We start from the raw sequence: 115,343 nt of genomic DNA, 5'->3' as shown, positions 1-115,343 counted from the left end.
TTCCTCCCCAAACAAAAGATTCGTAATAATTTTTTTGATACAAATAACCAAACTGCAATCCAACTCCCACAGAAACAATTGGATTTATATTATAAATGGCGCTTGGCATAACTGAAATATTAGTATATCCAGACCCAAAACCCAATCCGAGTCCGCCGCCAAATTGCACTTTTTCCCAAAAGTGATTGCTATTGTCTATAACATAATTTTGTCTGCGCTTTAACATTGGTTGAAAATAAAACTGCCAAAATCACAAAAAAAGAATTGAAAACGATTGAAATTTGATTTTTATTCATAGTTAACGTTTATTTTAACAAATTTTTACGTAAAAGTACGTAAAAAAAGATTTAAATAAATGTGATTGTTGTACTTTTGCCTTTCTATATAACAAAAAAGTATATTCACTCATATTATGGATAGGTTTTCATTTTTAAACGCAGCGCATACCGAGTTTTTTGCACAATTATACGATCAATATTTAGTTAACCCAGACAGCGTTGAGCCTAGCTGGAGAAGTTTTTTCAAGGTTTTGACTTTGGAATGACGACTTATAATGACGAAAATCCTGTGCAAACAATTGTTGAGTACGTGACAAGCGACAACACAGATTACAGTCAGGTTTCAGAAAAACTAAAGAAAGAATTCAACGTTTTAAAATTAATTGACGGATACCGTACGCGCGGGCATTTATTCACGAAGACAAATCCTGTTCGTGACCGCAGACAATCTTCGCCAACTTTAGACATCGAGAACTTCGGTCTATCGGCGACTGATCTTTCAACAGTTTTTGATCTTGCTCAGACAATCGGAATGGTACCTTCTTCTTTACAAGATATCGTAAACCGTTTAAAAGCTATTTACTGCCAGCATATTGGTATTGAATACATGTATATCAGAAATCCTGGCGTTGTAAAATGGATTCAAGACAAGTTAGCTGTAAATGTTAATCAGCCTACTTTCTCTACTGAAGAAAAGAAAACAATCTTAAATAAACTAAACGAAGCAGTTTCTTTTGAGAATTTCCTTCATACTAAATATGTTGGGCAAAAACGTTTCTCATTAGAAGGTGGAGAATCTATCATTCCTGCTTTAGATGCTTTGATCGAGCAAGTCAGCTGAAAAAGGTGTTGAACAATTCGTAATGGGAATGGCTCACCGTGGTCGTTTGAACGTTTTGGCAAACATCTTCGGAAAATCTACTCAGGATATTTTTGGTGAGTTTGACGGAAAAGATTACGATCAGGAATATTTTGACGGTGACGTAAAATACCACTTAGGTCTTACTGCCGACAGAAAAACTAGATCTGGAAAAAGCATCAACATCAATTTAGCGCCAAACCCTTCTCACTTAGAAACCGTTGGAGCTGTAATTGAAGGTATCACAAGAGCAAAACAAGATAAATATTATGCTGATGATTTCTCTAAAGTATTGCCAATCGCAGTACACGGAGATGCCGCAATCGCAGGTCAAGGTATTTTATATGAAATTATTCAGATGGCGCGACTTGATGGATACAAAACTGGAGGAACAATCCATATTGTAATCAACAACCAAGTTGGATTTACGACTAACTATTTAGACGCTCGTTCATCTACATATTGTACAGACGTTGCTAAAGTTACTCTTTCGCCAGTATTACACGTAAATGCTGACGATGCTGAAGCTGTTGTTCACGCTGTATCTTTTGCATTAGACTACAGAATGCAATTTGGACGCGACGTATTTATCGATTTATTAGGATACAGAAAATACGGTCATAACGAAGGTGACGAGCCTCGTTTCACGCGACCAGTTTTATATAAAATCATCGCTAAACATAAAAACCCAAGAGACATCTACGCTGAGAAATTACTTTCTGACGGTGTAATCGATGCTTCTTATGTTAATGGTTTAGAAAAACAATACAAATCTAAATTAGAAGAAAACTTAGAAGCTTCTCGTAAAAAAGATTTGACGATAATCACTCCATTCATGAAAAACGAATGGGAAGGATTTGTTCAGGTAACTGATACACAAATGCTTCAAAAAGTTGATACTACTTTCTCTAAAGAAGGATTAGATTCTATCATCAATACAATCTCAACTTTACCAGAAGACAAAAAGTTCATCAATAAGATAACTAAAATTGTTACAGACAGAAAAGTTGGATACGACAACAATACTCTTGACTGGGGAACTGCAGAAGCATTAGCTTACGGATCTCTTTTAACAGAAGGATTTGACGTTCGTATTTCTGGACAGGACGTAGAAAGAGGAACTTTCTCTCACCGTCATGCGGTAGTTAAAGTGGAAGATTCTGAAGAAGAAGTAATTCTATTAAACGGAATTGAAAACAAAAAAGGAAAATTCGGAGTATTCAACTCTTTATTATCTGAATACGGAGTTTTAGGTTTTGATTATGGATATGCACTAGCAAACCCAAAAGCTTTGACAATCTGGGAAGCACAATTTGGAGATTTCTCTAATGGTGCTCAAATCATGATTGACCAATATATTTCTTGTGGAGAAGATAAATGGAACAACCAAAATGGTATTGTAATGTTATTGCCACACGGATATGAAGGACAAGGTGCTGAACACTCTTCTGCAAGAATGGAACGTTATTTACAACTTTGTGCAAGACATAATATGTATGTTGCAGATTGTACAACGCCAGCAAACTTCTTCCACTTGTTGAGAAGACAAATGAAAACGAATTTCCGTAAACCATTGGTAGTTTTCTCTCCAAAAAGTTTATTACGTGACCCAAGATGCGTATCAACAGTTGAGGAATTAGCAACAGGAAGTTTCCAAGAAACTATTGACGACAATACGGTAGATAAAAAGAAAGTAAAAACTTTGGTTTTCTGTACAGGTAAATTCTACTATGATATTGTGGCTGAAAGAGAAAACAACGGAAGAAATGATGTCGCAGTTGTTCGTATCGAGCAATTATTCCCTTTCCCAGCAGAGCAAATCAAAGAAATCATTGCAAAATATCCAAATGCAGATGATTATGTTTGGGCGCAAGAAGAACCAAAAAACATGGGAGCTTACAGCTTTATGTTAATGAACTTTGATTTCATCAAATGGAGATTGGCTTCATTAAAAGCTTATTCTGCTCCAGCATCAGGAAGTTACACACGTGCAAAACGTCGTCACGCCGATGCAATTAGAATGGTATTCGATAAAAACTTATTTAGATAATTAAAAAAATTATTTCAAGTTTCATGTTCCATGTTTCAAGTTTAACAAACTGAAACTTGAAACATGAAACCATAAAAACCTTAAACAAAAACAAGATGATTTTAGAAATGAAAGTCCCATCACCAGGGGAATCAATAAAAGAAGTTGAAATTGCAACTTGGTTAGTAAAAGACGGAGATTATGTAGAAAAAGATCAAGCGATTGCTGAAGTTGATTCAGATAAAGCTACTCTTGAATTACCTGCTGAAATGAGCGGTGTAATTACACTAAAAGCTGAAGAAGGAGATACTGTAGCAGTAGGCGCTGTAGTTTGTTTAATTGATACAGATGCCGCAAAACCAGCAGGAAGCGCTCCAGCCGCACCAGCAAGCAGAAGCTCCAAAAGCAGAAGCACCGAAAGCAGAGGCTCCAAAGGCTGAAGCTCCAAAAGCGGCTCCAGCTCCAGCGGCAACAAGCTATGCGGCGGGAACTCCATCTCCAGCGAGCAAGAAAAATACTAGATGAAAAAAATATTGCTCCAGCAACTGTTTCAGGAACTGGTAAAGGCGGAAGAATCACTAAAGATGATGCTGTAAACGCGGTACCTTCTATGGGAACTCCAACTGGAGGAAGCCGTGGAACTGAACGTGTAAAATTATCTATGTTGCGTCGTAAAGTAGCAGAAAGATTAGTTTCGGCTAAAAACGAAACAGCTATGCTTACTACTTTCAACGAAGTAAACATGACGCCAATCAACAATATCCGTAATGAATACAAAGATGCTTTCAAAGCTAAACATGGTGGTTTAGGTTTAGGTTTCATGTCATTCTTTACAAAAGCAGTTACAAGAGCATTACAATTATACCCAGATGTTAACTCAATGATGGATGGTGATTACAAAATCAACTACGATTTCTGTGATATCTCTATCGCTGTTTCTGGACCAAAAGGATTAATGGTTCCTGTTGTTCGTAACGCTGAAAACTTAACTTTCCGTGGAATTGAAGCTGAAATCAAAAGATTAGCTTTAAGAGCTCGTGACGGTCAAATTACAGTTGACGATATGACTGGAGGAACTTTCACAATCACTAACGGTGGAGTTTTTGGAAGTATGTTGTCTACTCCAATTATCAACCCTCCACAATCAGGAATTTTAGGAATGCACAACATCATCGAGCGTCCAATCGCTGTAAACGGAAAAGTTGAAATTCACCCAATGATGTATGTTGCTCTTTCTTACGATCACAGAATCATCGACGGACGTGAGTCAGTTGGTTTCTTGGTTGCTGTAAAAGAAGCATTAGAAAATCCATTAGAATTATTGATGAATGGCGACGCTAAACGTGCTTTAGAGTTGTAATTTTAAATAATTTTCAATCATAATAAAAAGCCTGTTCATCAATTTGAACAGGCTTTTTTTGCTTAAGATTAGCTTAATTTTAGCTTAAGATGTTAATTTTTTGAAGAAATGTAAATTTTACCCTTTAAAAAAATTTAATTTAGAATAAATAAAAATAGCTTGTATAGTTGGCTGTCAACAATTAAATTTGCACTATTAAAATTAATTCTAAATAAAAATGAAATTAAAATTTACAATTTCTGTTTTAGCTTTTTGTCTTTTCTTATTGACAGGCGCAACATTATCTGCTCAAGAAAAAGCAACTGTTAAAGGCAAAATATCTTTAAATAATAATGAATCTCCTGAAGGCATTTCGATCGCTTTAAAAGGCACAAGATTTGGAACAATTGCAGATGATCAAGGTAATTACAAAATCAAAAATGTTAAGCCAGGAAGTTACACTTTAAAAGTTTCGGCAGTTGGTTATAATACAACAGAAAAAAAGATCACTGTTGTCGAAGGACAAGAATTAACTGAAAATGTAAACCTAACTTCAAATTCAGAAGAATTAACAGAAATAGTTGTAAATGGTCGCAAAAATAGTTTTGTACGCAAAGACAACCAACAAGTTTCAAGATTGCCACTTAAAAATCTTGAAAACCCTCAAGTTTATACAACAATTACCGGAAGCGTTTTAAAAGAACAAGTAGTTACTACATTTGATGATGCCTTAAAAAATGCTCCTGGTGTTACGCAACTTTGGGCTTCAACAGGACGTGGAGGTGACGGTGCAAGTTACTACTCTTTAAGAGGATTCCCTGTTCAAGCTACAATTGTAAATGGTGTTCCAGGCTTGACAAACGGAAGTTTGGATCCTGCAAATATTGACAGAGTTGAAATTATTAAAGGGCCTTCTGGAACTTTATTTGGAAGTAGCTTAATTTCATATGGTGGATTAATTAACACAACAACAAAAAGACCTTACAAAGGATTTGGCGGCGACGTAAATTACACCGTTGGAAGCTATGGATTGAATCGTGCAACTGTAGATCTTAACACCTCTCTTAACGATAAAAAAACACTTAACTTTAGAATTAATTCGGCTTACAACAAGCAAAATACTTTTCAAGATGCTGGCTTTAGAGAGTCATTTTTTATTGCTCCATCATTATCTTACGAAGTAAATGATAAATTATCGTTCTTAGTAAATACAGAATTCATGACTAATGAAACAACAAACCCAACTATGTTGTTTTTAGACAGAGGAAATCCTTTAAGAGTTCACAATATCGCTGAATTAAAATACGACAACAAACGTTCTTACACAAGCGACGAATTGACAATCAAAACGCCTTCTTACAACATTCAGGCGCAAATGAATTATAAGCTTTCTAGCCAATGGACTTCACAAACTATATTCTCTACAAGCAACGCTAAGTCAACTGGAAATTACGCTTATTTATATGAAGGAACTGCTTATACACCAATGAAACCCGGAGACGGAATTGTTTTGGCAAGATACTTCAACTACCAAGACAACAAAAACGTAACTTTTGATGTGCAACAAAACTTCATTGGTGATTTTAAAATCGGAAGTTTAAGAAACAGACTTGTAGTTGGTTTAGATTACTATAACAGAGTTGGTCTTGATCGTGGTACAAGCTATTTTGGAAATGGTTATGTATATGTCGGAGATAATTTAGCGACATTTAATGCCATTTTCGGACCTTCAAATGGTGATACAGGAGACTTGACTAAAGCAGGATCCGACGCAATTGTTGGAGATGCTCCAAGAAACAACAACAAAACGAAACAAGAAGTTTATAGCGCTTATTTCTCAGATGTAATCAACTTCACTCCTGCTTTTTCTGCAATGGTAAGTTTACGTGCGGATCGTTTTATGAATTCTGGAGATGTTTCTACAGATGCTGATGATTATAATCAAACTTCTTTCTCTCCAAAATTCGGATTGGTTTATCAGCCTATCATTGACAAAGTATCTATTTTCGCAAACTACATGAATGGATTTTCAAATGTAGCGCCTAGCGAAAACGTAAATGGAACTGTGAGAACTCCAGTAACATTTGATCCTGAACATGCTAACCAAATCGAATTTGGTACAAAATTGAATATTTTCAAAGATAAACTATACGCTACTTTAAGTTACTACGACATTAAAGTTACTAATATGGCTTACAGCGTAAGACCAAACGCAACTGATGTAACAAACTACCAAGACGGCGGACAACACAATAAAGGTTTTGAAGCCGAATTTATCGCTAATCCAATTACAGGCTTAAACATTATTCTTGGCTATAGCTACAATGATGCTACTTTAACAGAAGGAGATGCCGACTTTGTAGGATTCAGACCAGAAAGTGCTGGAGCTTACAACTTGGCAAACTTATGGGCTAGCTACAAATTCACTAGTGGAACTTTAAGAGGTTTTGGTTTAGGATTTGGTGGAAATTATGTTGGAGACAACAAGATCATGAACAGATCTGTTTCAGGAACATTTACAATTCCAGAATATACAGAGCTTAACTCTTCTTTATTTTACAGTACAGAAAAATTTGCTATTACACTTAAGTTAAACAACATCGCAAACAAAGAAATCTATGACGGATGGTCAACAATTCATCCAAAAGATCCTAGAACATTTGTCGCAAGTTTTACGTACAAATTATAAAAAACAAACAACAAACACCTTTCTATTGAAACCAGAAAGGTGTTTTTAAATTCTAGAAATTATGATAACAATTGCCAGTCTTGTCGTTTTTTTAGCTTTTTATACGCTTTATTACACCTCAAAAAGAGCCACTTTATCGTATGATTTAGGGTTTGAAAAATGGATGCAACGAAATCCAAGACAAACTAAAATCACTGGATTATTTCTATTGGTCATAACGATATTTTATGTGGCTTTTTACAAAGTCTTTAGGCTGTGGAACATTAATGTTTTTTATTCAGTTGATGACTGTTGGAAGTCTAATTATTATTCTGACTCCATTAAAAAAAGTAAATAGTAAAGCACTTCTAGCATTGCTTGTTTTTGTTGCCATTTTAGAATTCTATTACAACTAAACTTTCTTAATTCTTATGCCAGCCAATCCAAAATATTTAACCCCGGCTTTTTTGCCTCGTTTTCTCAAAATTACTGCGGCAATTTTAGGCGGATATTTCGTCTCTGTAAGTTTCCATTTGGCTTTAGCTTCTTGGTTCAATCGCGCTGATGTTTTGATAACAATGGCTTTCAGCGGATTCATTCTTTGGGTGGCATTGATGGTGATTGCTTTTTTGGCTAAAAGTGGCTGGAAAATCTGGCTCATTTATATTCTTCTAAGTCTTCTATTTTGTCTTTTTATCTACTTGGGTCATACCTATAATCAAACGGCGCACTAATCTATGAACAACCGTCATTATAATATCTATTTTCATACACATACTGTCAGCGGAATTGTAATTAGCGTAGCGTTATTTGTAATTTTCTTTGCTGGATCTTTTTCTTTTTTAGAGACGAAATCGTCAATTGGGAAAGAAGTGAATCTACAGCACAAACAAAAGAAATTCAACTAGATTACAATGATGCCTTGCAACATTTGGACAAAAAATATGTTTTGCACGCAAGAAATATTACGATTTCTAAGCCATACCTAGAAAACCGAGTTGCTGTTTCGCTCGGAGGAACAAAAGATTCGCTGGTTCCAAAAAAGCAACGTCTTGGCGATTATTTTTATCTGAACAACAAAAACTACAAATCCTATACTTACGAAGAAGCTTATTCTGTGGGAGAATTATTGTATCGTCTGCATTTTTTCGCACAAATTCCTTATCCTGTCGGTTATTACCTTTCGGGCTTTACAGCTTTGTTTTTCTTATTCGCAATTGTAACGGGAGTTTTATTGCACTGGAAAAAAATTGTATCCAATTTTTACATGTTCCGTCCAAAAGAAAAATTAAAAACACTTTGGACAGATGCCCACACAGCTTTAGGAATGATCGGCTTGCCTTTTCAATTTGTTTATGCCGTAACCGGAGCTTTTTTCATGATTAAGCTCTTGATTGTGGCACCAGCTGTAAAAGTTTTATATAATGGCGATCAGGACAAATTGTATAAAGAATTAGAATATACAGATGCTGATTACGATTTTGGAAAAAAGAATTTAGCTAATCCTTTTAACATAAATGAGTTGGTTGCAAAAGCAAAAAGCAATTGGGCCGATTTTGAAGTTACACGCGTGTATATCCAAAATTATGGCGATATCAATATGCACGTTTTGGTTGAAGGCGAATTAATGAACAACAAAAAATTTACTGGAATTGGAAAGGTTCTTTACCGCGTTTCTGACGGAAAAGTGGTTGCAAAAAAAGATCCTGTATTGCAAACAAGTTATCTTGATGTTGTAAAAAATGTTTTGTACCGAATTCATTTTGGCGATTATGGCGGATATGCTCTAAAAATCGTAAGTTTTGTACTTGGAATCATTACTTGTTTTGTAATTATTTCTGGCGTTATGATTTGGCTTGTTGCCAGACAAAAAAATAATCTGCCTGAAAAGAAAAGACGTTTCAACAGCCGCAGTTGTTCGTATTTATTTGGCAATTTGTTTGAGCATGTATCCTATTACGGCTTTGGCTTTTATTGGAAGCAAAATTTTCTATCCTTTAAGTCAATCTGATTTGTTTAAAATTTATTTTGGCGGATGGTTAGTCTTGACAATTTTCTTCATCATCAAAAAGAATGACGCTTTTACCAATAAATTCTGCCTGATTTCAGGAAGTATTTTAGGATTTTTAATTCCAATCACCAACGGACTTGTTTCTGGAAATTGGTTTTGGACTTCTTTCATGGAAAACAAAATTCAGATTTTCTTTATAGATGTTTTCTGGATTTTCCTAGCATCAATATCGCTCTATACTGCTTATCATTTAAAACCAAAACAAGCAGTTTCTTAAAAAAGAACCAAATGGAGTTTCTCTCGCAGATTCCACAGATTTAGCAGATAATATTTAAAAAAATCCGCCAAATCTGCGGAATCTGCGTGAGAAAAACTTTACCGCAAACAAAATAATTAGAATTATTTGTCCCATATAGATTTTGAGCATAATTTTACGCTTTTAATCAAAAAATGGGATTCAAAACGAAAATACGTTTTCTGCATAAATGGCTCGGATTAATTTCCGGGCTTATTGTTTTTATAGTCTGTATTACGGGCTGTATTTTCTGTTTTCATGACGAAATAAAAGATGTTACTCGAAAAGAATGGCGTCTCGTGAAACCTCAAAATAAACCATTTTTACTGCCGTCGGTTTTAAAAGAAAAAGCAAAAGAAATTGTTCCGAAGAACAAAATCAGCATGGTCGCTTATTATGGAAAAAACAGATCGGCTATTGCTTATACGTATTCTGACACTGAGAATTTATACCTGTATTTCAATCCGTATTCGGGTCAATATTTAAAAACAGAAAATCCAAAAACCGATTTTTTCATCATCGTTGAATACATTCATTTGTATTTGCTTCTACCCGATTATATCGGAAAACACATTATTGGCGGTGCAACGATAATCTTTATTTTGTTGCTGATTTCTGGAATTATTCAATGGTGGCCAAAACGCAAAAGCGATATTAAAAGAAGTTTTACCATTAAATGGAATGCCAAATGGCGCCGCGTAAATTATGACTGGCACAATACTACTGGATTTTACATTGCGCTGATTGCGCTGATTCTAGCAATTACAGGTTTAACTTTCACCTACGAATGGGTTGGCGATGGAATTTACAAAACCTTCAATTTTGGCGGAGATAAAGTCGCGGAAACAAAAACCCCAAAAATCGATACCACAAAATTCAAAACAAATTCTGTTAATGCAATTGACAAAGCTTTTGTACAAACCATAAAATTACAGCCAAAAGCCGAAATGTTTTTTGTTATGGTTCCGCAACAAAAAGATGCAATTGTGAGTACAGGCGCTTATCCGCATACATTACGATACGATCAGCAGAGTAATTATTACTTTCATCCTGCTGATGGAAAATTGATTCAAAGTCAGCCTTTTGGCAAAAAAACACTTGGATTGCAAGTTGTCGAAATGAATTATGGAATTCATACCGGACAAGTTTTGGATCTTCCGGGTAAAATAATTGCTTTTATGATCAGTCTACTGGCTTCGGCACTTCCAGTTACTGGTTTTATAATCTGGTTTGGACGCAGTAAAAAATCGAAACATAAAAACATAAAAAAAACGTCTCGTTAAAAAACGAGACGGTTTTTTATAATTCGTCGAAATCATTAATTTCTGTTTGCTAAAGCATTTTTCTGTAGATTTTTTACTGAACTAACTTTGTTGTCTACATAAGCTACCTCTTTTAAAGTGTCTTCAGTAAAGAAAATCCATTTTCCAGTTTTCACTCCGTCTGCGTATTCTCCAACGGCTTTTTTATTTCCTTTTTCGTCATAAGATACCCAAACACCATCAAGCTTGCCATCCTTAAAAAAGCCTTCCTGCTCGCACATTCCCATTTTCATAGTAATAAGTAGCTTTTACCTTGTTTCCAACGGCTTCTAATTCAGGTTTTGTCTCCTGCGCAACTAACATTCCAGAGAACAATAACGCGACTAAAATTACACTCTTTTTCATATCTGTAGGTATTAATGTTAAGAAATCTTTATCAAATATAGTTAATTGTTTACATTAAAAAAACTTTTGCTTAACAATTTGGTAACATTGAATAAAAACTTAACATTGGAAAATCTTTCAAAACAAAAAAACCAGCGCCGAAGCACTGGTTTTGCTGGTATTTTATGAAAATGAGAATGTTACGATAACGTTCTCGATTTCGTAAATAAATTAGTTCAATAATGCATTTAATTGCTCAACAAGTTTTGGATCAGATGGTCTTGGAGCATCAGAATTTACAATATTGCCCTGAGGATCAATTAATATGAATCTCGGAATTCCGGTAACTCCATAGTTCACAACAAACTCAGAAGTCCAATCTTTATCAGCAAATAATTGAACACCACCCAAATTTTTGTCTACTACAAACTTCTTCCATTTTTCATTGTCTTTTGCTTTATCAATAGAAATGCTCACAAACTCAATATTTTTTCCATGATATTTCTCTTCCACTTTTTGCAAGTACGGAATTTCAGCTCTACATGGCGCACACCAAGTAGCCCAAAGGTCTATATAAACATATTTTCCTTTTAAGTCAGCCAGTTTTGTTTTTCCTCCTTTAAAATTTTCGTAATCGAATTCAGGTGAAGGTTTCCCAATCAGACTCTTTGCTTTCGCTACTCTTTCATATTCCTCAGACGCATATTGATTAAAACTTTCGAAACTACTTTTTAATGCCGTTTTAAATTCAGGGTCAAAATCTCCTTTTTCCAAATTTTCATTATCTGTTTTTTTCTTTTTTCTAAAAGAGCAGTAAATTCAGTCGCCTCTTTAGTAAAGGCTTCGTTCTGAAATTTCTCATCTTTCAACGCCTGTTGTGCCAGAAAATTACTTTCATTGACACCTTTCCCTTTATAAACAATAGTTTCATCAAATTCTTTGGCATCCATTGTTAAGTTAATTTCAGAATTTGGTTTTAAATACAAGTTTGACGATTCCGTTCCATCAGAAAAAACATAAAACCCTTTTGGTGCATCAAAAACTGCAACAAAAACCCCTTTTTTATCAATAGGGATCACTTGCTTAAAACCATTTCTTGCCTTAATCACAAGGGTGTCACTATTTCGGTTAGCAATTTTAGCCGTAAATTTTACTTGATTTTTCGCTTGACCAATGACATTCAGGGCGCTAAAAATCAACATTCCTGCAACAAAAAGTTTTTTCATAGATATTAAAATTTGTTTTTAGTGAATCAAATCTAAATAAATAACCGCTTCTAAATTTCAGAATTAACAAAATATTTCAAATTTCTAAGCATCAAGTTTATCACTTTACTATATTATCTTGAATTTTGTATTTACTTTTGCAGTCTAAAATTGAGATCATGTATAGAAGTCATAATTGCGACGAATTAAACGCTTCAAATATTAATACCGAAGTTACGCTTGCGGGCTGGGTTCAAAAATCACGCGATAAAGGATTTATGAATTGGGTTGATTTACGCGACCGTTACGGAATTACACAACTTATTTTCGACGAAAGTCGTACCGATAAAACTGTTTTTGAATTAGCAAAAACTCTGGGAAGAGAATTTGTAATTCAGGTAAAAGGAACTGTTATTGAGCGTGAAGCCAAAAACAAAAACATTCCTACTGGTGAAATTGAAATTTTAGTTTCTGAATTGACGATTTTAAATACTGCTTTAACTCCTCCATTTACAATTGAAGATGAAACTGACGGTGGAGAAGATATCAGAATGAAATATCGTTATTTAGATATTCGTAGAAATCCGGTAAAAAACAGTTTGTTATTCCGTCATAAAGTAGCGATGGAAGTTCTGTAAATATCTTTCTGATTTAGATTTCTGCGAAGTTGAAACGCCTTACTTAATCAAATCAACTCCAGAAGGAGCAAGAGATTTCGTCGTACCAAGCCGCATGAACGAAGGACAGTTTTATGCTTTGCCACAATCTCCTCAAACTTTCAAACAACTTTTGATGGTGGGTGGAATGGATAAATATTTCCAGATCGTGAAATGTTTCCGTGACGAAGATTTACGTGCAGACCGTCAGCCAGAGTTTACTCAGATTGACTGCGAAATGGCATTTGTGGAGCAAGAAGACATTTTAAATATTTTCGAGGGCTTGACAAGACATTTATTAAAAGAAATTAAAGGCATTGAAGTAGAGAAATTCCCAAGAATTACTTACGACTATGCCATGAAAACATACGGAAACGACAAACCAGACATTCGTTTTGGGATGAAGTTTGGAGAATTAAACGAATTTGCGCAACACAAAGAATTCCCTGTATTTAATGCGACTGAATTAGTTGTGGGAATTGCAGTTCCGGGAGCAGGAAATTATACTCGTAAAGAAATCGACGGATTAATTGACTGGGTAAAACGTCCACAAGTTGGAGCGTCTGGAATGGTTTACGTAAAATGCAACGAAGACGGAACTTACAAATCATCTGTAGATAAATTTTACGACAATGATGATTTGGCAAATTGGGCAAAAGCAACAGAAGCAAATCCTGGAGATATGATTTTTGTACTTTCAGGACCTGCAAACAAAACAAGAGCACAACTTTCTGCTTTACGTATGGAATTGGCAACTCGTTTAGGATTACGTAATCCTGAAGAATTTGCGCCATTATGGGTTGTTGATTTCCCATTGTTGGAACTTGATGAAGAAAGTGGCCGTTATCATGCAATGCACCACCCATTTACTTCTCCAAAACCAGAAGATATGGCTTTATTGGAAACAGAACCAGGAAAAGTTCGTGCAAATGCATACGACATGGTTTTAAATGGAAACGAAATTGGAGGTGGATCAATTCGTATTCATGATAAAGCTACGCGAGCAATTAATGTTCAAATATTTAGGTTTTAATGAAGAAGAAGCAAAAGCACAATTCGGATTCTTAATGGATGCTTTCCAATTTGGAGCACCACCACACGGAGGTTTAGCTTTCGGATTGGATAGATTAGTTGCTATTTTAGGAGGACAAGAAACCATTAGAGATTTTATTGCCTTCCCTAAAAACAATTCAGGACGTGATGTAATGATCGACGCTCCGGCCGCAATTGATGATGCGCAATTGAAAGAACTTCGAATAAAAGTTGATATTGCATAATTTTTGCAAAATATTCAAAAATATAAACGCCGATTGAAAAAATTCAATCGGCGTTTTTTTATCTTTTTAAAGTAAAAAATTAAATGCAAATTTTACATTTATCAATTATAAAATTCCTACAATATGCTTTTTCAAATATTCTTACAATTAATGATTCTCAAATTATCCCATTTTATTAGCATTTTGATGTAATAAACCACGTAAAAACACTGTAAATCAATAATTTTTACAAAAAATTAACACGTACATGTCTTTTGTATTAGTTAATATGTTACATTTGCTTTATTATAAATTATTATTACAATTACAATGCGTACAGGTACAGTAAAATTTTTCAATGAATCTAAAGGTTATGGGTTCATTACAGACGAAGAAACAGGAAAGGACATCTTCGTTCACGCTTCAGGAATTAACGCGGAAGAATTACGCGAAGGTGACCGTGTAAGCTACGAAGAAGAAGAAGGAAGAAAAGGGAAAGTTGTCGCTAAAGTAGCAGTAATCTAAGAAAAATATAGCAATTTATTTTTTTGCCTCTGAATGGTTTTAAAAACGTCCCGAAGAATCGGGACGTTTTTTTTCTTATTTCTTAAAAAAATATTAAAAAAACATCCTCTTATTTATAATCAATAAAAATTAGGCATAAACGCATATTCTGAACATACTTATATCCTCCTTTAGTTTGTGATTTACATAGTTGAAAGTTATCTTTGTGGCTTATTCTTTAAGTAAAAACCCTAAGTTTATGCAATCTGATCAATACAGTTACATTCCAATTTTAATGCAGTTAGTTCTGGCTGTTGGTTTTGTAGTAGGAACAATAATTATTTCTGGAAAATTAGGCCCAAAAAGAACCTCTGAAGTTAAAGACAAAAACTTCGAGTGTGGTATCGAATCTGTTGGAAATGCACGTATTCCTTTTTCGGTAAAATATTTCCTAGTTGCGATTTTATTTGTATTGTTTGACGTAGAGGTAATTTTCCTTTACCCTTGGGCAGTAAACTTTAAAGATCTTGGCATTGAAGGAATGCTAAAAATGATTGTTTTTATGGCTTTGCTTTTGGTTGGTTTCTTTTACATCATCAAAAAGAAAGCTTTAGAGTGGGAATAAAGAATATTAGATTTCAGATTTTAGATTTTAGATTAAATTGATTTAGAATTTTAGATTTGAAAATAATATCTCAAAATACAATATTGAATTTTAAAATATTGATTTCGGTTTCAAGATCAAAAATCTAAAATCTGAAATCTACAATCTAAAATAAAAATGAGCGATTCAAAAGTAAATATGGTTGCACCGCCAGAAGGAGTTACTGGTGAAGGTTTCTTCGCTACAAAACTTAATGATGTTGTTGGTTTAGCAAGAGCTAACTCATTATGGCCGCTTCCTTTCGCGACTTCATGCTGTGGTATCGAATTCATGGCAACAATGGCATCACATTACGATTTGGCACGATTTGGTTCAGAGCGTGTGAGTTTCTCTCCTCGTCAAGCTGATATGCTTTTAGTAATGGGAACTATTTCAAAAAAAATGGCCCCGATTTTAAGACAAGTTTACGAACAAATGTCTGAGCCTCGCTGGGTAATTGCTGTTGGAGCTTGTGCTTCTTCAGGAGGGGTTTTCGATACTTATTCTGTTCTTCAAGGAATTGACAAAGTAATTCCAGTTGACGTATATGTTCCAGGATGTCCTCCAAGACCAGAACAAATTGTTGACGGTGTAATGAGATTACAGGAATTGGTAAAAAGCGAATCTGTTAGACGCAGAAGCTCTCCAGAATACCAAGAATTATTAGCTTCATATAATATCTCATAAAATGGCTTTAGAAAATACCCTGATCCAAGATAAACTTGTAGAAACATTCAATAATGATGTTTTTAACTTTCATCAAGAAAGAGATATTTTTACTTTAGAAGCTTCGGCTGACAAAATCACAGCATTAATATTATTTTTAAAAAATGATGCTGACTTACAATTTCACTTTTTAACAGATTTATGCGGGATTCATTACCCAGATAATGAGCTAGAGCGTCAGTTTGCCGTTGTATATCACCTGCATAACTGGATTGAAAATAAACGCATCAGCATCAAAGTTTATTTAAATGGTGAAAAACCCGAAATAAAATCTGTTTCAAATATTTTCTTGAGTTCAAATTGGATGGAAAGAGAAACTTACGATTTCTTCGGAATCAATTTTATTGGTCATCCGCAATTGAAACGTATTTTGAATATGGACGAAATGGTGTCTTTCCCAATGAGAAAAGAATTCCCAATGGAAGACAGCGGAAGAACTGACAAAGACGACAGATTCTTCGGAAGAACAGTATCAAATTGCTAAATAATTCAACATTATAAAATGTCAGAACTATTATTACCACCAGAGCATCGTTATGCTAAAATAATTAAGGAGCGACACAATGAAGACGGAAGCGAGCTTTCTGTACTAAATTTAGGTCCTACACACCCAGCTACTCACGGTATCTTTCAAAACATCTTATTAATGGATGGAGAAAGAATTCTTGAAGCTGAACCAACCGTTGGTTACATCCACAGAGCATTTGAGAAAATCGCTGAAAATCGTCCTTTTTACCAAATTACTCCTCTTACAGATCGTATGAACTATTGCTCCTCTCCTATTAATAATATGGGATGGTGGATGACTTTAGAAAAACTTTTAGGTATTGAAGTTCCAAAAAGAGCACAATATTTAAGAGTTATTGTAATGGAGCTTGCTCGTATTACTGATCACTTGATTTGTAACTCGATTCTTGGTGTAGATACTGGTGCATATACTGGTTTCTTATACGTTTTTCAATTTAGAGAAAAAGTATACGAGATTTACGAAGAAATTTGCGGAGCTCGTTTGACTACAAATATGGGAAGAATTGGTGGATTTGAAAGAGATTGGTCTCCAGAAGCTTTCAAAAAAATAGAAACTTTCCTTGAAGAATTTCCAATTGCTTGGAAAGAATTCGAAAACTTATTCGAAAGAAACAGAATTTTCCTTGATAGAACTGTAAACGTAGGTGCTATTTCAGCAGAAAAAGCAATGGCTTACGGATTTACAGGTCCAAACTTGCGTGCGACAGGAGTTGATTATGATGTTCGTGTTGCTCAACCTTATTCATCTTACGAAGATTTCGATTTTATTGTTCCTGTTGGAAAATCAGGAGATACTTATGATCGTTTCTGTGTTCGTAATGCTGAAGTTTGGGAAAGCTTAAGCATTATTCGTCAGGCTTTGGATAAAATGCCTGCAGGAAACGAATACCATGCCGAAGTTCCAGATTATTACCTTCCTCCAAAAGAAGATGTATATAATAATATGGAATCATTAATCTATCACTTTAAAATTGTAATGGGAGAAGTTCCTGTTCCAGTTGCCGAAATTTACCATGCTGTTGAAGGCGGAAATGGAGAGTTAGGTTTTTATTTAGTTACTGACGGAAGCAGAACTCCATATAGATTACATTTCAGAAGACCTTGCTTTATTTATTACCAAGCATATCCTGAAATGATTAAAGGAGCGTTACTTTCTGATGCAATTGTTATTTTATCAAGTTTAAACGTAATTGCTGGAGAATTAGACGCCTAAGAAATTGTAGATTTTAGATTTTAGATTTTAGATTGCTGATTGAGAATGCAAATTTTAGAATTTAGATTTAAAATTATAATGTAGGAATTGAAAAATTCAGATTGAAGAATCTAAAACTTAAACAATGATTGAAGAATCATAGATTGTAGAAAAGATTAAAAAAATCTAAAATCTAAAATCTAAAATCTAAAATTAAAAATGGAACGTAAACATTACAAACAAGAAATAAACATGACTGAAGCATTGATGACACGCATCAATGAATTAATCAGTCATTATCCAGAAGGCAAACAAAAATCGGCTTTATTGCCTGTTTTGCATGAAGTTCAGGATGCACACAACAACTGGCTTAGTATTGAACTTCAAGACAAAGTTGCTGAGATTCTTCAGATAAAACCTATTGAGGTTTATGAAGTGGTTACTTTTTATACCATGTTCAACCAAAAGCCAATTGGAAAGTACATGTTTGAATTTTGCCAAACTTCTTGTTGTTGTTTAAGCGGTGCCGAAAATTTAATGGATTATACTTCTGAAAAATTAGGTATTAAAATGGGCGAAACAACCCCAGACGGAATGTTTACCATTGCTGGTGTAGAATGTTTAGGCGCTTGCGGATACGCTCCGATGATGCAGTTGGGAGATTTCTACAAAGAGAAATTGACAGAAGAGAAAATCGATCAGTTAATTGCTGATTGTAGAGATGATAAAATAATATTACACGATAAATAAGATGTCACAAAAAATATTATTAGATAAAATCAACATTCCTGGAATTAAAACCTACGAAGTATATCGTCAAAATGGTGGTTACGCTTCTGTAGAAAAAGCTTTAAAAACACTTACTCCAGATGAAGTTACTGAAGAAGTAAAAAAATCAGGTCTTCGTGGTCGTGGTGGCGCGGGTTTCCCTGCCGGAATGAAATGGAGCTTTATTGATAAAAAATCAGGAAAACCAAGACACTTAGTTTGTAACGCGGACGAATCTGAACCGGGAACTTTTAAAGATCGTTATTTGATGGAATTTGTTCCTCACTTATTGATCGAGGGAATGATCACTTCTAGTTACGCTTTAGGTGCAAACCTTTCATATATCTACATTCGTGGAGAATATATGTGGGTTTTCAAAATTTTAGAAAGAGCAATCGCCGAAGCAAAAGCCGCAGGTTGGTTAGGAAAAAATATATTAGGAACAGGTTATGATCTTGAACTTCACGTTCACTGTGGAGCTGGAGCTTATATCTGTGGAGAAGAAACAGCATTAATCGAATCATTGGAAGGTAAAAGAGGAAATCCTCGTATTAAACCACCTTTCCCAGCGGTTTCTGGTCTTTGGGCAAACCCAACTGTAGTAAACAATGTTGAAACAATTGCTACTGTGCCTTGGATTGTAAACAATTCTGGAGATGATTATGCAAAAATTGGTATCGGTCGTTCAACTGGAACTAAGTTAATTTCTGCTTCAGGAAATATCAAAAATCCTGGTGTTTATGAAATTGAATTAGGCTTAAGTGTAGATGAATTCATGAATTCTGATGAATATTTAGGAGGAATGTCTTCAAGCCGACCTTTAAAAGCATTTGTTCCTGGAGGTTCTTCAGTGCCAATTTTGCCAGCTGAATTGATTTTCAAAACAGCAAATGGAGAAGATCGTTTAATGACTTACGAATCTTTAAGTGATGGTGGTTTTGCTACTGGATCGATGTTAGGTTCTGGAGGATTTATTGTTTATGATGACACTGCTTGTATCGTTAGAAACACTTGGAACTTTGCTCGTTTTTACCACCACGAATCTTGCGGACAATGTACACCTTGCCGTGAAGGAACAGGATGGTTAGAAAAAATCTTATGGAGAATTGAAAACGGTCAAGGCCGTGAAGAAGATATCGAATTATTGTGGAGCATTCAAAGCAAAATTGAAGGAAACACAATTTGTCCTCTAGGAGATGCTTGCATCTTGGCCAGTTCTTTGCGGCAATTCGTCACTTTAGAGACGAATTCGAATATCATGTTCGTTTCCCTGAAAAAATCAAAAATAGAGATCACTTTGTTGCTGAACCTTTTTCACAAGTGAAGCATTTAGTAGGCGGTAAAGTAATCGTATAAAAATAAAAAGCAGAAAGTTATAAAGTTCATAATGTTAAAAAGGACAGCAATTCTTTTCAATATTCCGACTTTCAACAAAAAAGTTTAAAATAGTTTAAAGTTTCAAGTTTTTTTAGTTTCAAGTGAAAACGTGAAACCTGAAACCTGAAACTAAAAAAACAAAATAAAGAGATGAAAGTAACCATAGACGGTCAAAGTATAGACGTAGAACCAGGAACAACGATCCTGCAGGCCGCACGTATGATTGGTGGAGATTTGGTGCCTCCAGCCATGTGCTATTACTCAAAATTAAAAGGGAGTGGCGGAAAATGCCGTTGTCGCTTAGTTGAAGTTTCTAAAGGTAGTGAAGCTGACCCTAGACCAATGCCAAAATTAATGGCATCTTGTGTAACAGGATGTATGGACGGAATGGAAGTAAACAGTAAATCTTCTGCCAGAGTTATGGAAGCCCGTAAATCTGTGACAGAATTTTTATTGATCAACCACCCATTAGACTGCCCAATTTGTGATCAAGCTGGAGAATGTGATCTTCAAAATTTAAGTTTTGAGCACGGAAATCCAAAATCACGTTTTATCGAAGAAAAAAGAACATTTGAACCAGAAGACATTGGTCCAAATATTCAACTACATATGAACCGTTGTATTTTATGCCAAAGATGTGTACAAGTTGCAGATCAATTGACAGACAACAGAGTTCACGGAGTATTAGATCGTGGTGACCACGCTAATATTTCTACCGGAATTTCTAAAGCAATCGACAATGAGTTTTCTGGAAACATGATTGACGTTTGCCCGGTTGGAGCTTTAACAGACAAAACTTTCCGTTTTAAATCAAGAGTTTGGTTCAACAAACCTTATAACGCACACAGAGAATGTACAACTCCAGGGTGTTGCGGAAAAACGACAGTATGGATGTTTGGTGGAGAAATCCAACGTGTAACTGGTCGTAAAGATGAATATCACGAAGTTGAAGAATTCATTTGCAACAGTTGTCGTTTTGAACACAAAAACGTAAATGACTGGGTTATTGAAGGTCCAAGAGAATTTGAAAAAGATTCTGTTATCAACCAAAACAACTACACTCAGAAATTAGAAAAAGTTGAAATCGATACTGAAAAGAATATCCTTTTAGGTAGAGATATCGACCGTAAAAAAATTAGTATGGCGACAATTCCATTAACTGATAAAGATCAAAAATAGTAAGAAATGGAAAGTGCATTTATTATAGAAAAAAGTGTTGTTATTGTTGTCGTTTTTGCGGTAACAATGATTATGGCAATGTATTCTACTTGGGCAGAACGTAAAGTTGTCGCTTTCTTGCAAGACCGCGTTGGTCCAAACCGTGCCGGATGGGGAGGTTTATTGCAACCACTTGCGGATGGTATGAAATTATTCTCTAAAGAAGAATTTTTCCCAAACACGCCAAATAGATTTTTATTCGTTGTAGGTCCTGCAATCGCTATGAGTACAGCCTTAATGACAAGTGCTGTAATTCCATGGGGAGATCGTTTACATCTTTTTGGAAGAGATATTGTTCTTCAAGCAACTGACGTAAACATCGCTTTATTATACATTTTCGGAGTTCTTTCTGTTGGAGTTTACGGCATCATGATTGGTGGATGGGCTTCTAACAATAAATTCTCATTAATGGGAGCAGTTCGTCTTGCCTCTCAAATGGTCTCTTATGAAGTTGCAATGGGATTGTCAATGATCGCCTTATTGATGATGACTGGAACAATGAGTCTAAAAGAGATCTCATTACAGCAACAAGGAATGAACTGGAATGTTTTTTATCAGCCATTATCATTCTTGATCTTCCTAATCTGTTCTTTTGCTGAAACCAACAGAACACCTTTCGATTTAGCAGAATGCGAAAGTGAGTTAATTGGAGGTTACCATACTGAATATTCATCAATGAAAATGGGATTCTATTTATTTGCTGAATATGCAAGTATGTTTATTTCAGCAACTGTTATTTCTGTTTTATTCTTTGGTGGATACAACTATCCTGGAATGCAATGGATGGTAGAAAATGTTGGCGTAAATACAGCTAACTTGTTAGGAATTGCAGTTTTATTTGTAAAAATATGTTTCTTCATATTCTTTTACATGTGGGTACGTTGGACGATTCCAAGATTTAGATATGACCAATTAATGAACCTAGGTTGGAGAATTTTAATTCCGCTTTCGATTGTTAATATCATGATTACGGGCGCTGTTATTTTAAGACACGATATCGCAGACAACTTTAGGATTCTAATAACCGTTATCAGCTTCAAATAAAAAACAAAATAGATTTGAATTTTGACTTATCAGATTTTGAATCATAAATTATAATAGTAAAAATGTCAATAGAAACTATATCATTATCGGGTAGAAAAAAGTGGTGTCAAACAAGGACATGACTTTTTTGGAACGATTGTATCTTGTGGCAATTGTAAAAGGTTTATTGATTACCATTAAACACTTTTTCAGAAAAAAGGCTACAATTCATTACCCAGAGCAAGAACGTGAAAGAAGTGCTGTTTACCGTGGTCAGCATATGCTAAAACGTGACGAACAAGGTCGTGAAAACTGTACTGCTTGTGGATTATGCGCTTTATCATGTCCAGCAGAAGCGATCACGATGAAAGCCGCTGAACGTAAAGCAGATGAAAAACACTTATACAGAGAAGAAAAATACGCTGAAATTTATGAAATCAACATGCTTCGTTGTATCTTCTGTGGTTTGTGCGAAGAAGCTTGCCCGAAAGATGCAATTTACTTGACAGAATCTAAAGTTTTAGTTCCTGCAAGCTATGATAGAGAAGATTTCATTTTTGGAAAAGACAAACTTGTTATGCCTTTAGAAATGGCTTTGAAAAATTCACAACTTAATAACGCTAACTAATGATACACATTCCAGATCTTGCAAACGCAACTCCTGTAGGAGTGATATTTTGTATATTAGCGTTCATTACCGTAATTACTGCTTTCTTGACTATTTTTAGCAGAAACCCAATTCACTCGGCTATTTATTTAGTGATTTGTTTCTTCTCGATCGGTGGTCATTATTTATTATTAAACTCTCAATTCTTAGCAATTGTTCATATAATCGTTTATGCTGGAGCAATTATGATTTTGTTCCTGTTTACGATCATGTTAATGAACTTAAACGAACAAAAAGATGTACACCGACCAAGAATTACACGCTTAGGCGCGATTGTTTCATTCTGTTTGATTGTTATTGTTTTAATCGCAATCTTCATCAACTCTAAACCAATTGTAGGTGATTATGATTCAACAGGAGAAGATTTCCAATCGATTAAAGTATTAGGTAAAATATTATTGAACGAATATATGGTACCATTTGAATTTGCTTCAGTTTTACTTTTAGTTGCAATGATTGGAACTGTATTATTGTCTAAAAAAGAAAAATTAAATAAGTAATGGGTAATATATTAAATCAAATAGGTATTGAAAATTACATCTTTTTAAGTGTTGTACTTTTTTGTATTGGTGTTTTTGGTGTGTTATACAGACGAAATTCTATCATTGTTTTTATGTCTATCGAGATCATGCTGAATGCGGTTAACCTTTTATTTGTGGCTTTTTCGACTTATCATCAAGATGCACAAGGACAAGTTTTCGTATTCTTTTCGATGGCCGTTGCTCGCTGCCGAAGTTGCAGTTGGATTAGCGATTCTGGTTGCTATTTTCAGAAACATTGGCTCAATTAGTATCGATAACTTAAAAAATTTAAAAGGATAAAAAGAAATGGATATTAATTTAGCTTTACTTTTAGTATTAACTCCTTTTTTAGGATTTTTAATCAATGTTTTCTTCGGAAAGAGCCTAGGAAAAACAGTTTCTGGAGCGATCGGAACTGTGGCTGTGGCAATTTCTTTCATCGTTACTCTCGTACTTTTTAATCAAATTACTTCAACTGGAAAAGCAATTGAAGTTACTTTATTTGATTGGATTCAAATTAGCAACTTAAAAATCAATCTTGGATTTTTATTAGATCAATTATCTGTTCTTTGGTTACTTTTCGTAACTGGAATCGGATCTTTGATTCACTTATACTCTATCAGTTACATGCATGATGATGAAAATATGCACAAGTTTTTTGCATATTTAAATCTATTCGTATTTTTTATGATTACGCTTGTAATTGGAAGCAACTTATTAGTTCTTTTCATCGGATGGGAAGGTGTTGGACTTTGCTCTTACCTATTAATTGGATTCTGGCATAAAAACCAAGATTACAATGATGCGGCGAAAAAAGCTTTCATCATGAACAGAATTGGAGATTTAGGTCTTTTGATTGGAATGTTCATCATCGGATCAATGTTCTCAACTTTAGATTACGCAACTCTAAAAACGGCAATTGCTGGAGCTTCAAACTTAAATTTATCATTACTTTCTTTAGTCGCTTTATGTTTGTTTATTGGAGCTTGTGGTAAATCTGCTCAAATTCCGTTATACACTTGGTTACCTGATGCGATGGCTGGTCCAACTCCAGTTTCTGCATTAATCCACGCGGCGACAATGGTTACTGCTGGTATTTTCATGGTAACGCGATTAAACTTTGTTTTTGATCTTGCAACAGATGTTCAAACTGTAATCGCTGTTATTGGAGCTATTACTTCATTAGTGGCGACTACAATTGGACTTGTTCAAAACGATATCAAAAAAGTATTGGCTTATTCTACAGTTTCACAATTAGGATTAATGTTTTTGGCATTAGGATTTGGAGCTTATGAAGTAGCTGTTTTCCACGTAATAACACATGCTTTCTTTAAAGCTTGTTTATTCTTAGGCTCTGGATCTGTGATTCATGGATTACACGGTGAACAAGATATGCGTAACATGGGTGGATTGCGTAAAGCAATGCCAATTACGTTTTGGACTATGTTAATTTCTTCATTAGCAATTTCTGGAGTTCCATTTTTCTCAGGATTCTTTTCTAAAGATGAAATCTTATTGACAGCTTTCCACCACAGTATTCCGTTATACGTTGTTGGATCTGTAGCTTCAATCATGACAGCTTTCTATATGTTTAGATTAATGTTCTTGACTTTCTTCAAAGAATTTAGAGGAACTGAAGAACAAAAACATCATTTACACGAAAGTGGCGCATTAATTACAATTCCATTAATCATCTTAGCTATTTTAGCAACTTTTGGTGGATTAATCAGTTTACCTGGAAACAGTTGGTTAAATGAATACCTTGCTCCTCTTTTCACAAAAGTGGCAGGCGAAGAACACCATTTAGGCACAACTGAATATACTTTAATGGGTGTTGCCGTTTTAGGTGGATTACTAGGAATTTTAATTGCTTATATAAAATACTTTAAACAAGACAATGTACCAGAAAGCGACGAAAATATTACTGGTGTAGCAAAAGTTCTATACAATAAATACTATGTTGATGAACTTTATGATGCTGTATTTGTACGTCCTGTAAACGGTTTATCAAAAATCTTTAGAGATTATGTTGAAACTGGTTTATCAGCACTTGTTTTTGGATTAGGCAAAGTAGCGAATGAATTATCATTTCAAGGAAAAAAATTACAAACCGGAAGTATCGGATTATATCTTTTTGCTTTCGTGTTGGGTCTTTGTGCCATTGTATCTTATATATTTTTAGCTCAATAATATTATAACTATGAACGTTTCTACTATATTAATTATACTTTTAATTGGTGCATTTGCCACTTATTTTTCTGGTGACAAACTAGCTTCAAAAGTTGCATTACTTTTTAGTTTAGCGACTTTAGGATGTTCAATTGTATTATTGAATAATTTTTCTGCAGGTGAAAATATCAGCGTAATCAACAGCTGGATTGTTCAGCCTAAAATTTCATTTGCTTTAAATGCTGATGGATTAGCGCTTGCAATGCTTTTATTGACAACAGCTTTAACTCCTATTATTATATTTTCTTCTTTTGGAAATGAATATAAAAACTCAAAAGCTTTTTACGCATTAATTCTGTTTATGGCTTTTGCAATGACAGGAACTTTCCTTTCTGCAGATGGTCTTTTATATTATATTTTCTGGGAATTGGCACTTATTCCTATTTACTTTATTGCTCTTATCTGGGGTAATGGAGATGCAGATGAAAGAAGAAAGGCAGTGGTTAAATTCTTTATTTATACACTTGCAGGTTCATTATTCATGTTAACAGCTTTTATCTATTTATATACAAAAGCACAAAGTTTCTTAATTGAAGATTTATACAAATTGAATCTTTCTGCTGATGAGCAATTGTGGATTTTCTTGGCATTCTTCCTAGCTTATGCAATCAAAATTCCAATTATTCCATTCCATACATGGCAAGCAAATGTGTACCAAAAAGCACCAACTGTTGGAACAATGCTTTTATCTGGTATCATGCTTAAAATGGGATTATACAGTGTAATTCGTTGGCAATTACCAATTGCACCATTGGTCATGAAAGAATACATGGATATTTTCATTGTGTTAGGAATTGCTGGAGTTATCTATGGATCAATTGTAGCTTTGAGACAAAAAGATTTAAAGAAATTATTAGCTTATTCATCTTTAGCTCACGTTGGATTAATTGTCGCGGGAACTTATACATTAACAGTTGATGGTTTGCGTGGAGCTGTTTTACAAATGATCGCTCACGGTTTTGTTGTAGTTGGATTGTTTTATGTCGCCGAAATTATTTACAGAAGATTCGAAACTAGAGAAATTGCTTCATTAGGTGGTATCCGTACGCAGTCTCCAAAATTTACTTCAATGTTCTTAATTTTGGTTCTTGCTTCGGTTGCTTTACCAACTACATTTAACTTCGTTGGAGAGTTTACAGTATTATACAGTTTATCTCAAATCAATATTTGGTTCGCTGTTTTGGGCGGAACAACTATTATTTTAGGAGCTTATTATATGCTTAAAATGTTTCAGAATGTGATGTTGGGAGAAACAAATTCAAAAGTTTTTGCTGATGTTACACTTAACGAAGGTATTTCAATGGTAGCTATTATTGCTGTTTTGATTTTCTTTGGATTTTATCCAAAACCTATAACAGATTTGATTACACCAAGTTTAGAAACGATTTTAAACGTTATCAATAAAAACTAAGATTTTAGAATGCCGATTAACGAATTTTGATTTCAGATTTATTCGAAACTAAAAAAGTTAAAAAGCTTAAAAAGTAAAAATATATTTTAAATAAAATAAATTAGGGCGTTTTAGATTTCCTAAATCAAAAAAACAAAAATGAATACATTAATAGCTATAACAGGATTGGGTATTTTTTGCCTATTGTTTGAAATTCTAAATTTTAGAAAAGGCATTGTTCCGTTTACCATTTTAGGTTTATTGGGAGTTTTAGCACTTAACTATTATGAATTTGGATCAACAGCAAGTTATTATAACAATATGATTGTGGTAAGCAAGTTCTCTACTGCATTTTCATCGTTGTTCATTATTTTGACCATTTTCCTTGTAGCATTGAGCCACAATTTCTACGAAAATCATCAAACAAAAATCTCTGATTATATTGCTATAAAAGTATTTTTATTAGCTGGAGCTGTTGCTATGGTTTCTTTTGGAAACTTAGCAATGTTTTTCCTAGGAATCGAAATCTTGTCAATTGCATTATATATTCTTGCGGCGAGTGATCGTTTGAACATAAAAAGTAATGAAGCGGGTATGAAATATTTCTTGATGGGATCTTTCGCATCAGGAATCATTTTATTCGGCATTTGTTTGATTTACGGAGCTATGGGAACTTTTGATGTAACTGAAATTTATGAAAGCTCTCTATCTGCCGAATTGCCAATCTGGTTTCCAATCGGGATGGTTTTAATGACAATCGGAATGTTTTTCAAAATCGCCGCTGTTCCATTCCATTTCTGGGCTCCAGATGTTTATGAAGGTTCTCCAGCGTTGACAACTGCTTTAATGAGTACTTTGGCTAAAGTAGTGGCTATGGCAACACTCTATAAATTAGTTGCTGGATTAAACCTGATTCCATCTTTAGAAAATCAAGATATGTTAGGAACATTTGAACATATTATTGTAATCATTTCAATTGCATCGATGACAGTTGGAAATATAATGGCATTGCGCCAGGTAAATGTAAAACGTATGTTGGCATTTTCTGGAATCTCACATGCAGGTTTCATGTTGATGACATTTTTAACTATTGCAACATCTGCAGGAGTTTTATTATACTATGCAGTTGCTTATGCATTAGCCGGAATTGCCGCATTTAGCGTTATTTTATATGTTTGCAAAAATCAAGACAACGAGGATGTTACAAACTTCCACGGTTTAGGAAAAACAAATCCGTTATTGGTCGCAATCTTGACTGGCTCATTGTTGTCTATGGCCGGAATTCCAATTTTTTCTGGATTTTTTGCTAAATTATTCTTGTTCAACCAAACCATCCAATCGGGGTATATTGCATTAGTTATTGTTGCTGTTATTAACTCTATTATCAGTGTTGGTTATTATTTCAAATTAATATTAGCAATGTATTCAAAAGAACCAAATGAAGAGCGCACAGGAAAACCATTCCTTATTTATGCTGTTGCAGTTGTTTCAATTACTTTGAACATTGTTTTAGGTTTATTCCCTTCTTTAGTTTTAGATTTATTGAACTAATTTTTTTCAAAAAAGATATTATAATGTCCATCAAGAATTGCTTTTGATGGACTTTTTTTTGCCTTATTTTTTCAAGAAAAATTCATGTTAAAAATTTCTATTCAAACTAATAGACTTAAAAAAAACTTCCTATATTTGAGTTCATCTAAATGTATTTAAACTATGGCTTTCAATTCAAAAAATCCATTTTTAAACAGCAAACGTTTTTCATCAAATGCTGTTTCAAGAGCTGAAGAAGTACACGAAGCACAAATTATTGATTACAATCAAGAAATGACTGTTTCTGGTACAATTAACAAAACAGCTATTTTATTTTTAATTCTTACTGGTGCTTGCCATGGTAACTTGGTGGATGGCTTTTAATGGAATGAACATAATGTTGCCAGCAATGGGTGGCGCAATTGTTGGATTGATATTAGTATTAATTTCAGCTTTCAAACCAGAATATTCTCCCTATTTAGCACCCGGTTATGCATTGTTTGAAGGTTTGTTCATTGGAGGAATATCTGCAATTTTTGAAGCCATGTATCCTGGAATCGTTATCAATGCTGTTAGTGCAACTTTAGTGACTTTTTTAGTTTGCTTAGGCTTGTATAAATTTGGAATTGTAAAAGTTAACGAAACATTTAAATCGGTTGTAGTTGCGGCTACATTAGCAATCGCAACTTACTATTTAATTTCTTGGATCGCTTCATTAATTTTCAATTTCACTCCTGTTCATTACGGAAATTCAATGATAAGTATTGGAATCAGTGTTTTTGTTATTGTAATCGCGACTTTAAACTTATTCTTAGATTTCGATCAAATTGAGCAAGGAGCGCAACAGAGAATGCCTAAATTTATGGAATGGTACGGAGCTATGGGATTAGTTATCACATTAGTTTGGTTGTATATTGAATTCTTAAGACTTCTATCTAAATTATCGAAAAAATAATTTTTTTCAACCTTATATTTTAAGCCTTTTTGAGATTTTCAAAAAGGCTTTTTTTATTTTTTATTTTTTATTTTGATAGAATGATCTTCTCAAAAAAGATTCTCTGAAGTATATTTTTCTTCTTAAAACTTCGCTGAAAACAAATCTAATCTTTCAGTTTTTCCTCTTCAAAAAAATTAAAATAGACATTAAAAAATCATTTTTTAAGCAAATTTCCCAATAGCAAACTTAAAAAAGTAATCTATTTCTTATTTAAAGTATATTGGTTCAAATTTTTAAAAAATCTTCCGAAAAATCAAAATCAGCTCCTATCATCTTTTCAACTAATTGCAAAAAACGTAGTAAAAATAAGACCTCCCATGCGAAATGCATATTATGTAATAAATTACAATTAATGCAATTTATTACATAATCCGTACTTTATTATTTATTTTTTTAAGCTATTCGTTTTTAATTAATCAAATAATTATGAATTTCAAAAATTTATATATTTTTGTGTAATCGATTACAATTAAAATTGTAAAAGAAAATCAAAACCACAAATAATATTTATTAACTATCTTAACCAAAACAATTATGAAAAAAAACCTACTTTTCGTTTTCGTTTTTCTTTTTTGCGTCCAAACTTGGGCCCAACAACTTACAATTACTGAAGCATCAGGCTGGCTTGAAACTGCTTTTGTCAAATGGCAACCTGTCAGTAATGCGCAAACCTACAATGTCTATTATTCTGGCAACGGAATTACCGACAGAAAAATTGATGATCAGCTCATCAGAAGCTACGGAAGTTATTTTCGAGCTGATATTCCTGGACTAAAAGCTGGATCGTACACCGTAAAAGTAAAACCTGTCATTTCTGGAGTGGAAGGAACTGGATCTACAACTAGTTCATTGACAGTTTCTGCTCACGACCGAAACGGATTTGCTTTTGAAAGTGGCAGAGTTCCGGGTGGCTATAAAGCCGATGGAACGCCTAAAGATAATGCCGTAATTTTATACATTACGCAAAACACCAAAAACACTATTTCAATGAACATTACTGGAGCAAGTGCAAATCCTTGCGTTGGTCTGCAAAATATTTTATATGCAATCAAGAAAGGAAAAGACACTCGACCTTTCATCATCCGATTAATTGGAAACATCACAGACATGACAGTTATGGAAGGTGGCGATGTTGTAATCGAAAATGCAAATAATGCATCAAGCTACGTAACAATTGAAGGAATTGGAAATGATGCTGTCGCAAATGGCTGGGGTGTTCGCTTAAAGTCAGCTTCAAATATCGAAGTAAGCAATCTTGGTTTTATGAACTGCAACAGTACAGCTGGTGACAACGTTGGAATGCAACAAGATAACGACCATATTTGGGTTCACAACTGCGACTTATTTTATGGAAATGCAGGAAGCGATGCCGATCAAATCAAAGGAGATGGGGCTTTGGACAATAAATCTTCAACTTATATCACTTTGTCTTACAACCACTTTTGGGACAACGGAAAAGCAAGTCTTTTAGGCTTAAGCGAAGGAACAACAACTGGTTTATACATCACGTATCATCACAACTGGTTCGACCATTCTGATTCCCGTCATCCTCGTGTTCGTTATTATTCGGCTCACATTTACAACAATTACTATGATGGAAATGCGAAATATGGAGCTGGATCTACAATGGGATCTTCACTTTTTGTAGAAGGAAATTATTTCAGAAATGCTAAACATCCAATGTTGACTTCTCTACAAGGAACAGATATCTGGGACGAAGCCAACCAAGTAAATAATGCTGGAACTATGGGAACATTCTCTGGAGAAGCCGGCGGATTTATAAAAGCATATAATAATACTTTTGATGCTTCAAACGGAACAAATAATATGCGTTTTGTAGCTTATAATGATCCGAATCCGTTATATAATATTTCAGGAAAAATAAGTTCAGCAACAGATTTTGATGCTTACGTAGCAACAACGAGAGGAGAAACTGTAAGCAGTACAATTAAATCAAAATCAGGAGCAAATTCATATAACAACTTTGATACGGATGCATCATTATACGTGAAAAATTTAGTAATTGATCAGCCAGCAACTGCGAAAACCAAAGTAACACAATACGCTGGGCGTGTTTCTGGAGGAGATTTAAAATGGACATTTGACAACAGTGTTGATGATACTTCATCACTTGTAATTACAGCTCTTAAATCGGCATTGACAAACTATGCGGGAACTTTAGTAGCTGTTCAAGGCGAAGGAAATCCTCCTGCAAGCTCGCAAACACTTACTTCAACAGGAAATGAAAACCAAACAGTAACAAGCGGAACAGCAATCGCATCAATTGTATTCACATGGGGTGGAGATGCCACAGATGCCAATGTGACAGGTTTACCAGCGTCTGGACTTAGTTTTGTGAAAAACGCAACCGCAAAAACAATTACAATTACTGGAACACCAACAGCAACTGTATCTTATTCAATTGCAACTACAGGAACTGGAACTCCAGCAACAGGTTCTGGAACAATTACTGTTACAGCCGCAGGCGCTCAAACTTTGACTTCTACAACAAACAACAATCAAACTGTTGCTAGCGGAACAGCGATATCTTCAATTGTTTTCACTTGGGGAGGAACTGCTACAGATGCAACCGTAACAGGCTTGCCAGCATCCGGAATTAGTTTTACAAAAAATACAACCGCAAAAACAATTACTATTACAGGAACTCCAACGGCAACATTATCATACTCAATTGCAACTACAGGAACAGGAACGCCAGCAACAGGTTCTGGAACAATTACAGTAACTACTGGAACACCAAGCGGAGATGAAATTCATAATTTCACAGTTTCAGGAAAAACAAGTTCTTTCTATTCAATTACTGGAAATATGAATTCTACAGATGGTTCAGTAACCTACAATGGACTTACTTTAACTAAACGCTTAAAAATTGAAACTAGCACTTCTATAACATACACAACAGCAAGTGCTTCAACTTTAACTTTAGTATTCGATTCAAATTTTACAGGAACAATCAAAGTTGATAATGTTTCTTATACTGCATCAGCAGGCATAGTAACAGCATCAATTGCCGCAGGTTCTCACACTATTACAAAAGGTTCTGTTGCTAATTTATTTTATATTAGCACAGTGTATAATTCAGGAAGTACTTTAAGAATGTCGAAAACTGCTGAAGTTATTGCAGAGCCTGAAACGTCGAAAGTGGTTTTATATCCAAACCCAGTTACAGATATTTTGTATTTTTCAAAATCAACTCAAACTATAGAACAAGTTCAAGTTTACAATATGTCTGGAACATTAGTAAGCAGTGCAGGGAAAAATGCTGAGAGCATCGATTTAAGTCAATTGATTTCGGGAACTTATTTGGTAAAAGTTTATACTAATGACGGTTCATTCAACCAAACAATTCTAAAAAAATAAACCACAAACCTAACTTAACTAACTTAATTTTAAATACAAAAGGCTTCCTAATATTGGAAGCCTTTTCTTATTTAAAAATTCTCTGATCCTGGTAGATCTTCTAAAACAGTGTTGGGATTGTCTTTGGCAAATAACATTTGTCGTTTCAATTCAAATTTTTTAATTTCATGTTTAGCAGGAATACTGTCATTTAGCGTATTTGTTACTTCATGTTCAACAACTCCAGTCATTAAATTATAATCACTTACCATATGAGCACCAGCTCCAGCATTAAAAGTATGCATCTCTATTAGAACTAAATCATTATTTACATATTTATACAATGTTTCTCTTGTACCAGGAGGGCCACCACCACTCTGAAGCATAATATGCAATATTTTATTCTCTATAGAAATCTCTTCTGAAGTATATAACTGATAACCAGTTTCAGTATATTCAGGATCTAAAGCTTCCCAAGAAATATCCTGAAGTTTATATTCTCCGGTTTCCTGTTTAAAAAGAACTAAGACTGCGCGAGAATCTTGGTTATCATTTTCATTTTGCAATACAATTACGACATCCTTAAGCCTATCATCATTAAGAAAACCTTCTGCCTTCATTTTTATTTCGCAAGGCTCTAAAACAAAATCTTCAATATTTTTTCCTGTTGATGGAAATTGCAAATCTTTTATAGTCACTACATCACTTCCGTCTTCTTCAAAATCTTCTTCAGGAAAATGTTGATTTAAACTGTCTTTAACTGAAGTCGTAGATTTTATATCAGACTTTTTATTACAACTAAAAATAATCATCATTATTAATAGCAAAAATAACTTACATCTCATTCTTTAAAATTTTAAAAACCATGCGCAAAATACTACAAAAACAAGCAATAAAAAAACCGCCTTTTCATCTATTATGAAAAAGCGGTTTTAATTTAAACTTCTATTTTACAAATCAAATTTAATTCCTTGTGCCAAAGGAAGATTCGTTGTGTAATTGATCGTATTTGTCTGGCGTCTCATATAGATTTTCCAAGCATCAGATCCAGATTCGCGTCCGCCTCCGGTTTCTTTTTCACCACCAAAAGCACCGCCGATTTCAGCTCCAGACGTTCCGATATTTACATTCGCAATTCCACAATCAGAACCTGTTACTGACAAAAATCTTTCAGCTTCACGCAAATTATTCGTCATAATTGCTGAAGATAAACCTTGAGCAACTCCATTCTGAATTTCGATTGCATTGTCAACTTCTCCAGAATATTTTATTAAATACAAAACTGGAGCAAAAGTTTCGTGCTGTACAATTGCAAATGAATTTTCAGCTTCAGCGATTGCTGGTTTTACATAACAGCCACTTTCGTAGCCTTCCCCTGAAAGTACTCCGCCTTCAACCAGAATTTTTCCGCCTTCGGCTACTACTTTATTCAAAGCGACAGCATATTGCTCAACAGCGTGTGTGTCAATAAGCGGTCCAACATGATTGTTTTCGTCAAGCGGATTTCCAATTCGTAATTGTTTGTATGCGACAACCAAAGCATCTTTTACTTTGTCATAAATACTTTCGTGAATAATCAATCTTCGAGTTGATGTACAACGCTGACCAGCCGTCCCAACAGCTCCAAAAACTGCTCCAATAACAGTCATTTTAATATCTGCATCGGGAGTAACTATAATGGCATTGTTTCCTCCTAATTCCAATAATGATTTTCCTAATCTAGCGGCAACAGCTTGTGCCACGATTTTCCCCATTCTTGTAGAACCTGTTGCAGAAACTAACGGAATACGAGTATCTTTAGTCAGCAACTCTCCTATTTTATAATCTCCATTTACCAAGCAAGAAATTCCTTCTGGCAAATTGTTTTCTTTGATGACTTGAGCGATTATATTTTGACAAGCAATACCGCAAAGAGGTGTTTTTTCAGAAGGTTTCCAAACGCAAACATCGCCAGAAATCCAAGCTAAAGCAGTGTTCCAAGACCAAACAGCAACTGGAAAATTAAATGCCGAAATAATTCCGACGATTCCCAATGGATGATACTGCTCATACATTCTATGCCCCGGTCTTTCAGAATGCATCGTCAAACCGTGCAACTGACGAGATAATCCAACGGCAAAATCGCAGATATCAATCATTTCTTGAACTTCTCCATATCCTTCTTGAAGCGATTTCCCCATTTCATAAGAAACCAATTTTCCAAGAGCTTCTTTATTTTGACGTAACTTTTCTCCAAACTGACGCACAATTTCACCGCGTTGTGGCGCAGGAATTAATCTAAAAGTTTTAAAAGCCTCAGTTGCTGAGCGCATTACTTTTTCGTAATCTTCAAGTGTTGAAGTTTTTACCGATGCTATTAATTTTCCATCTACAGGAGAAAAACTATCTAAGATTTCGCCTGATGAAAAATTCTCCACTCCTGTTGAAGTTCCTTCATTTACTAGTTTAATTCCTAGTTTTTCCAGTGCTTCATTCATGCCAAATTGTGATGCTATTGTTGTCATTGTAACTTTTTTAGTTAAAATTGTTATATTTTTATGTAAAGATATTCTTTTAGAATTAATTTCAAATTGAAATGAATTCATAAATAAGAGTAAAATTAAGATTATTTAATAGTATTAACCGAAAAGAGGCCTTATTTATTGGATTTATTTAGTGAAATTTGCATTTCATAAAATAACAATTATGACCATTATCAATAGGCTTTTACTTTGTTTGCTTTTAATTTCAACAAATGCTTTCTCTCAAAAAGAAAAACCTTCTTTTCAAATAGTTCCTTTAGGAATAAAAGGCGGAATTGATGAAAAAAATCTTTCGGCCTATTTATTAGCGCCTTCAAATACAAAAGATTTTATTTGCCTCGATGCAGGAACTGTAAATGCCGGAATTGAAAAAGCAATTGAAAATAAAGTTTTCAAAGTTTCGACAAGTGAAGTTTTACGCAAATACATCAAAGGATATTTCATTTCGCACGCGCATTTGGATCACGTTTCAGGCTTAATCATAAACTCTCCTGCCGATTCTTCTAAAACTGTTTACGCGACTCAAAAATGTATGGAAATGATGGAAAATCATTATTTCAACGATCAAACTTGGGCAAATTTTGGAGATAAAGGCGTAGGATTTCCATTGAAAAAATATCATTTTCAAACCTTAAATTTAGGCGAGGAAACTCCTATTTCAAATACAAAAATGACGGTCAAAGCTTTTCCTCTGAGCCATGTTAATCCGTTTGAAAGTACCGCCTTTTTAATTAAAAATGAGGATTCTTATGTTTTGTATTTAGGTGATACCGGCCCAGATTCTGTAGAGAAAAGTGATAAGTTAAAAGCTTTATGGACAGCCGTTGCTCCTTTGGTACAAAACAAACAATTAAAAGGGATTTTCATCGAAGTCTCTTTTCCAAATGAACAGCCAGACCAATTTTTATTTGGGCACTTAACTCCAAATCATTTAATGAAAGAACTTCATGTTGTGGAAGATTTAGCTGGAAAAGGTTCTTTAAATAATTTTAAAATTATTGTTACTCATTTAAAACCACCAACAAAAAATATTACGAAGCTTAAAGAACAGCTAAAAAATCAAAATGATTTAGGTTTGAAGATTATTTATCCTGAACAAGGGAAAAAGTTGGAATTATAATTTTTTTTGCCACAGATTTTACTGCTTAAGCGGATTAAAAAAATATTCAAAAACTGCATTTATAAAAAATCCGACAGTCCCGAAGCCTCGGGATAAAACCTGTCGGATTTACCATTTATATTTTAATCGAAATTATTTTTTAGCCACAAATCTCGGATCTGTTTCCATAACAGTTCCACATTTATCACAAGTTCTTAATTCTTCTGAATTGTAGAAATGTTCAAAATGAGGAAGGAAATCTTTTTCAATATTATGAAGTTCAAAATACACTTCATAAAGTTTATGATTACAATTATCGCAATGCCAAAGCAGACCATCTGTGTAGCCCAAACCTGCACGTTTTCTTTCAATTACTAATCCAATTGAACCTTCAGAACGAACTGGAGAATGTGGCACCTTTGCAGGATGAAGATACATATCACCCGCGTTTAATTCCATTTCTTTGCGTTCGCCATTTTCCTGAATTACCACTTTTATACTTCCTTCTAATTGGTAAAAAAGCTCTTCGGTTTCATTATAATGGTAATCTTTTCGTGCGTTTGGTCCGGCAACAATCATTACAATATAATCGCCTGAATCAATATATAAATTTTTATTTCCAACTGGCGGTTTTAATAAGTGTCGGTTATCTTCAATCCATTGTGTAAGATTGAATGGTTTTGCTATAGCCATTTTTTTAAGAATTTATGAAAAGCTAAAGGTAGTGAATTTGTAGAGACGCACGGCAGTGCGTCTTATCGGTTTTGCTTGCAACAACTTAGACGCACTGCCGTGCGTCTCTACAATTTCTCTCGTATCAAATAAACATAAACCGGAAAATGATCGCTAAAACCCGCTTCGGTTAATGTATTTCGTAATGGATATCCTTTATATTTTCCTGAAGTTTGCATAAGATAAGGCCGATTAAAAATCCCCGCTTTCCAAAATTTATAACTTGAAAAATCAGGCTGAATCAGAGACTGTGTCAGTATGATTTGATCAAAAATATCCCAAGAATCTCTAAATGCAATAGTCCCCATTCCTTTTTCAGCCATTTCTTCAAATGGATTAAAAGTACCAAATTCTAAAGTTTCTGATTTTTTTGCCTTCGCTCCTAAAGCCACTTTTATACTTTTGTTAAATGGCCCATCATTCAAATCACCCATTGTAATTACTTTTGCGAGCGGATTTATTTGTTGCAATGAATCGATAATTTTTCTGTTCAATTTTCCTGCTCGCTTCTCGATATGGACTGCTCGCCTTTTCTCCACCCGATCGGGAAGGCCAATGATTAACAATAATATGAATTTCTTCATTATCAAGAAAACCTGTTACCAAAAGCTGATCTCTTGTGAAAACTCTGTTTTTAGTATCAATTTTAACTTCAACATCTCCTAAATCTTCGTTTCCATTTTCTTGAACAACAGTTTTATTCTTATAAATTATTAAAGGAATATTCGAAAAAGAAGTCGGCCTAAAATATTTTTTCTGATACAAAAGCGCCACATCTATTCCGCGTTGATCTGGTGAATCAAAATGAATTATTCCGTAATCGAAACCTGCTATTTTTTCTTGTTTCACCAAATCTTCAAGAACGCCTCTGTTTTCTATTTCAGAACAACCAATTAAAGTTGGTGCATTTGAATTTTCAGGAGTTCCAATTTCAGAAATAACTCTTGACAGATTTTTAAGTTTTTGTTCATATTTTTCTTTTGTCCAATGCTGAGCGCCTGTCGGCGTCCATTCATCATCATTCGTGCTTGGATCATTAATGGTATCAAAAAGATTTTCGAAATTGTAAAACGCTATCGTATGAATATTGTACTTTTTCGGTTGAGCAAATAAAGAAGAAATCGGAAAAAATAATAAAAAGCAAAACTTGATAAAGCGGCACATAAATTTCAATTTAATATTTAAAGCCACAATTTAGCAAAATATTATTTTGTAGGAAATTTATGTATTTATAATTTTGATTCTTATCTTTGATTCTGTATAAATCTCTTGTAACTTGCTTACAAAAATCGATACTCTCTTAAATGAAAAAAAATCTTGTTTTTTTGCTTTTCTTTAGCATGTTGTCAACTTTATTCGGGCAAAAAAACAGCTCCTTTGCAGAAAATATTAGAATTAAATATAAAATTCCCGAATTAGCGTATGCGGTTGTTTCATCAGATTCTATAATTGAAATTCAATCTTTAGGATATCAGCGAATTAATTCTTCTTATAAAGCAAAAATTGATGATAAATTTCGTTTGGGATCTTTAACTAAAACGATAACAAGTTACATTGCCATGATTTTAGTAAAAGAAGGAAAAATAAATTTAGACACTAAATTCTTTGATCTTTATCCTGAGTTAAAGGCAAACAGCAACCCAATTCTCTATAATGTAACACTGCAGGATTTCTTGACTTTTAGAGCGCCAATTTCCACTTGGTCGTATGGAAATGAAACGCCTTCTCAAAAAGAAATTAAAGGTGATAAACGGCAACAGCGATATGAATTTATTTCTTGGTTTTTTAGACAAAATCAGGTTGTTTCTGAAAAGCAAGAAGTGTATTTGTCAAATCCGAGTTATGTTGTTGCAGGTTTAATGCTCGAAAAAGTGACCGGAAAAAGCTATGAAACCTTAGTAGCCGAATTAGGCAGAAATCTAAATATTGATTTCGGTTTTGGACCGCCTAATCTACTCGATGAAAATCAGCCTTGGGGACATGACGAAAATTTAAAACCCGAAAAGCCTGCTCTCAATTATAAATTAAACTGGCTCTCATCTGCAGGAAATATAAATTGCAGTTTGCCCGATTATTGTAAATTTACACAAATGCAACTGCAGGGTTTAGCTGGAAAATCGAAAATATTATCGGCTCAGGAATTTAATTTGATGCATAATGGTTTCCCTGAAGTTTCTTTTGGATGGTATTCTGAAATAAATGAAAACTCAGGTTTAAAATATTCGTTTCATTACGGAAATCCGGGAACATTTTTAACTAAAGTTTATATTTGTAAACCAATTAATAAAGCTTTTATCATCTTTGCAAATGTACAATCTGAAGAAGCTGACAAAGGATTGATGCTTCTTTTGGAAGATTTACAAAAACAATATGGAGGCTGATTTCTAGCCCAATTTTAAAAACAAATGAACTTTTAAGCAAAAGATATTATGACAATAAACAGCTTTAAGCATATCAAGAAAAGTTTTCCCTTGGGTAAAATCGCATTTCTTATTTTTGCTTTGCAATCATTAACATGTCAATCTCAACAAATCATGATAACACCACCTTATTTACAAAAAGGAGATACTGTAGCTCTTTTGGCAACGGCCAGAAAAAACATCGACGACAATTTAAAACCAACAATTGATTTATTGCACAGTTGGGGATTAGAAGTTGTTGTGGGAAGCACCATTGGTCTAGATTATCATCAATTGGCTGGAACAGACGAACAACGCGCCGCCGATTTTCAAAAGCAATTAGACAACCCAAATATTAAAGCAATTTGGTGCGTTAAAGGCGGATACGGAACGGTTAGAATGTTGGATTTATTGGATTTTACCAAATTTAAACAACATCCAAAATGGGTTATCGGTTTTAGTGATGTTACTGTTTTGCATAATCATTTAAACACAATGGGCTATAAATCAATTCATGGTGTAATGCCGATTACAATTCCGCGCGCAACTCCAGAGGCGATCAGTTCTTTAAAAACAAGTTTATTTGGCGAATCATTATCTTATACAGTTGCTCCATCTCCAATGAATCGTTTTGGAAAAGCAACTGGCGAATTAGTTGGTGGAAATCTTTCTATTTTATATAGTTTATTAGGTTCTCCTTCAGCTATTGACTGCAGAGACAAAATATTATTCATTGAAGATTTAGATGAATACCTATATCATATTGATCGTATGATGATGAATTTAAGAAGAAATGGATGCATCGAAAATCTTAAAGGAATTGTTATTGGAGGAATGACCAAAATGAAAGACAATGAAGTTCCGTGGGGAAAAAACGCACTAGAAATCATTGATGATGTAACCAAAAAATATAATATTCCTGTAATTTTTAACTTTCCCGCAGGCCATATTAGAGACAATAGAGCTTTAATAATGGGAAATACGGTTACAATTGATGTAAATGCCACTGGAAGTACTTTAAGTTTCCAAAAATAATATCGAATTAACTTCTTTTAGAAGAAGGCTCAAAATACCACATAAAAATCTCGCAAAGACGCGAAGTCGCAAAGTTTTAAATATACTTTGTGACTTCGCGTCTTTGCGTGCAAAAACCTCATACCTGAACTTGAAACTTCAAACCTGAAACCTGAAACTTAAAAACAAAAACTATGGCAGAACATAATGAACTAGGAAAACTCGGAGAAGATCTTGCTGTCTCTTATCTTGAAGAAAATGGTTACGAAATTTTAGAAAGAAACTTTATTATTCAAAAAGCCGAAATTGATATTATTGCTCAAAAAGAATCCATTTTGGCCATTGTTGAAGTCAAAACAAGATCGAGTTTGGATTTTGGTTCTCCTCAGGATTTTGTCAAGCAAAAAAAATTCAGTTGCTCATAAAAGCAGTAAATGCCTACATAAACGATAGGGGAATGGATTTTGATGATGATTTAAATGTTCGTTTTGACATAATTGCAATCCATAAATCTGAGGAAACATTTGCAATTGAGCATCTTACTGACGCTTTTTATCATTTTTAACATATTTTTTTCTTGTTATAATTGTAACAATTTGTTTTTTTATTTATATTTGCAGAGATTTATAACATCAAATTAACTAAACCAACACAATTAAGTTACAAAAAAAAAGAAAAAAATTATGAAAACCGTTTCTTCCATCGTCGAAAATTACATCAAAACAAAGCCGTTTTTATTGAATGCATTATCGCTCGGGATTATCAATTTAACTTCTCTGTCTCGAAACATTATGACTGAGCTAGAAAGTGAATTTGGCAAAGAGGTAAAACAAGGTGCTGTTGTAATGTCTCTTAAAAGATTGACTGAGGAATTAGATTTTAAATTAAACCACAAAATCAATAAAGTAATCAAGAATATAGGCGAAATCACAGTTCGTTCTGAGCTTACAGATTACACTTTTGCGGCTTCAGAAACTGTTTTAAACAAACAAGCTGATTTAATTTCTGATATTAATGCTTTGTCTGATATCTTCTATACCTCATCTCGTGGTGTAAATGAAACCAATATTGTAGTGAGCGACAGTGTGAATCATTTGGTTGAAAAACACTTTATGAGAGAAAAACTAATTCAGAAATTAGACAATTTAGCTTCTATTACAGTAAAATTACCAAAAGAAAATATCGTTGTTCCTGGTATTTATTATTTCATTTTCCAACGTTTGGCTTGGGAAGGAATCATCATCAACGAGGTAATTTCAACTTCAAATGAATTTACAATATTAGTTGGCGAAGATCAAGTTGACGTTGCTTTCAAAGTAATCAAAGATTTGAAAAACTAATTAAACAGAATTAATTTTAGATCAATTATATAGATTCAATTTTCAATAATCCTTTTGTCTTTTTTGTAAAAAGATGAAAGGATTTTTTGATTTAAAAAAAATGAAGAATCTGCAACTTCCACTTCTGACAATAAGAATATTCTCAAAATTAAAAATCCAAAATCGTTAATTTTTAATTTTTCAGCCAAAAAGTTATCAACTTGATAAAAAGCATATTACCTCAGCGTTTGTTGCCATCCAAGCTATATTGTTTTAAAAAAATTACAAATAAGTGTGATTTTTGACTTTTTTATGCGAATTATATTTTTATATATTTGCTAACCACTCAACGCATTAGAGTATCGATTTTGATAGTATCGTAATATAATTAGATTTAAATACAAACTAATTAATTTAATGTTGGAAGCCAAAGATTATAGCGACAAATTATTGGTAAGCGAACTAAAAAATGGCGGCGAAAAAGCATTTCGTTCCCTTTTTGATTTGTATTACCAAGATATCTATGGTTACAGCATTAGTCTCTTAAAATCAAAAGAAGGCGCCGAAGAAAATGTGCAGGATGTTTTTATGAAGGTTTGGCGACATCGCGAAAACTTGAATCTGGAGCAATCATTTAAAGCTTATATTTTTACCATTGCTAGAAATCAAGCTTTTAACACTTTGAATAAAGCCGCAAATGATCAGGTTTTAAAAGAAGCCGTTTTTTATGAAAGCCAAAAGTCTCATGAATACGGCGATTATTCGATTCGCGAAGAAGATTGCAAAAAACTTCGCAAACACGCTATAAAACAATTACCTCCCAAGCGAAAGCAAATTTTTAAAATGTCCCGAAAGAAAGGCATGAGTTATGAAGAAATAAGTCAGGAACTCGGCATCTCTATAAATACTGTCAAGAACCAAATGAGCAAAGCACTGGAATCCATGCGAGTCTTTTTTCAAGTTCATGATGAAATTATCTAACCAAAAAACCACAAACCATTAAAATCACCTTTTCAGGTGATTTTTTTTGTTCTTGGTGAAGAGATGGCCACGGATTGAGCAGATTTAAACCGATTTACGCGGTTTTTTTGCATTCAAACATTGGTTAATTTCTGCTAAATATATTTCCTAAAACAATAAAAAATCTGTGTAAATCGGTTTAAATCCGTTTAGATCTGCGGGCAAAATATTCTTCAGCATCATTTTTTCAAAAAAGACATATTTATTAAAACTTTAAAAATCAATCAATTAAAAACAATTTTAATCTTTTAAATGTTAAAATTGAAAAAATTATAACGTTTGAGTAGTACTAAACTTTATTTCAACTGTATTATATAAAACCCAGACCTAAAAAACAATTCGTAATGAATTCAAATTCTGAAATAAAAGGCCTTTTACAAAAGTTTGTTTTGAACCAATGTACGCCCGAAGAAACAAACGAGGTAATTGCTTATTATAAAAAAATCAGCTTACAGATGATTTTCCAACGGTAGAAGATGTTCAAAATCTTTTGGATGAAATGCCAAAAATGGACAAACAAACTGCCGATTCTATTTTCATGAATATTTTATCAGCTTCAAGAGAAGAAGAAAAAGAAACTTCTGTTATTGAATTGCCAGCAAGAAAATCGAATTACAGAAAATACATTTCGATTGTCGCATCTGTTGCTGTTTTATTGGGGATTGCCTTTTTCTACAAACAAAATCTTGCAACTAAACCGGCTGAAAAAGAATTTGATTTCAAAAGCACCGATATTGTCCTTCAATTAGAAAATGGCGATATTCAGGTAATTTCTGAAAAAATTCATCGATTGTAAAAGATTCAAAAGGTAATGTTGTTGGAAATCAGAACGGAGATAAATTAGTTTATAAGAATAGTTCAGATCCTGAAAAATTGGTTTACAACACGATCAAAATTCCGTACGGAAAAAAATTCCGCCTTCAGCTTTCTGACGGAACATTTGTTCATCTGAATTCGGGAACAACTTTAAAATATCCTATAAAATTTATCGCTGGCGAAAACCGACAAGTATTTCTGGACGGAGAAGCGTTTTTTGATGTTGCCAAAGACAAAAAGCATCCGTTTATCGTAAATGTCGACAACTTGAATGTTCGTGTTTTAGGAACACATTTCAACGTTTCAAATTATCCAGAAGATACCTCAACAGATGTAGTTTTAGTTGAAGGATCTGTTGGAATGTATCAGCCAAACGAAGAATTTGATGCTTTAAAAAACACGATTTTAAAACCAGGATTCAAAGGAACTTTCAATAAAGAAAATACTAAAATTTCGACTAAGCCCGTCATCACAGATATTTATACTTCATGGATCAATGGCGGTCTGACTTTCAGAAATATGACTTTCAAAAATATTATCACTAAACTGGAAAGACGCTATAATGTTACAATTGTAAACAAAAACGAAAAATTAGCCAACGAAAAATTCAACGCCAGCTTTAAGGAAGAATCTATTGAAAATGTTATGAGCTATTTCAATGATATTCACGGCATTAATTACACCATAAAAGGCAATCAAATACTAATTAAATAACCACTTAAACCAATTACAAACTATGAGGAACTAACATTACGGGAATAAAAAAATCGGAAAGAGTCGCGAACAATTTCCGATTAACTAAGTGATTGAATATAACGAATTAACTACAATCAATTAACAAAATTATGAAAAAAATCAAAGAATACTGGGTTTTTATACCGAGTGTTCCAAAATGACCTAAAATTGAAATTAACTACCCTACTTATTTTGGTCGCCATGTTTAATATTAGAGCGAATACTTATGCCCAAAAAACAAAAGTAACGCTGGAATTAAATAATTCAACAATCGAAAAGGTTATTGAGACCATCGAACAAAAAACCGATTTCAGATTCATTTATAAACTAAATGATATTGACTTAGATAGAACTGTTTCTATTTCTGTAAAAGATCAACCGATATCTGTAGTTTTAGACAAGCTTTTTAAAGGTACTCCAACTGAGTTTAAAATTAGAGATACTCAGATTATCTTAAAAAAGCCGGAGCTTAAAACACAAGTTATTGAATATGAAAAACAAACCGTTTCAGGAATTGTTACTGATGAAAATGGAAGTCCGCTTCCGGGTGCGTCAGTAAATGAGCAGGGAACAAAAAACGGTGTTGTTACTGATTTTGACGGAAAATTTACAATCACTGTTGAAAGCAATACTTCTGTAATTGTGGTGTCATTTGTTGGTTACAAAGACAAAAAAGTAACGGCAAACCAAAAAACAATCAACATTAAACTTGAACCAGATGCAACAAACTTACAAGAAGTAGTTTTAGTTGGTTATGGATCTGTTACTAAGAAAGATGTAACGGGTGCTGTTTCTACAATTACAGCAAAAGAGATGAATCAAGGTGCACTTGTAAATCCTTTGCAATTAATTTCGGGTAAAGTCACGGGTGTGAATATTAACCAAATTGGTAGCGAACCGGGTTCTGCACCAAGTGTACGTATTCGTGGAGTAAGCTCTTTAATTGGAGGAAGTGATCCTTTGGTAGTGGTAGATGGAATACAAGGAAATCTAGATTTATTAAATTCGATTCCTCCAACAGAAATAACGTCTATCGATATTTTAAAAGATGCTTCGGCTACTGCGGTTTACGGATCTAGAGGAGTCGCCGGAGTTATCATTGTAACCACGAAAACCAATAAATCAGGAAAAACAACTTTTGAATATGTAGGTTCTTCTGCTATTGATTTTATTCCAAAAAAATTGGATTTTCTAAATGCTGATCAATGGTGGACTGCGGCTCAAAGTGTTGGAGTTCCTGCATCTGCAAATCATGGTGCTGATACAGATTGGTACGGAATTTTAACACAAACAGGATTTACTCAAACGCATACACTTTCGTTTGGTGGAGGCAGTGAAAAATTTAGTTACCACGGGTCCCTGAGTGCTATTTTACAAGACGGTGTTGTAATTAACTCTGATAATAAAAAATATATTGCCCGTTTACAAGCGACTCAAAAAGCTTTGGATGACAAATTAACTTTGACTTATAGTTTAACTAACGGAATTAGTAATACTTCAACTAGCACACAAAGTATTGGTAGAGTAAATCAGGTGTCAAACTTAATTTCTCAAGCTTATCAAATGCGTCCTACTGATCCAGTGTTTCAACCAGATGGCAAAACGTATTATACAGATCCTAATTTATTTCAATATTTGAATCCTTATGCGGCTCAACAAGAAATTGTACAAGAAGGAAAATATGATAATTTATTTGGAAGTCTTAAAGCTGATTTGGATATAGTTGATGGTTTGCAGGCAGGTTGGTTTGGAAGCTGGAGAAAAGCAAATAATTCAGTAGGTTTTTATAATCCAGCATCTTCTACAGATGCAAATGCAATTAACCAAAAAGGTTTTGGAAACATCACTAATGATCGTATAGAAGAGAAATTGATGAATATTAGTTTGACTTACAAAAAAACATTTGGTGTTCATTCTATTAATGCTTTGGCATTGTACGAATGGCAAAATCAAACTTATCAAGGTAATTACTCTCAAGCAAGAGGTTTTATTAATGATTTAGCAACTTACAACGGTTTACAATTAGGTGATATCACGAAAGCTTTACCAGGAGACATTAAATCTTATAAAAATGACAGAACCCTAGCTTCTTTTTTAGCAAGAGTAAATTACTCTTTATTAGATCGTTATTTGGTTACAGCAAGTATCAGACGTGATGGTTCTTCTGTATTTGGAGACAACAACAAATGGGGTAATTTTCCATCTGCTTCGGTAGCTTGGCAAATTGCAAAAGAATCATTTATGGCTAATCAATCTGTAGTTAATGATTTGAAACTGCGTGTAGGTTATGGAGTTACTGGAAACCAGCAAGGTTTATTGCCTCAAAGTTCTCTTTCTTTGGTTGGTGCCGCAGGGACTACTTATTTTGGAGGTTCACAAATTCCAAATTACAACATCATTCAAAATGCCAATCCTGATTTGAAATGGGAGACCAAAAAACAAACCAATATTGGTCTTGATTTTGGTTTAATCGACAACAGATTAAGAGGTACAATTGATGTATATACTGCAACAACAGATAATTTATTATTTGATTATACAGTTCCACAGCCTCCATATCCGTATGATAAAATCAAAGCCAACGTTGGTAGTATTAAAAACGAAGGACTAGAGGTTGCTTTGGCATATGATGTAATCCGTAATGAAAATACGACTTTTACTTTAGCAGGAAACGTTTCTTTCATGCGCAATGAAGTTCTTAACTTAAGCGGAAGCATTAATGGTGTTCCATTAAATACAGACTATGTTGGTTGGGGTGCACCGAATTCTTATTTGATAAAAGGACAACCAATAGGTACATTTAATATTTTGCGAGCACCAAGGCAAAGATGCTCGCTAACGCTGAAACAGTAGTAGATCAAAATGCTGATGGCGTTATTGACCAAGGTAGTATGAGTCCGGATCGTGTAATGCAGGGTTCTGCTCTGCCGACTTATTCTTTCGCTTTCAATCCAAGCGTGAGATATAAAAAGTTTGATGCTTCTTTATTATTAAGAGGATCTGGAGGAAACAAAATTTACAACACTGTAAATCAACGTTCAAGTTATATGGAAAACATTGGAAAAAGCAATGTTTTAGAAAGCGCTGTTGACTTAGGTATTTACACCTCGCAATATTCTTCAAATTTATGGTTAGAAGACGGTTCATTTGTTCGTTTAGAAAACGTTACGGCCGGATACAATTTTAGTTTTAAAGATCGATTCATCGATTCTATTCGACTTTCTCTTACTGGAAACAACCTATTCCTTATCACAAATTATTCAGGTATTGATCCTGAAATCAACTTAAGTGGAAGTGGAGATCCAAATGTTTATTTTGGAGGAGATAAAGGAATTTATCCTCGTACCAGAAGCATCTCGTTTGGTGTAAATGTTAAATTTAAATAGTAAAAGAAATGAAAATCAAAAATATATTTATAGCGGGAAGTATTTGTTTCTTGGCTTTAACAGGTTGTACCAATGTTGACGAAAATGTGTACGACAAATACCCTGCAGAAGATTTTTATGGATCGCCTCAAGGAGCTGATATAGCTTTAGCAAGTGTATATGCACAAATCGCTGGTAACTGGGGTGGCGTTGGTTATGCTGGTGCAGATATGGGTTGGTATGACTTAAACTCCATGTGTGCTGATGACCAAGTTATTCCTCATAGAAATACGGGTGACTGGTCAACAGGATTTGCAATTTTGTACAAGCACCAATGGCTACCAACAGACGAAATCGTTGGTAATACTTGGAACTGGCTTTATAAATCAATTTTCAATGCCAACCTTGCAATACAGCAATTGGAAGACTCTAAAGCAGATGCATCAAAAATTGCTGAAGCAAAAGTTTTAAGAGCTTTTTTCTATTATTTATTGATTGATGACTTTGGAAGTGTTCCATTTTATACCGATAACAATATTACTGTCGACAAAATTCCACAAGCAAGTCGTCAGGTTGTATTTGATTTCGTAGTATCAGAATTAAAAGCAAATGTTGATTTACTGCCAGGTACTAAAGGTGGCGAATTTTACGGTAGATTCAATAAATGGGCTGGATATACTTTGCTTGCTAAAGTGTATTTGAATGCAGGTGTTTTAACCGGAACTCCAAAATGGGCCGAATGTTTAGCGGCTTGTAATGTTGTAAATGGCGGAGGATTTTCATTACATCCTGCACTTTCAGATGCTTCAAGTCCGTTAGGGAATAAATACTTCGAATTGTTTGGCGATGTAAGTCCTCAAGATGAAACAATTTTATCTATTTATACTACTGTTGATGTTGTAGGTCGTAATATTTTTACCGTACGTAGTTTGATTGGGCCACATGCTAATGCCTTATTTGGTTACAGCGGTTGGAACGGATCTATTGTTCCTAAAGATTTTTACGCGAAATATGATGATAAAGATATTCGTAAAAAACAATTCCTATTAGGGCCACAACCGGGCAACGTAAATTATACATTGGATGTAGCTTCATTAGATAATCCGGGCGCTGGTGCTCAAGAGGGCGTTCGAAATGTTAAATTTTATCCTGCAGGTTCAATGAACGGCGGAGGAGCTTCAAATGATTTTCCTATTTACAGATATGCTGATGTTATGTTAATGACAGCTGAATGTAATGTTCGTTTGGGTAATGCTGGAGCCGCTAAACCTCTAGTTGATGCTATTAGAACTCGTGCTGGTATTGGAGCTTTGGCCGGAAACCCTACTCTTGATGATATTTATGATGAAAGAGGTCGTGAATTAAATTGGGAAGGACATCGTAGAGAAGACATGATTCGTTTTGATAAATTCTTGTTGCCAAATGAATTCAGAGGTGCATCAGAAGCATTTAGAAAAATATTCCCTATTCCAACTTCAGCTTTAAATGCAAATCCAGGACTTAAACAAAATCCAGGTTACTAAAAACAGCTAAATACTATGAAAAAATATATAAATAAATTAGTAGCATTACTTGCGTTAGTAATTGTGGCTACTTCTTGTGACTCTGATGCAGAATTAACCGTTTTAAAGTCGGTTAGTTTTCCTTCTGCAATTACATCTTCAGCAAGTAAAATTGTGCTAAAAGAAGATGCGACCGACAACACTGCAACAACTATTTCTTGGCCAGCTGTTGTTTTTCCAATTGAAGCTCCTGTTTTATATACAGTTCAATTTGACCTTCCAGCAAATACTACCGGTGCCAAGGCATGGTTAAATGCTAAAGCTTTCGAAGCAGGAAGTGATGTTTTGACTAAATCTTTTACTGTTCGTGATTTGAATAAAATTGCAACTGATTTAGGAATACAACCAAATGCAGAAGGAAAATTAGCAATAAGAGTCGTGGCTGTCATGGATAGAAATATTTATTCAGATCCAATCGAAATCACAGTGACTCCTTATGAAAAAGCAATTGTTTTTGGCGAAATTTATATGCCTGGAGATTATCAAGGCTGGGCAGTCGAAACTGCTCGCAGCTTTGACAGCAATTGAAAAAGGAGTTTATCAAGGATACATGACTACTGAAGGAACTGCATTGGCATTCAAATTAAATACGGCCAGAACATGGGCAGAATTCTATGGTGCAGGTGCTTCTAATGAAGATTTAGTTCGAATGGATGATGATAATTTATTCCTTCCAGGTGCAGGTTCCTACCAAATAAAAGCAAACTTAAATACGTTAAAATGGTCTGCTACTCCTTATGCATGGGGAATTGTGGGTACGGCTCAATCGGGAGGCTGGGACAACAGTACTCCAATGAAATACGACCATAAAACAAAAACTTGGAAAGTTACTGCCGACTTAGTTGCGGGAGCATTAAAATTCAGATTAAACAACAAATGGGATGTTAATTACGGACCAAAAGATGCATCAACAAATACAATTAATCGTGACGATCAAGGCGCTTATACCATTACTGAAGCGGGAACTTATGACGTTACGTTTACTATAGACGAAACTGATCCGGCAACAAAAGGTTATCCGGCAACAGCAACTTGTACTATAGTTAAAAAATAATCTAACATATATACATATAAGCTAGATTAGTTTGAGTGATACCTGCCTTTTTTGAGCGAAAGGCAGGTTATCTAAAAAAACAAAATTGCAATTCTAGTCTTGTATAATTTAATTTCTATAATCATGAAGTCTAAAACCAACATCGTTTTTATTTTGCTGTTTGCTTTGGCATTTATTTCTTGCAGTTCATCTGAAGACAGTCCTAAAACAGATCCAAAACCAGATCCAGGAACAGGATATCAGCAGTATGGAACCGCTTTCGACAAAGTTCCTGCAAATGAAGATGCGGTTATTTATCAGGTAAATATCCGTTCTTTTAGTCCGGAAGGAAATCTGAAAGGAGTGCAAAAACGTCTTGATTCTATTCAGAAATTAGGTGCAAATGTAATCTATCTAATGCCTATTTATCCTGTTGGAGTTGTAAAAGCGGCTGGAAAATATGGTTCGCCATATTGCGTAAAAGATTATAAAGCAATTAATTCTGATTTTGGAAATCTCGAAGATCTACGTTCACTAGTTACCGAAGCGCATACTAAAAACATGGCTGTTATTTTAGACTGGGTTGCCAATCATACTTCATGGGACAATCAATGGATTACAGCACATTCAGATTGGTACCAAAAAGACACAAACGGAAATATCATAATTCCTCCGGGAACCAACTGGCAAGATGTAGCACAATTAAATTATACCAATGCTGATATGAAAAATGCCATGATCGATGCCATGTCATACTGGGTTTATAATGCCAATATTGATGGCTTCAGATGCGATGCTTGCCGATTTTGTTCCGCGACCATTTTGGACGCAAGCTATTACTGCAATTCGTAAAATCAAAAATCAAAAAATGATTATGATGGCAGAAGGTACAAGAGCCAATCATTATGATGCAGGATTTGACTACACTTTTGGATTTTCTTATTTTGATGCTCTAAAAAAGACTTTTTCAGAAGCTCAACCAGCTTCTTATTTACAAACCGAAAGCTCTAAAGAATATGGCCAATTAGACAGTTCAAAACGTATCGTTCGTTACATCACAAATCACGATGTGAATCTTTCTGATGGAACTCCGTTAGAACTTTTGGAGGCAAAAAAGGTTCTTTGGCGACTTTTGTAATTGCTTCAAGCATGAAATCTGTTCCGATGATTTATGGTGGTCAAGAAATTGGTTATGCAAAACGCATCGATTATTTTGACAAAGTAGCGATCGACTGGTCTACAACTGATTTTGATATGCTGAAAGAATACAAAAAGATAATCGCTTTCAGAAATACCAGTGAAGCACTCCGAAAAGGAAAAGTTACCGGATACAGCAGTAATGAAGTAAGTGCTTTTACAATGGAAACTACTTCTGATAAAGTTCTAATTGTAGCAAATATTAAAAACAAAAATGTTACATATACTGCTCCAACAGCTCTAGCAAATACTACATGGAAGGATGCCTTAACAGGAAATTCGGTTACCATTGGTTCCGAAATAAATTTAGCGGCGTACCAATATTTAATACTAAAAAAATAATACAAGCCTCTAATAGAATTAGATTTGCAAAAAACTAAATAACATGAATTTTCAATCCCAAAAAATGCTGTTCCAAATTCGTTTGGGCAGGAAAGTTGCGATTTTATTTTTCGTATGTGTCGGTACATTATTCGTTCAAGCACAAGAAATAACTTCGCCAGACAAAAATCTTTCTCTAAAATTTGAATTAAAAGAAGGTGGCGTTCCTTCTTACCAATTATCATATAAACAAAAAGCAGTAATAAAACCAAGTTCTTTGGGTTTAGAGCTTCAAAATATGCCTTCGTTTTTGGATGGTTTCACCGTAACAAATACAGCACAATCCTCAGTTGATGAAAATTGGAATCCAGTTTTAGGAGAAGAAAAAACGATTCGTAATCATTACAACGAATTGGTTGTCACTTTGGCGCAAGCGAAAAACAACAACAGATACATTCGTATTCGTTTCCGTTTATTCAACGACGGATTAGGTTTCAGATATGAATTTCCAAAGCAAAATGATTTAAGTTATTTTGTAATTAAAGAAGAACGTTCACAGTTTAATTTGGCTGGAAACCATAAAATTTTCTGGATTCCGGGAGATTATGATACCAATGAATATGCGTATACGACTTCAAAAATTTCAGAGATTCCTTCGTTGATGAAAAAAGCAACCATCGAAATCAATGCACAATGTCCAATAAAAGAATTATCTGTACAAACGCCATCGATGATGAAATCTGATGATGGTTTATACATCAATATTCACGAAGCCTCATTAATCAATTATCCGGCAATGTATCTTGAAGTTGATGCTGTAAACAATAAAATGATTAGTCATTTGGCTCCAGATGCTGTTGGTGCAAAAGGCTATATGCAAACCGATGCACAATCGCCTTGGAGAACGATTGTCGTAAGCGACAAAGCAACAGATATTCTAGCTTCAAAATTAATTTTAAACCTAAACGAACCTACAAGTTACAAAGATGTTTCATGGATCAAACCAGTGAAATTCATCGGAATTTGGTGGGAATATTTTGTGGCAGGAAGGAGCACGTGGGCTTTTGGAAAAGAAAACAATGTAAAATTAACCGATGATTTCACAAAGCTTACGCCGAATGGAAAACACGGAGCGACAACTGAAAGAGCAAAAGAATATATCGATTTTGCCTCAAAAAATGGTTTTGATGCAATTTTGATTGAAGGATGGAACATTGGTTGGGAAGACTGGATTGGAAACTGGAAAGAAGAAGTTTTTGATTACGTAACTCCTTACCCTGATTTTGATGTAAAAGCCGTTCATGAATATGCGGCTTCAAAAGGTGTGAAAATTATTATGCATCACGAAACTTCAGGATCTGCAACTAATTATGAGCGTCGTTTAGATCGTGCTTTTCAATTTATGAATGACAACGGATATGATGCTGTGAAAACAGGTTATGTGGGGAAAATTATTCCACGTGGCGAACATCACGACGGACAATGGATGGTCAATCATTATATCAACGTTGCCAAACGTGTCGCTGATTATAAAATTATGATTGACAGTCACGAAGCCGTTCGCCCAACAGGTTTAAACAGAACTTTTCCAAACTGGATTGCTCAGGAATCTGCACGTGGAACGGAATTTGAATCTATGGGAGGATTAGCGCCGGATCATACTACAATCTTGCCATTTACAAGATTAATGGGTGGCCCAATGGATTATACGCCTGGAATTTTCCAAACTGATCTTTCGTATTATGGAACTGGGAGTACACAACGAGTAAACACGACTTTAGTAAAACAATTGGCTTATTATGTTACGATGTACAGTCCACTACAAATGGTCGCTGATATTCCAGGGAATTACGAGCGTTTTCCAGATGCATTTCAGTTCATAAAAGATGTGGCGGTTGATTGGGACAACAGTTATATTCTGGAAGCTGAACCGGGAGATTATATTACAATTGCCCGTAAAGCAAAAGGTAAAAACGAATGGTTCCTTGGCGGAATTACCGATGAAAACTCAAGAACAGCCAACATTTCATTTGATTATTTACCTGCCGGAAAAAGCTACATCGCCACAATTTATGCTGACGCCAAAGAAACAAATTGGAAAGAAAATCCGCAGAAATATACTGTAACCAAATTCATTGTAAACTCAAAAACCAAATTGAAGCAATATTTAGCTCCAGGCGGAGGTGTTGCCATCAGCATCAAAGAAGGAATTGATGCAGAATTAAAGGGATTGAAAAAACTATAGATTACTATTTTTTTGTTGCGAATTCATGAATTCACTACAATTTTAAGGTTAAGTAAAATAAGCTTAATTTAAAAAATTCGTGAATTCGTGGCAGAAAACTTATGCTCATTTCTGAGCAAAAAAAACAATTTTACGACTTGAAAACTATTAACCACAAAATGTTTGTCAAATTTAAAAACAATGCGAGTGAGAATGAATTTTAGTTAAAAATGCCGACAAGCATTCAAAAAACTATTATTATGAAAATCAAAACTACCCTTAGATTATTTCATATTGCGAAAACACTAATTTGTTTTCTATTACTATTTGCCAGCTCGGCTTATGCCCAGGATCCCGCACAATACGGAACCCCATTTGCTGGCGTACCAGATACAAGAGATGTAAACATGTATCAAGTTCATATTCGCCCATTTAGTGCCAACGGAGATTTGGCCGGAGTAACCGCCCGACTAGATAATATAAAAGCACTCGGTACCAACGTTATTTATTTAATGCCAATTTACCCTCACGGAACAGACTCCAGAAGTTCTGCTTCGCCTTATTGCATCAAAGATTTTAAAGCTGTAGGATCAGAATATGGTTCTTTATCCGATTTAAGAACTTTAGTCGATGGTGCTCACAGCCGTGGAATGGCAGTTATTTTGGATATCGCCATTAACGGAACTTCTTGGGATAATGTTTGGATCGCTTCACATCCAGAATATTATATGAGAAGCGGTACAACAATTCAACAACTCGGAAACTTCTCTGATATCGCGACACTTGATCTAAATAGTACGGCAACTAGAGTCGCTATAAAAGATGCAATGCGTTACTGGATTTTTGTCGCAAACGTTGACGGATACCGTTGTGATTATGCTAACAATCCGCCTTTAGCTTTCTGGTCAGAAGTGAATACAAACCTCAGAGGAATCACATCTCATAAATTATTAATGCTAGCCGAAGGAGACAGACAAGAAAACTTTCAGGTTGGTTTTGATATGAATTATGGCGACAGATGGTTTCATGCGGGTTTATATGATATTGCCAGCGGTGGACCAGTTTCTCAAAGAATTCAGGACCAGACTACTTATGAATATGCAAAAGCAACTGGAAATCAGCAAATCGTTAGATACACTGGAAATCATGATACTTATACGAATGATGATGGTGTAAGAAGACCTTTTGTAGTGTTCAAAAACCATAACGGAATTGTTGCTAATTTCTTAGTTTCAGCTTATATGAGAGGAGTTCCTTTTTTAATGAGCGGACAAGAAATCGACTACGAACCAAAAACAGATTGGCCTTGGACAAACTTCAAATTCAACTGGTCACAAAATCCAACTGCAGCGAGCAGATTTCGCAAAAATCTTAAATTTCAGAACTTCAAGTGCGGCTATCAGACGCGGTGATTTAACGACATATGCGAATGATGACATTTGTATTTTCACTAAAACATTAGGTACAGAAAAAGTAATCGTAATGTCGAATTTGAGAAATACTTCAAAGTCGTATGTTATCCCGGCGACCTTGGCAGGAACTTATGTAAATCCTTATAATAACAATGCTTCAGTAACTTTAACGGCTGGTTCTACACGTAATTTTGTTGCGTTCGAATATTTGGTTTTAACCAATACCAATGCTCCGGTTGTAGCCGTTACAGGAGTTTCGGTTAGCCCAACCTCAGCTACGGTTGGTTTAGGAACTACACAACAACTTAATGCAACAATTGCACCGGCAAACGCAACAAATCAAAACGTGACCTGGAGTTCAAGCAATACGGCTGTAGCAACTGTAAATACTTCTGGGTTAGTTACGGCAGTTTCTACAGGAACAGCAACAATTACTGTTACGACCGTTGACGGAAACAAAACAGCAACTTCGGCAATTACTGTTTCAACGATTCCAGTAACTTCAGTGGCCGTTTCGCCAACTTCTGCAAGTTTATATGCAGGAAATACGCAACAACTTACTGCAACAATTTCGCCTGCGAATGCAACCAATAAGAATGTAACTTGGTCATCAAGTAATACTGCAATAGCAACCGTAAATTCAAGCGGACTTGTGACTGCAATTGCGGCAGGAACAGCAACAATTACTGCAACTACACAAGACGGAAATAAAACGAATTCGGCAACAATTACAGTAAATCCGAATACTAATTTTACGGTTTATTTCTATAAACCATCAAACTGGGGAACTGGAATTAAAATCTATTATTGGAATGCATTGCCAACAGGAGTTTTAGCAACAGTAAACTGGCCAGGAGTAAATATGACCGATGCTGGAAATGGATGGTACAGCTACACATTTACAAATGTAACCTCAACAAATTTAATTTTCAACGACGGAACCAACCAAACTGCCGATTTGAGCAGAGATAAAAATGGATGGTTCATGAATAATACTTGGTACGATACAAATCCAGGAACTGTCGTTGCGGTAACAGGAGTTACATTATCGCCAACAACTGCCACATTATTAGTTGGTGCAACGCAACAATTGACGCCAACCGTTAATCCTGCAAATGCGACAAACAAAGCGGTAACTTACAGTTCAAGCAATACTGCGGTTGCAACTGTAAATAGTTCTGGATTAATAACTGCTGTCGCTTCAGGAACTTCAACAATAACTGCAACAACTCAGGATGGAGCAAAAACTGCAACTTGCGCTGTTACTGTAAATGCGGCAAATGTTGCGGTTACAAGTGTAAGTTTAAGTCCAACTTCGGCTTCATTAAATGTTGGCGGAACACAGCAATTAACACCAACCGTTAATCCCACAAACGCAACAAACAAATCTGTAAACTATAGTTCTAGCAACACAGCTGTAGCAACTGTAAACACTTCAGGTTTGGTAACCGCTGTAGCGAATGGAACTGCAACAATTACTGTTACAACAGTTGATGGAAGCAAAATAGCAACTTGCGCTGTAACGGTTTCAACTGCGGCTGGCGGAACTTATTACACGATCAAAAACAGATGGACTGGTGCTTACTTATCTGATGCCGGAACAAATGTTGGTTACGGAACAACCGTTTCAGGAAACAACTACAAATGGCAAAAAATCGCTATTGACGCCACTTATTTTGTGCTTAAAAATGTAGCAACCGGCGAATTGATGAATATCGAAAGTCAAACAGGAACTGTACAATGTAATATCACCGATACTACTTTCTGGAGTGCACAATGGTCTAGCGATTATATCGATGGAACTTGGGTTCGATTAAGAAACAGATGGCAAACAGGAAACATTATTCATATCGAAAACCAAACAGGTTCTGCACAATACGGAAATTCGCAAGATGGCTGGTACAGCGCGCAATGGCAATTGGAACCAACAACTGTTGGAACAGGAAAATCTGCTTTAAAAATTGATGAAGTTTCAGCGACTGAACCTGCAATTGGAATTTATCCGAATCCTGCAACTGGAAATGAATTTCATGTTTTAATGCCAGAATTACAAAATGGAGATGTTGCAGAAATTGTAGTTTCTGATATGACCGGAAGAACAGTTTTAACTGAAAGACTTACAACTTCAGGACAAATCAATCATAATTTATCTTCTGGAGTTTATATCGTAAATATTACTTCTAAAGATTTTAAAGCGACTAAAAAATTAATTATTAAGTAATTTCAATTTAGGTTTAAAATTAAATGCCGTATGAAGATTTCATACGGCATTTTTTATTTTTTAATTTTTTTTCGCCACGACTCGAGCGATAGCGAACAGACGAAGTAATTTCACCAATTAGCACGAATTATATTTTAAAAATTTTTGCCACAGATTAAACGGATTTACATGATTTTTTAATCCTGATAATCCTTTTAATCTGTGGCAAAAAGAATTAGTGCAAATTGGTGAAATTCGTGGCAAACTTTACTCCTCAAACAACTCCATCAACTCCAAAGCTCGTTTTATCGACTTCACATTCTCAAAAGTCAACAACAAACGTAATCCGTTCACAGTTTGTTTTTCTTTCATTTTGCAAAGATTACTGTGCTTCTGAACAAAATTCAAGACATTTCTAAACTTCACCGATTGGTAATAATCAGACTGCTGATCTGAAACGAAATAACCAATCATTTTGCCTTGTTTCAAGACTAATTTCTCAATTCCGACTTTCGTTGCAATCCATTTTATTCTGATGCTGTTTAATAAAGCAACAGCTTGTTTTGGTAATGGCCCGAAACGGTCAATCAATTTTTTCTCAAATTCCTGTAAACCAGCTTCGTCTTTTATTGCACCTAATTCGTTGTATAAAACCAAACGTTCTGAAACGTTATTGATATATTCATCTGGGAATAAAAGCTCAAAATCGGCATCTATTTGAATGTCTTTTACGTATTCTTTGGTGTCGATATCATTTTCTTCCGGATATAAATCTTTGAATTCATTTTCCTTCAATTCCTCGATTGCTTCGTTCATGATTTTTTGGTACGTATCAAAACCAATTTCATTAATGAAACCACTTTGTTCGCCACCTAATAAATCTCCAGCGCCACGAATTTCAAGATCTTTCATCGCAATATTGAAACCGCTTCCTAATTCACTAAATTGTTCCAATGCCTGAATACGTTTTCTGGCATCTTCCGTCATAGATGAATAAGGCGGACAGATGAAATAACAGAATGCTTTTTTGTTGCTTCGCCCTACTCGACCGCGCATTTGGTGCAAATCCGAAAGTCCGAAATTATTCGCATTATTAATGAAAATCGTGTTGGCATTTGGAACGTCCAAACCGCTTTCAATGATTGTTGTTGCTACCAAAACATCAAAATCTCCGTTCATGAAACCTAACATCAATTCTTCGAGTTTAGCGCCGTCCATTTGTCCGTGACCAATTCCGACTCTTGCATTCGGAACCAAACGCTGAATCATTCCGGCCACTTCTTTTATATTTTCGATTCGGTTATTGATAAAAAAACTTGTCCGTTTCGCTGAATTTCATACAGAATCGCGTCGCGAATAATCTCTTCATTAAAACCAACAACATTTGTTTCAATTGGATATCGATTTGGCGGAGGCGTTGTAATTACTGATAAATCTCGAGCCGCCATTAACGAAAACTGTAAAGTTCTCGGAATTGGCGTCGCCGTCAATGTCAACGTATCAACATTTGCGGCAATCGTTTTTAATTTATCTTTTACATTAACGCCAAACTTTTGTTCCTCATCAACAATCAATAAACCTAAGTCTTTAAAAACTACATTTTTGTTGACCAATTGATGCGTTCCAATTACGATATCGAGTTTTCCTTCAGCTAAATCCTTTAAGGTTTGTGTTTTTTGTTTTGCCGTTCTGAATCGGTTTAAATAACCAATTGAAACCGGCATATCTTTCAAACGTTCTGAGAAAGTTCGATAATGTTGGTACGCCAGAATCGTTGTCGGAACTAAAACCGCCACTTGTTTACTGTTATCAACCGCTTTAAAAGCAAGCACGAATTGCAACTTCTGTTTTTCCGAAACCAACGTCACCACAAACCAAACGGTCCATTGGGCGATCGCTTTCCATATCGGCTTTTACTTCAGCTGTCGATTTGGTTTGATCTGGAGTATCTTCGTAAATAAACGAACTTTCTAATTCGTTTTGCAAATAACTGTCAGGCGCAAACTGAAAACCTTTTTCTAATCGTCGTTTTGCATATAACTGAATTAAATTAAATGCAATATGCTTGACGCGCGCTTTGGTTTTTTGTTTTAAAACCTTCCAAGCGTTCGAACCTAATTTATAAATTTTTGGAGGCGTTCCGTCTTTTCCGTTGTATTTCGAAATTTTATGAAGCGAGTGAATACTCACATACACAATATCATTATCGGCATAAACCAATTTAATGGCTTCCTGTGTTTTTCCTTCAACTTGAATTTTCTGCAAGCCACCAAACTTTCCAATTCCGTGATCGATATGCGTTACATAATCGCCAACGGAAAGTGCGGTCAATTCTTTAAGCGTAATATTTTGCTTTTTAGAATATCCATTTTTAATGTTGAATTTATGATAACGCTCAAAAATCTGGTGATCGGTATAAGCCGTTATCTGATTTTCTTCGTCAATAAAACCTTGGTACAAAGGCAATACAATGGTATGATATTGTTTTCGGATGTTTTCTGAATTGGCTTCATCTAAAGATTCAAAAATATCATGAAAACGTTTTGCCTGTGTTTCATTCGAACAGAACAAATAATTTATGTATCCGTTAAAATGATTTTCGCTCAGATTATTCAGCAATAAATCAAATTGTTTGTTGAAAGAAGGCTGAGGCTGAATATGAAATTCGAATTTCTTAGTGGTTTTATAAACTGGTCTTGAAGCCAATTCTACAACTGAAAAATCCAAAGATCTTTTTATAAATGACGCCTGATTTAAAAACAATTGTTCAGGCGTGGCATGTTTTATTTCTTTCGAAAGTTTCTCAAATGCTTCTTCTGCCCTTGCAAATTGTTTATCTAATTGACTAAAAAGTCCTTCGGTATTTTGGATAAAAATGACTGTTTTCTCAGCAATATAATCTAAGAAACTCTCGCGGTTTTCCTGAAATAGTTTGTTTTCAACATTTGGGATAATCGTGATTTTTTTATGTGTCTGAACTGACAATTGCGTTTCAACATCAAAAGTTCTGATGCTGTCTACTTCATTTCCGAAAAACTCAATTCGGTACGGATGATCATTTGAAAAAGAAAATACATCGACAATTCCTCCACGAACCGAAAATTCGCCAGGTTCGGTGATAAAATCTACTCTTTTGAATTCATATTCAAACAAAACTTCGTTGATAAAATCAATCGAAATTTTATCGTTCAAAGCCACTTTTAACGTGTTTTTATCGAGTTCTCTTCTTGTTACTACTTTTTCAAAAAGTGCTTCTGGATACGTAACAATTACAGCAGGTTTTTTCTTGAATTAATTCTATTTAAAACCTCAGCGCGAAGCAAAACATTTGCGTTATCAGTTTCATCAATTTGGTAGGGACGACGAAATGAAGCGGGATAAAACAATACATCCTGCTCACCAATCATTTGTTCGAGATCGTTCAAGTAATAGGCCGCTTCTTCTTTGTTGTCTAAAACAATCAGAAAAGGAAGTTCCGTTTTCTTAAAAACAGATCGAATTATAAATGAAACCGCCGATCCCAACAAGCCGCTAAGGTTCATTTTAATCTGATTTCCTTCTAGCAAACTTGCCGCAATCTGCTTGCGCTTTTGGCAGATTATCGTATGTGGTATATAAGGCGTTTTTACTCAACTTTTGGTATATTTGGATCTATTGGCGTTGCCGAATTCGGAATCGCTCGTGTTGTATCTAACATTCTCAAGAAATCTTCTTCTCCTTGCTCTTTCGGAATTTTGGCTTTTTCGACAATTTTGTCCATTTGTCTTTCCAATGAAATAATTTCTTTGTTGATTTCACCAATTAAAAAAGTCACTTTATCATCTGGAATTGTGCTCAAATTGATAAACAAATCCATCATTTTAACTTTGGTAATCAAAATAGAAATTCTGCTTTTTATGGCTGGTTGATTTAATTCTGCAGGAATATTATTGTTCAACGCAATTGCTTTTTTGCAATCGCTTTTGATTTTTTTGAAATGCACCAATTGTTCTTCTAGGCTTGTCACCAAGTTCCTTTAAAAATTCGCGCCATTCATTCCATGTACTCGCATTTTTTTCTGCGACTTCATTAATTGGCTCGTCGATAAAGATCCAGGCTTTATTAATATTATTGAAGATTTTCTCATTCTTTTTGGCTACTTTTTGTTGTTCTGCAAGACGTTTTGCATTTTCATCCTGACAAGATTGCAACAGAAAAGTCAAAAGTAAAAAGAGAGCTATTTTATATTTCATTTGGCAAAACATTAAGTGGCAAAGTTACGAAGTAAATTTACAATTACGAAGGCTCTTTTTTGCTAAAGATTCTATAAATCAAGGTTATTTTTTCATCACTTCTCTAAACTTTTAAAATCACAAATTGGGATGCTTTTTTAAACTTTTTTTATCAATAAAAATGCTTTTTAGGAACGATTTTTAAAAGGCACACGGACACACTCTTATAGGCACAAAGGCACACCTCTGTAAAAGAGAATAATCCAACAAACAAACTTTTTCATTATTGAATTTATAATTTATGATTCTAAAAAGCATTCGTAATTGCGAAAACGTTATATTTGTGTCTCTTAAATCATTAAAGAAATGAATCCAAAAATATTGATCATTGGTGCCTGTGGACAAATTGGAACAGAGCTGACGCAAAAACTGCGTAAATTGTACGGAACCGAAAATGTAATCGCTTCTGACATTCGAAAACTAAATACTGATGTTGTTAATTCAGGGCCTTTTGAAGTGGTCAATGCTTTAGATTTTAACCAAATCGAACATCTTGTAGAAGTACATAAAATTACTGATGTTTATTTGATGGCGAGCACTTTTGTCTGCAACTGCTGAGAAAAACCCTGCTTTTGCTTGGGACTTGAATATGAATTCTCTTTTTCATGTTTTGAATTTGGCGAAAGCAAAAAAATTCAGAAGATTTTCTGGCCTTCGAGTATCGCTGTTTTTGGGCCAACAACTCCAAAAGAAAATACACCTCAATATACTGTAATGGAACCTTCGACTGTTTACGGAATCAGTAAACAAGCGGGCGAAAGATGGTGCGAATACTATCATAATATTTATGGCGTTGATGTTCGCAGTATTCGTTATCCGGGCTTAATTAGCTGGTCAACTCCTCCAGGTGGCGGAACTACTGATTATGCTGTTGATATTTTCTATAAAGCTATCGCCGATAAAAAATACGAATGCTTTTTATCATCTGAAACCAAAATGCCAATGATGTATATGGATGATGCAATCGATGCTACAATCAATATCATGCAAGCTCCGGCTGAAGAAATTAAAATTCACTCGTCATACAATTTGGCCGCAATGAGTTTTACTCCAACAGAAATTGTCGCCGAAATCAAAAAACATATTCCAGATTTTGAGATTACTTATAATCCAGATTTCCGTCAAAAAATTGCGGACAGCTGGCCGGCAAGTATTGATGATTCTTCAGCAAGAGAAGACTGGGGATGGAATCATAAGTTTGATTTGGAATCTATGACAAAAGATATGATTGAGCATTTGAGCTAATTATTTCTCAGCACAATTTGCTTTATATCATCAACTGAAAAATTCAATTGCCTCCAGCTAAAGCTGGAGGTTTTTTGTTGTAAAGTGAAGGGCTTTAGCCAAACTTTGATCGTTTGGCTAAAGCCTTTTATTTTCATTCATGTTCCTCCAGCTAAAGCTGGAGGCTATTCAAAAAACTTAATTTTATAAAAAGAAAAAGTCCCGTTTATTAATTTAAACGGGACTTTCTGTTTTTATTCTTTTTGAAGATTATTTCACTTCAAAAACATTATTTGTTTGTTTCACATCAGCCATTAATCCGCTTGGATCGATAGTGATTTTTTTGATTGCAGTTTTGCTTTTATCAATTGAAAAACTATAATTTGACTGCGCCCAAGCCCAGTCTTCTAAAACTGTTCTTTTCTCATTTGGATTTGGATTTGGCTTAATGAAATTCATCATTCTCAATGGAATATAAAATGTCTCCGAAGTTCCATCTGTATAATCCACTTTTAAGTCAATTGGCATTGGCATTCTTCCAATTCTTTCCAAAGTAACTGTTGTTTTTCCAGCATTATCCGCAACATCTTTGATTCCGTAATCAATTGTATTTGCTGTTTGTGCCCAATCCACTAAATACCAATCTAATTCAGCGCCAGAAACTCTTTCTGCTGATCTTTTGATATCATTTGGAGTTGGATGCTTGAATTTAAAATCACTGTAATATCTTTTCAAAGTTTTGTCAAGGTTTTCTTTTCCGATTACATATTCCAATTGTGAAAGGAAAATGCTTCCTTTTACGTAAGATGAAATACTGTATGGACGATTTTCGTCATAACGGTCACCGTGCGTAGTTTGTGGTTGTTCTTTTCCAGAATTTACTAAACTATAATAAGCTTTATAATTTCCTTCAAACGGATTCGCCTCTTTTTTATCACCTTTTAATTCGTTCAAAGCGCTGTCTTCGATATAAGTTGTGAAACCTTCGTCCATCCAAGGATGTTTTGATTCGTTTGAAGCCAAAATATGTTGGAACCAAGAGTGTCCTAATTCGTGTGTTGCAGTTCCTAGAATTCCTTCAAGTGTTCCGCTTCCAAGCATCAAAGTACACATTGCATACTCCATTCCCCCGTCTCCACCTTGAATAAATGAATATTGCTTATAAGGATATTGCCCAACTCTGTGGTTGTAGTAGTCCATAACTTTAACCATTAAAGGCTCAAGTTGTTTCCAATTTGCAGTTGTTTTTTCGTCATTTTTGTAGAAGAAATGCAAATCAACATCATTTGGTCCTTTTACAATATCATGCGTGTATGCTTTATCAGCCGCCCAAGTAAAATCATGAACATTTGGCGCGATAAAATGCCAAGTCAATGTTTTTGTTTTTTTAGGATAAGTCACTGTTACGCCAGCATCTTCATAGCCATGTCCGATTGAATTTTTGTCTTGCAAATATCCTGAACCTCCGATTGTATAGTCTTTATCAATTGTAATTTTTACGTCAAAATCTCCCCAAACTCCGTGAAATTCACGAGCAATATAAGGATCTGCGTGCCATCCTTCAAAATCAAATTCGGCTAATTTTGGGTACCATTGCGACATTGAAAGCTCAACTCCTTCTTTATTATTTCGCCCAGAGCGACGAATTTGAACTGGAACTTGTCCATCAAAATCTAAGGTGAAAGTTGTTTTTGAATTTGGCAAAATTGGTTTCGCCAAAGTCACTTCTAAAATTGTAGATGAAAGTCTTGTTTGAGCAACAACACCATCTTGTTTAAAATTGCTGATTTTCAGAAAACCGATTTCATTTGGCTTCAAAGTTTCAATTCGGCTTTGTTTTATTTCTTTTCCTTCAGCATCTTTAACTTTATTCACCATTCTTGCATCTGGGTCTTTTATAGAATGCAAACGTGCATCCATTTCGCTTCCTGGCTGAAAAGCATTTGGATATAAATGATAGAAAACTTTTCTTAAAGTATCAGGAGAATTGTTGGTATAAACTAATTCTTGTTTTCCTTTGTATTGATAGGTCTTTACATCCATCGATACTTCCATTTTATAATCGACATGTTGTTGCCAATATGGAGCGCTTTGAGCAAAAACAGAGTTTAAACCTAAACTCAGAAAGGATAATAGTACAATTTTTCGCATGGTTATTTTAATGAAAATGGAAGAGCCGCCGCCCTTCCATCGGATTAATATATTCTGTTTTGTTATTTTTTTGACATTTTTTCGGCCATAAGCAACGCATTGTAAGCATTTACCATTTTAGCTGTTCTAGATGATTCTGTTGATGAAACTGTCGCTGGTTTTTCGCCTGTTTCTTCATTTTCGCCCAAAACTACTTTTGAAGGAAGCGCCACTCCAGAATCCATTAAAATTTGTTTCACCTGAACTGCTTTCAATTTTGGATAATATGAACGAATCAATGCCGCTACACCAGCAACATTTGGAGATGCCATTGAAGTTCCTTGCAAATATTTGTATTTATTGTTTGGAACTGTTGCATAAATTTCTTCTCCCGGAGCAAAAACATCAACATTTATTTTTCCGAAATTTGAAAATCCTGCTACTACATTTTCGCCATATTGTTTGTTAATCGCGCCAACAGTGATTACATTGTTTGTAAACTCGTTTACATTGTCTTTAGAATCATTTGGATAATTGATGTTTTTTGTTTCATCAATATTATATCCATCATTACCTGCGGCGTGTACGATCAAAACATCTTTTTCTGTCGCATATTTCAGCGCATCGTAAACCCAGTCTTTATGTGGTGAAAAGCTTTTTCCAAAACTTCCGTTGATTACTTTTGCTCCATTGTCAACTGCATAGCGAATCGCAAGTGCAATATCCTTATCATATTCATCTCCATCTGGCACTGCTCTTACAGTCAAGATTTCAACATTGTTTGTGATTCCGTCTCCTCCTAAATTATTGCCACGGACTTGTCCAATAATTCCAGCAACGTGAGTTCCGTGTAATGCTTTTTCTTTATCTGGACCAAAAACAATATTGTTCCCATAATGATTGTTTTTGATATCATCAGGGTTATCGCCTACGATTTTTCTTCCATCGTATTCTTTATTTAAGTTGTAATTCAACTCATCATAAACTTGCTCTCTATACTCTTCAAAATCAGCCTCGGGATCAAAAGTCGGGCCTGCATTTGTGAAAATCTGAGTCATAACCATTTTAGATCTTGCTACTTTTGGATCTGTAGAAGTTAAAGTGTTTAAGTCCTCAACTTTATACGTTGTTTTTCCTAACTCTTTTTTGATTGTATTATGAACGTCAAGCAAGAAGTCAACTTGTTGTTTATTTTTTAAAGCTTCATCGTACTTGTCATTATATTGTGCCAAAGCGACTTTATATTGAGCAGAACCGTCATCGCCTTTTTTCACAATACGTGTCAACTCAAGATTTTCGTGAACGGCATTGCCAAGAAAATTCCAACCGTGAACATCATCAATGAACCCGTTTTTGTCATCATCGATTCCGTTGCCTGGAATTTCTTTTGGGTTTGTCCAAATCATTCCTTGCAAATCTTCATGCTCGATATCAATGCCAGAATCTACAATCCCAACGATTACTTTCTGGCCTGTTTTTCCTTGCAATAATTCGGCGTAAGCCCTATCAACACTCATTCCTGGGATAGAATCTTTTACCAAATCTAGGTGACTCCATCTTTTTAGTTCATTTTCTGTGACTGGTGCCTTTTTCACAACAGCCAAAGGTGCCTTAATAAATTCTTTAGAAGCGAGCAGATTGCGCTTGTAAAGTAGTGCCGCATCCTGCTAAAACCAATAAAGCAAAAGCAGATAATTTTAAGGGTTTTATATGACTCATGTGATTAAATGTATCGTTAAAGTTAAAAGATGGGCCTAAATTAGGACTTTTTGTTACAAAAAGCTAACCATTAACACTGTCTTATGATTATTTAAATTTACTTTAAGGAAACAGAAAGCTTACAAAAGACTCTTTGTATCAAATACTTAAAACTAATCTTATAAAATTTTAAAGGTTTTTTATTTTTTGGGTTTTCAAAAATCTGAAGATCAAATAAATGATTACGGTTTTCCGTAAGGAAACTCAACTGAAATTACTTATTCTTGCCCTACCTTATCACTAATTTAATCCTATGAAGACAAAACTACTTTTATTATTTTCTTTAATCACTTTCTCAAACTTTGCACAAACTGTACCCTCTTATGTGCCTAAAAGTGGCTTAATTGGTTATTATCCTTTTGATAATAACGCAAATGATATAAGCGGAAATCTTAATAATGGTACTGTGAATGGTGCTGTATTGACGCAAGACAGAACAGGAAAATCTAATAGCGCTTATAGTTTTGATGGAATCAGCAACTATATTGACGTTAATGTTACCAATATTCCTCAAGGCAACGCCGCAAGAACAATTTCTGGTTGGTTTAAAACAAACACTCCAAATTCTGGCGAGAATGGAGATGTATCTATCTTTAATTATGGTTCTTTATCAAGATTGCGCCGATTTGGTCTTACCATTTACTCAAAAGGCTATCTTCAAACTACGACTGGCCCCAATCAAGTGGGGGATGATTTTTATGTAAACAATTTTAATTACTTAAGTAATGACTGGTACTTTTTTACACTTACTTATAATGGAACTAAAGTATCTTTGTATGTAAATGGAGTTTTGGCTTCTGAAAAAGCGGCTAATTTAAGCACTCTAAACAATATTTTTAGAATAGGAAAACGAATCTCGGGAGATACAACTAATGAATATTTTAAAGGAACAATAGATGATATTGGTATTTGGAATCGTGCATTAACATCGCAAGAAATTTTGGCTATGTATGTAGATGCACCTGAAAGACTTGACCTTTACACCTTAATTCCAGATGCTAATTTTGAGCAAAAACTTATTGAATTAGGGATTGACACTGACGGTAAGAATGGAAAAGTGCTGACAAATAATATTAAAAACGTAAAATCTCTAGAAATTGACACTAGAACCGTTGCTGACTTAACAGGAATTGAAGGTTTTACCGCTTTAGAGACATTGGTTTGCTCAGGAAAAACTGCAATAAGATTTGAAGGAGGCGATGGTAAACTAACTACATTGGATGTTTCAAAAAACTTAAACTTAAAAACTTTAGATTGTAATTCAAACCAGCTAACTAATCTTGACGTTTCTAAAAATCCAGATTTAAGGACTTTAAATATTAATGGTAATAAAATAACGTCAATTGACGTCACTAAAAATCTGTATTTATATAAATTAAGCACTAGTCTTAATCCACTTACAACTATAGATGTTTCTAAAAACTTAAATCTAAATATACTGGATGTTTCGGGTACAAAATTAACCGAAATCGATGTTTCACAAGACATTGCATTGACGAACTTAAATATAAGCGGCATTAACATCCCAACTATAGATGTTTCTCAAAACATTAATTTAACGTCCTTGTATTGCGACGGGACTAATTCATTGACTTCTCTTGATCTCTCTAAAAACACAAAATTATATGCTTTAAGCTGTACTTATAACAAAATAACCTCTCTTGATCTTTCTAAAAATTTAGCTCTAACGCGTTTATTTTGCGAGTCAAATCAACTGACAACTCTTGACGTTTCTAAAAACACAGCCTTAACTGAATTAAATTTCTCCGATAATAAGATAAGTTCTATTGATATATCAAAATGTACCTCGTTAACAAACTTAAATTGTACTAATAACTTACTTACTGATGTAAATCTTAGCGCAAACACAAAACTAGACAAAGCAATTCTTGACAAAAATAGTTTCACAACTCTTGATGTTTCTAAAAATACAGCTTTGAAAACGCTTTGGTGTGGAGAAAATCAATTAACATCGATAACGCTTCCTGAAAGTAATACACTTGAAGTACTATATCTAAACAGCAACAAATTTACTGCGCTTGATATTTCAAAATATACTGCTTTAAAAGAATTTGTCTGCTCTACAAACCAATTGACTGCTATTGATGTTTCTAAAAATACAGCACTAACTTTTTTCATTGCCATGAAAATAATCTGACAAATCTTGATATAACCAAAAACACTTTAATAACAAGCTTGTATTGCCAAACTAACCAATTGAGCACAATAGATGTTTCTAAAAACAAGGCTTTAACAACTTTTTGGTGTTATGGAAATCAGCTAACAAGTTTAGATGTATCGCAAAATACAGCTTTGACAAAATTGGCGTGTCATAAAAATAAACTGACTACCTTAAATGTTAAAAACGGCAATAATTCTAATTTAAATATTTACAATTCTGGTTTTACAAACAATCCAGATTTAACTTGTATTCAGGTTGATGATGTGGCTTATGCCAATACAAATTGGACAGCAAAAAAAGATGCAACAGCAAGCTTTAACACCTATTGCACAGATGGATACACATTGATTCCCGATGTCAATTTTGAGAATAAATTAATCGCTTTGGATCTTGATTCTGGAGTTGCAGACGGAAAAGTTTTGACTGAAAAAATTGCTCGCTGTTACCAATTTAAATATAAGCTCAAGCTCTATTTCAGATTTAACTGGAATTGAAGGTTTTACTTCTTTAACCTATTTAGCATGTGATTCAAATAACCTAAAAAGTATAAATGTAAGCAAGAATACATCTTTAACAGACCTACATTGTGGCGGAAATAAATTGACAACTTTAGACTTAGATAAAAATATAGCTCTAAAAAAATTAACTTGCTCATCAAATCAATTAAAGAGCTTAAACATTAGTAAATGCTCAGAATTAGAATTCATACAGTGTTTTTACAATTCTCTGACATCTTTAGATTTAAGCAATAACACTAAGTTGCAAATTTTAGATTGCGGCAACAACCAATTAGCCAATTTATCACTTGACAAGAACGTAAATTTACTTGCCTTAACTGCCGAAAATAATCAATTAACAACTTTAGATGTAAAGGATAATCTTATTTTAGATTTATTAGATTTTAGTGGCAATCAGATAAAAACAATAGACATCTCAAAACAAAAAAACTTAACTCAATTATTTTGCGAGTCTAATGATTTAAAAATGTTAGACGCTAGTCAAAATAAGGCTTTAACTATTTTGAATTGTTCAAATAATGCGTCTTTACAAAATTTAAATTTAAAAAACGGAAATAACAAAAACTTCCTAACTCAAGCACTGAAATTATCTAATAATCCGGCATTAACTTGTATTGAAGTAGATGATGTTGACTATTCAAACAATAATTGGGTAGACAAAAAAGACACAACTGCAAATTACAATTTAGATTGTCCAGATTTCTTTACTCTAATTCCTGACAAAAATTTCGAGCAAAAATTAATTGATTTAGGAATTGATTCAGGAACTCCAGACGGAAAAGTTGCAACTTCTTCTATTAATTATGTTGTTACCTTAGATGTTGCCGACAGCAATATTTCAGATTTAACAGGATTACAGGATTTTGCATCGTTAAAATACTTTTTCTGCGACCGTAACAAACTGACGACTGCTGATTTTAGCAAAAATTTAATGTTAGAGAATATTGGTATTTTAGATAATGCTTTTACAAGTATAGATGTAACAAAAAATACCAAACTCCATACTTTAGAACTTTCTAAAAACCAAATTTCAACTGTAGATTTAAGCCAAAATACAAATCTTCAAAGATTAGGTTTTGAGAATAACAATTTAAAAGAAATTGATCTGAGCCATAATACTCAATTATGGTTTATAAGCGGTTTTGGAAATCAGTTAACAAATCTTGATCTTTCAAAAAACACAGCATTAACCACTTTAAACGTATCAAACAATAAATTGGTTGAACTAAACTTGAGAAATGGAAAAAACACCATTCTAGACTCCTCTTTAAATCTAAAAAACAATCCAGATTTAACTTGTATATTAGTAGATGATGTCGCTTATGCAAATAAAAATTGGACATCTTATAAAGATGCCACAGCTTCATTTTCGTTGGACTGTTTACCTACATACACTTTAATTCCCGATGTTAACTTTGAGCAAAAATTAATTTCTCTTGGTTTAGATTCAGGCGCAACAGATGGAAAAGTTTTAACGTCAAATATTTCTACTGTAAAAGATATGGATCTTTACTATAGCAATATTTCTGATCTTACAGGAATAGAGAATTTTAAAGCTTTAGATTCTTTAAATGTAATGTCAAACAAATTGACGCGCTTAGATCTTTCTAAAAATTTGGCATTAAAATATCTTGTTGCTAATTATAATAATTTAACAACGATTGATCTTTCAAAAAATGTTGCTCTTGAAAACTTAGTTATATCTAATAATAGTTTAAAAGCCATCGATGTTTCAAAGAATCTTAATTTGCAATATTTAGCTTGTTCGTCAAATCAAATAACAGATATTGATGTTTCAAATAACAAACAATTACGATTATTATGGTGCGAAAGAAACCAGTTAACAAACTTGGATGTTTCTAAAAACACGAATTTAGCTACTATTCTCTGCTCCGAAAATCCGTTGCTGACCAATGTAAACTTAAAAAATGGAAACAATGGCGTGATGCAATTGGAATCGTATGTAATTAACTTTTCAAAAAATCCTTTGCTTAAATGTATCGTTGTTGACAATGCCATTTATTCTAATGAAAAATGGTCTACTTTTAAAGATGCTACAGCATCATATTCAACTGTAGATTGCGCTACCGTAACAGCAATACCAGACCCAGCTTTTGAGGACAAACTAATTGCTTTAGGAATCGACAAAGATGGAAAAAACGGAACTGTTTTAAATAGCAGTATTTCAAATGTAACTTCTTTAAATGTCTTAGCTAGCAATATCAAAGACTTAACAGGGATTAAAGGTTTCGCAAGTTTACAAACTCTTAATTGCGGCGGAAATCAATTAGCGGCGCTGGATGTTTCACAAAACAAAAGTTTGGCTTCTCTTGATTGCAGCGGCAATAAATTAGTTTCTTTAAACCTGAAAAATGGAAACAATAAAAACTTTAACAGCAATTCTAACTTTACTAAAAATTTAGATTTAAACTGTATTCAGGTTGATGATGAAGCTTATTCAAACCAAAACTGGACAAGCTTTAAAGACAGCTCTGCAAATTACAATGTAGATTGTACCTCTTACACAACAATTACCGATACGGCTTTTGAACAAAAGTTAATCGATTTGGGAATTGACAAAGATGGACTTAACGGAAAAATTGCCACCGCCGATATTAGCTCAATTATATCTTTGGATTTATCAAATTCTAATATTACTGATTTATCTGGTCTGGAAAACTTTACAGCTTTGACTTATTTAGATTGTGACAATAACAACTTAACTTCAATTGATGTCAGCAAAAACACACTATTAACAAAACTTTCGCTGAACAATAATAAATTGACGAGTTTAGATGTAACTAAAAATACTGAATTATTTAATCTTGCATTCAGTAACAATAAAATTTCATCAATTGATTTGTCTCAGAATAAAAAAGTTCATTACGTAATTGCTGATCAAAATTTACTGACAAGCATTGATTTTTCTGCAAATCCTGAATTAGAAATCATTTATTGCGGCCAAAATAATCTGACGTCATTAAACGTATCAAACCTGCCAAATCTAAAAGATTTGAACTGTATTTATACTAATATTTCACAGCTTGATGTTACATCAAATCCGAAACTGGAAAATCTTTATTTCAATAATGCAAAATTGACAACATTAGATTTGAGCAAAAATCCATTATTGAAAAGATTGAATGTCAGCAACAATCAGTTAACAACTTTGGATATTTCTCATAATCCTCTATTAGAACTTATTTTTGTAGAATTTAATCCTTTAGTGTCGCTGAATGTTAAAAATGGCAATAATAAAAACTTTATTCTACCAACTCAAACTGGCAAAAAGACAGCGGCTTCCATCTATACAAGTTTCTTAAACAATTCAAGCCTTACTTGTATCAAAGTTGACGATGTTGCTTATTCTAATGCAAACTGGTCGAAGATAAAAGAAACAACGACAAGCTATTCAGAAACTTGTACACTTGGTCTTGAAGATTCTGTTTTTGGAAAAGCGGTGGTTTATCCGAATCCAACAAAAGGCGAAGTTAACATTCAGAATGTTTCTGTAGAAAAAGTTACCGTTTATGATACAACTGGCAAATTGGTAAAATCATTCCAATTAAATTCAAATGAATCGAATACTAAAATTGATTTGTCTGGATTACCAAGAGGTGTTTATTATTTGTACTTAATTAATCAAGATGCTTCTTCAGTGAAGAAAATTGTTGTAGAATAATAAAAAGTCCAAAAACCATAAAAGCTCCATTTTCAATTAGTTGAAAATGGAGCTTTTTATTTAATATAACACACATGCTTTTTTAATTAAAAGAAAGCCTGCTTACGGTTTTCCGTAAGGAATTCTAAGCAAAAACAAGTACTATTGCGCGACATTATTTCTAAAATTATTCTATGAAAACAAAACTACTCTTGTTGCTGTTTTTGGCAAATTTTTCTATTTATGCACAATACACATCGATTCCGGATCTTAATTTTGAAAAATTCCTAATCAATGAAAAATATGATTCTGGAACTCCTGATGGTCAGGTTTTAACTGCAAACATTGCTTCCTTAAAAACATTAAATGTCAGCGGATTGAATATTAATGACTTAACCGGTATTCAGGATTTTAAAGCATTAACTCAGTTAATTTGTTCTTTTAACAATTTAACATCTCTTAATGTTTCTACCAACACTTCACTGGTTACTTTGAATTGTTTTTCAAACAAATTAACAAGTTTAAATGTTAGCAAAAATACTGCTCTGACAAGCTTAAATTGTGCGACCAATTTAATTACAAGTCTTGATGTCACTGCTAATTTAAATTTAACAACCTTAAATTGTTATGACAACAAACTAAAAGACCTGAATGTCACTAAAAATTTATCTCTGAAAGAAATTAATTGTAGTGCCAACGATTTTACAAACGGAATAAATTTAACTAACAATACAGCATTAACTTTTATAAACTGTAATTTCAGCAACTTAACCATTCTTGACGTTTCATCTAATCTATCTTTACAAAGTTTGAATTGTCAAGGCAATAATTTAAAGACATTAGATGTTTCTAAAAATTCTAGTCTTACGTTTTTAGATTGTTCTTCAAATAAACTTACTACTATCAATTTAAAGAATGGCAGTAACACTCGTTTAGCTACTACTTCAACTTTTAAAAACAACCCAGACCTGACTTGTATCCAGGTAGACAATGTCGCTTATTCTAATTTGAATTGGGCAAGTATTAAGGATACAGCTCCAAATTATGCAATTTCATGCGATGATCAGCAATATACATTAATACCTGATGCCGAATTTGAAAGATACTTAATTAGTCTTGGTTACGATAAAGACGGCGTTAATGGAAAAGTGCTTACAAGTGCAATTTCTAATGTAAAAACATTAAGAATCTATTTTACTACCGTTAGCATTAAGGACATAACAGGAATAGAAGGTTTTACAGCTCTTGAAAGCCTGACTTATGGAGGTACTACATATGGGTTGACTTCTATAGATCTTTCAAAAAACATAATGTTGAAGACACTTGATCTAACAAGTAATAAATTAACAACAATCGACCTTTCAAAGAATGTTAATCTGGAGAGTTTAACTCTTAGCAGTAATCCATTAACAAAATTAGATCTTTCAAGCAATACTAAACTGACAACCTTAATTTTACAGCGTAATTCACTTGAAACGCTAAACCTAACAAATAATAAAAGCTTAACCCTTCTTGATTGTTATAATAATAACTTCGTAAACGCTGTCGACTTATCTCAAAATACATTATTAACCAGTGTAGACTTTGGTGCCAACAAATTAACGAATGTAAATTTTGACAACAATACTGCACTAAAAACGATAAAACTGAATGGGAATAAGTTAACAACTTTAAATCTTTCTAAAAATATAGCATTGGAAAGTTTAATTTGTGAAAATAATACTTTGACGACTTTAGATCTTAGTGCAAACGTAAATTTAAAGACCGTTACCTGCGAGCAATAATCAGTTAACGAGTATAAATATTACCAAAAGCCCATTATTGCAAAGACTTGAATGCGGAACTAATAAATTAAAAGAATTAAATACCACTGAAAACAAAGAACTTACTTATTTAAACTGTCTTTCTAATAGCATAACAAGTTTTGACCCTTCTAAAAACTTAAAATTAACCGTTTTAGATTTAGGGTATAACAGATTATATACTCTTGATGTTTCAAAGAATACTTTATTAACAAGTTTAAGATGTGATGTCAACAGCCTTAATGCTATTGATGTTTCACAGAATCTGAAATTAGAAGATTTAACTCTTAGCAATAACAGTATCGAAAATATTGACCTTACGGCTAATTTAAATTTGAAAAGTTTTTATATTGAAAGAAACAAGCTTACAACTCTTGATCTTTCAAAAAACAAATTACTGACTTCAGTAAATGTTGTTAATAATTTGCTTTATGATTTAAACCTGAAAAATGGTAATAACAAAAATTTCACGCAATACACAAAGTTTAACAACAATCATGCTTTGTCTTGTATTTTGGTTGATGATGCTAGTTATGCCAATCTAAATTGGGCAAGTTATAAAGATTCATGGGCAAATTTCTCTACAGATTGCCGAGCTTACACCACAATTCCAGATGCTAATTTTGAAAACAGATTAATTGCTCTTAAAATTGATACTGATGGTGTAAACGGAAAAGTTTTGACAGAAAGCATTGCAAGTATAAAATCTTTAGATGTTTCAGACAGTTCAATTGCCAGTTTAATTGGAATTCAGGATTTTGTCGCCTTAGAGACTTTGATTTGTAAAAACAATCAGTTAATCTATTTAGATTTAACTAAAAACCTCAACATAAACTCTTTAGACTGTTCAAAAAACAAACTTGTAAGTTTAGATTTAAGCAACGGAAAAAATACTTTATTAAACAAAAACACTTCATTATTTACAAATAATCCAAATTTGGTATGCATTCAAGTAGATGATGAAAGTTATTCTAATACAAATTGGGCAAGCTTGAAAGACGCAACAGCTTCTTACAATAAACTTTGCAATTCATTTACAGCAATTCCTGATGCTAATTTTGAAAATAAATTAATTTCTTTGGGAATAGATGTTGATGGAAAAAATGGTAAGGTATTAAATTCAAGCATTGCTTCTGTAACTACTCTTGATGTTTCAAACAGCAATATATCAAGCTTAAAAGGAATTGAAGGATTTACTGCTTTAAAAGACTTAAACGTTTCTTCTAACTCATTGGCAGAAATAAATTTGACAAAAAATCTTAAACTGACGACTTTAAATTGTAACTCAAACAAAATCTTAAGTTTAAATCTTTCGGCAAATACAGAACTTACTCAAATACAATCCTCTTCAAATAATTTATACAGCCTGAATCTAAAGAATGGTAAAAACACCAATTTAGTAAACATGACTTTGGGCAATTTCAAAAACAATCCTTCTTTGACATGCATTCAGGTTGATGATATAAATTATGCTACTTCAAATTGGGCAAATGCAAAAGATGCTAATGCAAATTATTCTTTGGAATGTACTGCAACTGCTTTCACGGTTATTCCAGATGCTAATTTTGAGAAAAAATTAATTGCATTAGGAATTGACACTGACGGTGTAAATGGAGGAGTACTTACTTCAAGAATTAATACACTTAAAGAACTTAACGTAAGTGAAACTTCTAACAATCCGGTAAGTCCAATTAAAGACTTAACAGGAATTCAGGATTTTGTCGCTCTAGAACAATTAAATTTCTCTTATAATGATGTTTCAAAAGTAGATCTTTCTAAAAATACAGCATTAAAAAGACTTATAGCCAATAATAACCGTTTGACAGAATTAGATCTTTCTAAAAATACATCTTTAGGATTAATCTATTGCTTTGAAAATCAACTAACTTCTTTAGACTTTACAAACAATACTGTTATAACTGAAATTATTTGTAGCAACAATGCACTGCGTAACTTAAATGTTACAAAAAACACTAATTTGAGTTTATTAAATTGTGATCATAACCAATTAACAACTCTTGATATTTCAGGAAACAGAGGGTTATCTTATTTACAATGTCAGGTAAACAACCTTACTAGTTTAGACTTTTCAAACAATAGTTTAGTGCAATTAACTTGTAATAACAATCAACTGAAAAAACTAGATATATCTAAACAAGTATATTTACAACATTTCGTTTGTAATTCTAATCAGTTAACTGAATTAGATTTAACTAAAAACAAAGATCTTTATACGTTTTATTGTCAATCAAATCAGTTGACTTCAATTGATATTTCAACTAATTCAAAAGTTGGTTTTCTAAATGTTTCTGATAACAAACTGACTTATCTAAACATCAAAAATGGCAATAATGTAAAATTGACTACTGGTACATATGACACACAACTTGATTTTAGAAAAAATCCTGATTTAACTTGTATTCAGGTTGATGATGTAACTTACTCAAACACAAACTGGTCAATGAGAAAAGATGATACTGCAACTTACAACACTAGTTGTGGCGCCATCCTAACTTTACCAGCTGATAATTTTAGTGTTGAATCTAAGAGTGAATCTTGCTCAAATGAGAATAATGGTGAAATAAATATTACTGCAAAATCGACTCAAAACTATACGGCTGTAATAAATAGCAAAAACTATGATTTTACTAATAATAGTTTAAAAGTTTCAGGTTTAGCTCCGGGAACTTACTCTGTATCTATTACGGTTGCTGGTCGCACATTCGAACAAAACTTTACTATTACAATTGCAAAAGCAACAACTATTACCGGAAAATCTGTTGTAACTGATAAAAAAGTTAATGTTGAAATTATTGACGGAACTGCTCCATTTACTGTTTTTGTTGACGGTCAGGCACAATTTCAAACAAACGAATCTAATTTCTCTTTAGATCTTGAAAAAGGAGGTTTATTAGAAGTGGCTACATCAAAAGCCTGCGAAGGAGTTTATTCTAAAAAAGTGGCTACATTAGATCTTTACGGAACTTTAGCGACTTATCCAAATCCTACAACTGGAAGTTTTGAAATCGAAATTCCAACAAAAGACAAAGAAGTTACAATAGAATTGTACAATTTCGGCGGTCAATTGGTTTCGGCTAGAAACTACACTATTGAAAATGGAAAAGTATTGTTGAATCTTGAAAATCAACCTTCAGGAATTTATGCCGCTAAAATCTATTTCGAAACTCCAGAATACATTAAAATCATAAAAAAATAAAAATGAAGAATCTTATATATCTTTCACTAATCAGTGCTTTATTTATTTCTTGCGGAGGTGGTTCAGATGATCCGGATACACCCGCTGTAAACGTGGCACCAAGCGTTCCAGTATTGACTTCTCCAGCCGATAACAAATTGTGCCAGGACAATACCGTTTCTTTTCAATGGAATAAATCTACGGATGAAAATAAAGATGCCATAACCTATCAAATTCAAGTTGCAAAAGACAATGCTTTTACTCAAATCGAGAAAACTTTTGATGGCGCAGACAACGTTACCTCTTTTGTTTTGAGCAAAAATACTGCTTATTACTGGAGAATTAAGGCTACTGATGCTAAAGGATTAGCAAGTGCTTATTCATCAATTTTTAAATTTTACACTTCTGGAGATGCTGTAGTAAATCATTTGCCCTTTGCTCCAGAATTAGTTGCTCCAGTTTTAAATACTGCTTTAAGCACCACGACTGCAACGCTGAAATGGACAGCTTCTGATGTTGATACAGCAGATGCTTTAACTTATGATGTTTACTTTGGAACGGCAAATCCGCCAACTTCAAAAATAAGTGAAAACAAAGCAAGCAATACAATTGATGTTACGGTAGAACCTGCAAAACAGTATTTCTGGAAAGTCGTTGTAAAAGATGGCAAAGGCGGAGAAACTGTCGGTCAAGTTTGGAAATTTAAAACCAACTAAAATTTCAAAAATAGAATTAGTGAAATATCCCATTTTCGACATACTGAAAATGGGATTTTTTTATATTTCTGATTTTCATTGCATTTTTATTTCTAACTTTAATATGACAAGCTGAAAACCAAAGAAATAAAAACCGATATGAAGAAAATCATTCTTTTATTTTTTCTTTTATTTTTCTTCAAAGCCAGTGCACAGACTTCTGATACATTAGTACTGAAAAACAATGACATCATTGTTGGCGAAATAAAAATAATGAACAAAGGTGTCGTTCAAATTGAAACCGATTACAGTAAAGATGATTTTAAACTGGAATGGAAACATGTAAAAAACATTGGCTCGGAAAGAATTCATATTATCAATTTGATCAATGGAGTTCTCTTAAATGGAAAAATTTCAAAAACCAAAGCGCCCAATAAATGCGAAATTACCGATGTCGAAACGCAAACAAAATCCATAATTGATCTTAGTGATATTGTATATATAAAACCTGTTGACGAAAGCTTTTGGGATAGACTTGATGCCAGTTTTGATGTCGGAATAAAATTGACTAAAGCTCAAAATCTCCAGCAATTAACCGCAAATGTAAACTTAGGCTACACAGCTAAAAGATGGTACGGTACGGCAATGTACAAACACTTGCAATCTATTCAAGATGACAGCGATCCCATCCGCAGAATTGATTCCGAAATAAGTTATGTTCATTTGCTTCCAAAAGATTATTTCATTCCATTATCAGTAAGCACTTTATCAAATACCGAACAAGATATTGATTTGCGAGTCATTTCAAAAGCAGGTTATGGAAAATATCTAATGCATAGTAATAAAAGATATTGGGGAGTTGCATCTGGCTTGTCTTTTAACCACGAAAAATTCAAAGATACCAGCGAGCCCAATAAAAGTTTAGAGCTTTTTGTTGGAACCGATTTTAACCTGTACGATATTGGAGATTTCAGTATTCAGACAAAAGCAACTGTTTTTCCGAGTATAACAGAAAGCAAAAGGGTTCGTACTGATTTTTCTTTAGATACTAAATATGATTTGCCTTTGGATTTTTTCATCAAGCTCTCTTTTGTTTACAACTACGATAATAAACCAAAACCTGGAGCATCAAAAGATGATTATGTCTTCCAGACTACTTTTGGATGGAAATTAGATTAAAACTTTGGCACAAAAAAAGAGCCGTCATAAATGACAGCTCTTTCTTCAATTGTAATTTAAAATAAATTAAGAGTTACCGCATAATGCAGTATAATCGTCAAACATTTTGATGTAAGTTTCTTTGTTTTCGTGATCGTAAACTCCTTTTTCGATGTTCTCGATCATTTTTGGACAATCAGAGAAATACTCTTTTAATGCTTTTCTTCTTCCTAAGAAAACTGGTGGAATAAAAAATTCATCCTGAACATGTTTTTTCAAAGTATAAGCATCTTGTGGGAAGAACTCATGATATAAAGAAACTTTTCCACCCTTTTTAACTTCTTCGAACATTGAATATCTTTTTGAACTTGTTTCTTGCTTGTTCATGTCAAATGAAACCAAAGAAACTCCTCTTCCTGTTTTACCCACAATGTACATTCTTCCTTCTTCGTCTTTGATATTAACTACTTTTTTCAAGTTCGTTCTTTCTGGTTTTTTCTGTCCTTCGACATAGATGTAAACACTACTTTTTTCAGAACCAATACCATCCATCATAGATCTCAATCCAGATACTGTTTGTTCTGTTCTCAAATCTACCAACTCTGGGTAATCACTGATAATTCTAACTTTACCTTTCCAAACTTTAGAATCTGTATCTAAAACTTCACCTGGGAATTCTGCATATCTAAATGCTGTTGGCGCTTTTTTGTATGATGCCAAAACTGGTTCTTGAGGAATTGCCTCGATAGTAAATGTCTTTTCAGTAAGTTTTTTGTATTTTTCAATATCCTCAACTAAAGTTGACATATATGGATAATCATTTCTCATACCCAAAAAGCTTTTTTCATTTTCTTTTACTCCAGGTAAATATTTTGACGCTTCTTCAACATTTCCTAAAAGAATATAAGTTGCCGCCAAGTTGTAGTTAGCACTGAATCTAATTTGTTTTGCCAAATCTTCATCATCTTTATCTTGAAAATTCACAAGATCTTTCCAGAATTTTTGAGCTTCTCCAAACAAATCTGCCCAGTTTTCTCTGTCAACATCAACTAAAGTTGGCATTACTTGAAGCGACTGATTGTATTCTTCAATATTAAATGTTGATTTTGATTTTTTCTTTTTCTCGATATCAGAATATCTCAGCTTTGTAATTTTTGGTCCATACAAATAGAAACCTTCAAATTCCTCAATCATGCTGTAGAAATTGTCAGTCAAGATTTTATATGTCAAATTCTCATAAGTTTCCGTTGGATTTGTAACGTACATGCAAACTTTAGGAGTTGTATATCTTTTATAGATTACTTTTCCTGACTTATCTGTGATCTCAAGATTAGACTCTAAACCAATATAATAAGCTGGTGCTTTTTGATAATAAGTCTGTACATATTCTTCATCGTTTACAAGTTCAAAACGAGTCAAATTGTATTTTACTTTAAACTCGCCTTCTTTTTGTTTTTTCAAACCTGAAATCGAAAAAGCTTCATAAAACTTCTCTGAAGAATATGGTGCTTTTTTGTTATTCATACTGCTTTCCAAACCTGGTGCAAGATTTAAAATCATTTCATATGATTTGTAATTTCCGTATTCAGGATTTGTTGGAGGCACAGGACCTCTTAAATTTAGTGGATTACTTATAGTAGCTTTACCAAACCATCCAGTAGATTGACCACTGACAATTTGATTGATACCTGTAAGCATTAACAACAAAACAACTTGTGTAATTTTTTTCATAGTTTTTTATTTAAGGGCTGGATTATGTGTGGTATTTGTTTTTGCGGCTTTAAAACTTGCAATTAATTTATTTGCCTTTTCAATTATTGCTTTTCCATCATTTTTGTCATAATCATTCTCGATCAATTTTTCAGATTCAGCAATAGCTTTTTCAGGCTGATCCAACATTAAGTAAATAACAGCTAAATTAAAGTATGCTGAATATCTCATTTTACGAGATGGCTTATTGTCCTCAGCATATTTCGTTTTCAATGAATCAAAATACTCAATCAAAGGTTGCATGTTAGATTTCAAATCATCAATTGGTTCATCTGCTTTCATGGTAGCGAACAATGTTTTTACTGCCTGAATTGCTTCTGTTTGTGTTTTTCCTTCGTCGCTTTTTGCATCCAAAATCCAAAGGATTTCATTATCGCTTTTAGCTCTGAAACCATAAGTAGAATTAACACTTGAATTGAAAGTACTCATTGATTTATCTGCAAAATCTCTCAACATTTGGTCACGAATAGCACCTTTATTGATATAAAAATCTTTTAATGCGACTGACGAAGTTTCATATTCTGAAGATTTATACTCCAATTCTCCACTAAAGCTTAAGTTAAAACCTTCTGTTGCCGCCGCAACTACTGATGCTGATGTAGTATCTTTTTTGATTACTGCATTTTTCAAAAACCTATTTGTAGTTGCTGGTGCTGGCGCCGCTTCTGCTGGTTTTGCCTGTTCAACTGGCTTTGCAACTACAGCTACTGGAGTAACTGGCCCTTTAACCTTTGCATAACCTCTTGTTGCATATTTTGCTGTTACAAAATGGTAATCTCTTCTGCTGATTACTTTCCCATCTTTATCTTTTTTCTCTTCAGGTCTTATTCCTGGAGTAGCTCCTTTTTCAACAAAATCTTCTAAGTTAAGTTCAATTTGTACGGTACCGCCAGTTTCTACTTTTTTCCAGCCAGCGATACGAATTTTATCATTAAGAGTAGCCGGATCAACGTAAGATTGTATTGCCCCTCCACATTTTACTGTTGAAGAATAAGTTCTTTTTTCATAAGGAACTCCTTCTTTCGGAAGAATTTGATAATTCACATTAAAATAAAAACGATCCAAGTCTACTTTTTGAGCTTTTACACCAAAAAAAGACATGAACAAAACGAAAAGTATTGCTTTTTTCATAGGTTAAGTATTAATAAATTTTGATGCACAAACCTATTTATAATATTTCTAAAAAGCAACTTTATATGACTATCAATTGAAGAATATTGTGTTAAATTTCACACATTCTAAAACTTTGGGGCAATGACAGTTGTAAGAATTTACCTCAACTAAAACATGTGATTAAATTAACCAAAAATAACTTACCTTGTAGTCATATGACTACAGGTTTTTCTTAATTAAAAACAATAAAAAAACTCCTGCTTTTTGAAAAGAATGAGCAAGAGTTTTTGCTTTTATAAAAAATCTAAAGAATATCTTCGCAGGTAAATACTTCTTTAAGGCGAACACCTTTTTCAGTATGTTCTACGGTGACAATTTGATTATGAGCATCATGCTCTAAGAATAGATAATAATTTTGATCTGCGGCGGCATTTAATAGTTTAGCTTTTTCAGGCATTGTCAACAAGGGTCTTGTATCATATCCCATAACATACGGTAACGGAATATGTCCAGCTGTCGCCAATAAATCGGCACAAAACACAATCGTTTTATCTTGGTATTTAATATGCGGAATCATTTGCTTCTCGGTATGACCATCGACATAATAAATATCGAAACCTAATTCGCTAGAGAAGCCAAAATCGGTTTTTGGTCGATCAACAAAATTCAGCTGTCCGCTTTCCTGCATTGGTAAAATATTTTCTGAAAGAAAAGAAGCTTTTTCACGAGCATTTGGCTTTGTTGCCCAATCCCAATGATTTTCATTTGTCCAGAATTTTGCATTTTTAAAAGCAGGTTCATAACCCGTTTTATCTGCATTCCATTGTACACTTCCGCCACAATGATCAAAATGCAGATGCGTCATAAAAACGTCAGTTATGTCATCTCGGTGAAAACCATATTTTGCTAGTGATTTATCTATAGAATGCGAACCCCAAAGCGAGTAATAGCCAAAAAATTTCTCCGATTGCTTATCGCCCATTCCAGTATCGATTAAAATAAGACGATTTCCGTCTTCAATCAACAAACAACGCGCCGCAATATCAATCAAATTATTAGCATCTGCCGGATTCGTTTTGTTCCAGATTGTTTTAGGGACAACGCCAAACATAGCGCCTCCATCTAACTTAAAATTGCCAGATTCTATTGGATAAAGTTTCATAAAAATAATTTCTAGTAAAGAAACAAAGCTAGGAAATCCTACTCTTTAAACTAAAAATTCAGTGCAAAACTTTTTGGAACTTATTCTAAAGTGATCGAAGAACTTCCCATTATTTCTTGTTTGTCAAAGAAATTGACAAAATAAGTTCCCTTCTTAAATTTATTTAGATCATCGTTTAAAACGCCATAAACATTAGCCGATTTTCCTTGGTAATCGCATGCCACCAAAAAACTGTAAACCAATGCTTTGTCATTGCCAAATTCGATCAATTTATTCTCACCCAAAACAGTATTTTTTTGATCTAAAACCTGAATGTAGTAGACTTTTTTGCCATTTTTTGAAGCCGAATTTCCGTTTACTGAAAAGCTTATTTTCAATTTTTTTGTATTTTTCGCTTTAGTCGTTTCTTGTTCTTTGCCCGAGCTTTTTTCGTTGATGGCCGTCACTTTAAAATTGCTCAACGAAAGTTTTGCGGCATCTTTTAGAGTTGATTCCAGTTTTTTCTGTTTCGAAATCAGTGTGTCATTTTCTGCTTTTTGCTTGTACATGACAACATTTTGGCTTTCGATTTCGGTCAGCAGGTTTTTATTCTGAGATTTCAGTTTTTTAACCTCTTTTACTTTTTCATCTAATGATATTTTTAGATCCGAAAGTTGTTTGCGGTAAATTTTAATTTGTTCTGCAGAAGGATTTTTTGATGCTTTGATGATTTCCATCAAATTCTCAATGTTTTTTCTCTCAAGTTCCAATTCCTCAGAAAGTGCAGTTTTTTCATAAATGGCAACATCATAAGCCAACTTCAAATTATTTAAAGAGTCCAATATATTCTCTTGATCCATAGATTCTGAAACTGGTTCAATTATTTCTAGCCCGGCACTTTTAGGCATATCTATAATCTCATTTGTTTCGTCGCTAAAAATCAAATATGTGGCTCCAATGCCAAAAATAAAAATAATTGCAAAAAGGGCTTTGATCCAGCTATCTTTGTAATTTTTTTCATGATTTATCATAATTTATTGCAAAAGTACCATAAATTTAAAATTAAAAATAGGTAAAAATACGGTATTTTAACTCTTTTCAGCGACTCTTAATAATTAGCTAACAAACAAAAGCTTTTTTTGTAAGTTTCTTTTTATTTCCCATATAATAACGGGACTTTCTGACAATTTTAAACATCAAAATAACTTCTATCTATTTTAACATTTGTTATAATAATGTGAACCGTTATGGAAAAAGGTTTTTAAGTCGTATCTTTGCAGACAATTTCATTTCAACATTGACAGACAGCACTTTAAAATGTAATAATTTGATTACTTTTTAATAAATATTAAAGGAATGTTGAAAAAGATAAATACCATAAAAACAATGATAAAAGTTTCTGATACAGCCAAAAAGAAAATCATCGACCTGATGACTGACGATGGTTTTGATGCCGCCTACGACTACGTACGTGTTGGAGTGAAAAGTGGCGGATGCTCTGGTTTGTCATACGATCTAAAATTTGACAAAACCAAAGGAGATGACGATAAAATATTCGTAGATAATGATATTCAAATCGCAGTTGAAAAAAATCATTTCTGTATTTAGCCGGAACAATTCTTGAATTTTCAGGCGGATTAAACGGCAAAGGATTTGTTTTCAATAATCCAAATGCAAGCAGAACTTGCGGATGCGGAGAATCATTTTCTCTTTAGTCAAAAGCCGAAAGTCGTAAAGTCATAAAGACTAAATTGACTTCGAACTTTGGACTTTAAAACTACTTAGACAATAAAAAAATAATGAGCAAATACACCGAAGACGATTTAAAAATCGAACTGGAAACTAAAGAATACGAGTACGGATTTTATACCAATATAGAATCTGAAACTTTTCCTATTGGCTTAAACGAAGAAATCGTAAGAGCTATTTCGCTTAAAAAAGAAGAACCTGAATGGATGACCGAATGGCGTATCGAGGCTTTCCGTGCTTGGAAAGAAATGATCGAGCCAGAATGGGCAAATGTTCGTTACGAAAAACCAGATTTTCAAGCGATCTCTTATTATTCAGCTCCAAAACAAGTAGATCCTAATAAGACTCTAGATGATGTTGATCCAGAATTGTTAGAGATGTACAAAAAACTTGGAATTTCTGTAGATGAGCAAAAAATGATGAACAATGTCGCTATGGATATTGTTGTCGATTCTGTTTCTGTTGCTACAACTTTCAAGAAAACTTTGGCCGAAAAAGGAATTATTTTCTGTCCGATTTCTGAAGCTATCAAAGAACATCCTGAATTGGTAAAAAAATATTTAGGAACTGTTGTACCTCAAAAAGACAACTTCTACGCGAGCATTAAACTCAGCAGTTTTCTCTGACGGAAGTTTCTGTTATATTCCAAAAGGCGTTAAATGTCCAATGGAACTTTCAACTTATTTCAGAATCAATCAGGCAGGAACGGGACAATTCGAAAGAACTCTTGTTATTGCCGATGAAGGAAGCTACGTTTCTTATCTTGAAGGATGTACTGCTCCAAGCCGTGATGAAAATCAATTACACGCGACTGTGGTTGAATTGATCGCTTTGGACGATGCTGAAATTAAATATTCTACCGTTCAAAACTGGTTTCCTGGAAACAAAGAAGGAAAAGGTGGAGTTTACAACTTCGTAACCAAAAGAGGTTTATGCGAAACAAATGCTAAAATTTCTTGGACACAAGTTGAAACAGGTTCTGCTGTAACTTGGAAATATCCTTCTTGTGTATTAAAAGGAGATAATTCAGTAGGAGAATTTTATTCTATTGCTGTTACCAATAATTTCCAACAAGCTGATACTGGAACAAAAATGATCCATTTAGGAAAAAATACTAAATCGACTATTATTTCTAAAGGTATTTCGGCTGGAAAATCTCAAAATAGTTACCGTGGTTTAGTGCAGATTTCGCCTAGAGCGGAGAATGCAAGAAACTTTTCGCAATGTGACTCATTATTAATGGGTAACAATTGCGGTGCACATACTTTCCCTTATATCGAAAGTAAAAATCCAACTGCAAAAATCGAGCACGAAGCAACTACAAGTAAAATTGGAGAAGATCAAGTTTTCTATTGCAACCAAAGAGGTATTCCGACTGAAAAAGCGATTGCCTTAATTGTAAATGGTTTCAGTAAAGATGTATTGAACAAATTGCCAATGGAATTTGCTGTTGAAGCGCAAAAATTATTAGAGATTTCTTTAGAAGGTTCTGTAGGATAATAAAAGCAAATAATTATGGACATCATCTTAAAAAATGTAAAGAAAAAAGATTTTCCGGTTTTTCAATCACTGGCAAAATCTCTTGGTTTTGAAATTATTGAAGAAAATGAAAAACCATATAATCCTGAATTTGTAAAAGAGATTTTAGAAGGTGAAAAAGATATCGCTGAAGGAAGAGGTATCAAAATGACAATGGAAGAGCTTAATAAGTTATGGAAATAGTATTTACTCCAAAAGCAAAGAAAGATTTAGAATTTTGGATAAAATCAGGGAGTAAAAACATCATAAAGAAGATTACCCAACTAATTGACGATATTCAACTTCATCCATTTGAAGGATTAGGAAAACCTGAACAACTAAAACATAATTTGGCAGGAAGATGGTCAAGAAGAATTGATAAAGAGCATAGAATTATTTACAGAATAACCGAAGAAAACAATATAGAAATACTAAATATCCTTTCACTGAAAGGACATTACGAATAAGTATTAATGGAAAATAAAAAAGTCATCATTTTAGGTTCTTCCCGAAAAATGGAAACACAACAAAAATTGTGGATGAAATTTCTAAGGAGCATCACATCGATGTAGTGAATCTAAGTGATTACAATATTTCGTATTACGATTACGAAAGCAAAAATATAGACGATGATTTTCTTCCTTTAATAAGAAGAATATTGGAAGAGTACGACACCTTAATTTTTGCAACGCCGGTTTATTGGTACAATATGAGCGGAATTATGAAGGTCTTTTTCGACAGGATTTCAGATTTAATCCGAATTGAAAAAGAAACCGGAAGAAAACTAAGAGGAAAGAAAATTGGAGTGATTACAAACTCACACGATAATGAAATCGAAGATAGTTTTTACATCCCGTTTCAAAAATCAGCCGATTATTTAGGCATGGAATATTTAGGACACGCGCATTTTAATGCCAACATCCTAAACCAACAAACAAAAATAGAATTGACATTTATATAAAATAAAAAACAATGTTATCAATAAAAAACCTTCACGCCGCGATTGGTGATAAAGAAATCCTGAAAGGAATTAATATAGAAGTTAAAGCTGGAGAAGTTCACGCTATTATGGGACCAAACGGTTCTGGAAAAAGTACACTTTCTGCTGTTATTGCAGGAAACGAAAACTACGAAGTTACAGACGGAGAAGTTATTCTTGACGGAGAAGATCTTGCTGATTTAGCTCCTGAAGAAAGAGCACATAAAGGTGTTTTTCTTTCGTTTCAATACCCAGTAGAAATTCCTGGAGTTAGTGTAACTAACTTTATGAAAACAGCTATCAACGAAACTCGTAAAGCAAACGGACAAGAAGAAATGCCGGCAAACGAAATGTTGAAAGTAATTCGTGAAAAATCTGAATTATTAGAAATTGATCGTAAATTTCTTTCTCGCTCTCTTAACGAAGGTTTTTCTGGAGGAGAGAAAAAAGAAACGAGATTTTCCAAATGGCAATGTTAGAGCCAAAATTAGCAATCCTTGACGAAACGGATTCTGGTCTTGATATCGACGCTTTAAGAATTGTTGCTAATGGTGTAAACAAATTAAAAAGCGACAAAAACGCTATTATCGTAATTACACACTACCAACGTTTATTAGATTATATCGTTCCTGATTTCGTTCACGTTCTTTACAACGGAAGAATCGTAAAATCTGGCGGAAAAGAATTGGCTTACGAGCTTGAGGAAAAGGGTTACGATTGGATCAAGGCCGAAAACTAGTTTACAGTTACAGTTAACAGTTTGCAAAAACTCACAACTCATAACTCATAACTTATAACTAAAGAAATGGATTTAAAAGAAAAATTAGTATCGTCTTTTATGGCTTTTGAAGAGCGTGTCGATGTACATTCAGATTTACATGACATACGCACAAATGCTTTAAAAAACTTCGAAAATAAAGGTTTCCCAACCAAAAAAGAAGAAGCTTGGAAATATACATCGCTAAATGCCATCTTAAAAAATGACTTTACGGTTTTTCCAAAGCAGGAAAATGCAATCGAATTTAATCAGGTAAAAAAATACTTTTTACACGAAATTGATACATACAAGTTAGTATTTATCGATGGCGTTTTCAGTTCGCATTTGTCTTCTACAACGCATGACGGAATCGATGTTTGCTTGATGTCATCGGCATTGACCAAACCAAAATATAAAATGATTATTGATAACTACTTTAATCAAATTGCAAGTAAAGATGACAGTCTGACTTCATTGAATACGGCTTTTGCAATAGAAGGTGCTTTTATCAATATTCCAAAGAAAAAAGTAGCGGATAAACCAATTGAGATTATGTATTTCTCAACTGGTTCAGAATCTGCTTTAATGGTTCAACCAAGAAATTTGGTTATTGTGGGCGAAAATTCACATGTTCAGATTATTGAGCGTCACCAAAGTTTGAATGAAAATCCGGTTTTAACAAACTCTGTTACGGAGATTTTTGCTCAAAAACGTGCGATTGTTGATTATTATAAAATTCAAAACGACAATAGTGAAGCCAATTTAATTGACAACACTTACGTTTCGCAACAACAAGAAAGTCATGCTTATGTGCACACTTTCTCTTTTGGTGGAAATTTAACTCGTAACAACTTAAACTTTTATCATTTCGGAGAAAGGTTAACAAGTACGTTAAACGGGATTTCGATCTTAAATGACAAACAACACGTTGACCATTATACTTTGGTAAACCACGCACAACCAAACTGCGAAAGTTTCCAGGATTATAAAGGTATTTTCTCTGATCGTTCAACAGGAGTTTTCAACGGAAAAGTATTGGTAGAAAAAGAAGCTCAAAAAACAAATGCTTTCCAAAAAAGCAACAACATTTTATTGAGTGACAAAGCAACGATCAATGCAAAACCACAATTAGAGATTTTTGCAGATGACGTAAAATGTTCTCACGGTTGTACAGTTGGACAGCTTGATGAAACAGCCATGTTCTACATGCAGTCACGCGGAATCCCGAAAAAGAAGCTAAAGCTTTATTGATGTACGCATTCTCAAATGCCGTTATCGAAAGCATTAAAATACCAGAATTAAAACAAAGAATTACTAAAATCATTGCCATGAAATTAGGCGTGAATTTAGGATTTGATTTGTAGTCAGATTTTACCGCAAAGACACAAAGGTTACGCAAAGTTCGCAAAGGTTTATTACAAAACTTTGCGAACTTTGCGCTTTTACTTAGCGTCTTTGCGGTTAAATCATTCTCTAATTTTTATTATTGATAATATAACACCTAAGAAAAACAATCCCAATCCAAGTAATAAACAGATCGTATTAAATGGGTGACCAATATTGGTAGACCAAGCAATTCCATTTAAAACAAAACCAATTATTAATAAAACAATTGGATGAAATAGTTTCTTCATAATTTATTTTTTTACAGAAGAAATTATCCCCTTCAAAAACCCATTAAAATCAAATCCAGGTTCTTCTTCTCTTACTCCCATTCTCACGATTACCATATCCAAAGACGGAATAATCGCCACCATTTGCCCTTGGTAACCACTGCAATAAAACATATCACGAGGAACATCAGGAAATTTTCCTCCTGCATTTAACCAAAATTGCGCTCCATATTTTCCTTCCGAAGTATTCGTTGGAGTTGCTGTGTATTTTACCCAACTTTCGTCCAGTATTTGTTCGCCGTTCCAGTTCCCTTTTCTTAGATATAATAATCCGAATTTTGACCAATCTCTTGGTGTTGCCCATCCGTAAGAAGAACCCACAAAAGTTCCAGACATGTCTTGTTCGACAATCATCGAGTTCATTCCAATTTTGTCAATTACAGCGCTGTACCAAAAATCAAGATATTCTTGTTGGGTTTTAAATTGGCTTCTTAAAATTCTGGATAATAAATTGGTTGTTCCTGACGAATAATACCAATGCGTGTTTGGTTTATATTTCGCCGGTTTGTCCATTTGTACTTTTCCCATATCTTCAGACTGAAAAAGCATTTGAGTGGCATCGCAGATTGTACTGTAGTTTTCTTCCCATTCTAAACCAGAATTCATGTGAAGCAAATCGTTTACGGTAATATTTTTGCGTTCGTCATTTTGCCATTCTTTGATTGGCGCTGGTTTATAAATGTCAATTTTTCCTTGTTTAGCCAAAACTCCAAAAGCCGAACTTGTAATACTTTTTGTCATCGACCAACCTAGAATTTTGCTGTCTTTATTGAAACCTGTATCATATTTTTCACCAATCAATTTGTCTTTGTATAAAACAACAACGGCACGCGTGCGTTTTGCTTTTCCCCCATCTTTATCAAAAGAATCATCAATTGCTTTTTTTAATTTTGCGTAATCCACATTCGCGAAAGCGGTATCTTTTGGTTCATTATTCCCGTAAGGAAAAGGAAGATTATTAACCAATTTTGTCCTCTTTGGAAGCAAATACGGTTTTGAAATATCGTAATCATCATTAATCAATAAAGCACCTAAACCATCTCTGTAAATTGCTTTTCTTTCTTTCAATCCATAAACTGCTGATGTTGCAAATTTTCCAGCGTCATTAATTGTGTTTGTCGCAAGATTTAATAAATGAATATCATTATCGGTTTTTTGGATTAAATCCAATGAGCGATGATCCATAAAATGTCCAGATGCGACACTTTTCGCAGAAAAACCAGAAATCAAATCAAGCTTCGGATAAGTCGTAAATCCGAAATACAAAAAGGCAAGAACCATTACGAGCAAAAGTACTTTGAGAAATTTTTTCATGATGCGTTAGATATTTTTAATGCAATATAAATAATTTATGTTCACGATTTTAGAACTCAAATTATAAATCCAATCCGGATAATGCAGAAAACCGAAAGTATTTTTACGGAATCAGCATTTACAACATCCGACAATCGCATCATAAAAGGAAATTATAGAATTACTGTATAAACAAATTTAGTTTTAGTACTTTTGTAAATAGATTTTTTCTAAATAAGACATGCTAGATATTCAAAAAATAAGAGCTGATTTCCCGATACTTTCACAAACTGTAAACGGAAAGCCATTAGTATATTTCGACAACGGAGCTACTTCGCAAAAACCACAAGTTGTAATTGATGCTGAAGTAAAATATTATAACGAAATCAATGCCAATATTCACCGTGGCGTTCACACTTTAAGCCAGTTAGCAACTGACGCTTACGAGATTTCTCGTGAAAAAGTAAAAGACCACATCAATGCAAAACATGCTCACGAAGTGCTTTTTACTTCTGGAACGACTCATGGAATTAACTTAGTCGCAAACGGATTTGCTTCAATTTTAAAACCTGGTGACGAAGTTGTCGTTTCTTCTTTGGAACACCACAGTAACATTGTGCCTTGGCAAATGTTATGCGAAAAAACTGGTGCTGTTTTGAAAGTAATTCCAATTGATGACAATGGAGAATTAATCATTTCAGAATTTGATAAACTGCTTTCAGACAAAACGAAAATCGTTACTGTAAATCATATTTCAAATGCATTGGGTGTAATCAATCCAATCAAATATATTATTGATAAAGCACATGAAGTTGGAGCCGCAGTTTTAATTGACGGCGCTCAGGCTGTTCCGCATTTAAAACCAAATGTTCAGGAATTAGACTGTGATTTTTATGCTTTTTCAGGACATAAAATGTGTGGTCCAACAGGAACTGGAATTCTTTACGGAAAAGAAGCTTGGCTAAACAAACTTCCTCCTTACCAAGGCGGTGGCGAAATGATCAAAGAAGTGACTTTCGAAAAAACAACTTATGCTGATCTTCCTCATAAATTTGAAGCCGGAACTCCAAATATCGCGGGCGGAATTGTTCTAGGAACTGCAATTGATTATTTAAACGAAATAGGTTTTGACAAAATTCATGAATATGAAAATGAATTGTTAGAGCACGCGACAAAACGTCTAAAGGAAATTGAAGGTATCCGAATTTATGGAAATACCAAAAATAAAGCATCGGTAGTTTCGTTTAATATTGACGGAATTCATCCTTACGACATTGGTTCAATTATCGACAAATTAGGAATTGCCGTTAGAACCGGACATCATTGTGCTCAGCCGATTATGAATTTCTTCTGTATTCCGGGAACAATTCGTGCTTCGTTTTCTTTCTATAATACAAAAGAAGAAATTGACACAATGGTTGAAGCAGTGAAAAAAGCACAAACCATGTTAAGCTAAAAACTTTTTTATGAGACTATTATCTTTTTTATTCTTCACAATCTTCATGGTAACTGGCTGTTCAAGCCAAAAATTAGCTGATATGGCCACAACAAAAATGGAATATTCTGCAGTTTCTAGAGGTGTTTTTAAGAAGATAATAGTTGAAAATAAAACGGTTTCTGTAACCAATGGAAGAAATGCTCAAGCAGTTGAAAAGAAAATTGATGATGCAAAATGGAAACAAATTGTAGCTGAATTTTCAAAAGTAAATTTAGAAAACATTCCAAATTTGAAAGCGCCAACAGAAAAACGTTTTTATGACGGCGCCGCAATTGGAAATTTAAAAATAACTCAAAATCAGAAAACCTACGAAACTAAAGGCTTCGACAATGGTTTTCCTCCAAAGGAAATTGAAAAATTAGTCAATTTACTTACTGATTTTGCTAAAGAATAATTATGACGATAAAAGAAATTCAAGACGAAATAATAGACGAATTTTCAATGTTCGACGATTGGATGCAACGTTACGAATACATCATTGAACTAGGAAAAAGTCTTCCGTTAATTAAAGAAGAATATAAAACCGACGAAAATTTAATCAAAGGATGCCAGTCGAAAGTTTGGTTGCAAGGTGAACAAAACGACGATAAAATTGTTTTCACAGCGGATAGCGATGCGATTTTAACCAAAGGAATAATTGCTATTTTAATTCGTGCTTTTTCCAACCAAAAAGCATCAGACATTATAAATGCTGATACTGATTTTATAGACGAAATCGGTTTAAAAGAACATTTATCAGCAACACGTGCCAACGGTTTGGTTTCGATGATCAAAAACATCAAAATGTACGCTTTGGCATTTGATGCAAAAAACAAAAATTAAGAAATTTTAAACCATATAAGTTATATAAGATAATTTAAGTTTTAGGCATAAATTTATTTTATTGGTAAACATAAGAAATTTAAGTATTCTGTTTAAATGAACTTATATAACTTATATGGTGGAAAACAAACATTGTAAGTTTTATCTTTCTTTTTTATTTCTTATTATTGCTAAAAAAGGCAGATGATAACAAAGAAATATTTAACGGACTTAATTTATCAGGTCAACGGGGCGGCGATTGAAGTTCATAAAAGTATTGGAGCTGGACTTTTAGAAAGTATTTATCATCAATGTATGATTAAAGAATTATCTTTGAGAGGAATCAATTTTAAATCTGAATTAGTTATTCCCATAGAATATAAAGGCCTAGAATTAGAGTCAAATCTAAGATGTGATTTATTCATCGAAAATTGTTTAGTTCTTGAATTAAAATCAGTCGATCAGATTATACCAATTCATGTTGCAAAACTAATGTCTTATATGAAACTTTTAAAGTCACCAATTGGTTTAATGATAAACTTTAATGTAACAAACATTTATCACGAAGGCCAAAAAACATATGTCAACGAGTTATATCGCTGGCTAGAAGATTAAACATAAAAAACAAATATCATCATTAATTATTAAGTTTAGTTTTAAATGAACTTATATAACTTATATGGTGGAAAAAATAACAAAATGGAACAAGAAATCGATACAAACGAATTAGGAGAATCAATCGTAAAAGTTTTAAAAGGAATTTACGACCCTGAGATCCCTGTAGATATTTACGAATTAGGATTAATTTATGATGTAATGGTAAACACAGATTACGAAGTAAAAATCTTAATGACATTAACATCTCCAAACTGCCCAGTTGCAGAAAGCTTACCAAGAGAAGTGGAAGAAAAAGTAAAAACGATCGAAAACATCAAAGATGTTGATGTTGAAATTACTTTCGATCCGCCTTGGAGCAAAGATTTAATGAGCGAAGAAGCGAAGTTAGAATTAGGAATGCTTTAAAAAGTTTTCAGTTTAGAGTCGCAGTATACAGCATTTAACTGTGACTAAAAAACTACTTAAAAAAATATACAATTTACAGTCTCAGTCTCAGTGCTCAACTGCGACTGAAAACTGTGACTGAAAACTGTGACTGAAAACTAAAAAGAAATGGAAGAAATCATCAATAAAGTTGCCAATAGTGCTTTAGAAGTTTTTGACTTGGAAGATTATTATCCGAAAGGAATGCGTGTGCAAATTGACATTTCGCAATGGCTTTTGGAAGGATTTTTATTGAAAGAAAAAGACTTTAGAGAACATTTAAAAAATCACGATTGGTCACAATATCAAGATCAATATGTTGCCGTACATTGCAGTACAGACGCTATTATTCCGGCTTGGGCATTGATTTTAGTAAGTGTTCATTTGGCTCCTTATGCTAAAAAAGTGGTAAACGGAACTATCGAAGATCTTGACGCAAGCTTGTACGAAGAGATTTTGAGCAAACTTGATTATTCTGTTTACAAAAGCAAACCCGTAATCGTTAAAGGCTGTTCAAGAAAACCAGTTCCAATGCGTGCGTATATTTTGGCTACAACCTATCTGCAACCATTTGCAAGAAGTATTATGTATGGTGAAGCATGTTCTGCAGTACCCTTATACAAAGAATCTAAGAAATAACCTTCAATAACAAGCAATCACATCTTTACATCTCATTGGTTTTTAGTATATTTGGCTATGCACTTAAACTAAACACCATGAGAAAGATCCTATTATTACTCTTCGTTTTAGCAAATCTTACTTTTGTACAAGCACAAAATACCGAAAAAGAACTAGCGCAAAATACCGAAAAAGCCGTAAAAAAATCAATGATACCATTGAAAAAGAAGGCTGGAAAGCAAAGGGAACTGTATCACTTTTATTAAATCAATCAAGCTTCAATAACTGGATTGCCGGCGGTGAAGACAGCTTCTCAGGAACACTCGGAATCAATTACGATTTCAACTACAAAAAAGACGATATAACGTGGGATAATAAAGTTCTTGCCTACTACGGTTTATTACAAACCAAAAATGCCGATTTCGAAAAGAAAACCGATGACCGATTCGAATTCAATTCAGTTGTCGGAAAAAGAGCATTTGGAGAATGGTATTACTCCTATTTCCTAAACTTTAGGACACAATTTACAACCGGATATATTTATGGTCAAGACGCAAACGGAAAAGAAATCAGGACCGAAAATACTAAATTCATGTCTCCGGGTTATCTAACAACCGGTCCCGGTATTTACTGGTCAAAAGATGAAAATCTCAAAATCAACTTTGCGCCCTTAACCTCAAAATTTACATTTGTAGACGATGCTTATACCACAGCCATTGATCCAGCGACAGGCTTACCCTATCCTGATGGATATTATTTTGGCGTCGACGCCGGCAAAAGCATGCGTTACGAGCTCGGTTTCTATGCGTCAGTATATTATAAACTAGCCATTATGACCAATGTAACTGCCGAAAACACTCTGAATTTATATTCTAACTATTTAGAAGATCCTCAAAACGTCGATATTAATTATTCCTTAAACATTGTCATGAAAGTAAATAAATTTCTGTCTGCAAATTTTTCTTTCCAAACAATTTATGACGACAATGCCTTTCAAGGATTTCAAACCAGAGAAGTATTTGGTTTAGGAATTAACTTCGGATTTTAATTGTCAGAAGCATCACAAAAGGCTTTTTAATAACCATGGTTTCCCGCTCTCGGCTATATCTCGCTGTTGCCCTCCCGGGCCAACAAGGATAACGCCTCCATCGGGGCTATGTTCAAACAATTGGCTTCTTTTAAACATTTGAAAAAAATGCCACAGATTAAAGGATTATTCAGATTAAAAAAAATCCTTTTAAATCCCTTAATCTGTGGCAAATAAAAAACGGCTTTTGAATTTATCAAAAGCCGTTTCTATTTTATTCTTCTTCTTTTTCAATTGCATCCTTATAGTCAGGATACAAGAACTTATTATAAGGAAATCTAGTAATATGAATCTGGCGAACAGCTTCATAAACCATTTCTCTAAATTCCTCAAAATTTTGCTTTTTTGTCGCCGAGATAAACAATGTTTTATCATGACCAACATTACTCATCCAAGTTTGTTTCCATTCGTCGAGCGTCCAGTGTTTTCTGGTTTTCTCTGTAATCAAATCATCTTCATCAATGGTCAAATGTTTGTAGGCATCAATTTTATTAAAAACCATAATAACCGGTTTTTCATGTGCTTTAATATCCTGCAAAATCTGATTTACAGATTCAATGTGATCTTCAAAATCAGGATGCGAAATATCTACAACATGCAAAAGCAAATCGGCTTCGCGAACCTCATCAAGTGTACTCTTAAAAGAATCAACTAATTGTGTTGGCAGTTTTCGAATAAATCCAACCGTATCTGAAAGCAAAAATGGCAAGTTTTTAATAACCACTTTTCGAACCGTAGTGTCTAAAGTTGCAAACAATTTATTCTCAACAAAAACTTCACTTTTACCAACTGCATTCATCAAGGTCGATTTCCCAACGTTTGTATATCCAACCAAAGCTACTCGAACCATAGCACCACGATTGCTTCGCTGAATACTCATTTGTTTGTCTATCGTTTTGATTTTATCTTTCAATAATGAAATTCGGTCACGAACGATACGTCTATCTGTTTCAATCTCCGTTTCACCAGGTCCACGCATACCAATACCTCCTTTTTGACGCTCAAGGTGTGTCCATAAACCAGAAAGTCTTGGCAATAAATAGATACATTGTGCAAGTTCAACCTGAGTTCTTGCGTATGATGTTTCGGCTCTTTGAGCGAAAATATCCAAAATCAAGTTTGTCCTGTCTAAGATTTTTGCATCAATAATTCTTGAAATATTTTTTTGCTGTGAAGGTGTTAATTCATCATCAAAAATAACAGTCGATATTCCGTTTTCTTTTACAAAAAGATTGATTTCGTCAATTTTTCCCGTACCCACAAAAGTCTTCGGATTCGGGCGTTCCATTTTTTGCGAAAAACGTTTAATAACTTCACCGCCAGCGGTAAAAGTCAAAAACTCTAATTCGTCTAAATATTCGTTAAGTTTTTCCTCACTTTGGTTTTGAGTTACGATACCAACAATGGCCGTTTTCTCAAAATTTATAACTTCTTTCTCTAACATATCTTAAAATAAGCTACAAATTTAATCATTTGTAAGCTACCTACAATTATAGAATTTCAATTTTAAATTCAATTAAAAAAATAAACCATTTATAAATCAGGTAATAAAACCTAATTCATAAATGGTATCAAAATTTTATCTGAAACTGTTTATTCGTAAATAAAAGTTTTTTCTGTTTTTACAATTCCGTTTTCCTCAATCTGAGAACATGAAATAGGGAAATTCAGTTTGTTGTATTTAAATTTTCTGCTTACAGCAACTAATGCAGTTGATGATGGGCTAAAATTCATTTCATTATTGTATGAAATCGACTCGAAAGCAAATTCTTCTTCATGATAAGAAATCATTGGTACAATTATCTTGTAGTTGTCTCCAAAAAGACTCTGAACAATTAATTGATCAACTGATTTTTTATCATCATAAGTAAACGATTTAGAGATTTTATCTCCAACCAAACCTTTGTGTTTTGATACATTATCGTTTACGTAAACATATTCGATTTTTCCAATAATCTGTTTGTTTCTGTCACGTGAAGTACGTCTTACAATGATTCCATTTTCTACAATGTATTCAATATCTTCAACTAAATTTTGGTGATTCGTACTTTTTTTAGTCGTTACTTTTACTCGCGCTCCTTCATAAAAGAAAGTCACCACTTTTGTAATATAATCAGGCCCTTCCTGATATTTTTTCACAAATTTGATAATGTTGTTATCTGCATCATAAGTATAGTTTACGACCTCTTTCCAGTCGCTTCCAACTTTGTCTTTTACGGTCATATCCAGCAAACCATTTTTATTATAAGAAAAATGCTGAACAACATCTGAAGTCGTAATGGTTTGGAGTTTTCCGTCTTTAAAAACAAACGTTTTGTTTACAATTTCACCATCTTTTGAGTTTTGGTAATTTGTCTTTACAATGTTGATCTGCTTTAATTTAACGGCATCGGCCTGGTCTTGGCTGTGCATCAGGCATGGGAAGACCATCATCAAGATGGCGATAAAGTAGGTTTTCATGTGGTATTTGTATTAATTTGGGATGACCAAAATACAAAATTCTGACAAATTCTAATAGCTTAAATCTCAAAAACAAATTTCTATTAGTTTTTCTTCGTCAAAATCAAAGAAACACAACCTACTTTTCGCCAAAAATCTTAACATCATCAACCATGAAAGCGCCATTCAATGTTTTATCTTTTCCAGATCCGATGTATTTAAAAGCTATATTAATATTTCCTGAATAGGCTGATAAATCAATACCTCCTGAGCTGATAAACTGTCGTGCTGGTGTTGAAAGCGAAGGAACTTTTGCTTCCAGTTTTATCCATTTTGCTTTAGCTATGTTTGAACCGTCAAAGTTTGTAGAAATATAAACTTCTAAAGTATTTAAAGGTGAATCTATCTTTAAATCATGTTGTGCGCTTCTAAATGACAGAACTGCATTTTTATAACCTGATAGATTAATTTTTGGTGAAACCAGCCAAGCAACATTTTCGGCCGCTGTTGTACTTGTGGTATTGAATTCGGCATATCCATTTCCTGAATACACCATACTTTTCCATAGTTTTGTGGCTTTTTCTACAATATTACTCCAACCCGGAAGTACAAAATTGACATTGTTTTTAACCGACTGAAAATCTTCTGCAAAAAAAGGCGCATTTCTTTTTCCGTTCATTTCAATATCGCTTTCAAATCGAACCATAAATTGATAATCAGATCCGAATTTGGTCAAAATTCCGCGGACTTTTCCACTTCCTTCCGGCACAAAATGATCTGCAAATCTGGCATAACTGCTGGTTCTAAAAATAATCTGATTTCCTGTATTATCTCTTAAATTCCAATTTGTTGAGCCACCAACATTATTGGTCTCTTCAAAATAATGGCGACCTAAAGCTTCTTCAGTAAATTCAACATTATTAAGTTCAATTAAAGTATTTAATTTTGAATCATTCAGAGCATTTTCAATGGAAAGTGATTCGACTAATTGATTTTCATCAATTATAGTACATGAAGCATTCAAAACGTTTTTGATTTCATTTTGCGAAATTCTTCCAATTGTTGGATCACCTGCATTGCTTACATATAAATCTCCAATTCTTAATCCGCCATAATACAAATCGGTAAATTGGTTTTTAAGCTTTATGTAAACCTTGTTTCCTAACCTATAATCTATATAAGTATTTGAAGCATCAATTGGAACACTAAATCCTATTGATGGATTTTTTCAGAAGCTTTTGTCTGGAACGAAATTGTTTTAAAAAAGTTACCGCCTTCATCACTCGAAACTACATAAGCCTCTATAATATCGTCATATGAATATTCTTTTGCAGTCGGACTTGAAAGTTCATATACTTTTTCGACGGTTTTATTTACGGTAAAATCAGGCTGTGTGCAAGCTAATTTTGGCGTTTCGATTTCATTATTACAGCCGCAGAAAAATAGTATTGAAATAAAATAAAGAAGTAATTTTTTCATGAGAAATAAGTTTTCAGTTTATAAACCGAGAGTAAGATTTAAAAAATAAGTTCGGCCGTAACCATAATAATATTTTGGCCCAAAGGATGGCGTTCCACTCGAAACATCTTGATTCAAGGCTCTGAAATTTGCATTTCGAGCTTGTTCAAAACCGCCCGTTTTATACATTAAATTCAATGCATTATTTACACTCGCAAAAAGCCCGATGTATTTTTTATGGACACGCCAAGATTTTCCTCCGCTGAAATTTAGCAAGGTTATAGGATTAAGCTTTTCCTGTTTTAGCAATTCATTTCCACGTTCAGAAGTTGCTTCAGAAAACGGAAATCCATTTACTGGATTAATATAAAATTGGGATGTTCTCGAAATTGGCGAAACATCAATATAATTATCTGTCAAATAATTGACATTAAAACCGAGCCACCAAAATTTAGGATCACGATATTCTAAACCTAAAGAACAAGCATTTTGCGGCGTTCCGGCTTGTTTGTAATTTTTAAGATAAGCGCGTCCAAAATCAAAAGTTGTTTGAGTTCCATCTTTTTCAGCATTTGCATCATTTACAATCGAAACATTAGGATTGCTCGCTGTAAATAAAATTTCCGTAAGCGACAGAGAAAGTTGTTTTTAAAGTGGAAGAAATCTGGTATTCAAAACTTAGCTCTACTCCGGTATTTTTCTTGTCTAATTTTGTTAAAGTCTGGCTGACGAAAGCATCTGTTGGATCGTAACCGGCTCCCTTATCAAATATTCCTTCGGCGTAGAAAAAGAAGTTTTAGAAGTGTTTTTTATCAAAGTATAATAAGCCGTAAAACGCAATTTGAGTTTTGGTGAGCGATAGACATAATTTGCTTCGGCGCTGGTGACATTTTCATTTTCAATTCCTTTTACAATGTTATTATTTAAGCGTGAATTTGAAAATGTATTTCGCAAAGATGGCGCTCTGGTAAGATGTTCAGCATTCACAATAAACCATTGTCTGCCCGAAATTTTATAAGTGAATCCGCCTTTGAAACCAAAATTCTCAAAAGTTACTTTGTCGCTTTTTCCTAAAGAATTATTGGCGTAAATTCCGTTTTGATATAATCCTTCACGCTGATAATTAGAAATTGAATACGATTGTCCCAGATAGAATTCTGTTTTATTATAGAAAAATTTAAACTGCGTAAAAGCATCGATTGTATTGGCCAAAAAATTATAATTATAACCATAAATATCCCCTTCTTTTACTTGTCGATCTGGATGAAGTAAATCGGACTGAGATAAATTTCCTTTGTAAAACAGATCAATATCAACAAAATATTCTCCTCCGAGAAGATCCAATAAATACTGAAAATTGTGTGATTTCAAACTCCGATAAACAATTCCTCCATCAAAAAAAAGATTTGAATTTATCTGAGAATTTAAAGTTGAATTAAATGCAAAAGTTTTATCATCAGTTCTGTCTTCATAAAGAACATAATGACTTTGCTTGGGTTCATAGCCATTTTGACTTGGTTTTTGATTCGCCAAATACATGGCGTCCCAATCAATTTGGGAATTTTCTAGAAACGCTGTTTTGCTTTTTTCAGCATTTTCATAATCGGGAGTAAATTCTCCTGAAAATTCTCCTTGATCTTTAGCATAAAGCGAACTAAAATAACTTGGCATTTTTCGATAATAAACAGGATCCGGACTATTCGCATTTTGATAATCGATATTGCTGTTTCCAACTTTTCCAAATTGATACATTATTCCAGAATTTAGATTGGTCTTCTCATCAATCTTAAAATAATGATTTAGCATCAAGAGCGGTTCTTCAATATTTTTCACCTTTGCATTTCGTTTTTCTCCACTCTGAAATCCCCAATATGAATTGTATTTTTCACCCATTATACCGATTACTTCATCCGTATTTGGGGAATTTTTTCCGCGGGAATTTGGCGTGTAAAACCCAGTAAAATTAAGTGATTGTCTGCTGTTTAATTTCTTCTCAACACTTATAAAAAAGGAATCGGCATTAAAATTTGTTCCTTCAAAATAACCTTCTCCCGCATATCTTTTTCCTGCAGAAATGGCATACGCCCACCCCGAAGCATTCATTCCTGAAGCATAAGTTCCAATGGCGCGCCAAGTATAGGCTGAATTGCTTCCAGAAAAAGTAAGCTGTGTTCCTTTCCTATATAAAGAAGCTCGCGTGGCAATTTGTCGCGTTCCCAAAACGCCTCCAAAAGTGTAATTTGAAATGGCGCCACCAACTGAAAATTCCTGATTGCGAAGTACATTATTCAAACCTCCCCAATTATTCCACTGCGGGCGTCCATCGTAGATTTTATTCATTGTCATGCCGTTGAGCATCATGGTTCCGTTTTCACTGTCTAAACCACGAACTTTAAATCGGGCTTGACCCCAATTAAATGCAGAAGCCTGCAGAAAAGCATCTTTAGAAGACTGCAAAAGTCCTGAAGTCATTTCAGACGAACTGCTGTCATCAGACAAATCAGAATCTAAAAGCGTAATTAATGTTGCCGGAGTTTCATCAGTATATAAATCTTCTAATTGAAGCGTTCCGAGATAGACGATATGTCCAAATTTAGATTGAATTTTAAGAAGCAAATCCTTGAAACCTTGACTATGAATAAGCGACAATTGTTCTCCATTTATAGAAGAATGTAGTTCAAATTGGCCTGTTTTTGAAGTAAGTTTTGTTATGGAACTATTTTGAATCGACACCACAACATTCTGAATGGGATTCTGAGTTCTAGCATCAACAACAATTCCTCTAAAAACTGTTTCTTGAGCAAAAACAAAACTAAAAGAGCATAGAAGTAAAAAAACGAAGTATTTTTTTATCATTAAAATTCCAATTTATTTCTGAAAATGGTTTTTGGATATTCATCCTATTCAAAAGATAAAATTGGTTTTTGAAAAAGTTAATTGATTTAATTTCTTAAATCATGAAATTCAAATGTAAATAAAACATTTCGAAATATAGCTTTTTTCTTACTAATGTTTTGATTGAAATTTAAAATTAATTAAGTAGATTTGCTATTTTTTGTTTTTTTAGCTCCACTTTTTTAAGCCGAAGTTCTAATTTTAGAAACCATAAAAGCGATCAGAACTCCAAATATTCCGATAAAAGCAAAAGAGAATTGAAGTCCAAAATTCTCGGCAATATGACCAATAACTGGAGGTCCCATTAAAAATCCTAAGAAACTGATACTCGAAACAATGGTCAAAGCCTCACCTGGAGGTACTGTTGGGTTTTTTCCTGCCAAACTGTAAACGGTTGGAACTATAGTCGCAACGCCTAGACCAACTGCCATAAAAGCAATCGTACACGGAAGTAAATAAGGAAGAAAGACTGCTGTAAATAGTCCGGCAGAAATCATGACGCCACTAATCTGCATCACGCGTTCACGTCCGAACTTATTGATTAATCCGTCGCCAAGAAATCTTCCGCTGGCCATCATAATCATAAACGAGGTATATCCTAAAATTGCCAACCATCCTGGCGCTTTTACAATGTCTTTAAAATAAACACCGCTCCAGTCAAACATTACACCTTCGCTCGCCATACTGCAAAATCCTATTACGCCAAGCCAAATTAATGTGCTGTCTGGTTTTACAAATAACTTTTTCTTCTCGCCTTTATCCTTATGCTTAATTTTTTCTTTGGCTTTAACCAAAAAATTAAAGTTAAACCCTATCATTAAAAACACAATACCGCCCACAATTAAAAAATGATGCTGACGGAGATAATTTTAGGGCCAACATTCCTAGACCAATCAGAGCTCCTGTGAAACCTGCAAAACTCCACATACCGTGAAACGAAGACATGATGGTTTTTCTAAAAAGTACTTCGGTATAAACGCCTTGAGTGTTTACTGCGATATTGGCCAAATTTCCAAATAAACCAAACAAAAACAATCCCAACGATAATTGAAGTGCCGTCGTTGCCAGACCTAAATTGATCAAACACAAAACGTACATTATTAAGGAGAAAATCAAAATACGGTGACTTCCAAATTTTGTGACCATTTTTCCCGAAAAAGGCATGATGATCAATTGTCCCATTGGCAGAGCAAAAAGTATCGAACCCAAATCGCCTTCGGATAAATGCAAAGCGGTTTTGATATCTGGAATTCGGCTCGCCCAGGTTGCAAAACTTAATCCCATTCCGAAATAAAACATTCCGACAGCAAAACGAATTCGGTTTAAATAAGAAGCTTTTGCTTCTCTAAAAACTTTCTTGATTTTACCTTTTGTTTGAAAGAGTTCTAATGGGTTGAAATTGATCAAAATCGATGCGTTTTTGGGATTATACTATAAAAGTACAAAAAAGCTGTGTATTTCGTTCAAGGTTCAAATTGTTCCTTTATTTACAACGTTATTGTTTATAAAAAACCCATTTTACCCACATTTTTGTCATCCTGAGGAACGAAGGATCACACTCGAAACTCGACAACGATTGGAGAGTTTCTGTGTGGAGCTACTTGTGTGATCCTTCGTTCCTCAGGATGACAAAAATGAGGGTAAAATTTATTCTACAAATTAATCACCGTTCGCCGCGCATTACTTGCTATTGCGGCTTCAATAATCTGCATCACTTTTACGCCGTCTTGACCTGTAACTGGTTCTGTTGTATCGTTTATAATCGAATTATAAACGCCGTCAAAAAATGAGAAATAATTCCCTTGTAATGTTGGGACTTTTTCACGAATTACTTTTCCGTCAATTTCGGTATGAAGCAAACCTTGAAATTCTTCCGGTTCTGTTCCCCAAGATTCTAAGTTTGGTTTTATTCCGATTTTCAATTCGTCTTCCTGAACGTCCCCTCTTTGTTTTAAAAAAGAACCTTTTTTTCCATGAATCGTATAAGCCGGATTGGCTTCTCTTACAAAAAAACCAGCTTTCAATCGCACTCTGAAATTTTCGTAAATCAACAACAAATCAAACCAATCATCGACCAACGAATTTTGTCTTGTAAAACGAATATCTCCAAAAACTGATTTCGGCGAACCAAACAAACAAATTGCCTGATCGATAATATGTGGACCTAAATCTTTTAAAACTCCGGCTCCATCATTTGCGGTTTCTTTATGCGCCTTTGGACTCAACAACGGATTGTATCTGTCAAAATGAAATTCGGCTTCGACTAATTCGCCCAAAACTCCGTCGTTGATTACTTTTTGAATGGTTTTAAAATCGCTGTCCCATCTTCTGTTCTGAAAAACGGCTAATTTCAATCCTTTATCTTTTGCAATTTGAGTCAGTTCTTCTGCTTCAGCTACAGTTGTAGTAAAGGCTTTTTCGACAACGGCATGTTTTCCTGACAAAAGCACTTTTTTAGCATATTCGTAATGTGTTCCAACTGGCGTGTTTACGATTACCAAATCGACATCATCTGCCAATAAATCATCAATTGAGGGATAACTTTTCACGTATGGATAATCTTCCTGAATTAATTTTTTAGTTCTTTCCCAAGAACCTAATAATTCAAAACCCGGATGAATATCTAAAAACGGAGCGTGAAAAACTTTCCCCGACATTCCGTATGATAATAGTGCTGTTTTTATTTTTTGCATGTTGTTTTGTTTTTTTTGCCACAGATTAATATGATTAGAAAGGATTTCTCTATTGCCACGAATTACGCGAATTTTCACGAATTATTTTAAGTTTTTAAACGCATCGATTTGCGTAAATTCGTGAAATTTGTGGCGAGAAAACTAAAAAAATCCGTTTAATCTGTAAAATCTGTGGCTAATAAATTTAAAGTTTAGCTCTTTCGTATTGTTTTGGCCAATGAATATCGCTGTCTAATTCTTTGGCAAAATCCAAAGGCAAGTTCGGATTTCTTAATGATTCTCTGGCGAACAAAATTAAGTCGGCTTGACCGTTATTCAAAATTGCCTCGGCTTGTTTCGCTTCGGTAATTAAACCAACAGCTCCGGTTAAAATATTGGCTTCTTTATTAATTTTTTCTGCGAAAGAAACTTGGTAACCTGGGCCAATTTCGATTTTTTGATGCGAAACCAGTCCGCCTGAAGAAACGTCAATTAAATCAACTCCTTTTTCTTTTAGTATTTTCGAAAGTTGTACCGATTCTTCTGGATTCCATCCGCCTTCTGCCCAATCTGTTGCAGAAATTCGAACAAGTAACGGAAGATTTTTTGGCCATTCTGATTGAACTGCATCAACGATTTCTAATGTAAAACGGATTCTATTTTCAAAACTCCCTCCATATTCATCGGTTCTGATATTTGTCAAAGGCGACAAAAACTGATGCAATAAATAACCATGTGCGGCGTGAATTTCTATAACTTGATACCCCGCCTCAACCACTCTTTTTGTAGCCAATTTAAAATCAGAAATCACTTTCTGGATTCCGTTTTTATCTAAAGCTTGAGGAAGAAAAGGTTCGTCGTCGTGATACGGAATCGCACTTGCTGAAACGGTTTGCCATCCGCCTTGAGCGAAATCCAATTTTTTATTGCCAAGCCAAGGAGCCGAAACGCTTGCTTTTCGTCCGGCATGCGCCAATTGAATTCCTGGAATTGAATTTTGAGAAACTATAAAGGCATTAATTTGTTTCAGTTTTTCGATATGCTCGTCTTTCCAAATTCCAACATCAGCAGGCGAAATTCTAGCTTCGGGCGAAACTGCGGTAGCTTCCTGAATAATCAATCCTGCGCCTCCGCTGGCACGGCTTCCTAAATGAACCAAATGCCAGTCGTTTGCAAATCCGTCTTCTGCAGAATATTGGCACATTGGCGAAATGACAATTCTATTTTTTAGTGTGATATTTTTTAATGTTAATGGAGAAAATAATTGTGAAGCCATAATTGTAACTTTTAATGGATTTAGGCTACCAATTAAAGACGGCGACTCGTTTAAAAAGTAAAGTTAAGGCATCCTTATAAAAGGAGAAATCTAAATGTTTATTAATTAACAAACATTTAAAACCTTAAGTATTATATTGCGGGCTTAAATTAAATTTTAAAACGTTACTTTTGTGCGTTAAATACGAACTAAAATTATAAAATGGATATAGTTATCAAACTCTCTCAATTTCTATTGAGTTTATCTTTACTTATTATTCTTCATGAATTAGGGCATTTTATCCCTGCTAAATTATTCAAAACCAGAGTCGAAAAATTTTACTTATTTTTTGATGTTAAATATTCTCTATTAAAAAAGAAAATCGGCGAAACAGAATACGGAATTGGATGGCTTCCGCTTGGTGGTTATGTAAAAATCTCTGGAATGATCGACGAAAGTATGGACAAAGAACAAATGGCCTTGCCACCTCAGCCTTGGGAATTTCGTTCTAAACCAGCTTGGCAACGTTTGATTATTATGCTTGGTGGTGTTACAGTAAACTTTATCCTTGCTTTTATTATATATATAGGAATGGCTTTTGTTTATGGCGATACTTATATTAATAATAGTGATTTAAAAGATGGTATCTGGGTAACTAATCCTGCTATTGAAAAAGCTGGTATTCAAACTGGAGACAAAATTATTGCTGTTAATGGCAAAAAAATGGATCACTACGATGATATTGCAAAAAACTTGTACATGGCTAATGAAGTTACGATTGAAAGAAACAAGGAAGAAAAAACAATTAAGTTCCCAATCAATATTATTAATAAAATCAGCAACTCAGGGGTAAAACATTCCTTAGTTGAAATGAGAATTCCATTTATAGTTTCAGGATTTGAGAAAGATTCTCCGAATGCTACAAATTTAAAAACTTCTGATATTATTACACATTTTGATGGCGCTCCTTTAAATTATGCAGATGAAGCTGTTGCTAGATTTAAAAATCACGAAGGAAAAACAGTTCCAATTACAATTAAAAGAGGCAATGAAATTATTCAGACCACTTTAAAATTCAACAATAAATCTAAATCAGGAGTAGCTTATCCGCAGAGAATCCCTTACTCTAATATCGAGAAATTGAGCCTTTATAAAGTGAATCGTCAAAAATTTGGTTTCTTTGAGTCATTTCCAATTGGAATCGATATGGGAATTAATGGACTTATTGATTATGGAACTCAATTGAAAAAAATATTCAATCCTAAAACCGAAGCTTATAAAGAAGTGGGTGGTTTTGCGGCAATTTTTAATGTTTTTCCAGATTCTTGGAGCTGGGAAGCTTTCTGGTCAATCACTGCTTTATTGTCAATTATGCTTGGAGTTATGAATTTATTGCCAATTCCTGCTCTTGATGGAGGTCATGTGATGTTTTTATTATACGAAATTATCAGTGGCAAAAAACCAAGCGACAAATTCCTTGAAAACGCCCAAATGGTTGGCTTCGTACTACTTATAGCGCTACTTTTGTTCGCAAACGGAAACGATATTTATAAGGCAATTGTGAAGTAGAAAAAAATCAAAAAAAGAGTGAAAATATTTTTGAGAAACTAAAAATTCAATTATATTTGCACTCGCTAAAAAGAGCAACACTTTCCTCCTTAGCTCAGTTGGTTAGAGCATCTGACTGTTAATCAGAGGGTCCTTGGTTCGAGCCCAAGAGGGGGAGCAACTTTTTTAGCAAACATATTTACCTTTAAGGTGATTCCTCCTTAGCTCAGTTGGTTAGAGCATCTGACTGTTAATCAGAGGGTCCTTGGTTCGAGCCCAAGAGGGGGAGCTTAAAAAAAGACGATCAAATGATCGTCTTTTTTTCCTATAATGTAAAGTTATTTCTTCATTCTTATTTCTATTGCTTAGCTACTTTATTGTTTAAGTTTTTACTTTCAAATAAAACCATCATCTCATTTGCTTTTTCTGGCTGATTGATTGCTTTTAATGATTCGGCGTAACGGTAATAATAGATTGGATCTAGATTTTTGGTTACTTCAATCAATTCAGCATAATATTTCGTCGCCGATTCCATGTCGTCTTCAAAATAGGATTTGTCGGCCACTTTTTTGATCATATCAGCATTTTTATAGCCTTTATCGACCACTTTAGCGTATGTTTTTGAAATATCAATATCTATATATTTTGGCGCTTCAGAAGGGCGTGCTACAGCTACTTTCACTGGCTCTACCTTTTCGTCAGGAATATCAATAACTACCTTTGACATTAGTGGCACTTCAGTTTGTTTCAATTTGGGTTTTCTGTAAATTGGAGTTACAGTTCTAGTGTTATTTGGACCAAGATCATAAGTATTAACCATATCTAGTTTTGAAACTTCGTATTTTGTGACTCTTCTTCCAAAAGTCATATTAATTGTTTCTTCAACATAGTAAGCTTCTATAACAAGATCATCTGCTTTCTTGTCTGTTTGTACTTGTGCTTTTCCAGCCGCCGCAACAACGGGAGTTTTTGAGGTCGCTAGCTGTCCGAAACAGCTAAAAGGAACAACACAAATAATCGTCACAAAAATTTCTGCATAATTTTTCATGATAACTGGATTAAGTTGTTGTCAATTATAAGAATCTAGTATAAAGGTAGTTATAGTTCGCTTTTTATATTTATTTAACCCACAAACAACCGTAAAAGACGTTTAAATACGGTTTTTAAACTTTTCAAGCTATAAAAACATATAAAAAAAAGCGCCACAATTTCTTGCGGCGCTTTCTATATTTTTAAAATCAGAACAAAATTAAATCCCTAATTTCTTAGCAATTTCAGCAGGAATTCCGCCTTTAACCAGTTTCACATTTAACTAGATTTTTTGGTCACAAACAAAACCAGAAACTTACATTTTTACAAAACATCAAAATAATTTTCTACACAAGCTCTTTAATCTACTCCACCAAGGAATCAGTTTTTCAGATTCATTATTAAAAACAAATTCTTTTTCTCTATTATCATTTTCAAAAATCTGTTTTTCATAAAACTTAGCCTTAAGCTTCTTATCTTGATCTCTATTATTCGTAATTTCCTCTTTATCCCATTTTGAAGAATATATAATTTTATTTCTAATAATCCAATAATGGGATTGACATTCAAAACTCCAATTACCAATTGAAGGATTTAAAGAAACCGATTCTCCATCATAATTTATATCCCAATCTGTAGGCGAAAATGGAGTCACAACTTCATTACCGCAACCACAAATACATTTATGGATAGCCGTCCCATACTCCATAGAAATATACAACATGTAATCTTCCAGAACATCGGGAATTGATGTAACGAATTTATATTTGATAGTCTCCATTAGATAATTCCGCTACATTTATAGAATAAGTACTATGACACTCTTCAAGAAGATCTTGATAAAAACCAGATAATTTTTTCCATTTTATCACTGCCAAGAGAGCATTAAGAGCATTTAAGTCAGCTATCTGTATATTAGTGACGTACTCATTTTGAAAAGATTCTTCCACAGGAATTCTTTTCTCTAAATGATCCTTTTTTTCAGGCGTACAAGTTGTTGCCCTAACAATACCAATCAACTTATCATCAACTAATTCCACACCTAGGCCTACATCAATGAAAGGCACTTTAAATTTGATCAATTCTTCAATTATTTGCTTTTTAGCAGAGTTATTATCAATACAAATAAACACAAATGACATTTTTTCCAAAAAATGGATATTATCCTTTGTGACATATTCAACATGCGGAACAATTCCTTTATGCATTTTCGAATATATCTCACTAAAATAAATTGCTTTCTTCTTCATGTCATTAAGATCATCCAAGGAAGGTGCGCCAGGCGAGCGAAAGGCATTATGCTGAGAAAAATCATCAGCATCAAAAAGATGGATTTCCGTAACATGGTTCTTAGCAACTTGATCTAAAATATATGATCCTGTCCCTCCTAATCCTATTATAGCTATTTTTTGACCATTAAACTTCTCATTTAGTTTCATAATATTAGCCCTGCTAGAATTAGTATCAAAATAATTAAAAACACTTGTCGTCTGATTACCAACAAAAGGTTTAAAAGTAGTTGCTGTAACCGAAGAATCTAATGATTTTGCCGGAACAGAGATTATCTGAACATACTTTGTGAACTTTTCATAGTAATCGTCATAATAGCCTTTAGAAGGTTTACTCGAAAAATAATGATTCCCCACAATTCCTTCCCATAATATTTGGTTTGGACTCTTATTAAGAATTTCATTCATTGGCACCCCATTCTTATGACACGGCATCTCTCCCATAAAGAACATTGTATGATCAGGAGGTCTCGACAATTGAAATTCTGAAGCAAGGTTTAAAGGACAAATTAAAACTCCAAACTTTACCTCTTTTTTTCATTTACATAAGGTATGTGGTGGATACATACGTACCCACCGTTAATTTCTAATTCATACCCCTCATCTCTGAGTTTTTTTAAGTCTAAACTAAGATTTATCTGTGGCTGTAGCATTGAAAATCATTTTATTGGTTACATACACATAATCTCCTTTTGCCATTTCTCCTTTTGGATTTTGCTTCGGTCCTTTAACATAGGTCACTGTATAAGCTTTATTTCCATCATTCGAATTTCCGCCAGCTAATGCAACAACTTCTTCAAAAGTTATTGTTCTTTTCTCCCAAGACTTATCCCTTCCGTTAACTATAATAATTAAAGTATCTGGTTTCTTTGAAAAGAAATTCTCCTTACCCGGTCTTGCCAAATCAATAATTTCATCATCAGTTATAAAATCATCTTCATAACCTTCTGGTAAATCCAAATACAAATCATCATTTGGATTAATTTTCCCAAGTTCTCTTACCTGCATACCTCTTATAAACTGTTTATACCAAACAAAAGGCTCTTTGTTAATTGTGAAATGCAATTTCTTCTTAACAAAAAAATATTCCTTATCAGGTCTTGCAAGATTTACAGATTTATCATTTTCTATAAGCTCATCTTCATATGGTTTTGCAACAGAAAGATATAGTTCAGTTTCTAAAGGAATACCTTTTAATTGTTTTAATTCAGCTCCTGTTTTATATTGATCGAATGTTTCGAATTTTTCTCCTTCTATTATAAATTCAAGAGGTTGTTTTAATTTTTGAGCTTCAGCTCCTTTATTTTCCATATTAATACGGTTTTTTAAATTTTTAAAATAAGAATTCTGTGCCGCTTTATCATTTCGACGATAATTAATTGAATTTCAATTCACTTAAATACTAATAGATTGCTTATTCTAAATTTTTAAATTATACCAAACAGGGAAAAAACACTATCCTAAGATGCATTTCATCGAAATTAACTTAAAAAACTTGTATAATATTTCTGAAGAAGTTACTTTTGAATTTCCACATAGAAAAATAACTTTAGAAGCTAAGCAGGCTCCTGTTTTACTTTCAAAAAATTTTACAAGTCAGGTTAATCCCTGACTTTTTTTATTCTCAATACTCAACATTATACTTTAAGTATATTACAAATGTAAAAAAAAATCCATACATGTTTATAAAATTGTATTTTTTTTAATTGTTTGTAATACAAACATAGTTTGCTTCGTAAACAAGTCTTGCCAAGTACAATATTATTTTTATCTTTGCGTTATTATTTGCACATTTTTAGTGTGGTTAATATATTTTTATCGTAAATTAGAATATGAAAAATTTCAATTCAATATTATACAAGATTCTCGGTAGTAGAATAAAAGCTCAACGAGAAGCTCTTAATATGAATCAAATAGAATTAGGTGAAAAAGCTGAGATTGGAAGAACTTCCATTTCAAATATTGAACAAGGGAGACAAAAACCGCCACTATCTGTAATTTATCGAATTTGCCACGAATTAGGTGCAGATGTAAGAACAATATTACCAACTCATCTAGAAATTGAACATAAAATTGCACAAACAAAGAGTGAAGGTTCTTTAGAAAAATTCTTTGAAATGTATGATTTAGACGAGAAAACTAAAAAAGACATAGACGATTTATTTAAAGATAAAAATTAATGATTTATAGACATATTGAAGAAAAGGCAAAATCCATTTTAATAGAAGAAGGATTTTACTACCCCGGTTTTGATATTTTCAAATTAGTAAAAAACTTAAATATAGAACTTATCAAAAAAGAATTTGAAAGTGATATTTCTGGACTTCTGGCTATACAAAACAATAAAGTCATTATCTCGTATAATAAATTAGAAGACCCCAAAAGACACCGATTTACTGTAGCTCATGAATTAGGTCATTATTTCTTGCACTCAAATAATCAACCACTTTTTATTGATAAAACACCAAAAGTGATGTATAGAAACAATACTTCCACAACAGGCGAAGTATTAAAAGAGAGAGAAGCTAATGCTTTTGCGGCGGCTATTTTGATGCCTGAAGAATTAGTTGTAAAAGCTTTGGAAAATTGTTTAGTCGGCGGTGAGGCAATTATAAGAGAGTTAGCAAGAGATTTCAAAGTTAGTGAACAAGCAATGTCTTTTCGTTTATCCAATCTTGGATATTATATAGAATAGACATTCGGCATAATAAAAAAAGCGCCCCAATCAAAGATTAGGGCGCTTTTTTTCTATAAAACTCTAAGGCCATTAAACCCCTAATTTCTTAGCAATTTCAGCAGGAATTCCGCCTTTGTTTACTAACAATGCTGTAGTTTTATATTTCACGAAATTTTTGGTTACAAACAAGAAACCTTTGTAGTCATTAGTTTCTCCCCAAGAATTTTTTACGATATAATATTCTTTTCCAGTTTGATCTTTTGCAATACCAATAATGTGCATTCCGTGGTCGTCTGTTGTTGTGTAGTTATCAAACGCCGCTTGACGCATTTCTGGAGTAATTTCTGGTTCTGCTTTTGGTCCGTTGAACATGTCTGCTTTTTCTTCAGCTGTCATGTCATCGAATTTTTTTGTTGGAACATAAGCCACACCATTTTTCCAGCTAAAGCTTTTCTCGCTTACGTCAGTTGCCCAAGCTACTGTATATCCTTTTTTCAAAGCATTGTCGATCACATCAGTCATGTCATTTACTTTTACATTGTAAACTTGATCTAATGACCAGT

91 protein-coding genes, 2 tRNA genes and 17 pseudogenes (2 of these 110 cut by a window edge) are annotated in these 115,343 nt (G+C 33.8%); 76 read left to right on the top strand and 34 right to left on the bottom strand.

Annotated elements, in window-relative coordinates:
- Positions 1–226, bottom strand: partial view of a hypothetical protein gene (locus ACQ9BO_RS03940; RefSeq protein WP_431243713.1) — the beginning only. 257 nt of this gene lie to the left of the window's left edge; 226 of the gene's 483 nt are visible here — the first part of the coding sequence; its start codon is at positions 224–226; the stop codon falls past the left edge of the window.
- Positions 227–412: 186 nt separating this feature from the next.
- On the opposite strand from ACQ9BO_RS03940, the gene ACQ9BO_RS03935 reads away from it, so the two are divergent.
- From ACQ9BO_RS03935 to ACQ9BO_RS03885, 11 genes are all read left to right on the top strand, one after another.
- Positions 413–544: a 2-oxoglutarate dehydrogenase E1 subunit family protein gene (locus ACQ9BO_RS03935; protein ID WP_431243712.1), complete on the top strand. Its 132-nt coding sequence runs from the start codon at positions 413–415 to the stop codon at positions 542–544.
- Positions 541–1,119 carry a hypothetical protein gene (locus ACQ9BO_RS03930; protein ID WP_431243711.1) on the top strand — a complete coding sequence of 193 codons (579 nt, stop codon included), beginning with the start codon at positions 541–543 and terminating at the stop codon, positions 1,117–1,119. The genes ACQ9BO_RS03935 and ACQ9BO_RS03930 overlap by 4 nt, the downstream gene beginning before the upstream one ends.
- A 22-nt stretch (positions 1,120–1,141) precedes the next feature.
- Positions 1,142–3,187 (top strand): 2-oxoglutarate dehydrogenase E1 component, encoded by a 2,046-nt coding sequence (locus ACQ9BO_RS03925; protein ID WP_431243710.1) that lies wholly within the window; start codon positions 1,142–1,144, stop codon positions 3,185–3,187.
- Between the two features lie 56 nt (positions 3,188–3,243).
- The gene (locus tag ACQ9BO_RS03920) at positions 3,244–3,606 is read left to right on the top strand and encodes a biotin/lipoyl-containing protein (RefSeq protein WP_431243709.1); all 363 of its coding nucleotides are present in this window, start codon (positions 3,244–3,246) and stop codon (positions 3,604–3,606) included.
- Positions 3,603–4,526 (top strand): dihydrolipoyllysine-residue succinyltransferase, encoded by a 924-nt coding sequence (sucB, locus tag ACQ9BO_RS03915; RefSeq protein WP_431245061.1) that lies wholly within the window; start codon positions 3,603–3,605, stop codon positions 4,524–4,526. The genes ACQ9BO_RS03920 and sucB overlap by 4 nt, the downstream gene beginning before the upstream one ends.
- A gap of 217 nt (positions 4,527–4,743) precedes the next feature.
- Positions 4,744–7,194 carry a TonB-dependent siderophore receptor gene (locus ACQ9BO_RS03910; RefSeq protein ID WP_431243708.1) on the top strand — a complete coding sequence of 817 codons (2,451 nt, stop codon included), beginning with the start codon at positions 4,744–4,746 and terminating at the stop codon, positions 7,192–7,194.
- A 61-nt stretch (positions 7,195–7,255) separates the two neighbouring features.
- Positions 7,256–7,531, top strand: a complete 276-nt coding sequence (locus ACQ9BO_RS03905; protein ID WP_431243707.1) for a hypothetical protein — start codon at positions 7,256–7,258, stop codon at positions 7,529–7,531.
- Positions 7,532–7,604: 73 nt separating this feature from the next.
- Positions 7,605–7,907, top strand: a complete 303-nt coding sequence (locus ACQ9BO_RS03900) for a hypothetical protein (RefSeq protein ID WP_431243706.1) — start codon at positions 7,605–7,607, stop codon at positions 7,905–7,907.
- Positions 7,908–7,981: 74 nt separating this feature from the next.
- Positions 7,982–9,184, top strand: coding sequence for a PepSY-associated TM helix domain-containing protein (locus tag ACQ9BO_RS03895; RefSeq protein WP_431245060.1), 1,203 nt, complete (start codon positions 7,982–7,984; stop codon positions 9,182–9,184).
- Complete coding sequence (locus ACQ9BO_RS03890; RefSeq protein WP_431243705.1) at positions 9,120–9,461, top strand: hypothetical protein; 342 nt, start codon at positions 9,120–9,122, stop codon at positions 9,459–9,461. Before ACQ9BO_RS03895 ends, ACQ9BO_RS03890 begins: the two co-directional genes overlap by 65 nt.
- Before the next feature lie 173 nt (positions 9,462–9,634).
- Positions 9,635–10,762, top strand: a complete 1,128-nt coding sequence (locus ACQ9BO_RS03885) for a PepSY-associated TM helix domain-containing protein (protein WP_431243704.1) — start codon at positions 9,635–9,637, stop codon at positions 10,760–10,762.
- Between the two features lie 35 nt (positions 10,763–10,797).
- Here ACQ9BO_RS03885 and ACQ9BO_RS03880 read toward each other — a convergent pair whose 3' ends face one another.
- The 4 genes from ACQ9BO_RS03880 to ACQ9BO_RS03865 form a co-directional block, all read right to left on the bottom strand.
- Positions 10,798–11,034, bottom strand: coding sequence for a toxin-antitoxin system YwqK family antitoxin (locus ACQ9BO_RS03880; RefSeq protein ID WP_431243703.1), 237 nt, complete (start codon positions 11,032–11,034; stop codon positions 10,798–10,800).
- Positions 10,997–11,146, bottom strand: a complete 150-nt coding sequence (locus ACQ9BO_RS03875) for a hypothetical protein (RefSeq protein WP_431243702.1) — start codon at positions 11,144–11,146, stop codon at positions 10,997–10,999. Before ACQ9BO_RS03875 ends, ACQ9BO_RS03880 begins: the two co-directional genes overlap by 38 nt.
- A gap of 210 nt (positions 11,147–11,356) precedes the next feature.
- On the bottom strand, positions 11,357–11,899 hold the full coding sequence (locus ACQ9BO_RS03870; RefSeq protein ID WP_431243701.1) for a TlpA family protein disulfide reductase: 543 nt from the start codon (positions 11,897–11,899) through the stop codon (positions 11,357–11,359).
- Positions 11,857–12,351, bottom strand: a complete 495-nt coding sequence (locus ACQ9BO_RS03865; protein WP_431243700.1) for a hypothetical protein — start codon at positions 12,349–12,351, stop codon at positions 11,857–11,859. The genes ACQ9BO_RS03870 and ACQ9BO_RS03865 overlap by 43 nt, the downstream gene beginning before the upstream one ends.
- 158 nt (positions 12,352–12,509) lie before the next feature.
- Between ACQ9BO_RS03865 and aspS the strand changes: the two are divergent.
- The 18 genes and pseudogenes from aspS (at position 12,510) to ACQ9BO_RS03775 (ending at position 32,936) form a co-directional block, all read left to right on the top strand.
- Positions 12,510–14,263: pseudogene (gene aspS / locus ACQ9BO_RS03860) on the top strand (aspartate--tRNA ligase).
- A gap of 309 nt (positions 14,264–14,572) precedes the next feature.
- A complete protein-coding gene (locus tag ACQ9BO_RS03855; protein WP_278019845.1) occupies positions 14,573–14,767 on the top strand; it encodes a cold-shock protein in 195 nt (64 codons plus the stop codon).
- 238 nt (positions 14,768–15,005) lie between these two features.
- Positions 15,006–15,371, top strand: a complete 366-nt coding sequence (locus tag ACQ9BO_RS03850) for an NADH-quinone oxidoreductase subunit A (RefSeq protein WP_026727107.1) — start codon at positions 15,006–15,008, stop codon at positions 15,369–15,371.
- A gap of 156 nt (positions 15,372–15,527) precedes the next feature.
- Positions 15,528–16,076 carry an NADH-quinone oxidoreductase subunit B gene (locus ACQ9BO_RS03845; protein WP_026727108.1) on the top strand — a complete coding sequence of 183 codons (549 nt, stop codon included), beginning with the start codon at positions 15,528–15,530 and terminating at the stop codon, positions 16,074–16,076.
- A 1-nt stretch (position 16,077) separates the two neighbouring features.
- Positions 16,078–16,599 (top strand): NADH-quinone oxidoreductase subunit C, encoded by a 522-nt coding sequence (locus tag ACQ9BO_RS03840; protein ID WP_431243699.1) that lies wholly within the window; start codon positions 16,078–16,080, stop codon positions 16,597–16,599.
- 18 nt (positions 16,600–16,617) lie between these two features.
- Entirely contained in the window at positions 16,618–17,856 is a 1,239-nt protein-coding gene (locus ACQ9BO_RS03835; RefSeq protein ID WP_431243698.1) for an NADH-quinone oxidoreductase subunit D, read from the top strand.
- Positions 17,857–18,054: 198 nt separating this feature from the next.
- On the top strand, positions 18,055–18,585 hold the full coding sequence (locus ACQ9BO_RS03830) for a complex I 24 kDa subunit family protein (protein ID WP_132990489.1): 531 nt from the start codon (positions 18,055–18,057) through the stop codon (positions 18,583–18,585).
- Position 18,586: 1 nt separating this feature from the next.
- Positions 18,587–19,959: pseudogene (nuoF, locus tag ACQ9BO_RS03825) on the top strand (NADH-quinone oxidoreductase subunit NuoF).
- A gap of 171 nt (positions 19,960–20,130) precedes the next feature.
- Positions 20,131–21,159 carry a 2Fe-2S iron-sulfur cluster-binding protein gene (locus tag ACQ9BO_RS03820; protein ID WP_431243697.1) on the top strand — a complete coding sequence of 343 codons (1,029 nt, stop codon included), beginning with the start codon at positions 20,131–20,133 and terminating at the stop codon, positions 21,157–21,159.
- Between the two features lie 6 nt (positions 21,160–21,165).
- Positions 21,166–22,242, top strand: coding sequence for an NADH-quinone oxidoreductase subunit NuoH (gene nuoH, locus ACQ9BO_RS03815; protein ID WP_431243696.1), 1,077 nt, complete (start codon positions 21,166–21,168; stop codon positions 22,240–22,242).
- A gap of 62 nt (positions 22,243–22,304) precedes the next feature.
- A pseudogene (locus ACQ9BO_RS03810) lies at positions 22,305–22,849 on the top strand (NuoI/complex I 23 kDa subunit family protein).
- Positions 22,849–23,388, top strand: coding sequence for an NADH-quinone oxidoreductase subunit J family protein (locus tag ACQ9BO_RS03805; protein WP_035108238.1), 540 nt, complete (start codon positions 22,849–22,851; stop codon positions 23,386–23,388). Before ACQ9BO_RS03810 ends, ACQ9BO_RS03805 begins: the two are co-directional and overlap by 1 nt.
- A pseudogene (nuoK, locus tag ACQ9BO_RS03800) lies at positions 23,388–23,709 on the top strand (NADH-quinone oxidoreductase subunit NuoK). The gene ACQ9BO_RS03805 and the pseudogene nuoK overlap by 1 nt, the downstream one beginning before the upstream one ends.
- Positions 23,710–23,715: 6 nt before the next feature.
- The gene (gene nuoL, locus ACQ9BO_RS03795; protein WP_431243695.1) at positions 23,716–25,599 is read left to right on the top strand and encodes an NADH-quinone oxidoreductase subunit L; all 1,884 of its coding nucleotides are present in this window, start codon (positions 23,716–23,718) and stop codon (positions 25,597–25,599) included.
- Between the two features lie 10 nt (positions 25,600–25,609).
- Positions 25,610–27,049 carry a complex I subunit 4 family protein gene (locus ACQ9BO_RS03790; protein WP_431243694.1) on the top strand — a complete coding sequence of 480 codons (1,440 nt, stop codon included), beginning with the start codon at positions 25,610–25,612 and terminating at the stop codon, positions 27,047–27,049.
- A 138-nt stretch (positions 27,050–27,187) separates the two neighbouring features.
- Positions 27,188–28,579, top strand: coding sequence for an NADH-quinone oxidoreductase subunit N (locus tag ACQ9BO_RS03785; RefSeq protein WP_431243693.1), 1,392 nt, complete (start codon positions 27,188–27,190; stop codon positions 28,577–28,579).
- Positions 28,580–28,741: 162 nt separating this feature from the next.
- Positions 28,742–29,513, top strand: a pseudogene (locus ACQ9BO_RS03780) (Bax inhibitor-1/YccA family protein).
- A gap of 576 nt (positions 29,514–30,089) precedes the next feature.
- A complete protein-coding gene (locus ACQ9BO_RS03775; RefSeq protein ID WP_431243692.1) occupies positions 30,090–32,936 on the top strand; it encodes a T9SS type A sorting domain-containing protein in 2,847 nt (948 codons plus the stop codon).
- A 71-nt stretch (positions 32,937–33,007) separates the two neighbouring features.
- Here ACQ9BO_RS03775 and ACQ9BO_RS03770 read toward each other — a convergent pair whose 3' ends face one another.
- Both ACQ9BO_RS03770 and amaB read right to left on the bottom strand, forming a co-directional pair.
- Positions 33,008–33,760: a hypothetical protein gene (locus ACQ9BO_RS03770; protein WP_431243691.1), complete on the bottom strand. Its 753-nt coding sequence runs from the start codon at positions 33,758–33,760 to the stop codon at positions 33,008–33,010.
- 105 nt (positions 33,761–33,865) lie between these two features.
- Positions 33,866–35,419 carry an L-piperidine-6-carboxylate dehydrogenase gene (amaB, locus tag ACQ9BO_RS03765; protein WP_431243690.1) on the bottom strand — a complete coding sequence of 518 codons (1,554 nt, stop codon included), beginning with the start codon at positions 35,417–35,419 and terminating at the stop codon, positions 33,866–33,868.
- A gap of 181 nt (positions 35,420–35,600) precedes the next feature.
- Here amaB and ACQ9BO_RS03760 point away from each other — a divergent pair, with 181 nt between their 5' ends.
- On the top strand, positions 35,601–36,557 hold the full coding sequence (locus tag ACQ9BO_RS03760) for an MBL fold metallo-hydrolase (protein WP_431243689.1): 957 nt from the start codon (positions 35,601–35,603) through the stop codon (positions 36,555–36,557).
- Between the two features lie 132 nt (positions 36,558–36,689).
- Here the strand turns inward: ACQ9BO_RS03760 and ACQ9BO_RS03755 are convergent, their stop codons facing one another.
- Positions 36,690–37,229: a 3-hydroxyanthranilate 3,4-dioxygenase gene (locus ACQ9BO_RS03755; protein WP_431243688.1), complete on the bottom strand. Its 540-nt coding sequence runs from the start codon at positions 37,227–37,229 to the stop codon at positions 36,690–36,692.
- Positions 37,230–37,336: 107 nt separating this feature from the next.
- Positions 37,337–38,432: pseudogene (locus tag ACQ9BO_RS03750) on the bottom strand (endonuclease/exonuclease/phosphatase family protein).
- Between the two features lie 140 nt (positions 38,433–38,572).
- Here ACQ9BO_RS03750 and ACQ9BO_RS03745 point away from each other — a divergent pair.
- The 18 genes and pseudogenes from ACQ9BO_RS03745 (at position 38,573) to ACQ9BO_RS03660 (ending at position 57,906) form a co-directional block, all read left to right on the top strand.
- Positions 38,573–39,649, top strand: coding sequence for a serine hydrolase domain-containing protein (locus ACQ9BO_RS03745; RefSeq protein ID WP_431243687.1), 1,077 nt, complete (start codon positions 38,573–38,575; stop codon positions 39,647–39,649).
- Between the two features lie 153 nt (positions 39,650–39,802).
- A complete protein-coding gene (locus ACQ9BO_RS03740) occupies positions 39,803–40,702 on the top strand; it encodes a S66 peptidase family protein (protein WP_431243686.1) in 900 nt (299 codons plus the stop codon).
- Positions 40,703–40,875: 173 nt separating this feature from the next.
- Positions 40,876–41,246 (top strand): annotated as a pseudogene (locus ACQ9BO_RS03735) (YraN family protein).
- Between the two features lie 118 nt (positions 41,247–41,364).
- Positions 41,365–42,021 (top strand): aspartate kinase, encoded by a 657-nt coding sequence (locus tag ACQ9BO_RS03730; protein WP_431243685.1) that lies wholly within the window; start codon positions 41,365–41,367, stop codon positions 42,019–42,021.
- A 396-nt stretch (positions 42,022–42,417) separates the two neighbouring features.
- Positions 42,418–42,981 (top strand): RNA polymerase sigma factor, encoded by a 564-nt coding sequence (locus ACQ9BO_RS03725; protein WP_431243684.1) that lies wholly within the window; start codon positions 42,418–42,420, stop codon positions 42,979–42,981.
- Positions 42,982–43,528: 547 nt separating this feature from the next.
- Positions 43,529–43,816, top strand: coding sequence for a hypothetical protein (locus tag ACQ9BO_RS03720; protein WP_431243683.1), 288 nt, complete (start codon positions 43,529–43,531; stop codon positions 43,814–43,816).
- A gap of 77 nt (positions 43,817–43,893) precedes the next feature.
- Positions 43,894–44,550: a FecR family protein gene (locus tag ACQ9BO_RS03715; RefSeq protein WP_431243682.1), complete on the top strand. Its 657-nt coding sequence runs from the start codon at positions 43,894–43,896 to the stop codon at positions 44,548–44,550.
- Between the two features lie 189 nt (positions 44,551–44,739).
- On the top strand, positions 44,740–47,424 hold the full coding sequence (locus ACQ9BO_RS03710; RefSeq protein ID WP_431243681.1) for a SusC/RagA family TonB-linked outer membrane protein: 2,685 nt from the start codon (positions 44,740–44,742) through the stop codon (positions 47,422–47,424).
- Positions 47,400–47,957, top strand: coding sequence for a hypothetical protein (locus ACQ9BO_RS03705; protein WP_431243680.1), 558 nt, complete (start codon positions 47,400–47,402; stop codon positions 47,955–47,957). Before ACQ9BO_RS03710 ends, ACQ9BO_RS03705 begins: the two co-directional genes overlap by 25 nt.
- A gap of 8 nt (positions 47,958–47,965) precedes the next feature.
- Positions 47,966–49,459: a RagB/SusD family nutrient uptake outer membrane protein gene (locus ACQ9BO_RS03700; RefSeq protein WP_431243679.1), complete on the top strand. Its 1,494-nt coding sequence runs from the start codon at positions 47,966–47,968 to the stop codon at positions 49,457–49,459.
- A 15-nt stretch (positions 49,460–49,474) separates the two neighbouring features.
- Positions 49,475–50,026: a SusE domain-containing protein gene (locus ACQ9BO_RS03695; RefSeq protein WP_431243678.1), complete on the top strand. Its 552-nt coding sequence runs from the start codon at positions 49,475–49,477 to the stop codon at positions 50,024–50,026.
- Positions 50,013–50,552, top strand: a complete 540-nt coding sequence (locus ACQ9BO_RS03690) for a hypothetical protein (protein ID WP_431243677.1) — start codon at positions 50,013–50,015, stop codon at positions 50,550–50,552. Before ACQ9BO_RS03695 ends, ACQ9BO_RS03690 begins: the two co-directional genes overlap by 14 nt.
- Before the next feature lie 123 nt (positions 50,553–50,675).
- Positions 50,676–51,383 (top strand): alpha-amylase family glycosyl hydrolase, encoded by a 708-nt coding sequence (locus ACQ9BO_RS03685; protein ID WP_431243676.1) that lies wholly within the window; start codon positions 50,676–50,678, stop codon positions 51,381–51,383.
- Positions 51,310–51,669, top strand: a complete 360-nt coding sequence (locus ACQ9BO_RS03680; RefSeq protein WP_431243675.1) for a hypothetical protein — start codon at positions 51,310–51,312, stop codon at positions 51,667–51,669. Before ACQ9BO_RS03685 ends, ACQ9BO_RS03680 begins: the two co-directional genes overlap by 74 nt.
- Positions 51,654–52,070 (top strand): hypothetical protein, encoded by a 417-nt coding sequence (locus ACQ9BO_RS03675; RefSeq protein ID WP_431243674.1) that lies wholly within the window; start codon positions 51,654–51,656, stop codon positions 52,068–52,070. The genes ACQ9BO_RS03680 and ACQ9BO_RS03675 overlap by 16 nt, the downstream gene beginning before the upstream one ends.
- Positions 52,071–52,113: 43 nt before the next feature.
- Positions 52,114–54,294: a glycoside hydrolase family 97 protein gene (locus ACQ9BO_RS03670; RefSeq protein ID WP_431243673.1), complete on the top strand. Its 2,181-nt coding sequence runs from the start codon at positions 52,114–52,116 to the stop codon at positions 54,292–54,294.
- A 239-nt stretch (positions 54,295–54,533) separates the two neighbouring features.
- Positions 54,534–55,685: an alpha-amylase family glycosyl hydrolase gene (locus tag ACQ9BO_RS03665; protein ID WP_431243672.1), complete on the top strand. Its 1,152-nt coding sequence runs from the start codon at positions 54,534–54,536 to the stop codon at positions 55,683–55,685.
- Positions 55,686–55,755: 70 nt separating this feature from the next.
- The gene (locus ACQ9BO_RS03660) at positions 55,756–57,906 is read left to right on the top strand and encodes an Ig-like domain-containing protein (protein ID WP_431243671.1); all 2,151 of its coding nucleotides are present in this window, start codon (positions 55,756–55,758) and stop codon (positions 57,904–57,906) included.
- 246 nt (positions 57,907–58,152) lie between these two features.
- Here ACQ9BO_RS03660 and mfd read toward each other — a convergent pair.
- From mfd to ACQ9BO_RS03645, 3 genes and pseudogenes are all read right to left on the bottom strand, one after another.
- A pseudogene (gene mfd / locus ACQ9BO_RS03655) lies at positions 58,153–61,518 on the bottom strand (transcription-repair coupling factor).
- Positions 61,511–61,822 (bottom strand): hypothetical protein, encoded by a 312-nt coding sequence (locus ACQ9BO_RS03650; RefSeq protein ID WP_431243670.1) that lies wholly within the window; start codon positions 61,820–61,822, stop codon positions 61,511–61,513. The pseudogene mfd and the gene ACQ9BO_RS03650 overlap by 8 nt, the downstream one beginning before the upstream one ends.
- The gene (locus tag ACQ9BO_RS03645; protein WP_431243669.1) at positions 61,812–62,117 is read right to left on the bottom strand and encodes a hypothetical protein; all 306 of its coding nucleotides are present in this window, start codon (positions 62,115–62,117) and stop codon (positions 61,812–61,814) included. Before ACQ9BO_RS03645 ends, ACQ9BO_RS03650 begins: the two co-directional genes overlap by 11 nt.
- Positions 62,118–62,462: 345 nt before the next feature.
- Here ACQ9BO_RS03645 and ACQ9BO_RS03640 point away from each other — a divergent pair.
- A pseudogene (locus tag ACQ9BO_RS03640) lies at positions 62,463–63,401 on the top strand (L-threonine 3-dehydrogenase).
- A gap of 249 nt (positions 63,402–63,650) precedes the next feature.
- On the opposite strand, the gene ACQ9BO_RS03635 reads toward ACQ9BO_RS03640, so the two are convergent.
- Both ACQ9BO_RS03635 and ACQ9BO_RS03630 read right to left on the bottom strand, forming a co-directional pair.
- A complete protein-coding gene (locus ACQ9BO_RS03635) occupies positions 63,651–65,531 on the bottom strand; it encodes a M1 family metallopeptidase (protein WP_431243668.1) in 1,881 nt (626 codons plus the stop codon).
- Positions 65,532–65,593: 62 nt separating this feature from the next.
- A pseudogene (locus tag ACQ9BO_RS03630) lies at positions 65,594–67,229 on the bottom strand (S8 family peptidase).
- Positions 67,230–67,521: 292 nt separating this feature from the next.
- On the opposite strand from ACQ9BO_RS03630, the gene ACQ9BO_RS03625 reads away from it, so the two are divergent.
- From ACQ9BO_RS03625 to ACQ9BO_RS03595, 7 genes are all read left to right on the top strand, one after another.
- Positions 67,522–69,426: a leucine-rich repeat domain-containing protein gene (locus ACQ9BO_RS03625; RefSeq protein ID WP_431243667.1), complete on the top strand. Its 1,905-nt coding sequence runs from the start codon at positions 67,522–67,524 to the stop codon at positions 69,424–69,426.
- 59 nt (positions 69,427–69,485) lie between these two features.
- Positions 69,486–69,944, top strand: coding sequence for a hypothetical protein (locus ACQ9BO_RS03620; RefSeq protein ID WP_431243666.1), 459 nt, complete (start codon positions 69,486–69,488; stop codon positions 69,942–69,944).
- Positions 69,883–73,650, top strand: a complete 3,768-nt coding sequence (locus tag ACQ9BO_RS03615) for a leucine-rich repeat domain-containing protein (protein ID WP_431243665.1) — start codon at positions 69,883–69,885, stop codon at positions 73,648–73,650. Before ACQ9BO_RS03620 ends, ACQ9BO_RS03615 begins: the two co-directional genes overlap by 62 nt.
- Before the next feature lie 173 nt (positions 73,651–73,823).
- Positions 73,824–75,413 (top strand): hypothetical protein, encoded by a 1,590-nt coding sequence (locus tag ACQ9BO_RS03610; RefSeq protein ID WP_431243664.1) that lies wholly within the window; start codon positions 73,824–73,826, stop codon positions 75,411–75,413.
- 37 nt (positions 75,414–75,450) lie between these two features.
- Entirely contained in the window at positions 75,451–78,648 is a 3,198-nt protein-coding gene (locus ACQ9BO_RS03605) for a T9SS type A sorting domain-containing protein (protein ID WP_431243663.1), read from the top strand.
- A 2-nt stretch (positions 78,649–78,650) separates the two neighbouring features.
- Positions 78,651–79,343 (top strand): hypothetical protein, encoded by a 693-nt coding sequence (locus tag ACQ9BO_RS03600; protein ID WP_431243662.1) that lies wholly within the window; start codon positions 78,651–78,653, stop codon positions 79,341–79,343.
- A 138-nt stretch (positions 79,344–79,481) separates the two neighbouring features.
- On the top strand, positions 79,482–80,501 hold the full coding sequence (locus tag ACQ9BO_RS03595; protein WP_431243661.1) for a DUF481 domain-containing protein: 1,020 nt from the start codon (positions 79,482–79,484) through the stop codon (positions 80,499–80,501).
- A 66-nt stretch (positions 80,502–80,567) separates the two neighbouring features.
- Here ACQ9BO_RS03595 and ACQ9BO_RS03590 read toward each other — a convergent pair whose 3' ends face one another.
- The 4 genes from ACQ9BO_RS03590 to ACQ9BO_RS03575 all read right to left on the bottom strand — a co-directional run bounded on the left by ACQ9BO_RS03590 (position 80,568) and on the right by ACQ9BO_RS03575 (position 85,535).
- Positions 80,568–82,211, bottom strand: a complete 1,644-nt coding sequence (locus ACQ9BO_RS03590; RefSeq protein WP_431243660.1) for a hypothetical protein — start codon at positions 82,209–82,211, stop codon at positions 80,568–80,570.
- Positions 82,212–82,217: 6 nt separating this feature from the next.
- On the bottom strand, positions 82,218–83,381 hold the full coding sequence (locus ACQ9BO_RS03585; RefSeq protein WP_431243659.1) for a hypothetical protein: 1,164 nt from the start codon (positions 83,379–83,381) through the stop codon (positions 82,218–82,220).
- Positions 83,382–83,667: 286 nt separating this feature from the next.
- Positions 83,668–84,525: an MBL fold metallo-hydrolase gene (locus ACQ9BO_RS03580; protein WP_431243658.1), complete on the bottom strand. Its 858-nt coding sequence runs from the start codon at positions 84,523–84,525 to the stop codon at positions 83,668–83,670.
- A gap of 80 nt (positions 84,526–84,605) precedes the next feature.
- Complete coding sequence (locus tag ACQ9BO_RS03575; RefSeq protein WP_431243657.1) at positions 84,606–85,535, bottom strand: hypothetical protein; 930 nt, start codon at positions 85,533–85,535, stop codon at positions 84,606–84,608.
- A 355-nt stretch (positions 85,536–85,890) separates the two neighbouring features.
- Between ACQ9BO_RS03575 and ACQ9BO_RS03570 the strand changes: the two are divergent.
- The 7 genes and pseudogenes from ACQ9BO_RS03570 (at position 85,891) to sufD (ending at position 90,871) form a co-directional block, all read left to right on the top strand.
- Positions 85,891–86,219: pseudogene (locus ACQ9BO_RS03570) on the top strand (HesB/IscA family protein).
- A gap of 84 nt (positions 86,220–86,303) precedes the next feature.
- A pseudogene (gene sufB, locus ACQ9BO_RS03565) lies at positions 86,304–87,753 on the top strand (Fe-S cluster assembly protein SufB).
- A 15-nt stretch (positions 87,754–87,768) separates the two neighbouring features.
- Positions 87,769–87,975 (top strand): DUF2683 family protein, encoded by a 207-nt coding sequence (locus tag ACQ9BO_RS03560; protein WP_431243656.1) that lies wholly within the window; start codon positions 87,769–87,771, stop codon positions 87,973–87,975.
- Complete coding sequence (locus ACQ9BO_RS03555) at positions 87,966–88,238, top strand: Txe/YoeB family addiction module toxin (RefSeq protein ID WP_315243109.1); 273 nt, start codon at positions 87,966–87,968, stop codon at positions 88,236–88,238. The genes ACQ9BO_RS03560 and ACQ9BO_RS03555 overlap by 10 nt, the downstream gene beginning before the upstream one ends.
- 68 nt (positions 88,239–88,306) lie before the next feature.
- Entirely contained in the window at positions 88,307–88,732 is a 426-nt protein-coding gene (locus ACQ9BO_RS03550) for a flavodoxin family protein (RefSeq protein ID WP_431243655.1), read from the top strand.
- An 11-nt stretch (positions 88,733–88,743) separates the two neighbouring features.
- Positions 88,744–89,489, top strand: a pseudogene (gene sufC / locus ACQ9BO_RS03545) (Fe-S cluster assembly ATPase SufC).
- Between the two features lie 66 nt (positions 89,490–89,555).
- Positions 89,556–90,871 (top strand): annotated as a pseudogene (gene sufD, locus ACQ9BO_RS03540) (Fe-S cluster assembly protein SufD).
- Between the two features lie 102 nt (positions 90,872–90,973).
- Here the strand turns inward: sufD and ACQ9BO_RS03535 are convergent.
- A complete protein-coding gene (locus tag ACQ9BO_RS03535) occupies positions 90,974–91,141 on the bottom strand; it encodes a hypothetical protein (RefSeq protein WP_431243654.1) in 168 nt (55 codons plus the stop codon).
- 3 nt (positions 91,142–91,144) lie between these two features.
- Positions 91,145–92,494, bottom strand: a complete 1,350-nt coding sequence (locus ACQ9BO_RS03530; RefSeq protein ID WP_431243653.1) for a serine hydrolase domain-containing protein — start codon at positions 92,492–92,494, stop codon at positions 91,145–91,147.
- A gap of 220 nt (positions 92,495–92,714) precedes the next feature.
- Between ACQ9BO_RS03530 and ACQ9BO_RS03525 the strand changes: the two genes are divergently transcribed.
- From ACQ9BO_RS03525 to ACQ9BO_RS03490, 8 genes and pseudogenes are all read left to right on the top strand, one after another.
- Positions 92,715–93,929 (top strand): aminotransferase class V-fold PLP-dependent enzyme, encoded by a 1,215-nt coding sequence (locus ACQ9BO_RS03525; protein WP_431243652.1) that lies wholly within the window; start codon positions 92,715–92,717, stop codon positions 93,927–93,929.
- A gap of 10 nt (positions 93,930–93,939) precedes the next feature.
- Positions 93,940–94,365, top strand: coding sequence for a hypothetical protein (locus ACQ9BO_RS03520; protein ID WP_431243651.1), 426 nt, complete (start codon positions 93,940–93,942; stop codon positions 94,363–94,365).
- Positions 94,366–94,367: 2 nt separating this feature from the next.
- On the top strand, positions 94,368–94,793 hold the full coding sequence (locus ACQ9BO_RS03515; RefSeq protein ID WP_431243650.1) for a SufE family protein: 426 nt from the start codon (positions 94,368–94,370) through the stop codon (positions 94,791–94,793).
- 183 nt (positions 94,794–94,976) lie between these two features.
- Positions 94,977–95,387 (top strand): GxxExxY protein, encoded by a 411-nt coding sequence (locus tag ACQ9BO_RS03510; protein WP_431243649.1) that lies wholly within the window; start codon positions 94,977–94,979, stop codon positions 95,385–95,387.
- Positions 95,388–95,471: 84 nt separating this feature from the next.
- The gene (locus ACQ9BO_RS03505) at positions 95,472–95,795 is read left to right on the top strand and encodes an SUF system Fe-S cluster assembly protein (protein WP_017494560.1); all 324 of its coding nucleotides are present in this window, start codon (positions 95,472–95,474) and stop codon (positions 95,793–95,795) included.
- A gap of 147 nt (positions 95,796–95,942) precedes the next feature.
- Entirely contained in the window at positions 95,943–96,452 is a 510-nt protein-coding gene (locus tag ACQ9BO_RS03500) for a DUF2480 family protein (protein WP_431243648.1), read from the top strand.
- Positions 96,453–96,543: 91 nt separating this feature from the next.
- Positions 96,544–96,909, top strand: a pseudogene (locus tag ACQ9BO_RS03495) (DUF3078 domain-containing protein); the annotation flags it as partial.
- 114 nt (positions 96,910–97,023) lie between these two features.
- Positions 97,024–97,479, top strand: coding sequence for a hypothetical protein (locus ACQ9BO_RS03490; protein ID WP_431243647.1), 456 nt, complete (start codon positions 97,024–97,026; stop codon positions 97,477–97,479).
- A gap of 253 nt (positions 97,480–97,732) precedes the next feature.
- Here the strand turns inward: ACQ9BO_RS03490 and hflX are convergent, their stop codons facing one another.
- The 9 genes and pseudogenes from hflX to ACQ9BO_RS03445 form a co-directional block, all read right to left on the bottom strand.
- Positions 97,733–98,962, bottom strand: a complete 1,230-nt coding sequence (hflX, locus tag ACQ9BO_RS03485) for a GTPase HflX (protein WP_431243646.1) — start codon at positions 98,960–98,962, stop codon at positions 97,733–97,735.
- Positions 98,963–99,111: 149 nt separating this feature from the next.
- Positions 99,112–99,978: a hypothetical protein gene (locus ACQ9BO_RS03480; protein ID WP_431243645.1), complete on the bottom strand. Its 867-nt coding sequence runs from the start codon at positions 99,976–99,978 to the stop codon at positions 99,112–99,114.
- Between the two features lie 118 nt (positions 99,979–100,096).
- Positions 100,097–101,134 carry a DUF5689 domain-containing protein gene (locus ACQ9BO_RS03475; protein ID WP_431245059.1) on the bottom strand — a complete coding sequence of 346 codons (1,038 nt, stop codon included), beginning with the start codon at positions 101,132–101,134 and terminating at the stop codon, positions 100,097–100,099.
- 35 nt (positions 101,135–101,169) lie between these two features.
- Positions 101,170–101,436 (bottom strand): DUF5689 domain-containing protein, encoded by a 267-nt coding sequence (locus tag ACQ9BO_RS03470; RefSeq protein WP_431243644.1) that lies wholly within the window; start codon positions 101,434–101,436, stop codon positions 101,170–101,172.
- A gap of 18 nt (positions 101,437–101,454) precedes the next feature.
- On the bottom strand, positions 101,455–101,835 hold the full coding sequence (locus ACQ9BO_RS03465; protein ID WP_431243643.1) for a hypothetical protein: 381 nt from the start codon (positions 101,833–101,835) through the stop codon (positions 101,455–101,457).
- Positions 101,836–102,129: 294 nt separating this feature from the next.
- The gene (locus ACQ9BO_RS03460) at positions 102,130–104,271 is read right to left on the bottom strand and encodes a TonB-dependent receptor (protein ID WP_431243642.1); all 2,142 of its coding nucleotides are present in this window, start codon (positions 104,269–104,271) and stop codon (positions 102,130–102,132) included.
- Between the two features lie 221 nt (positions 104,272–104,492).
- Positions 104,493–105,717 (bottom strand): annotated as a pseudogene (locus ACQ9BO_RS03455) (MFS transporter).
- 245 nt (positions 105,718–105,962) lie between these two features.
- Positions 105,963–107,003 carry a Gfo/Idh/MocA family oxidoreductase gene (locus tag ACQ9BO_RS03450; RefSeq protein ID WP_431243641.1) on the bottom strand — a complete coding sequence of 347 codons (1,041 nt, stop codon included), beginning with the start codon at positions 107,001–107,003 and terminating at the stop codon, positions 105,963–105,965.
- A 184-nt stretch (positions 107,004–107,187) separates the two neighbouring features.
- The gene (locus ACQ9BO_RS03445) at positions 107,188–108,258 is read right to left on the bottom strand and encodes an NADH:flavin oxidoreductase/NADH oxidase (RefSeq protein ID WP_431243640.1); all 1,071 of its coding nucleotides are present in this window, start codon (positions 108,256–108,258) and stop codon (positions 107,188–107,190) included.
- Positions 108,259–108,459: 201 nt separating this feature from the next.
- On the opposite strand from ACQ9BO_RS03445, the gene rseP reads away from it, so the two are divergent.
- From rseP to ACQ9BO_RS03430, 3 genes are all read left to right on the top strand, one after another.
- Positions 108,460–109,806, top strand: coding sequence for an RIP metalloprotease RseP (rseP, locus tag ACQ9BO_RS03440; RefSeq protein WP_431243639.1), 1,347 nt, complete (start codon positions 108,460–108,462; stop codon positions 109,804–109,806).
- 83 nt (positions 109,807–109,889) lie between these two features.
- A tRNA-Asn gene (locus ACQ9BO_RS03435) sits at positions 109,890–109,963 on the top strand.
- A gap of 37 nt (positions 109,964–110,000) precedes the next feature.
- Positions 110,001–110,074: transfer RNA gene (locus ACQ9BO_RS03430), tRNA-Asn, on the top strand.
- A 69-nt stretch (positions 110,075–110,143) separates the two neighbouring features.
- On the opposite strand, the gene ACQ9BO_RS03425 is transcribed toward ACQ9BO_RS03430, so the two are convergent.
- The 4 genes and pseudogenes from ACQ9BO_RS03425 to ACQ9BO_RS03410 all read right to left on the bottom strand — a co-directional run bounded on the left by ACQ9BO_RS03425 (position 110,144) and on the right by ACQ9BO_RS03410 (position 113,414).
- Positions 110,144–110,833 (bottom strand): hypothetical protein, encoded by a 690-nt coding sequence (locus tag ACQ9BO_RS03425; protein ID WP_431243638.1) that lies wholly within the window; start codon positions 110,831–110,833, stop codon positions 110,144–110,146.
- Positions 110,834–111,148: 315 nt separating this feature from the next.
- Positions 111,149–111,595, bottom strand: coding sequence for a DUF6527 family protein (locus ACQ9BO_RS03420; RefSeq protein ID WP_431243637.1), 447 nt, complete (start codon positions 111,593–111,595; stop codon positions 111,149–111,151).
- A pseudogene (locus tag ACQ9BO_RS03415) lies at positions 111,576–112,756 on the bottom strand (ThiF family adenylyltransferase). Before ACQ9BO_RS03415 ends, ACQ9BO_RS03420 begins: the two are co-directional and overlap by 20 nt.
- Entirely contained in the window at positions 112,731–113,414 is a 684-nt protein-coding gene (locus ACQ9BO_RS03410) for a multiubiquitin domain-containing protein (protein WP_431243636.1), read from the bottom strand. The pseudogene ACQ9BO_RS03415 and the gene ACQ9BO_RS03410 overlap by 26 nt, the downstream one beginning before the upstream one ends.
- 521 nt (positions 113,415–113,935) lie before the next feature.
- Between ACQ9BO_RS03410 and ACQ9BO_RS03405 the strand changes: the two genes are divergently transcribed.
- Together ACQ9BO_RS03405 and ACQ9BO_RS03400 are read left to right on the top strand one after the other, a co-directional pair.
- The gene (locus ACQ9BO_RS03405; RefSeq protein ID WP_431243635.1) at positions 113,936–114,283 is read left to right on the top strand and encodes a helix-turn-helix domain-containing protein; all 348 of its coding nucleotides are present in this window, start codon (positions 113,936–113,938) and stop codon (positions 114,281–114,283) included.
- Entirely contained in the window at positions 114,283–114,798 is a 516-nt protein-coding gene (locus ACQ9BO_RS03400; RefSeq protein ID WP_431243634.1) for an ImmA/IrrE family metallo-endopeptidase, read from the top strand. The genes ACQ9BO_RS03405 and ACQ9BO_RS03400 overlap by 1 nt, the downstream gene beginning before the upstream one ends.
- A gap of 72 nt (positions 114,799–114,870) precedes the next feature.
- On the opposite strand, the gene ACQ9BO_RS03395 is transcribed toward ACQ9BO_RS03400, so the two are convergent.
- A protein-coding gene (locus ACQ9BO_RS03395) for an aminopeptidase C (RefSeq protein WP_431243633.1) crosses the window boundary here: on the bottom strand, positions 114,871–115,343 show its final stretch. Its footprint extends 724 nt past the window's final position; the window shows 473 of its 1,197 coding nt (coding positions 725–1,197); its start codon lies beyond the right edge, outside the window; the stop codon is at positions 114,871–114,873.

This window comes from Flavobacterium sp. P21 (assembly GCF_050632225.1).
Taxonomy (GTDB): Bacteria; Bacteroidota; Bacteroidia; order Flavobacteriales; family Flavobacteriaceae; genus Flavobacterium.
Note: the sequence above shows the minus strand (reverse complement) of the source record. Positions and strands in the feature narration are given on the sequence as shown.

Coding starts and splice junctions, on each gene's coding strand:
- ACQ9BO_RS03935 (WP_431243712.1), top strand. CDS start 413: ATGGATAGGTTTTCATTTTTAAACGCAGCGCATACCGAGTTTTTTGCA.
- ACQ9BO_RS03930 (WP_431243711.1), top strand. CDS start 541: ATGACGACTTATAATGACGAAAATCCTGTGCAAACAATTGTTGAGTAC.
- ACQ9BO_RS03925 (WP_431243710.1), top strand. CDS start 1,142: ATGGGAATGGCTCACCGTGGTCGTTTGAACGTTTTGGCAAACATCTTC.
- ACQ9BO_RS03910 (WP_431243708.1), top strand. CDS start 4,744: ATGAAATTAAAATTTACAATTTCTGTTTTAGCTTTTTGTCTTTTCTTA.
- ACQ9BO_RS03905 (WP_431243707.1), top strand. CDS start 7,256: ATGATAACAATTGCCAGTCTTGTCGTTTTTTTAGCTTTTTATACGCTT.
- ACQ9BO_RS03900 (WP_431243706.1), top strand. CDS start 7,605: ATGCCAGCCAATCCAAAATATTTAACCCCGGCTTTTTTGCCTCGTTTT.
- ACQ9BO_RS03890 (WP_431243705.1), top strand. CDS start 9,120: ATGTATCCTATTACGGCTTTGGCTTTTATTGGAAGCAAAATTTTCTAT.
- ACQ9BO_RS03885 (WP_431243704.1), top strand. CDS start 9,635: ATGGGATTCAAAACGAAAATACGTTTTCTGCATAAATGGCTCGGATTA.
- ACQ9BO_RS03880 (WP_431243703.1), bottom strand. CDS start 11,034: ATGAAAATGGGAATGTGCGAGCAGGAAGGCTTTTTTAAGGATGGCAAG.
- ACQ9BO_RS03875 (WP_431243702.1), bottom strand. CDS start 11,146: ATGAAAAAGAGTGTAATTTTAGTCGCGTTATTGTTCTCTGGAATGTTA.
- ACQ9BO_RS03865 (WP_431243700.1), bottom strand. CDS start 12,351: ATGAAAAAACTTTTTGTTGCAGGAATGTTGATTTTTAGCGCCCTGAAT.
- ACQ9BO_RS03855 (WP_278019845.1), top strand. CDS start 14,573: ATGCGTACAGGTACAGTAAAATTTTTCAATGAATCTAAAGGTTATGGG.
- ACQ9BO_RS03850 (WP_026727107.1), top strand. CDS start 15,006: ATGCAATCTGATCAATACAGTTACATTCCAATTTTAATGCAGTTAGTT.
- ACQ9BO_RS03845 (WP_026727108.1), top strand. CDS start 15,528: ATGAGCGATTCAAAAGTAAATATGGTTGCACCGCCAGAAGGAGTTACT.
- ACQ9BO_RS03840 (WP_431243699.1), top strand. CDS start 16,078: ATGGCTTTAGAAAATACCCTGATCCAAGATAAACTTGTAGAAACATTC.
- ACQ9BO_RS03835 (WP_431243698.1), top strand. CDS start 16,618: ATGTCAGAACTATTATTACCACCAGAGCATCGTTATGCTAAAATAATT.
- ACQ9BO_RS03830 (WP_132990489.1), top strand. CDS start 18,055: ATGGAACGTAAACATTACAAACAAGAAATAAACATGACTGAAGCATTG.
- ACQ9BO_RS03820 (WP_431243697.1), top strand. CDS start 20,131: ATGAAAGTAACCATAGACGGTCAAAGTATAGACGTAGAACCAGGAACA.
- nuoH (WP_431243696.1), top strand. CDS start 21,166: ATGGAAAGTGCATTTATTATAGAAAAAAGTGTTGTTATTGTTGTCGTT.
- ACQ9BO_RS03805 (WP_035108238.1), top strand. CDS start 22,849: ATGATACACATTCCAGATCTTGCAAACGCAACTCCTGTAGGAGTGATA.
- nuoL (WP_431243695.1), top strand. CDS start 23,716: ATGGATATTAATTTAGCTTTACTTTTAGTATTAACTCCTTTTTTAGGA.
- ACQ9BO_RS03790 (WP_431243694.1), top strand. CDS start 25,610: ATGAACGTTTCTACTATATTAATTATACTTTTAATTGGTGCATTTGCC.
- ACQ9BO_RS03785 (WP_431243693.1), top strand. CDS start 27,188: ATGAATACATTAATAGCTATAACAGGATTGGGTATTTTTTGCCTATTG.
- ACQ9BO_RS03775 (WP_431243692.1), top strand. CDS start 30,090: ATGAAAAAAAACCTACTTTTCGTTTTCGTTTTTCTTTTTTGCGTCCAA.
- ACQ9BO_RS03770 (WP_431243691.1), bottom strand. CDS start 33,760: ATGAGATGTAAGTTATTTTTGCTATTAATAATGATGATTATTTTTAGT.
- amaB (WP_431243690.1), bottom strand. CDS start 35,419: ATGACAACAATAGCATCACAATTTGGCATGAATGAAGCACTGGAAAAA.
- ACQ9BO_RS03760 (WP_431243689.1), top strand. CDS start 35,601: ATGACCATTATCAATAGGCTTTTACTTTGTTTGCTTTTAATTTCAACA.
- ACQ9BO_RS03755 (WP_431243688.1), bottom strand. CDS start 37,229: ATGGCTATAGCAAAACCATTCAATCTTACACAATGGATTGAAGATAAC.
- ACQ9BO_RS03745 (WP_431243687.1), top strand. CDS start 38,573: ATGAAAAAAAATCTTGTTTTTTTGCTTTTCTTTAGCATGTTGTCAACT.
- ACQ9BO_RS03740 (WP_431243686.1), top strand. CDS start 39,803: ATGATAACACCACCTTATTTACAAAAAGGAGATACTGTAGCTCTTTTG.
- ACQ9BO_RS03730 (WP_431243685.1), top strand. CDS start 41,365: ATGAAAACCGTTTCTTCCATCGTCGAAAATTACATCAAAACAAAGCCG.
- ACQ9BO_RS03725 (WP_431243684.1), top strand. CDS start 42,418: ATGTTGGAAGCCAAAGATTATAGCGACAAATTATTGGTAAGCGAACTA.
- ACQ9BO_RS03720 (WP_431243683.1), top strand. CDS start 43,529: ATGGACAAACAAACTGCCGATTCTATTTTCATGAATATTTTATCAGCT.
- ACQ9BO_RS03705 (WP_431243680.1), top strand. CDS start 47,400: ATGCTCGCTAACGCTGAAACAGTAGTAGATCAAAATGCTGATGGCGTT.
- ACQ9BO_RS03700 (WP_431243679.1), top strand. CDS start 47,966: ATGAAAATCAAAAATATATTTATAGCGGGAAGTATTTGTTTCTTGGCT.
- ACQ9BO_RS03695 (WP_431243678.1), top strand. CDS start 49,475: ATGAAAAAATATATAAATAAATTAGTAGCATTACTTGCGTTAGTAATT.
- ACQ9BO_RS03685 (WP_431243676.1), top strand. CDS start 50,676: ATGAAGTCTAAAACCAACATCGTTTTTATTTTGCTGTTTGCTTTGGCA.
- ACQ9BO_RS03680 (WP_431243675.1), top strand. CDS start 51,310: ATGGCTTCAGATGCGATGCTTGCCGATTTTGTTCCGCGACCATTTTGG.
- ACQ9BO_RS03670 (WP_431243673.1), top strand. CDS start 52,114: ATGAATTTTCAATCCCAAAAAATGCTGTTCCAAATTCGTTTGGGCAGG.
- ACQ9BO_RS03665 (WP_431243672.1), top strand. CDS start 54,534: ATGAAAATCAAAACTACCCTTAGATTATTTCATATTGCGAAAACACTA.
- ACQ9BO_RS03660 (WP_431243671.1), top strand. CDS start 55,756: ATGTCGAATTTGAGAAATACTTCAAAGTCGTATGTTATCCCGGCGACC.
- ACQ9BO_RS03645 (WP_431243669.1), bottom strand. CDS start 62,117: ATGAAATATAAAATAGCTCTCTTTTTACTTTTGACTTTTCTGTTGCAA.
- ACQ9BO_RS03635 (WP_431243668.1), bottom strand. CDS start 65,531: ATGCGAAAAATTGTACTATTATCCTTTCTGAGTTTAGGTTTAAACTCT.
- ACQ9BO_RS03625 (WP_431243667.1), top strand. CDS start 67,522: ATGAAGACAAAACTACTTTTATTATTTTCTTTAATCACTTTCTCAAAC.
- ACQ9BO_RS03610 (WP_431243664.1), top strand. CDS start 73,824: ATGAAAACAAAACTACTCTTGTTGCTGTTTTTGGCAAATTTTTCTATT.
- ACQ9BO_RS03600 (WP_431243662.1), top strand. CDS start 78,651: ATGAAGAATCTTATATATCTTTCACTAATCAGTGCTTTATTTATTTCT.
- ACQ9BO_RS03595 (WP_431243661.1), top strand. CDS start 79,482: ATGAAGAAAATCATTCTTTTATTTTTTCTTTTATTTTTCTTCAAAGCC.
- ACQ9BO_RS03590 (WP_431243660.1), bottom strand. CDS start 82,211: ATGAAAAAAATTACACAAGTTGTTTTGTTGTTAATGCTTACAGGTATC.
- ACQ9BO_RS03585 (WP_431243659.1), bottom strand. CDS start 83,381: ATGAAAAAAGCAATACTTTTCGTTTTGTTCATGTCTTTTTTTGGTGTA.
- ACQ9BO_RS03580 (WP_431243658.1), bottom strand. CDS start 84,525: ATGAAACTTTATCCAATAGAATCTGGCAATTTTAAGTTAGATGGAGGC.
- ACQ9BO_RS03575 (WP_431243657.1), bottom strand. CDS start 85,535: ATGATAAATCATGAAAAAAATTACAAAGATAGCTGGATCAAAGCCCTT.
- ACQ9BO_RS03560 (WP_431243656.1), top strand. CDS start 87,769: ATGGACATCATCTTAAAAAATGTAAAGAAAAAAGATTTTCCGGTTTTT.
- ACQ9BO_RS03555 (WP_315243109.1), top strand. CDS start 87,966: ATGGAAATAGTATTTACTCCAAAAGCAAAGAAAGATTTAGAATTTTGG.
- ACQ9BO_RS03535 (WP_431243654.1), bottom strand. CDS start 91,141: ATGAAGAAACTATTTCATCCAATTGTTTTATTAATAATTGGTTTTGTT.
- ACQ9BO_RS03530 (WP_431243653.1), bottom strand. CDS start 92,494: ATGAAAAAATTTCTCAAAGTACTTTTGCTCGTAATGGTTCTTGCCTTT.
- ACQ9BO_RS03525 (WP_431243652.1), top strand. CDS start 92,715: ATGCTAGATATTCAAAAAATAAGAGCTGATTTCCCGATACTTTCACAA.
- ACQ9BO_RS03520 (WP_431243651.1), top strand. CDS start 93,940: ATGAGACTATTATCTTTTTTATTCTTCACAATCTTCATGGTAACTGGC.
- ACQ9BO_RS03515 (WP_431243650.1), top strand. CDS start 94,368: ATGACGATAAAAGAAATTCAAGACGAAATAATAGACGAATTTTCAATG.
- ACQ9BO_RS03510 (WP_431243649.1), top strand. CDS start 94,977: ATGATAACAAAGAAATATTTAACGGACTTAATTTATCAGGTCAACGGG.
- ACQ9BO_RS03505 (WP_017494560.1), top strand. CDS start 95,472: ATGGAACAAGAAATCGATACAAACGAATTAGGAGAATCAATCGTAAAA.
- ACQ9BO_RS03500 (WP_431243648.1), top strand. CDS start 95,943: ATGGAAGAAATCATCAATAAAGTTGCCAATAGTGCTTTAGAAGTTTTT.
- ACQ9BO_RS03490 (WP_431243647.1), top strand. CDS start 97,024: ATGTCTCCGGGTTATCTAACAACCGGTCCCGGTATTTACTGGTCAAAA.
- hflX (WP_431243646.1), bottom strand. CDS start 98,962: ATGTTAGAGAAAGAAGTTATAAATTTTGAGAAAACGGCCATTGTTGGT.
- ACQ9BO_RS03480 (WP_431243645.1), bottom strand. CDS start 99,978: ATGAAAACCTACTTTATCGCCATCTTGATGATGGTCTTCCCATGCCTG.
- ACQ9BO_RS03470 (WP_431243644.1), bottom strand. CDS start 101,436: ATGAAAAAATTACTTCTTTATTTTATTTCAATACTATTTTTCTGCGGC.
- ACQ9BO_RS03460 (WP_431243642.1), bottom strand. CDS start 104,271: ATGATAAAAAAATACTTCGTTTTTTTACTTCTATGCTCTTTTAGTTTT.
- ACQ9BO_RS03450 (WP_431243641.1), bottom strand. CDS start 107,003: ATGCAAAAAATAAAAACAGCACTATTATCATACGGAATGTCGGGGAAA.
- ACQ9BO_RS03445 (WP_431243640.1), bottom strand. CDS start 108,258: ATGGCTTCACAATTATTTTCTCCATTAACATTAAAAAATATCACACTA.
- rseP (WP_431243639.1), top strand. CDS start 108,460: ATGGATATAGTTATCAAACTCTCTCAATTTCTATTGAGTTTATCTTTA.
- ACQ9BO_RS03425 (WP_431243638.1), bottom strand. CDS start 110,833: ATGAAAAATTATGCAGAAATTTTTGTGACGATTATTTGTGTTGTTCCT.
- ACQ9BO_RS03420 (WP_431243637.1), bottom strand. CDS start 111,595: ATGGAGACTATCAAATATAAATTCGTTACATCAATTCCCGATGTTCTG.
- ACQ9BO_RS03410 (WP_431243636.1), bottom strand. CDS start 113,414: ATGGAAAATAAAGGAGCTGAAGCTCAAAAATTAAAACAACCTCTTGAA.
- ACQ9BO_RS03405 (WP_431243635.1), top strand. CDS start 113,936: ATGAAAAATTTCAATTCAATATTATACAAGATTCTCGGTAGTAGAATA.
- ACQ9BO_RS03400 (WP_431243634.1), top strand. CDS start 114,283: ATGATTTATAGACATATTGAAGAAAAGGCAAAATCCATTTTAATAGAA.